Source organism: Arenibacter amylolyticus (assembly GCF_002150785.1).
GTDB lineage: Bacteria > Bacteroidota > Bacteroidia > Flavobacteriales > Flavobacteriaceae > Arenibacter > Arenibacter amylolyticus.
This window is the reverse complement of record NZ_MTAZ01000005.1, coordinates 1-115,343: the sequence shown is the minus strand read 5'-3', so window position 1 is coordinate 115,343 and position 115,343 is coordinate 1. Positions and strand designations below refer to the sequence as shown.

Here is a 115,343-nt window from a genome sequence, read left to right as displayed (position 1 = left end):
ATGGCAATTTAGGAGCTAAATTTTCCAAATACTCTAACATTTCCCTCTCAGAAATAGGAAGGTAATATGGGGAGGCCACCACCAAGGCATTGGCTCCTTCCCTTTTGGCGTGTTTGGCCAATTCCATGGCTTCCTCAAAGGAGGTATCTGTGATTCCAACCAACAGCGGCACCTTGCCGTTAACCAACCTACAGGTCTCGGAAATCATTTTTTTCCGTGTTGCGTAACTCAGGCTAGGTCCCTCACCAGAAGTCCCCAAGATAAAAATACCATGTACACCACCTTCCAATAAATGATGCACCAAATTTTCTAATCCGACAAGATCTAATGACAAATTCTCCAAAAGCGGCGTAATCATCGGTGGAATAATTCCTTTTATTGGTAAATTCATTTGCTCATGTTTAAAAGTCTTTATTTTAGGCTAAAATCGATTAACGGCAAGAAGTTTGGTCAAGCAACCTAATTCTTTAACAATTCTCCTTCTATTACCATAGACCCTACACAAATTAAATTCAATTTAACACCAATCGCCACCACTATATTGTTTTAATTGCATTATATCTTAACCTTTATTTTAAAATAATTAATTATATTGGTGTAATAATGTCAATATTATAAAGATGGAGTTTATTTTTGAAAAAATTTATGTCCCCACCAAGCATTCATTTATTTCTAGAAAACTACCATTGGCATCCAATGCCAGAATTCATTCCCATAGAAATTTCGAATTAAACTTTATCACATCAGGGTCGGGACGAAGAATTGTGGGAGATAACATCTCCGGTTTTGAAAAAGACGATCTGGTACTTTTAGGTCCCAATCTACCTCATTGTTGGGAAGCCTTGGATGCCGAAAAAGGTAAAGATCCCTTTTGTATTGTCACCCATTTCTCTGAAGACATCATCAATTCGGATTTTTTTAAAATGCCCGAATTGGAGAAGGTGGTTGAGCTACTAAGACAATCCAACACCGGACTACGATTTAAACTGGGAAATGACACCCATATACCGGCTATTTTGGAGGAGATGACCCAGCTCACTGGTTTGGAGTATTACATTCAACTATTAAGGGTATTTCATTACCTCATCCAAGTAGAGGAAAGGGAAAACCTATCAAATCCCATTAACAACTCCGCCGTTTTCTCCAAAAACCTTGATAAGATAAACAAGGTTTATGAGTATGTTTTCCAAAACATCCAGGAAGGGGTAAAGTTAGAGTCGGCCTCTGCCGTACTAAACATGGCGCCCAGCAGCTTCTGCAGGTATTTTAAGAAGAAGACAGGCCAAACCTTTATGGAGTATGTAAAGAGCGTGAGGGTGGGCATAGCCGCTAAATTACTGGCAGAAACGGACAAACAGATTACTCAAATTTGTTTTGAAAGCGGGTATAACAATCTCGCCAACTTTAACCACTACTTTAAATTCATTATGGGGAAGACCCCTAGTGAATATCGGAAGACATTTAGATAGTATCCTAACTTTTAGTTTTCTCTAGCGGCGTAGAATTTTCAGCGCCCAAGAAGACTAATTCCCATGGCCAAAAACACCATTACAAAGGAAACCAACGTAATGGGTGGTAGTCCGCCTATCCAATTGGCGGGAACCAACCAATTGTGATAGCCCACAAAAAAAAGATGAGCCCCAAACAGCAGTAGTAGTCCTAGAAGAAATTTATTGGAGGTTAAAAACTTAACCAATTTTTCCTTTCCCACCACCCCATTTTTAAAACATTGATGGTATACCCCCAGCATTATTAAGCTAACCACCCCAGCCATCAAACTAAGGGATCCCCGTGCCGATAAGCTTCCATCCTCCACAAAAAACAGCTCAAAATAGCGCGGATTTAAAATTACCATACTCAGCAAAACATGCGCAATGGTCAGGAGTAGCCCTGAAATGCCCATCAGTTTCTTGGCAGATCTTGTAGCTAATATGGAGATTCCCATGCGAGATAAGGGGCCAAGGGAAACACATAATGACAAAAGGGTTATCCCAGCCAGCGATACACCTTTGTTCAAAATAAAAATTGGAAAATCTTTCCAGGGAACCTCCCCCAATAGGTGATATCTTAGAACGGCATATCCAATGGCAATAAACACCACAAGAATCATAAAATAAAAGCCATTACTTTCCTTTGTAGTCGTCATATCCTTAGTTTAATGGAAATCTATTATGTCCTCCCAAATCACCATGTACATGAATAGCTATAAATGCCAAAAGCGCCATAAAACTTAAACCTCCCAGCAAATAGTAAATCCACCTATCCATTGGCATAACTTTTAGTTTTCCAAATTGAATAGATGGTTGCTTAAGGCCTAGTAGTAGAAACAGCATCAAAATATTAAGGAGGTATAAGTAGTGAGTGACTTCTACCACCCCTCCTAAAAGCCCTTTTACCAAAAAGCTAACTCCCGCATACGGAATCAGTAAAATAAAAAACGTCCGGAATACCTGTTTATGGCCTATCAGCTCCTTTATTAATTGCCTACCCAATAAAAATATCATTAAAAGAAGCACCAGTGCAGCCACCCAGGTACTAGTAGTTGCCAGCTCCTCTACATTTGGCAAATCCCGTAATCGCCTAGTTAGGTGGTGATAACTAAGGGACTCCCTATAAACAATCAATGGTAGAAAAAGGGCAAGTATTCCAAATGAACTCCAGTTCTCCCACTTCTTTGGCCCTGGTATATCTTTAGGCCAAGGAGAGCTAAAGACCCCATAGGCCATTCCTAGACCTCCAAAAAATCCGATGCTATATTCCATCACATTCCACATATTAAAGGATAGCGCTGCGGATATCCCTAGGATCTGCAGAAAATTACCGAATCCGAAACCTATACCCCCTCCTAACATGGAGAAGCATGCCACCCTGATGGGCGAATTTCTTTTTTCCCTAGCCATATGCCATAACATGGCTAAGCCAGCTCCAAGACAAACCGCCCATGCCTCGGACCTTGGAGGGGTCATTCTTATTCCTATCTGTACAATCAATAAATAATACCCTATGAGTCCGCCTGCTGCCATCTCTGCCATTAAGGCGCCCCATTTCACCCTATTTTCCCGAGTGGAATCTAAACTAAGTCCTACCAAGCCACCCCCAAGTAGCCCAAAGAGGCCTCCTATCAGGAACAACATCCCTAGGCCATAAAAGGCATTGATAAAATTGTCCGCTTTTCCATAGCCTACTATCATCCCATAGCTGATCATCCCGCCTACGCCCCAGCCAACGGCAGAGGCCAGGGCAACCACCATCATTTTCCGGTACCAATCCTGGCGTTGGGAGACCAAGACCAAAGCAATACCTCCTATAGCCCCGGCCCATGCGGCCCCCTGTTCGTGCCCAAACTGTCCGCGAATAGCCCAAGCGGTTGCCAAGGCCATGGCTACAATAAGCATCGGGATCCTCCAGGTAGATGATTTCATATTAGCTAATTTATATTGCGTTTTTAGTTTTGGTATAGCACTATCTATGGTTCCATCACCATCCGTCTCTTCACTTCTACGGTCTCTATTTCGTTCCCGTCTATATCTGTCACCAAAAGCACGGCTTTATCCTTTTGAACCTGCACATTTACAAAGTGTTCTACCTTACTAAATTTCTCGGTTTCTGGAAGTTCAAAATCCACGTCGTACAATGGCGCTCCTGCTCCTGCAGAAGTAATGTAATGCACCCCGTTTTTAAACGCTCGGTGATAGTGGTGATCATGTCCGTTAAAGAAGACCTGCACCTTGTGTCTCTCGAAAATATCTCCCCAGAATTCTCGAGTCTTCTCGGCTTCGGCCTTCCTATTTTTCATAACGCTAAAAAGGGGTTTGTGTTGAAATATAAATACAAATCCCGCTTCCCTATTGAGGTCTAGCACTTTCTCTAACCACTTCTTTTGCTCCACAAAATAATCGGAGAATGCTTCTTTCCAAAAGGCTTCACTGTGTTCATCGGAAACGAATGTAGGTTGGGAAATTTCCTTGCCCTCACTGTCCAAAACTATCATCAAGGCATCCCCTACGGTAAAGTAGTAATACTTCTCATTATTGGGAAGATCAAAAAGATCGTAGTAGTAGGGGGAGTCTTTCTCGTGATTTCCCAGCACTGGGTAATAGGGGGTATTCCTCATTAACTCCTTACTTACCTCAAAAAAGGCTTCCCAATCTTCAATAGATCGCCCGTTGGATACCAGATCCCCAGAATTCACTATGAACCTCGGATTGGTTTCCATTATTTTGGCCACCACCTTGGCATGAACATCGTGCCTACTTCTAGAATCTCCGGTGACTGCAAAATTAAAGGGAACCATCTCGTCTGGATAGGTTGTTAGGGTGCCTTTGCCCTCGTCCGTTCCATCGTTTAGCACATCATAGCTATATTCCGTATTGGGCTTTAATCGGCCCAAATGGATCTTATGGTGTTTATATTCTGTTATGGTTTTTACATTTCCCTCTGGATCGGTTATGGTGGGTTCGCTTACCTTGGTAGACCAACAGATAGTGGCATCTTTGGTTCCCATTTGCTGAATATAGGGGCCGAAGGCTATTTTTCGGTTCTCCTGTGCCAACCCAATGACAGTGATAAACAAACAGGATAAAAAACAAATTTTCTTCATGATCTAAACTTTTTGATGGTTACTCTTATGCTATTTTTAAACTAATTTCCACTTCCCTTATTTCCCCTCCGTTTTTCCCTTTACCCATTCTGATGGAAACGCCACATGTTTTATGGTTTTATTTCCCGCTATATGATAGGAATAGGTAATATGGATAAAACCGTCCCTGGTTTGAATCATAGACGGATAGGAAAAGGATCCGTTTTCATGTACCTCCAGATTTCGGGTCCACTTCCAAGTTTTCCCTTCATCCTCCGATAGGCTTACGGCTAGGCTAGACCTCCCCGATTCTAGGTCGTTGTAAACCATTATCCAATTCCCATTAGCAAGGACCAAGGTTTCCATACTGGTACCGGGATTAGGAATATTGGATTTAGAGGCAGGGGTCCACGTATAGCCATCATCCTTAGAGGTACTTTCCAATATGCGTCCGGGGGCATCCCCATTATCGCGCATATACGCTACAAGGCTACCATCTTTTTTTCGCACAATACTTGGCTGAATATTGCCATAGCCCACAATGGGCAGACTAGGTTGCCATGTGGTTCCTTGGTCATCCGATATCGCAATCAAGGATAAGTTGTAACCGTCCGAATAGAGAGGGAGCAAAATTCTCCCTGATGGCAATACGGTGGGATGTATCCGAGTCATCCATCCCGTCTCCTTTTTGGTTTTATCCTTGGCGGCCTCCAAGATCATAGTTTCATAATTGGGCGCGTATTCTGCCCAAGTGAGGCCTCGGGGAGGCATGGCCTTAAATTGCGTTTCTATGGTATTTTCAAATTTCTCATCGGGTTTTAACAGGATAACCTCCTGCCAATCCCAATTTGGGGCTCCCGATTTCAGGTAGTCGACAGCGGTTTTATATTTTAAGATAGAACGTTCCCATCTATTGGCCTGCACGACGATCCAGAACAAGAATAGCTTGCCATCCCCATCCACAAAAAGCACGGGATTACAATCGGGCTGACCAGGAGTATCTGCCATAACAAAAGGCGCGCTCCATGCTGCGTGTCCTTTTTGTAAACGGGAGCCCATGATTTGTACATCATTGGCCTTGCGTTCCCCGGAACCTTGAAACCAGCAAGACAACAAATCCCCATTGGGAAGTGCTACTATGGAACTGGCGTGTACATGCTGACTTTGGAATGGGAAGATAAATTTTTCCTGTAATTTTTGCTTTTGGCCAAAAATGAAAAATGGAACTACAAGGCAGCATAAAAGACTTAGGATTGCTCGGGGTGTATTTTGGAAAGCTTCATTCAATTTCTTCATGAAAATTTGATATTGAGGACCTTACTGCGATCCATACATTAAAAAAGAGAACGTCTAAAAAGAACCAATCGTCTTCTTAGACCTCCCCTATTATGTTTAACAAACACTTTGATCAATATGGTTTTCCAGTTCCTTGCAGGAGCCAAATTTTAGACCAGGCACTATTATTACTGGTATCTTCTCCCTTAAACTGGGTGGCCTCTAACCTACCGATTGCAGCATCTGCATTCTCTGCATTGGTATCCGTCTCGTTTATGTGATAATAAAACCGTAATGGAAGCGCAGCGCGCTTGGAAGCTTCCCCCGTCTGCAGCTTGGGTAAACCAGTCCTCCTATAATCGAACCAGGCTTCTGCGGCAGCAGTCCAGCTGGCAATCCACTTCTGCTCTATTATATCCTCCAGGCCATTAAAAGGCGCCCCCGAAATATAATCTGAGTATTCCGAGGATACCCCCCAGGTTTCAAAAGATTGCTTAATCCCTTCCTCATAATAATGCTGCGCACTCCCAGAAATCCACCCTTTTAGGGCTGCTTCGGCCAAAATAAAATTTACTTCGGCAGCCGAAAGCATCCGCGCCTTTAAAAGTGGGCCACTGGCTTCTTTATAAATATCATTTAGTTGGGACACATGGGGATTATAGGATCCCTGTTTAAACTCTTCTTTTAAATTAAAGGCCGGTCCCAAGGTCATAGCCGTTGGTAATCCTATATAGTCTTTGGCATAATTTACGGGTACCCCAACCACTTCCTCGTAAGCATCTACAATGTCTTGGGAAACATGTCGTTCCCCATCCAACATATAATCCGTACCGTCTGGGGCTCCTTCATCCAATACAAGAGGTATTCCTACTTTATTGGCCCAGACCCCTAGTCTTGGGTCATCCAAGGATTTTAAAACTTCCACTAAGGTTTCCGCCATTTTTATCCTAAAATAAGCCCCTTGGGTATCAGAATCAAACTTAGTATTGGTGGGCCATGAGTCGTTACCGGTATTACCTACATATGCCATTGCGGCATCATCCGAAGCGGTCTTTATCAGCGGGTATTGCTGCGGATTGGAAGTAATTCTCTTAATCCCTTCTTCTGCTAGGCCAGGCTCCTTTGCGGAGAGTCGCATATAATACCTAAGTGCCAAGGAGTTGGCGAATTTTCTCCACTTAGCTACATTGCCTGCATAAAGAATATCTTGGGCGGGTTGAATTCCGAAATAGGCACTCTGATTCTTGGATAGTAAGGTATTGGCCTTGGCCAGATCGGCCAAGATTCCGACATAAATATCCTTTTGCGGATCGAAGGGCGATTTAAAATATTCACTTCCTTGATCCCCTTTAAGAGCTTCGGAATAGGGTGCATCTCCCCACAGGTCGGTTATCATTCCAAATAAATAGCCTCTCATTACCAATCCCACTCCTAGGTGAAATTCCAAGTTTTCATCTTCCGCCTTCTGGATTAAGGTCTTATTATTGGTAAGGGCACTATAAAATCCGTTCCAACTATGGGAATCATTCCCCCAGTCATAGGCGTTATGCCCACCAGACCATCCATCTTTTTGGGTGTGTTGCACTACCCCTGCTAGATCGCCAAATCCAAGGTTTAAGGTATTTTTAGCGGCGCTGGAAATAACGGTAGGCACCAATAAATTAGGCTCTACGGTCTCTGAACTTGCCTGGTTGGGATTCTCATTCAGCTCCTCCAATCCATGACAGGACACCAAGAGGGCAAGCCCTATAAACAATACAACTATTTTATTTTTTATCTGATACATGGTGATCATTGTTTTATTGATTAGAATGTGAAACCGACCTTAAATCCAACAGGGATTACCCAAGGGTCTACGTTATAGCGTTCTATCCCTTGCTTAAATTGAGTTCCTCTTTTATCTTTCCCGGATTCTGCCTGATACGCTCTTTCTGGATCTATACCAAAGGCGGAATCCTTGGTCCATAACATGATGTTTCTACTATACAGGGAGATATTCACAGCATATAGTCCTGTCTTGTCCAAAAATCTTTTGGGCAGATCATAGCCTAGGGAAATTTCCCTTAGTTTGATAAAATCTGCATCGAACATATGTGGGGTTCCAAAATCCCATGCATTGGCTACGGAAAAGGGGATGAAACTGGTACCTTCCAATCCGAGGTTCTCACGTTCTAAGATAAAATTGCCATTCTCATCGTGGTAACCTACCACCCCGGCATTAAAGACTCCATCGTATACGACACTACCTCCTAAAGCCTCTGGGAATCCGCCCTCTCCGGGAGGACCTCCAATAGAAATAAAATTCTCTCCGAAGATCAGTAGATCGGCATTGTCTAACACCCAATCCTTTAATTCTTGCCCAGTGGAAGAAATTCCTGGATTAATTAAATTATCCAATAATTGCTGACTATAGCCATCCTCGGTCATATATCTAGAGGTCTGGGACATATATTGGCCTCCAGAACGCCAATCTACCGTCAGGTTTAAGCTAAAGTTTTTAAAGGAAAAACTACTTTGCAAGCCCATTATAAAATCGGGATTATAATTCCCCACTTTTACCCGCTCTTCTTCTGGCAACCATTCTGCATCTTCCCCTGTTCCCAGCATGGGATATCCTAAATAGGGAGAATTGGGATCGGTAACCCTTTTAATCTTTGGGGAATATAAATTACCTACCAAACCATCTTCCCCAGTGGCGGGATTGGCTACATACCCCCTAGATACACTTTTGTTATCACTCCAGAATTCGATATAATCTATCCCCTCTGCTAGCGCTATAATTTTAGACTCATTCGTAGTAAAGTTTAGGTTAACATCCCAGTTGATATTTGCTGTCTTTATTGGAGTAATACCCAAGGAGAGTTCGTACCCCTTACTTTCTAGCACCCCAGCATTTATACTAACACTGCTATAACCCGAGGAACCCGGAATGGGAACACTGGGTACAATTTGGTTTTTATTTTCCACCGTGTAATACGTACCATTAAATCGCACTCTATTATCAAATAGGGAGAGGTCTACTCCAAATTCCTTGGAGGTAGCCTCCTCTGGCTCTAAGCTAGGCGTACTTAGTCCGCCAGAGGCGCTGTACAAAACCGCATTGTCCCACTGTCCTGCGTTGTTATAATAGGCGCCCAATTGGTACGGACTGGTATCGTTACCAACCCTAGCCCAGCCTCCTCTTAACTTAAGAAGATCTACCTTGGGAATTTCGATCAATTCACTTAATAAAAAACTCAGGGATGCGGATGGGTAAAAATAAGACCTATTATTCACCGGCAGGGTACTAGACCAATCGTTTCTTGCGGTTACATCTAAGTATAACATATCTTCATAGCCTATATTTGCCAGTCCGTATACACTATTGATGCCACGCTCACTTAAAAAACTGGAATAGACCAAAGCAGAAGGGGCAATATTTTTTACCGTAAACAGATCGGGTACTATAAGTCCTACTCTAGATGCGGCCGAATTGCTAATGCCGCTGCTTTTTTGGTACATTAGATTTCCACCTCCGGAAATACGAATATCAAAAGCATCAAAATCCTTGGCGTAGGTAGCCAGCAAATCCACATTGGTCTCTACCCCGTCCGATTTGGCAATACCATAGGTTCCATTGTTGGATTCCCTACTATAACCAGGCGACATTTTAGTTTCCTGGGTTTGATTAAAGCTATTGAGGTTATAACTTGTCCTGATATTGAACTCTGGACTTATTTGCCAGTCTAGCGCCATATTCCCAAAAATCCGATACCGGGAATTGCTATTGTTTACCTCATGTGCCAAAAAATAAGGGTTGTTGTAGTCCTCAGAAATACTCAGCACATCCGTACCTGGCAGGTCATAATCCTTTAGGCTCATTAAATCTAGATTGGCCGGCATATTATACGCCCATTGTAAGGGATTGGCCCCTCTGTTGGAGGCTGGCCTATTATCTGAAAAGCTATGCACCACATTTACATTGGTACTTATAAGGAGCTTATTGTTTAAATTGGAAGATGCAGAAAGGGAAAAGCTGTTTCTGTTGACGTCCGAATTGGGAATAAGTCCTGTATTCTCCATATTGGTAACCCCCAATCTATAATTAATAACCTCGGAGCTATTGGTTACCGTAAGGCTGTTAGAGGTAGTAATACCTGTCTGCACAAAATTCTTTACGTTGTTGGGATAGGATCTTAAGGGAGTTGGAATACGCACTCCATTGGCATCTGTGGGAGAATCCCATTGGATGGCAAAATACCCCTTGTCCAATTCCGGGCCAGAATTTCCTCCAGACAGGGAGATTTCGGGCATTATATAGCTTCCTCCCTGAGATTCTGGCGAGAAGGAAAAATACCCCGATGCAAATCGCGTTTGCTGTTTTAAATACCTATAAGGAACATCAAAAACGGTACTGGAGGTAAAGGAAACCTTCATCTTTTCCATATCCCGTGCCTTCTTGGTAGTAATCAAAACCACGCCGTTCCCTGCTCTAGAACCGTACAGCGCAGCTGCACTGGGACCTTTTAGGATACTTACATCCTCTATACTCTCTGGGTCTAAATCCGAAATGGCATTTCCGTAATCTACCCGGTTATCGCTCCCAAAACCACCTACATTATTAACCGAGTTGGCTATGGGCACCCCATCTATCACAAAGAGCGGCTGATTGTCCGAGCTTAAGGAAATAGCTCCCCGGATTACCATACTCACAGAGGATCCGGTACCCCCTGTAGCATTTAACGTTACCCCGGCCACTTTTCCAGATAAGGAGTTTAAAACATTCTCTTGGGCCACACGGGTTAGTTCTTCTCCTGCTACATTTTCTACGGAATATCCCAAGGATTTTTCAGATCTTTTTATCCCTAGGGCCGTTACCACCACCTCATCCAAGGCCTCCGTACTGGTTGCCAATGGAACATTGATGGTAGTCCTTCCATTTACCGCAACCTCGGTGGTTTGAAAACCAAGGTAGGAAAAAACCAAGGTGCCATTTGCATTGGCCAAATTAATTTGGTAGTTGCCATCAAAATTGGTGGTTTCCCCTTGGGTAGTCCCTTTCACTAATATGGTTACCCCTGGCAAGGGCATTCCGTCATCCAAAGAGGTAACAGTTCCCGATACGGTATGTTGTCCGGACTGTGCGGTTAGCAAGGCTGTACACAACAGCAGCAGCAGCCCCCCCATTTGTTTAACTATCGGTTTAATATAATTTAGACGCATGTTCATAAAATTGCTTTGTGGTTGGTTAATTATTTCTGATCTTCCAAAATGGTCTAGGAAGATTAATTCACGACTTCGAAGGTGAGCACTAGTGCATGGGTGTTTACCCCAATGGCATCCGTGGAAGCCGCCATGAACATGACTACTCGCATTGAAGTATCCTTAATTTCCTGAACGATTACCTTCCGTTGAAAATCCATAAAGCCCAAAAACTCGGTTCCTGAAAAGTCTAGGGTGCTTACCCCATTAAAGGTTATAGTACCCTCCGGGCCATAAACGGAAGAAACGGTGAAGTCCTCTTTCTCCACATAGGTAAAAGTAGCCGTCTCATCTGGTGTATAGGCTCCGGTACACAATCCAAAACTTTGGTTAGAACTAGGATTTACAATACCCGCTCCACCCGTAGTAACAAATTGATAAACCAGACCACTAAAGGCAGCCCCATCGGCTTTTACATCATGGCCGTAACTACCGTCAAAATGAAATGTATATTCGTCCTCATATACTTCTCCAAGCCCCAATCCGGCTCCCATTATTCCTGCTGGCAATGGTTTTGGCGCTCCAGGAAATGGTGACAAGGTAGCATCTGCATTGGCAAAATAGTCCGAATCTGAATGGCTACTTGCCAATTTCCAGGTCTTCCCATTCTCGGCCGTTGGTCCGCCCGTAAGCAAAATATAGGGGGTTAAATCCACCGCCAAACGAATTTCCTTGTTTACCGTACTTCCATCGGCACCGGTAGCAGTTAGGGTAGCGGAGTAGTATCCTCCCGAGGCATAGGTATGTACGGGATTTTTATCGGTACTGGTATTGCCATCTCCAAAATCCCACATCCAAGAAACAGCACTGTTGGTCAAGCCCTGAAATGCTACCTTTTTCCCCTTAACACTGTGAAAGATATCTGCGGTAAGCGGTAAACTTTCCCTATCCGAATCGTCCGAGCTACAAGAAAACAACGTCAGCATAAGGGAAGAGAGCATTCCAATTAATACTCGTGTGTATTTTTTTTTCATAGGTAGATATTTATTGTTTTTTAACGGACGTATGTAATGCGCAGATCTTAATTCGTAGTTGCGAACAGTTTTCGATAGTGCTCATTTCATAGGTCGGCCTTTTAATTAAATATTTGGTTGGTTTATATTTAGTCCTACGCTTGGAGCCCTTTAAGCCCCACATGTCAAATCCCCAAAAAACAATCCCTTAAATAGGTTATCCTCAAATATATACTTAATTTTTTCGGTATAATTCAGCTATTTTATTAATTGTGCATTAAATATTAACCCTCGATTTAAATATTTAAATATAATTTTACCAAAAAGGGCAATATTCTAATTGTGAAACCTTATTTCAAGATATCACATTTTAGGCCTATATTGTTAAGGAATAGCATAATACAAACGATGCAGCTTAATAAGAACGCTTGCAAAAATTAACTGGCTGGGTTTAGCAACCACAGGGCAGTACTAGAAAATTTCAGCTTATTCTATGGCGTGCTGTAAGGCAGCTATCACGGCATTCCAATACCAAATAGATAGCGTAGGAAAAACACATAACTTATAAATACCACCATGAAAAAACACCTTCTTTTATTGCTCTTTATGGCCCTCATCATGGCCTGCAAAGACCATCCAAAAAATCTGGCAGAAAACAAGGTAATAAATGATCCTATAACTCCGGAAACTGCATTAAAAAGCTATTTACACAATAACGACTCCCATTATTCCTGGGAGTTACGTGACAGCTACCAGTTAGGGGAATCTTCCGTATATGAGCTATTACTCACATCCCAAAAATGGCGCGATTTTATTTGGACCCATCAGCTCACTTTATTGGTACCATCAAAGGTAGACCATGATGGGGCATTATTATTCGTTACCGGAGGAAGCGTTAAGGACGGACTCCCCAAGTGGTCTTCTAACAAGGAGGATAGCAAGACACAAAACTTTAAAAAGATCGCAGAAGAGAATAATGCAATGGTTGCCATCTTAAAACAAGTTCCCAATCAGCCCTTATACGATGGCTTGGTAGAAGATCAACTAATCTCTTTCACCCTGCACAACTACAAAAAGGACAAAGATCTTACTTGGCCACTACTATTCCCTATGGTAAAGAGTGCCGTAAGCGCTATGGATGCCGTGCAGGAATTTAGTAAGGCAGAGTTAGAACGGGACATTAACAGATTTATCGTTTCCGGTGCTTCCAAAAGAGGATGGACCACCTGGTTAACAGGCGCACATGACAAGCGGGTACAGGCTATAGCGCCCATGGTTATAGATGTGCTTAATATGCCCGTTAGCCTAGATTATCACCTGGTGGTTTGGAAGGAGTACAGTGAACAGATTAACGATTATATACAATTGGAGATTCCCCAAACTGTACGTTCCGAGGATGGTAATGCCATTACTCAAATGGTAGATCCCTATTCCTACAAAGATCAACTGAGCATGCCCAAATTGATCTTTATAGGCACCAATGACGAATATTGGCCTGTAGATGCGGTTAAAAATTACATCAATGATATTCCTGGTGAAAACTACCTTCATTATGTTCCCAATGCGGGCCATGATTTAGGGGGCGGGACACAAGCTTTTAGGGCATTAAGTGCTTTCTGGGGAAAGCTATTGAACGATAAACCGCTAACCCAATTATCCTATAATATTACCTCCAGCAAAGAATCGGCAACCTTAACTGTAAGCACTGCAACAGAAAATTTACACAACGCTTATTTATGGTCTGCAGATTCCGACGATCGGGATTTTAGGGATGAGGAATGGACGCCTTTAAAAATTGATATAACGGATCCTAAGAATATTTATCACCTTATCCAATTTCCTGAGAAAGGATATAAGGCGTTTTATATGGATTTAGAGTATAAAGATCTCCACGGGGATTTATATACCAAAAGTACTAGGATGTATGTAGCGGATACCAATGAAGTTCTATAGGATTTAGTACGCCAGCCATAGATACCTGGACCGCGTTAATAAATGGCCACTTTAAGGGATAAAAAACCAATCAACACCAATTAAAACCAACCAACCTGTATTATGAAAAACTTACGTTTACCTAGGGTACTACTACTCCTATTCTTTTGGGCATTTTTACTGGGATGCGGAGAAAAGAAAAACACCAAACAAGCAGTCTCCGAAACCTTGGAGACCGAGGAACAACAGTTGGAAACCAACAAAAATTGGGCAGAAAAATTAGGTTGGCCAGCAGGAAAGAAAGTCATAATGCTACATGCCGATGATATTGGTATGTGCCCAGAAGCCAATATTGCAGCTAAAGCTCAACTAAACAGTGGCCAAATACAATCGGCCGCAGTAATGGTCCCCTGTCCTAATGCCGAGGAGTTTATAAACTGGGCTATAGAAAACCCAGAAATGGATATTGGGCTGCACCTTACCCTTACCAGCGAATGGAAGGAGCACCGTTGGGGTCCTATTACCAATCCCGAAGCAGTCCCAGGCTTATTGGATCCCCATTCCAAATTATGGCGTAGCGTAGCCCAAGTAGTTCAACATGCGACCGCTGAGGAAGTGGAAAAAGAGATTCGCGCTCAAATAGAACAATCCTTGGCTTGGGGACATACCCCAGATCATATAGACACCCACATGGGTACCCTATATGCAGATCCCAGTTATGTGAAAGTCTTTATTAAGGTGGCAGAGGAATATGGCATACCAGCCAATATAATTGATATCTCTAACCCAGAGGTATTAGCCATCTTTAGGGAGCAAGGCTATCCTTTAGACGAGGTTGTTGTGGAAATGATTGCAGACTACAGCCTTCCTAAACTAGACTTTTTCACCAGTGCACCTAAGGCCAAGTCTTACCAAGAAAAAGTGGAAAACTTTAAGGCGCTGATATCGGGCTTGAAACCTGGCCTTACAGAAATTATCTTTCATCCTTCGGTGGAAACGGAAAATCTAAAGGGTATTACCAATTCCTGGCAAGAAAGGGTGTGGGAGGCCAAAATGTTTGGAGACCCAGACCTCATAAATTTCCTGGAAGAAGAAGAGGTGATTTTCACGAACTGGAAGGAAATAATGAAACGGTTTAAAGAGCTATAGTATTGAGATAGACCATAAGCTTAAGGGGAATTGTATTGCCATATATCGACTATCCTAGACCCTGATGTAAATTGAAGTAAAGCCTATAGCACGACTAAAAGGCAGTCAATATTTGATGCATTTCGCACAATATTTACGAAGCAATTCTACCTTTAAAAAGGTTTATTTGGAAAAGTGGATGTTATGCCATCATGAAAATAATAATCAATAATTAAGATTGTAACAATTAGTTATGAATACTACTTCTGGAATTATTCTCGCCATTTCACTTATTATTATCATGTTTGGGATGGGACTATCCCTAAGTCTTTCAGATTTTAAAAGAGTATTGGTATATCCCAAGGCAATGATTATAGGGCTCTGCTGCCAAATTATATTATTGCCTTTGCTAGGCTACCTCATCACCCTCTATTTAAATCTGTCCCCTACTACAGCCATTGGCGTAATGTTATTGGCGGCTTGTCCAGGCGGCCCCACTTCCAATATGTTGTCTTATTTAGCCAAAGGAGACCTAGCCCTATCGGTGTCCCTAACGGCGGTTTCTAGCATGCTCACCATACTTACCATCCCGCTTATTGTTCAATTTGCTTTAGTGGAATTTGCCAACCAAAGTGTAGCGGTTTCCGTAGATGCGTTTACCATGGTATTGCAGTTATTGGTCATCGTAATTATCCCCGTAGGAATTGGCATGTGGGTAAAGGGAAAGTTTCCCTCCTTCGCCCAAAAGATGGAAAAACCCGTAAAAATTGCATCGGCCATTATTTTTATATTGGTAGTTGTTGGCGTCACCTTAAGTATTAAAGATGTTTTTATGAGCTACTTAAAAGAAGCGGGGCTACCCGCCATTCTACTAAATATCAGCACCATGACCCTAGGCTTTCTTTTTGCATTGGCCTTTAAATTATCACGGCCGCAGGCGATTAGTATCTCCATAGAGACTGGGATACAAAACGGAACCCTAGCGATAACGCTCGCCACCATAGCACTGAATAATGCCGAATACTCCATAGTCCCGGCTATCTACGGACTACTAATGTTTGTAACCGCTACGGTTATTATATTCTTAAGAAAACCTCTTGGGGTAAAAGACCAACCAAGTTTGGATAAACAAACCTAACCTTTACGAAAATGACTCAAAAAAATTACCACGCTTTTGTGAGCTTCCTTCAATTTAAAAAGCCCTCTTTTTTAGGATCCCTATTCCTTTTTTCTACCCTACTCCTTGTATCTTGTAAAGAAAAAATGGAAAAATTACCGCAAGTTATTCCCTTGGAGCATCCTGCTATTGTGGAGCAGGAGTTTGTTTACGAATTAGAGAAGGCACTTACTCCAGAATGCCACGCCTCTACCGTAGCGATAAGCAATGGTACTGTGGTTGCCTCTTGGTTTGGAGGCACCAAGGAAAAAAACGACGATGTTGGGATTTGGGTATCGCGAAAAACAGGCCAATCTTGGTCTTCTCCCGTAGAAGTGGCCAACGGGGTGCAACCCGATGGCTCAAGATTTCCTTGCTGGAATCCGGTTTTGTTTAAGCCTAAAGGACAACCCTTGATGCTGTTTTACAAGGTTGGTCCAGACCCAAAATCTTGGTGGGGACTCTATATGACCTCAACGGACAATGGACAAACATGGTCTACCCCCGTTAAACTCCCAGATGGCGTGTTGGGACCTATTAAAAATCAGCCTATACAACTGGCCAATGGAACTATAATATCCCCTTCCAGTACGGAAAGTGATACCGATGGATGGCAGATACATTTGGAACATAGTAGTGATGGCGGCAAAACTTGGAACCGTACGGAATCCTTGAATGATGGGGAAGAGTTTGGAGCCATACAACCCACAGTATTAAATTACGGTGATGGAAAACTACAATTATTGAGTCGCACTAAAAATAGTGTTGTTTCCCAAAACTGGTCTGAGGACTACGGTAAGACTTGGGACAAAATGACGGCCACGGAATTACCCAATCCAAACTCGGGCATAGATGGGGTAAGCCTACAGGATGGTCGTCAATTGATAGTGTACAACCCCACTGGAAAAAACTGGGGAGACCGGGTTCCTTTAAGTTTAGCCCTATCTACCGATGGTAAGCACTGGGACCGGGTACTGGATTTGGAACCACTACGCAAAAACACTGATAAGGAAGGCGAAGAGTACTCCTACCCTACCATGATACAAGCCGAAGATGGTATGGTTCATATTGTGTATACCTGGAACAGGAAGACGGTAAAGTATATAAAATTAGATCCCAGTAAACTGAAATAACGCTTGATGAGAAAATGGGGAAAGGTATTGCTAAAACTATTGGTGGGCCTACTGTTATTACTGGGGCTGAGTTTCTATTTCGCCACTACTACCGTAGATTCCACGTCCTATTTTGAAACAACCTATTACCAGAACACCATTGGTAAGCTAGAATTGGCGGCAAAGAACAGGACCGATGCCCAAGGCCCCCTTTTTGCCGGATTTGCAAAAGTGAATATTACCCCCACAATAGTGGAGGGAAACCCCAATCCGAAACAAGGTATATTCAGCGGAATAAAACTGGCCGGATATGGGGACGGAAAAATTGCCAAGGGGGTGCACGACTCTATTTATGCAAAGGCCATTGCTTTAGAGGTGGGACAGAAAGGGGTGGTGTTAATCAGTGCCGACCTACTCCTTATGCCAGAGCCCATAGTCATGGCAGTTTCGGAAAAATTAAAGAATGTAATTACTCGGGATCAATTATTTTTTGGGGCAACGCATACGCATTCCAGCATAGGGAACTGCCTTCCCAGTTACGTTGGGGAAAGTTTTGGAGGAGAATACAACCCAGAAATGGTAAGCTGGTTGAGTGATAAATTGGTATTACTCATAAAAAAGGCTCTTGCAGACAAGGAGCCCAGCAAATTCTCATCGGGCTACATTAAGGTTCCCAATTTAGTGAGAAATAGGATCATCGGGGAACCGGGGCGAGTAAATGATAGGTTAGAGGTGCTATCCTTTATACAGGACACTGGAAAAAAGGCAACTATTGGGATCTATGCCGCCCATGCCACGGTGATAAGTCCCATTAACGATGCTTTTAGCGGGGATTATCCCGGGTATTTTCAGCGGCATTTGGAAGCGAAAGGAACAGATCTGGCGCTTTTCTTTGCTGGTACCGTAGGTAGCCACTCTAACAAAGGGGAAGGTGAAAAGTTTGAGAAAGCAAGATTTATTGGGGAAACCCTGGCCGATTCCGCACAAGTAGTCCTCCGTAGATTGGAATACGATTCTCAGGTGCACCTATCCGCTATCAGCACAGAACTGGAAATTCCGAAACTACAATTCTTTAAGATTACGGATCGCTTGCGATTAGCCCCCTTTCTAGGGAGAAAATTAATGCCCAACATAGCGACTATCCCCCTGCAGGGACTACAATTAAACCACCTTGTTTGGATTACGCTACCCTACGAATTAAGCGGGGAATACGGTTTAGATCTTATAAATGCTATGGAAGTAGCCGGTCATCACATGGTATTGAGCAGTTTTAACGGACAGTATTTAGGGTATATCACACCGGCAAAATACTACTATTACGATTCCTACGAATCGGGCCTCATGGGATGGTACGGTCCCAGCATGGGAGACTATCTAATGGAAGTCAATTTTAAAATGGCCAATACCCTTATCCATTCCAAATTATAAAAACGCAGTATCATGAAGGTTTTGAAAAGAATATTGAAATCTTTGGGGATAGCACTACTTCTACTCCTAGTTATTGCAGCTTCTATTTCGCTTTATAATTGGCGGGACCGTCACCCGGATTATTCCATAGATATAAAAATAGCAAACAGCACCCCCCAACGCCTTAAGGCAGGATTTGCAAAAAGACCCATAACCCCTACAATTGTAGATACGTGGAACGATGCCAATGGCAATAACAAATACCATAAGAAGGAGGGGGACACCTATAATGACAACAATAATAATGGAAAATTTGATGCTTATTGGATAGCAGGTATGAGCAATGCCAAACCCGCACAGGGGATCCATGACGACGTTTGGTCTAGGGTACTAGTTATTGAGGATAACAATACAAGAATTGCCCTAGTTTCCTTGGATGCCATAGGCTTTTTACACGGCGATGTGGTGGATATTCGAAAGCGTCTTCCCAAGGAATTAGGAATAGACTACACCTTAATCGCATCTACCCATACCCATGAAAGCAACGACCTAATTGGGATTTGGGGAGAAAACATTTTCAAATCCGGGGTAAATCCTGAAATGTTGGAATACGTTAAAACCCAGACCGTGGCTGCCATCACCGAAGCAGTGGGCAAACTTCGCAGGGCCAAGTTGGTATTTGCGGAAGACCTTTCCGGGGCCGATGGAAAGTTTATGAAGGACACTAGAGAACCCATTGTAAAGGCCACGGGAATTCACTTAATGCAAGTGTTAGATGCCGAAAACGATACCACCATGGGCACCCTGATAAATTGGGCCAACCATCCAGAAACACTTTGGTCCCAGAACCTCTTGATAAGCTCAGATTTCCCCCATTTTATAAGAGAAGCCTTAGAGAATGGGGTGTATCATAAGGGTCAATTAATGGAGGAAGGTTTGGGCGGATTGGCCATATACTTCTCGGGTGCCCTAGGCGGACTCATGGCGCCGCACCCTTCCCTACCTATTCCTGATCCCTATACTGGGGAAGAATATTTGGAACCCACCTTTAAAAAGACAAAGGCATTGGGAGATCAAATAGCCCTCCTCTCCTTAGCCGCACTAAAACAAAAGGGAGACACCATAACGGAGAGCTACCTATCAATAAGGGCAAAGACCCTGTCAGTTCCTGTGGAGAATAACACCTTTAAACTTGCCAGCGCTATTGGCCTTATAGATATGGGAATGCCTAAATACTTTAAAACTAGAACCGAAGTTGGGGCCATAAGAATAGGTCCCAGCCTCTGGCTAAGTATACCCGGGGAAATATATCCAGAGATTGTATATGGAGGCATTGAAGCGCCGGCAGGTAGGGATTTTGATATTCAACCTCAAGAAATTCCCCCTTTAAAAGATTTTATTAAGACCCCCTACCAATTTTACCTAGGACTCTCCAATGACGAGATTGGATATATTATTCCAAAAAGCCAGTGGGACGTAAAGAAACCCTATCTCTATAATGACGAAAGGGCCACTTATGGGGAAAGCAATTCCCTGGGTCCAGAAACAGCTCCCATAATTTATAAAGCCTTAAGGGAAGTGATTCAGGAGTTGAATTAACACTACCGATTAGGCTCTTTTTGAAAACCAATGTTAGTCCCACTGACGGATAACTTTCTCTTCCAAAAGCATATCATATCGAATTAACAGTAGGTTTACATTTACATAAATCAGAGGATCAATAGCCTATCCAATCATATACAAAACATGATGAATCATAGGAAAAACAAGGTTCGGACACTAATGACGCAAGAATGACATAGTAAAGACACTACTAATTTGAGTAAACCAATATATATTTACTTCAAATTGAGAAACCCATTAAAATGAACAATTTGAATTTAGGACAAAGAGTAAAAGACTTAAGAATTAAAAAAGAAATGTCCCAAGAAGCTTTGGCAGAAGAATCTGGCTTAAGCTTAAGAACAATCCAGAGAATTGAAAACAATGAGACGACGCCTAGAGGAGATACGCTAAAAAAGTTAGCGATTGCTTTAGAAACTTCGCCCGATGATCTCGTGGACTGGAAAATACAGGAAGATCAAAACTATTTGATAATCATGAGCCTTTCTGCACTTGGATTTTTATTTTTTCCAGTACTGGGAATTATCATTCCATTAATCCTGTGGATTTTCAAAAAAGACAAATTGAAACATGTAAATGAATTGGGGAAGTCCATGTTGAACTTTCAAATTTCATGGACTCTTTTGTTATTCCTGTATTACATAGCCGTATTTATATTCCTATTCCCAGCATCTAGACAAATTTTAGCAAGTATACTTCCCAACTTCGGCCCATTTTCCCCGTTTGGAGTGCTTACAATGCTTTTCCCTCCTTTACTTCTATATGCATATAATATCATTATCACCATATACAATACCATAAGAATTTATAAAAAGAAACCAGTTAAATACGGACCGGCCTTAGCTGTTTTAAGATAATTAAAACGAAAATATAAATTTGAAAATCTGGAATAGCGTAAAGCAACCAAAACTGAATAATTAACCAACACCCCAATTATCTGATCATTTTCCCATAACTTTATTGTCCTCCAAAAATTGGAACATAGTAGATGTACAGTATTATAGATATAGAAACCACTGGGAATGGTATTAAGGGCAATAAGATTACCGAAATCTCCATCTTCAATTTTGATGGAAGGGAGATTGTGGACGAGTTTACTTCCTTGGTAAATCCGGAATGCGAGATCCCCTACTTTATTACCGGCCTAACTGGGATAGACGACACTATGGTTAGGGATGCTCCCAAATGGAAAGAGATAGCCCACCTGGTTTTGGAAATGACCCAAGACACCATCTTTGTGGCCCACAGTGTCAATTTTGACTATAACGTAATAAAAAATGAATTTAGCAATATAGGAATTACCTATTCCCGGAAAAAACTCTGTACGGTGCGTCTTTCCCGAAAGTTGATACCCGGATTCAATTCTTATAGCTTGGGAAAATTATGTTCGGCCCTGAACATTCCCCTAACAGATCGGCACCGCGCTAGAGGGGATGCCCATGCCACGGTGTTATTGTTTAAGAAACTAATAGCTATTGAAGGGGCCGCTTCCGTTTTTAAAACCTTTCTAAATGCGCGGTCACAGGAAGGCACCCTCCCGCCAGACCTTCCAAAGGAAGCCTTTGAAAAACTTCCCAATGCTGCGGGGGTTTATTACTTTAAGGATCAAAAAGGAAGTATTATATACGTAGGAAAGGCCATTGATATTAAGAAGCGGGTATTGGGACACTTTTACAACAAATCTAATAAGGAAGTCAGGCTCTGCAAGGCAACCCACGATATAGACTACGAACTTTCGGGTAGTGAGCTAGTGGCCTTGTTAATGGAATCTGAGGCCATCAAAAAACATTACCCCCAGTTTAACTCCAGTCAAAAACGGATTTCAAAAGAAGTTGCCGTTTTCTCTTATGAGGATAGAAATGGTATCCTCCACCTGGCCTACAATAATTTAAAACATGTTTCCAATCCTATTGCCACCTTTAGCACCATTGCCGATTGCAGGTCTTTTTTGGAGGAAATATGCCAGGGTCATGAACTATGTCCCAAATTTTGCCACCTTCAGGAAAACGCTGAAAGTTGTTCGCATTACAGTATTCGGAATTGTCGGGGGATTTGCCGGGGAAAGGAAGCTATAGTTACTTATAACGACAGGGTTAAGAGTGCCATTAAAGCGGAGAAAGAAAAAAACAAGAATATTATCATACCCGAAAAAGGGAGAACCCCCAACGAAAGAGCTTTTGTTTTACTTGCGGAAGGGCAGTATAAAGGGTATGGATTTATAGAAAAAACGGAACCTATCCAGGGTTTGGATGATTTGGAAAACTTTTTGGAACGGAAACGGGAAAATGTGGATACCAAAAGAATCATTAACTGGTACCTTAGGAAATTCCCTCATAGAAGCATCCCGCTTTCCCATCCTACCACACCGTGATTATACCAACTGGCTTCATAGGACCACTGGGTCAATGTCCAGAAATTATTTCTTTTTACCGCTATATAAAAAAACAAGTACAACACCCACTAATGCTACGCAAACCACGCCAAAGATGGCGATCATTACCATACCGTTATTCCAATTGACTAAGGGTAGAAATTTCATCATGCTCTCTATTGTTACAATTTATAAAATGCTAAAATAGGAGCAGGCAGTTTCTAAAATCATGATTAATGTCAGTATCCTGAAATAATATATCATGTCTATATAATTTCCTAACATCAGTAACTAATTCCCTAGATAATACCGTTGTATTGGCAAACATTTATGGGTTGGAAAAATTATGATTAAACTAAAACGTCCACACAAAGCACTCCCAGATTAAACAAGGATGCCCAATAATTTAGGTTGAACTACCTAATTACCGGGCATCATCTATTTATAAGTTAATTGCTTGTGAATTCCTATTTAGAGCGTGGTAGGACACACATAATCCGTAACGGGTATATCCGTCTTTTTTATGGCACCAAATCCACCTGCTACATCTATAAGATTGTGGATCCCCCTACTCTTGAGGATGGATGCCGCTATGACAGACCTATACCCACCAGCACAGTGAACATAGAAAGGCTCCTCTTTTGGAAATTCCGTCAAATATTTATTGATGTAATCCAAGGGGGTGTTATGGGCATCCACCACATGCTCCGATAGGAATTCGGTTTCTTTTCTAACATCAAAGACAGGAGCTTCTTTTTCGGCCAACGCGGTTTCCAACTCCTTGGCTGGGACGGAACTAATGGTATCGTATTCCTTGCCCGCGTCTTTCCATGCTTGGAAGCTTCCCTCCAAATATCCGATAGTGGCATCAAAACCAACCCTAGATAAGCGTATAATGGCCTCTTCTTCCCTTCCTTTTTCGGTTACCAACAAAATTGGCTGTTTCACATCGGCTATCAATGCCCCCACCCAAGGTGCAAATCCGCCATCCAGGCCAATAAAAATAGACCTTGGAATATGTCCTTTTACAAAATCGCTCTGATGACGTACGTCCAAGATCACGGCATTAGTGGCATTGGCTGCTTCCTCAAACTGCTCGGGAGATAATGCAGTGGTTCCTTTTTTTAGGATTTCACCAATATCTGCATATCCCTCCTTGTTCATCTTCACATTTAATGGAAAATACTTTGGAGGTGGAAGTAGTCCGTCTGTAACCTCCTTAATAAACTCTTCCTTGCTCATGTCTGCTCTTAGGGCATAGTTCATCTTTTTCTGGTTACCTAGGGTGTCTACCGTTTCCTTCATCATATTCTTACCACATGCAGAACCTGCCCCATGTGCGGGATAAACGATTACCTCATCGTTAAGAGGCATTATTTTTTCCCTCAGACTATCGTACAAAATACCTGCAAGATCTTCTTGCGTCATATCTGCCGCCTTTTGTGCCAAATCTGGTCTTCCTACATCCCCTAAGAATAAGGTATCCCCGGAAAATATAGCATGGTCCTTACCATCCTTATCCCTTAAGAGATAGGTAGTACTTTCCATGGTATGGCCTGGGGTATGCAGCACCTTTATGGTAAGCTCCCCCAAAGAGAATTCCTGCCCATCCTCAGCTATTATAGCCTCATAGGAAGGGTTGGCCATGGGACCATAAACGATGGGGGCCCCGGTTTCTTTGGATAGGGTAAGGTGTCCACTAACAAAATCGGCATGAAAATGGGTCTCAAAAATATATTTCACCTTGGCATTATCTTCTTTCACCCTGTTTAGATAGGGTTCTACCTCCCGAAGCGGATCAATGATAGCCACCTCTCCTTTACTTTCTATATAGTAAGCGCCCTGCGCCAAACATCCCGTATATATTTGCTCAATTTTCATCACACTCAATTTTATTACTTAATTAAAATATATTAAGGCCTACTTGCCCAATCCCATCCATACAAGCAGCACCTTCTAATTATGGTAGACAATTGCTTGCCACAATGATAACTGCCCCATATCCTAGCAAAAATAATAGATTTCTTTCACTTGCAGCCCTCTATTGATGGCCTAGGTTTTGGAAGGCCACCTTTTCCCTTAGGGCAGGAATGGCTTGGGGATCATCAAAATGATCTACGGCTTCTTTTATCCTCACAAAAAGGTAGGCTTTATCCAAGGAATCTACAATTTCACTATTAAAAATAATATCCCTTGTAGGCCCTATGGCCCCGGCAATATAGAATTGAATATTCATCTTATGGATTTCGCCGATCAGTTGCACCAGCATATTGGAGGCAGTTGCATCTATATAATTTATGGCTTCCGCATTTAGGATTACCGCTTTCAACTTAGGCCTTCTCACGTCAATAAATTTCAACATTTTCCTTTTAAAGTAGGAAGAGTTCCCAAAGTATAGTTGGGAGTCGAACCTAACAATCAATATATCCTCACGGACCTCCACTTCTTCCCCAAATCGGTCCACATTTCTATAGTAGTCCGAATTTCTAATTTTGCCCAAAACTGCAAAATGGGGCTTGGAAGATCGGTACACCATCAGCAATAATGCCAATAGGATCCCCATAAGTATTCCACTAACAATACCTACAAACAGCGTTACCAAAAAGGTGAGCGCCAATACAGAGAACTCGTCTTTATGCTGATTCCACAAATATTTGGGGTAGGATAGGTTAATAAGCCCAAATACCGAAACCATAATAATGGAGGCCAATGCCGCATTGGGCAGATAATAGAACAAGGGTGTTAAGAACAGGAGGGTAAGCACTACCATGGAGACACTAATTACCGAAGCGATAGTACTTTTCGCTCCCGCAACAAAATTAATGGCAGACCTAGAAAAGCTGGAGGTAACAGGATAGGCCTGAAAAAAGGACCCAATCATATTAGCACTCCCTAAGGCTACCAATTCTTGGTTAGGATCTATGGTTTCTTCCTTATTTTTTTCTTCAAATGCCTTGCCTATAGAAATGGCCTCCAGGTATCCCAAAAACGCTAAGGTTAATGCAATGGGCCATATCTGTGAAATCTTTTCCCAACTGATGTTGTGCATTTGAAAACTAGGGAGTCCGGCTGGCACTTCGCCCACCACTTTCACATGCTTTGCTTCCAGATCAAATAAATATACTACCAAGGTACTGAGCACCACTACCAGCAGGATAGCGGGAAACCGTTTAAACCATTTTTTAAAAAAGCTAATAATAAGAATCCCCGTAAGGCCTATTGCAAAATCGTAGAAATTAATGTTGCCCAAATTTTGCACGGCATTAACCACGAGTAGGTGAAATTTATTGTTATTGGCTATATCGGCACCCAGTAAATGTTTTAGTTGACTAAAAATAATGATTAGGGCTGCGGCGGAGGTAAAGCCACTTATTACGGGCTTGGACATAAAATTCACCAGAAATCCCATCCGCAGTAGCCCCAAGGAAAATTGAAAGAGTCCCACCATAAAGGATAGGAACAATGCCATGACAATATAATTTTCCAAGCCTGTAATGGCCAGGGTCCCCAATCCCGCAGCAACAAGAAGCGAATCCATTGCCACTGGTCCAACAGCTATTTGCCTAGAGGTCCCCATAACGGCATAGACCAGTACGGGAAACAAGGAAGCATACAGTCCGTATACGGGCGGTAATCCTGCAATCATGGCATAGGCCATCCCCTGTGGAACAAGGATTATCCCTACTGTGAGTCCGGCCACTATATCTTTCCTAAAATAGGATTTCTTATACTTTGGCAGCCAATCCAAGAAAGGGAAGAATTTTCTCATTTGACAAAATTAGTATTAAATACTTAAACGGAATGTAGCAATAGGCCCACAATTCTAATACAGCCAGATAATCTTACCACAATCTTTCTATAAAAATAACACCATTTTATTGGATAAGATGCTAGCCTTGGAATCTATTGGTATTAATTTCCTAGTCCCAATAAATTTTGATTCAGGAAAGAGGTTGATCCTAGCGTGCAGCAGTTAATGACCTTTCCTTATCTACCCCACCGTTTTGATAACAACTAGCCCAACTACCTAAGCTATCTCCTACGGTACCTAGGTATAATCACAGTATGTTTGACTAAAAACCCTATCTTGCGGCCGTGAATTTTGAAAAACCATTAAAGATGCGAAATTACCCTATAGTTATTCTGAGCTGTTTATTAGGCTTTGTATTTACCCAGTGCAGTACCGTTAAATCCGTTTCCCAGCAAAAGGACGATGGCTGGGTCCAAATGTTCAACGGAGAGGATTTGGAAGATTGGACCCCAAAAATCCATCATTACGAGGCAGGTGATAATTATGGGGATACCTTTAGGGTAGAAGACGGTATTATAAAAGTGCGCTACGACAAATACGAGGGGGATTTTAATGAGCGTTACGGGCATCTTTTTTACAACACTCCCTATTCCTATTACCATTTAGTGGTAGAATATAGGTTTGTGGGCGAACTCCATCCTGGGGCACCCGGCTATACCATAAAGAATAGTGGGGTTATGTTCCATTCTCAGGATCCTAACACCATTTTAAAGGAGCAAGACTGGCCCATTTCTGTAGAACTGCAGTTTTTGGCCGGTTTAGAAGAAGGTAAATCGCGCCCCACCGGAAACATGTGTTCTCCTGGTACCAACGTGGTTTATGAGGGAAAAATTGACCCACGTCACTGTATAAATTCCACTTCTAAAACCTATTATGGCGATCAATGGGTCCGTGCAGAGGCCATTGTACTAGGAAGTTCCTTAGTTACCCATATTGTTAATGGGGAGAAAGTATTAGAATATACCAATCCGCAGATTGGAGGTGGGGTAGCCAATAGGTACGACCCGGCCATTAAAATTGACGGAAAGCTTTTAAAAGAAGGGTTTATTGGCCTACAATCTGAAGGCCAGCCTATAGATTTCAGATTAGTTTCCATAAAAAACCTAAAAGGTTGTATGGATCCAAAAGCAAAAAATTATAAGGATTATTACATAGAACCCGCTCCGGAGGCGTGTACCTATTAACCTCCTCGGTTATATTTATTAAAAGCGCCTAGTGTTTTGGATAGTCCAAAGCAATAGGCGCTTTTAATTACAGTTACTCCGTACTGGGGATTGAATTGCAGTTATAGGTTCAGGATTTTTATATGATTGCGGTTTAGCTGAATATCTCCCTCTTGTTCCATCTTTTTTAGCAATCTGGATACCACCACCCGAGAAGTATGTAAGTCGTACGCAATTTCCTGATGGGTGGTATAAATAACATCATCCTGGGTTACTTTGGCCTTATCGCGCAGATGCTTTAGGAGTCGCTCATCCATTTTTAAAAATGCCAAGGAATCCACAGTTTCCATAAGCTCCATCATCCTGGAGTGGTAACTATCCAAGATAAAATGTTGCCAAGACTTATATTTCCCCATCCAGGATTCCATATATTCTACGGGGATCATCAAAAGTTCCGTGTCGGTTTCGGCCACTGCCCTAATTTCACTTTTCTTTCCCCCAAAACAACAAGAGAATGTCATGGCACAGGTATCACCACGTTCAATAAAGTAGAGTAACAGTTCATTGTGGTCATCATCTTCCCGCATCACCTTAACCGCACCTTGCAGCAGTAGAGGCATGGTTTGAACCACATCGCCGATATCCATCAACTTCTCCCCCTGCCCTATTTTCTTATAAATCCCTACATTTCTTATTTCCTCCAACAATTCCTCCTCAAAGAGATAGCTGTAATAACGTTCTAATGCATCCTTCATATTCCTTGACTTCAATTAGAGGGCTCCAACCTCACTAAAAATTTATTCTGACTGCTATTCAACTCCATAAAACCCGTATGCAATTGCGGCTGCTTTACATTATAGGGGTAGAAAGTAATAGGCTCTATACAAACCATGTTGGATACTTCCGTCCACAGCATAAAATGCCCAAATCCTTTGGTGTAGATGGTTAAGTTCTTTTCATCGGACAGGGTGATGGAGTTACAGTTTAGTACGGGGAGTGCCCTATTCCCTACTTCCAATATCTGCGCCAAGGAAATAGTTCTGTCTCCGGCGAGCACAACCGGTTCTGCAGTATGCAATTTAAAGGCAGGGTGATACCCCAACATAAATGGCATTCCCTCTTCCCCATTAATTTCAAATTGAATGTTTAATCCATCATCGTCCAGCGCAAAAGATTTTACAAATTGAAAGCTATAGGGCCAAGCCAAATATTCTTCGGTTGATTTATCTGGATATTTACTGTTTTTAACCAAGCTACCTGCCTCGTATTTTTTAATAAAACTGGCGCTATGTTCGGTTTGTTGCAGTAGTTCATAATCCATTTCACGAAGTAGACCGTGTTGATCTTGAACGGCCACTCCTTCTGGGGTCTGTACCCTAAAATTTGCTTCTTGGGTAGGCCCTATTAGAGGAAACATCTCGGTATCCGAACTTCTCCATCCTGGACTTCCTTTCTGGTGGATATATTCGTGACCATCTACCTTATACCCTACCAATTCTCCTGCTTCTATAGCAACTATTTTCCCGTCTTTTTTTAAACTTAGCATCTATATCTATTGTTGTATTAATCTATATATCATTACGGCAGTACGTTTTGTAAGTGCCTCTATGGTGTTTAAGTTTACCGTCTCCTGGGGGGTATGCGCCCCAGACCCCATGGTTCCCAATCCGTCTAAACAGGCTACATATTCTGCCACGAAGGAAGTATCTGCAGCGCCTCTTTTTCCTGGATCGTAAGCTTCCACCTCCCCTTGACCCAAAGCCAGGCTCACCTCATTTAATTGCGCCAACAATTGTAGGTTTCCTTCCGTGGGGACCATAGCGGGATAGCTATCGGTAAAGGTTAATTTAGCGGAAGTATGTGGCAGGTTCTCGGCTGCGATCTGCCTCATTTTCTCACGGGCATTTTCTTTTTGCTCTTCCGATATAAAGCGGAGCCCTCCTTTTGCAATGGCCGATTGTGCCACTACATTGCTTTTCCCAAAGGCTGTTCCACTCCCTGTCTTGGCATCGTATTCCAAAAAGGTCCCTCCCATCATGATACCAGGATTAAAGGTTAAAAACTCCTCACCTCTTACCTCATTATAAAATCCGTTTAGAATACGAGACATTTCAAAAATTGCACCCGCCCCTACCTTATCGCTAAAAATTCCGGAGGAGTGAGCGCGATTTCCGGTTACCTCCAACTCCCATCCAGAGGAACCCCTACGAGCTACCGTGGCATAGTTAAAACCTGTAGAGGTTTCAAATCCCAAGGCAATATCGCTACGTTTGGCAGCTTCAATCAAATCCTTCCTACTAATTTCCAAGGGTTTCCCAGTACTTTCCTCATCTCCGGTAAAGGCCACAATAATCTGGGCGTTGTCCAAAAGTCCTTGTTGATGTAGCGCCTTTAGGGCATACAAAATTATAACGTTGCCCCCCTTCATATCATTTCCCCCTGGGGCATGGGCAATACTATCATTTACCATGGTGAAAGTCTGAAAGGGACTGTCCTCCTCAAAAACTGTATCCAAATGTCCAATAAGCAACAATTTTTTTCCTTTATTCCCCGATGTTTCTGCAAATAAGTGTCCGGCTCTATTCATTTCTTCCGGCATAGAAATCCAGGAAGTCTTAAAATTTATATTATCAAAGGCGTCCCTGAATACCATTCCCACCTCTTTAACCCCTTCTTTATTTAGGGTACCACTATTGATGTTGACCACCTTTTTTAAAAAATCTATAGCTTCGGTATTATTGGACTCCACAGTGCGCACCAATTTTTTCTCTACTCGGGAGAGCTTTTGGGCATTTACCGAAAAACCTATAACACACATAAGTGCAAGGGCGAGCATTCCATTCCAAGTCATAATTAGTAGTATTTAGTGGTTAATTATTTCAAAAATCCTTTTTCACGCATCCATGTATCATTAAAGATCTTGCCAACATACCTGCTGCCATGGTCATGGAAGAGAACTACCACCACGTCTTTCTTGGTAAAGTGATGGGCCAATTGCAGGACTCCTTTTATGGCAGCCCCTGCAGAATTCCCTAGAAACATGGCTTCTTCCAATGCCAACCGCCGTGTGTAGAGGGCAGCATCCTTATCGGTAACCTTTGTGAATCCGTCAATAATATTAAAATGGACATTTTCCGGTAAAATATCCTCCCCTATCCCTTCCGTACTATAGGGATAAATCTCGTTGGGGTCAAAGATACCTGTTTCATGATATTTTTTATATACGGACCCATAGGTATCTACTCCCCAAACCTTGATTTCTGGATTTTTCTCCTTTAAATAGGTCCCTACGCCAGAAATAGTGCCTCCTGTTCCCACCCCTACCACAAAATGGGTAATCTTCCCCTCGGTCTGCTCCCATATTTCTGGACCTGTACTAAGATAATGTGCTTTGTAATTGGAGGGATTGTCATATTGATTTACGTACCAGGAATTGGGGGTTTCCGCTGCCAATCGTTTTGCGGTAGAATAATAACTTTTTGGATCTTCGGGAGCTACGTTGGTGGGACAAACGTGTACTTCACTGCCCAATGCCCTAAGAATATCCACTTTTTCCTTGGATTGCTTATCACTGATAACGCAGATCATTTTATAGCCTTTTATAATGGCCACCAAGGCTAGCCCCATTCCCGTATTTCCTGAGGTGCTCTCAATAATTGTCCCTCCTGGCTTCAGCAAACCCGAAGCTTCCGCATCCTCTATCATCTGCAGAGCCATACGGTCCTTTACCGAATTACCCGGATTAAAGGTTTCATTTTTTGCAAGCACTATGCAGGGCAAATTTCCCGTTATCCGGTTTAACTTAATTAAAGGGGTGTTGCCGATGGTTCCTAGTATATTCTCTGCGTATTTCATATACTATAAAGATAATAGATTATTAAAGGAACCACAATTAGCCCATACCAATCCATAGTAAAGGGAGAAGTTAAGGAAACACACATCCCGATATTCTTGGGATGAACACCTAAATTACACCAGTGAAAAACACTGAAATGTAGCTATTTCCTGGATGGTTATTCGAATTTAATGGCTTTTACCGGCGCTATTTTAGTAATAACATAGGAGGGAATTAACAGCATCAACAGACACAGAAACAATACCCCAACATTTAAGGCCAATACCATCCAAACATCTATATACACAGGAATATAATCTATATAGTACTCCTTGGGATTGGGAAATTTCAACAACCTAAATTTGTATTGCAAGCCAATAATCCCGAGGCCGATAATATTCCCCAATAACAATCCCACTCCTATGAGATAGCTGGCATTGTAGAGGAATATTTTTCTTATGCTCCAATTGGAAGATCCCAGTGCTTTCAATATCCCAATCATCTGCGTTCGTTCCAAAATAAGCACTAGAAGGGCCGTAATCATATTAAATCCGCCTACGATAATCATAATTCCAATGATGATAGCGATATTGAGATCGAAGAGGCCTATCCATTCAAAAATCCTAAAATACTTCCCTTGTATGGTCTGCGTATCCAAATCGGACAAAGTTTTCCCATAGATTTCCCTTGCCTTGACTTCCATTTCGTCAAAATTATCCAGGAATATCTCAAAATTCCCTACCTCGTCCTGGCTCCATTTATTCATATGGCGAATATGGCGGATATCGATAAAGATATAGGAAGCATCTAGCTCCTCAAAACCACTATTATAGATACCTGTTATGGTAAATTTTCGTTGATTTGGCATTTTAGACTCATCGTCTTCCTTAAAAAAAATGGCTACAAAGGAATCGCCCGTTTTAAAATGAAGTCGATTTGCCAGCACTTGGGAAATTAACACTTCCTCATTTAGGTCCTCGGCATAATTAGGTAGGTTTCCATCGACTAAAAACTCTTTAAACACCTCCCAGTTATAATCTTTACCCACTCCCTTGGCAATTATTCCCTCAAAGGTTTCCTCGGTTCTAATAATGCCAGCTTTGGTAGCCACCCCCTGAATGTGCTGAATACCGCTAACAGATTTAAATTCTGGATAGAAATCCTGGTTTAGGGAAACGGGAACCACGGAGACATCCGAGTTATTATTGTCATAGTTATAAATCTGGATATGCCCATTAAAGGCAGCTACTTTCTCCCTAATCTTATGCTTTAATCCCACGCCAGTAGCAATTGCCACCAACATCATAATCACCCCCAAAGTAATTGCTGCAATGGCAATTTTTATTATTGGTGCAGATATGCTAATTTTATGCTCTTTTGCAGTAACCAGCCGCTTGGCAATAAAAAATTCTAAATTCAAATTATGGCAATTTTTTCCGTCTTCAAAAATACTGTTTTATTATTGGTTTTTATAGTATCTTCTTGTGGAAACCCCTCCAAGTCTAACAACAAGGATCAAGGCGCTCATATGAGTACCGCCTCTTTGGAAAACGAACCTCCTATCATTGTAGGTGCCAACCGCACCGAAGAATACCTTCCCTTACTAAAGGGGAAGAAGGTTGCCGTGGTAGCCAATCAGACCAGCGTACTCTTTAAGGATACGGAGCCATTGACCTATACGCACATTGTGGACTCCCTACGAGCTTTGGAGGTAGATATAAAACACGTCTTTGCTCCGGAACACGGTTTTAGGGGCGAAGCCGATGCGGGTGAAAAGGTAACCGATGGGAAGGACGAAAAAACGGGCCTACCCATTATCTCGCTGTATGGAAGCAATAGAAAACCCACTGAGGAGCAATTACAGGATATAGACATTGTTCTTTTTGACATACAGGATGTAGGAGTGCGATTTTACACGTATATCGCTACCATGCAATTGGTAATGGAAGCCTGTGCCGCGCAAAACATCCCAGTTATTGTACTAGACCGCCCCAACCCCAACGCACACTATGTAGACGGCCCTACTATGGAAACTAAGCACCGCGGATTTTTGGGGTTAACCAACATCCCACTAGTATATGGAATGACGATTGGAGAATACGCCAAAATGATTAATGAGGAGGGGATGATGGAAAACCAAGCCAAGGTAGACCTTACGGTAATTACGCTGGAAAACTACCATCGCAACAAGGACTATCTTCTTCCCATTAGGCCATCGCCTAACTTACCTAATAACACCTCCATTTATTTATACCCGAGCCTAGGCTTCTTTGAAGGCACCAATATAAATGCCGGACGGGGAACGGAGTTTCAGTTTCAGCGATACGGGGCACCGTTTCTGGACAGCACCCAATACAGCTTTTCCTATACTCCTGCTCCTAATTTTGGCGCTAAATCCCCCAAACACAATGGGGAAGTTTGTTACGGGAAGGACCTATCACAAATGCCAAAAATGGATAAGGTTGATTTAAGTTTTTTATTGGATGCCTACAAAAACAGTACGGACAAGACAAAGTTCTTTCTTACTAGCGGTTTTACACGACATGCAGGAACCGAGAAACTACAGCAACAGATAAAAGCAGGCCTCTCTCAGGAAGAAATAAAAGCTAGTTGGCAGGAAGACATCAGCAATTTTAAAAAAATTAGAGCAAAATACCTGATCTACGATTGAGAAGGCGATTTTAAACCTGCCTCTTTGGGAGCTTTATAAGCTTTAAAGGGAATTTGCATCAGTAAGCCAATATTGGAATTTTCCTTTTCATTGAAATAGGTATCCACTCCGTATACGATTTCATCCTTAGGAAGTTTTAAAAAGGTCCCAAAGAGTCGGTCCCATAGGGAGAAGATATTTCCATAATTACTGTCTGTATAGGGTAGTTTATAATGGTGGTGCACCTTGTGCATATCTGGGGATACAAATACCCAACTAAGTGCATTGTCCAATTTTTTGGGTAGGGCAATATTGGCATGGTTAAATTGAGAAAACAGTACCGAAAGTGCCTGATAGATCATAATGATGGCTACGGGCGCTCCCACTATAAAGGTTCCAAAGCAGGTAAATGCAAATCGCACTACGCTCTCCCCCGGATGATGCCTATTGGCCGTTGTGGTGTCTACCTGATGATCTGTATGATGGATGATATGGAATCCCCATAACAACTTCACTTTGTGCTCTACCCAATGAGCCAGCCATGCCCCTAATAGATCCAACAACAACACCCCTAAAAAAATAGTTACCCAGAGTGGCATTACAGGCAACCATTGAAGAACCCCAAAATTATTTTCGAGGGTCCAATCACTGGTTTTTAACAGCAAAAAAGCCAAGGGAAAATTTACTAGAATGGTGGTTAAGGTAAAGAAGATATTAACCCCAGCATGCTTAATCTTTTTGTATTTAAGCTGAAATAAGGGGACTATATATTCTAGAATCCAAAAAAATGCTATTCCCGAAACCAAAATTACACTTCTATGGGCCGGGGGGATCGTTTCAAAATAACTATAGATACTTTCCATGTACTAAAAATACAAAATAATTCTTATGGAGAACATGGCGATAAACTACTCATAAACAAACATCTACCACCAAGAGAAGCACATAGCATATAGCACAATTGGTTCCCCTAAACGGAAAAATTATGAAGAAACTCCCTCATTATCGTTGAGTGGCTAAGCTTGCTAGAAAATATAAATAAAGCATTAACCTCTTCTAAGAACTGGCACCTCTCCACTATACAGACAACTAGTTTAGGAGGGGAGATAAGGGGCCGATTATTTTTTTGCAAGTCTTTTTTTCATCTCCTCTACAATGTTGTATGCTGCCGGACAAATAACCACGTTTTTTAGGGTAAGGTTACTTATTTGATGAAACTTTTTTTCTATTGGTGTGCGGAAATTCCCGACAAGCCTTTGGTCTCACGTCGTAGATGGAACAGTAATTATCGGCTCCCAAAAAGGTACAGGGAACACGTTGCAATACATAATCCTGTTCCTCGTCTACGCGCAAATAGGTCTCCACAAACTTTTGGGGCTTCATCCTAAAATGTTTGGATATCCTTTCTATATCATTATTGGTAAACAGGGGCCCCGTTGTTTTACAACAATTGGCACATTCCAAGCAGTCTGTGCGCTGAAATTCTTCCTCGTGCAAATCCTGCATAATATAATCTAAATCCTTTGGTGGCTTTTTACGGAGCTTAGCAAAGAATTTCCGATTCTCATTATGTTTCTCCTTGGCGAGCTTTGGGAGTTGTTCTATAGTGTTTTCCAAAATGGCATTGTTTTAGGCCTATTTAAAAATGGTTTATGGTAATTGACCGAACCGGTTTATGGTATCTGGACTAACTAGCTCCCCACTTAAAAATAAATTCCTCAAAATTATTAAAAGTCGACCCCAAATACATATAAAAACCTCATTTTTGCATGGAAATGCTATAAATAAAATGAACAAGGACATCTTAGGCAGCGCTGTACTGGACTATCAAAACGGAAATTATTCCGAGGATATTAAGACCTATTCCACTTTGGAAGAGGAAGACAGCATTCCTGTCCCCTATCTTTTTAGGAACTACAAACAGATGCCCGCCTTGGAAAAGGAGGCCTTGAAACGTTGTAAGGGAAACATCTTGGATATTGGATGTGGTGCAGGAAGCCATAGCCTCTATTTACAAGAACAGGGACATCTGGTAACGGCGCTAGATTATTCCCCAGCCGCTGTGGAAACCTGCAAACTGAGAGGGCTAAAACAAGTAATGCTGTCAGATATCCTAGAAGTAAAGAATCAGAAGTACGACACCCTGTTGATGCTGATGAACGGGATTGGCATAGTGGGAAAACTAAATAAGATAGATGCCTTTTTAAAGCACTTAAAATCCTTGCTAAAGTCTAACGGGCAAATTCTTCTAGACTCCAGTGACATCATATATATGTACGAGGAAGATGAGGATGGAGGCTATTGGATTCCGGAGGATCAAGATTACTATGGGGAGGTCACCTTTGTAATGGAATACAAAGGCCATAAAAGTGACCCCTTACCGTGGTTGTACATCGATTTTAACACCTTACAGCGAGCGGCTCATGCAAATAACTTATCTTGCGAACTGGTATATGAGGGTGCTCATTTTGATTATTTAGCAAAACTCACCTTTTTGGAATCATAGACCTCCAGTATTGTAATACAAGACACCCCTTATTAAATTAATCTACTTATGAAAAAGTTTTCCGTATTGTTGGCTATCCTTTTTTTGAGCCTCCTAAGCTGCACCAAAGAAAGTGAAACACCTACTGAAAAGACCCTGGACAGGACCGCCAATTTAAAGGGTCCTGGCGATTCTGCCAACGAATTTCTTTCCGACTCCAAATTTAAAAACTTAAAGATTGAGATTGGCTACGTTACAGGATTTAAGCCTACCGATAGTGCCATTTCCGAATTCACTTCCATGCTATCTGAACGTATTCACAAGGACAACATAGCTATCACCTATCAAGAATTGCCCTCACCGGGAAAGGACAGTCTAAGTGTACAGGAAATTTTTGAATTGGAACAAGAACACAGATCGGTGTACAACAATGGGGATACCCTAGGGCTTTACATCTATTTTTCTGATGCACCCTCCGATAATGACAAGGCCGAGGACGACCTGGTAACCTTAGGAGCAGTCTATAAAAACACTTCCATGGTAATATACGAGGCCACCATTAGAAAGCTGGCGTCTAGAAGCATGTTAATCTCATCGGCCCAAGTAGAGGCGGCTACCCTGTCCCATGAGGCGGGCCATTTATTTGGATTGGTAAATTTAGGGACCCCCATGGTAAATGAACATCATGACCCAGAAGCGGAACATCATTGCATTGAAGACAACTGCCTTATGCGAGCCGAGTTGCAATTTGGGGGTGGTATTGCCAAAATGCTAGCTTCCAAAGGCGGTAGAACCCCCGGATTTGGCGTGGAATGCATTTTGGATCTCAGGGCCAATGGAGGGAAATAGGTGAGATAGTATTGAGTACAAAGTACTGAGTAGTGAGACTCAACTACCTACTTTGTACTTGGTACGCTTAACAAAAAAACAGGTGAAATTATCTAATTCCACCTGTTAATCCACTATTTTGAAATTCCCTAACGCTCCTAAGGAATATTCAAGTATTTATGAGTTTGTAGGGAAACTTTCCATTTTGGGTTTTTCATCACATAGTCCACAATCATAGGAATTACCTTATCCCGCACACTCCACTCTGGCTGCAGGTATAGAATACAGTCCTTGTTGGTTTTTGCCGCCTCTTGTTCGGCAAAAATTAAATCGTGCTTATTGTAAACAATTACTTTTAACTCGTGTGCCTTGTCGTAAATAACCCCTTCTGGTAATTTGTTCTTTTTAGGAGAGAGACAAATCCAATCCCAGGTACCCGTTAAAGGATACGCCCCGGATGTTTCTATATGCGTTTTTAAGTTTTTAGCCTTCAAAGCCTGAGTAATAGGCCCCATATCCCAGGTTAAGGGCTCTCCTCCTGTTATAACTATGGTGTCCGAATATTTGGCCGCATTATCCACAATTTGCGAAATTTTAGTGGGCGGATGTGTTTCCGCATTCCAACTCTCCTTTACATCGCACCAATGGCAACCTACATCACAACCTCCAACACGAATAAAATAGGCCGCGGTCCCCTTATGGAACCCCTCCCCCTGTATTGTGTAAAACTCCTCCATCAACGGGAGCATAAGCCCCTGATCTACCAATGTTAAAACTTCTTCTTGTACCATACGGCAAAGATAGACAATAGACTATCGCAGCCCTACATTTTTAGTAAATTATATGATTTCCCTACCCACTTCCAATTTCATTAAATTCTCCTACGTTCGAAAAAAATCCAAACTTTAACATATTTAGTTAGGATTCCTTACTATATTTATTGGGCAATATTGCATCAACCTTAATTAAAGTACCATGAAAAAATCAGTTTTTTATCACGCAGGATGCCCGGTATGTGTTAGTGCAGAACACGACATTATAGCACTGGTAGGGTCGGACAATGTGGAAGTAGTACATTTTGGAGAAAGCAAATCCCGTATTGCGGAGGCAGAAAAAGCAGGGGTTAAATCGGTCCCAGCCTTAGTAACCCCCAATGGAAATGTACTTCATATTAACTACGGAGCCTCCATGGCAGACGTTAAGGGCTAGGCTTAGCTTTTTAATCCCATAAAGTTAGGGCCCGTAGTATTGGCGTCCTAACTTTTAAGGTTTTGGCACCACTATATGGATAAATGAAAACACTATTAAAGGCAACTTGCATAAAACCTTATGGATTGTAACCTATAGTTACCAACCTCATTCCCCGCCCCTATAACTATGTTGGACTAAAAGTATCCTTAGTAAAATCCTTTATCCCATGGTAGTCATAACCTAGCACCATCGGGTTATTTATTTTACCTTTCAGGCAAAATCCAGTTTTTTTATGGACAATAAGAGCGTTTTTAATATAGATCATCAGAATTCCGATATTTCCAGCAAAATAGTGGCAGGATTATCCCGTATATCCGAAGCATTTAAAGTACTCCTTTGGGAAAAAGCCAAACTTCTAGGCCTAAGCCCCATTCAAATACAGCTCCTAATTTTTATCGCCTATCACAAATCGGAAATTACCAATGTTAGTTATCTGGCCAAAGAATTTAACCTTACCAAACCCACCATCAGCGATGCTATAAAAGCACTGTATCAAAAGGGATTGGTCACCAAAGAACATTCAACAGCGGATAGTCGCAGCTACAGCATCCGTTTATCTGAAAATGGGAAGAAAATGGTTACTGAAACCGAAAACTTTGCCAATCCCTTAAAAGGCGGACTTAAAGGAATGGATGACGCCAAAATGGAGCAGCTTTTTACAACCCTCTGCAATTTAATCCATCAATTAAACCAAAGTGGTATCCTTAGGGTTCAACGCAGTTGTTATTCCTGTAAATATCACGATAACAAGCACGGAAAGGATTATTGCAACCTCTTAAATACCCAACTATTAAACACGGACATTAGGTTAGATTGTCCTGAATTTGAGGAAATCACACCGCTATAAATCCCATATCTCCATAAAACCGCACTCCCTAACCCAACTCTACCCCCTTTCCAATATTCTCCCAACACCTTGTGTTATTACACAAGAATTAGGATATTTACCTCTTTAAGATTTTCCATAGATTTTTGGAACATTAATTTGCGCTTTTATAAGTCGCGACAAACACTATATGTATGAAGAATATTTGGTTATTGAGTGGTATGCTCTTATTATCCTTCTCCGCTAGTTTTGCCCAGCTAGAGAATGTATCACCTCTTTCCATTAAGGAGATTATGCAGGGCGACACCTTTGTAGGTCACCTTCCATCTAGTCCGCAATGGTCTCTAGATGGCCAAACACTATATTTTAAATGGAACAGGGAGCAGGCTCCCAGCGATTCCTTGTACGTTTATCATTTAAAATCGGGAAAAACTCAAAAAGCAGATTTTGAAACAGAATACCACTTACCAAGTGCTTTTGGCACCTACAACAGTGATAAGTCTAAAAAGCTTTACACCAAAAGGGGAGATATTTTTCTACTCGATGTAAAGAGTAAGGCTATCACCCAAATTACCCATACGCAAGCCTATGAGGGTAGTCCCCATTTTACGGAGAACGGCACTAAGGTAGCTTATGTAAAAGACAAGAATCTCTATAGTTGGGATATTAGCACAGGAACCACTACACAGCTAACCAATTTTAAGTCTATAAAGGCAGATAAAGAGCGAAATGCTAAGGACGAATGGCTCTACCAAGATCAATTGGCACTATTTGACGTGCTACGCACCCGTAAGGAGAAAAAGGACAAGGCCGAGTTGCTAAATAAGCGATTGGAAGCCAAAGCTCCCCTAGTAATAGACCCTAAGGGAAAATCTATTTCCAATCTACGTATTAGTCCAGACGGCAGGTTTATCACCTATTTAACGGCAAAATCCCCTTCGGACCGTAAAGGCACTTTGATGCCGCACTACGTTACGGAATCCGGGTATACCGAAAATCAAAATACACGCTCCAAGGTGGGGGATACCCCTACCCAGTATGAGCTATTTGTTTACGATTTGGCCAACAGAAAGGTTTATCCCGTAGCAATGGACAATTTGGAAGGGTTAGATTATGTTCCGGAATACACCAAGGATTATCCGGACAAGCCCTATGAGAACAAGAATAGAATTGGATATATTTCTGGCCCCTTTTGGAACAAGGAGGGCACGCATGCGGTCTTGGATATTAACACCAACGATTATAAGGATAGGTGGATTGCCTTATTGGATGCAGAAAATGGCAGTATAACCCAATTAGACCGTCAACACGATGAAGCGTGGGTTGCAGGTCCCGGTATAGGCGGATATCGCGGAGGCTCATTGGGATGGATGCCCGATGATAAAAGCATTTGGTTCCAGTCCGAAAAGACCGGCTATTCCCATCTATATGTAATGGATGTAACTACCAAAAAGACCAAGGCACTCACCTCCGGAAAATTTGAGATTTACGACCCACAACTCTCCAAGGACGGAAAGCGCTGGTATTTTACTGCCAACAAAATCCACCCCGGGGACAGGCAGTTTTACAGCATGCCACTTAAAGGCGGCGCGCTGAAACAGTTAACCCATATGACTGGTAAGAACGAGGTTACCTTGTCCCCGGATGAGCGTACCATGGCCATTCTACATTCGTATGCTAATAAACCCACAGAACTATACCTACAAGACAACCCAATTTTCGGAAAATCGAAAACCACTGCAAAGCAGATTACCAATTCCCTTACGCCCGAATTTAAGGAGTACCCTTGGCGCGACCCGGAAGTAATTACTTTTACGGCCGAAGATGGCGCGTCTGTACACGCCCGTCTCTACAAGCCAAAAGCAGAGGTGAACAACAAGGCTGCAGTAATTTTTGTCCACGGAGCTGGCTATCTACAAAACGCCCATAAATGGTGGAGCAGCTATTATAGGGAGTATATGTTCCATAATCTTCTGGTAGACAATGGGTATACGGTATTGGATATAGATTATAGGGGCAGCGCAGGTTACGGGAGGGATTGGCGTACGGGAATTTACCGTCATATGGGGGGCAAAGACCTATCGGACCATGTGGACGGCGCAAAGTTTTTAGTAGATGAATTGGGAGTAGACTCCAATAAAATTGGGATATACGGTGGCTCTTATGGTGGCTTTATCACTTTGATGGGGATGTTTACCGCACCCGAAACCTTTAAGGCTGGCGCTGCAATTAGATCTGTTGGGGATTGGGCGGCCTACAACCATGGATATACGGCACGGATCCTGAACACCCCAGCTACGGACAGTTTGGCCTTCCGAAGAAGTTCGCCTATTTATTTTGCTGATGGATTACAGGGCGATTTATTGATCCTCCATGGCATGGTAGATGACAATGTCCATTTTCAGGATATGGTTAGACTCTCCCAACGCCTGATAGAATTGGAGAAACACAATTGGGAAATGGCGGTGTACCCAGTAGAGCGCCACGGTTTTGTAGAACCCAGCAGCTGGACGGATGAATACACCCGTATTTACAAGCTGTTTCAAAAAAGCTTGCTAAACAAAAAGAAATAGGCGGACTTAGTCCGTTTTAACGGCCAGCACCTCGATTTCTACTTTCGCATCCATGGCAAGTCCGCTGGCTGCGAAGGTAGTGCGGGCCGGTTTTTGAGGAAAATAACGGGCATACACCTGGTTAAACGTGGAGAAATTGGCCATATCATGGAGGATTACCGTGCATTTAACCACATCGCTAAGATCCATACCATGTTGTTGCAATACTTCTTGGATATTATGTATGGTTTTTTCTGTTTCAGTTTCTATTCCCCCACTCACCACGGTTCTTGTCCGATTATCGATCCCGATCTGTCCTGATAGGAAAAAGAGGTTTCCAACTTGTACGGCATCGCTAAAAGGGGCCGCTTTCTTGCGTTCTACATGGCTCTCGTGAAATATCGGCCTAACCAGTTCCTGCGCCCTTAGCTCCGTGGTGAAAGCTAGTAATCCTACAAAAAAAATAATGCTATAATATTTCATATCTAGATATTTATTGTTTTCTGAAGATCAATTATAATTCACCTATCTTCATTCGTGCTTGCGACCAGTTTTCGGTCATGCTCATTTCGTAATTCAGAAGTTGGAGAACAAACACAAATATGATCTGCTTTTCTGTTGATTAAAATTAGCCTATTTTTATCAAAAATTAGCCATATGGATTCCAAGGAACAGTTCTTTGCACATATAGAAGAGGGATATACTACCAAGGGTGATTTTATTACCATGGGAGCCGCCATGTATAAAGGGGAAACGGTCACCAACGCCTTTGTAAAAATCCCATTAAAAACCCTTAATAGACACGGACTCATCGCTGGGGCTACAGGAACAGGAAAGACCAAGACGCTACAGGTATTGGCAGAAAACCTATCCGAAAAAGGCATTCCCGTGCTGTGCATGGACTTAAAGGGAGATCTTAGTGGCTTGGCACAACCAAGCCCCGGACACGCCAAAATAGATGAACGGCATGCCAAAATTGGACTGCCCTTTACTGCCTCCGGATTTCCCGTGGAAATTTTATCCCTCTCCCAACAAGGTGGTGTAAAATTACGGGCCACAGTATCCGAGTTTGGCCCTGTACTCTTGTCCAGAATTCTAGATCTTTCTGTTACCCAAGAGGGCATTGTAGCCGTAATTTTTAAATATTGTGATGACAACCATTATCCGCTATTAGACCTGAAGGACTTTAAAAAAGTTTTGCAGTATGCCACCAATGAAGGCAAAAAAGAGTTTGCAGATAGCTACGGACGCATCTCTACCAGTTCTACAGGCGCAATTCTAAGAAAGGTTATAGAATTGGAACAGCAGGGAGCGGACCTCTTTTTTGGGGAGAAATCTTTTGATGTAAATGATCTTACGCGAATTGATGATCAGGGACGTGGTTATATCAATATTATCCGATTGACCGATATTCAGGATCGCCCCAAATTATTTTCTACCTTTATGCTGAGCCTATTGGCAGAAATCTATGATACTTTCCCCGAGCAAGGAGATAGTGGGAAACCAGAGTTGGTACTCTTTATAGATGAAGCACACTTACTCTTTAAGGAGGCCTCCAAAGCATTATTAAACCAAATAGAAAGTATTGTAAAGCTTATTAGATCCAAAGGGATCGGGTTGTATTTTGTAACCCAAAATCCAACCGATGTCCCCGATGAAGTGCTGGCTCAATTGGGGTTAAAAATACAGCATGCATTAAGGGCTTTTACAGCAAAGGATAGAAAAGCCATAAAACTCACGGCAGAAAACTACCCTTTATCCCCCTATTACGACACCAAGGAGGTGCTTACCTCACTAGGCATAGGGGAGGCGCTCATCTCTGCCTTGGACGAAAAGGGAAGACCCACTCCCCTCGCCGCCACCATGCTGCGAGCTCCCATGAGCAGAATGGATGTATTAACCGAGCGCGAAATTCAGGCACTGATAGACAATTCCAAGTTAGTAAACAAATACAATGAGACCATAGACCGTGAAAGTGCCTATGAACTATTGAACGCAAAAATAGATCGTGCGGAAAAACTGGCTGAAAAAGAAGATACACCATTGCCTAAAAGTCCCACAAGAACCAGAAGCCGAAGGGCCAGCACCAGACAAAACCCCATAATAAAAGTGCTTACTAGCGCTACCTTCATCAGGGGGGTACTGGGAGTATTGAAAAAAGCAATGCGATAACCCCATCCCTATCGGCCTGTTACATAAAAACGTAAAACCATTAACATAACCCTTATAATTAAACATGACAAGACTCCCCATTTATGCAGTAGTAATTTTATCGTTGTTTTTTATCCAATGCAATACCAACAACGACTTTTTAATCACCAAGAATCAGGCTGGAAAACTAGAGAAAACTTCCACTATAGACCAATTGGAAACAATCTTCGCCTCCGATTCTATCGTTCGGGATACCACCTTTACCAACATTGGGCCTAGGGTGAACAAAATAGACATTTTTGAAAAGGGCGGGACCCATCTTATGACTCTTACCCCAACCAACGATAGCATCCCCAAGATAGGAATCATCCGCGTATATGACCCTAGATTTGTAACCGATAAAGGGGTTGGCTTAAATAGCACCTTTAAGGACATTGAAGATAAGCACGAAATCCAAAAAATTGTTACCGCCTTAAATAACGTGGTGATATTTCTTAAGGATTCGGACGCCTACTTTACCATCGCTAAAACAGAACTTCCCAGCAGCCTACAATACGCTTCTAGTACCAATATTGAAGCGGTGCAGATACCCGATAATGCCAAAATAAAATATTTCATGGTAGGGTGGGATTAATTTACCGAATGAACAAAATTTTATATCATACCTTAGCTTTGTCCTACGGGACCTATTTTAATACACTTGCTATATTGTCGCCCCGCCATGCCGCCAAGAAAGCGTATCAGCTATTTAGTACACCCAGGAAAGGCAGGGTTTTGCCCCACCAAGCGCCATTTTTAAATAAGGCGAAGGGAAAAACTATTTGTGTAAACGGCTTGGACCTCCAAACGTACCATTGGCCGGGAAGTCTTCCTACCGTACTATTGATGCACGGTTGGGAAAGCAATGTATATAGATGGCGCCACCTGATTGCCATATTGCAAGAGAAAAATTTCAACATTATTGCCTTTGACGCTCCCGGACACGGATACTCCAAGGGCAATATGTTGAACTTGGCCACCTATTCGGACAGTGCCCGGCAAATTGTTCAGCACTACCAACCCCAATATATTATTGGACATTCCATGGGGGGCCTAGCCACGCTTCACCATCAATACCAGCACCCCGAAACATCCACTAAAAAAATTGTTTCCTTAGGGGCTCCTGCCGAGCTCTCAGAATTGATGGACCACTATCAACGTCTACTGCGGCTGAACAAAACAGTATTGAGAGGAATAGATCAGCATCTATTTCAGCACCACCGCTTTAGGATCAAGGATATATCAACGCCAACCTTTGCGAAGTCTATTGCCGTTCCAGGTTTAATTATCCATGATAAGGAAGATACCATTACTCCCTTTAGTGCCTCGGAACGCTTGCACCGAAATTGGAAAAGCAGTCAACTAATTGCTACCACCGGCCTAGGGCATTCCCTTCACAAAGAGGATGTAAACAAGCAAATTGCCGCTTTTTTAAGCGCTTAGAAGCATATGTTATTTTTGCTATCTTGCAAATCACCAATTAGCAGCCATTGTATTGTTGTCGCTAGGTGAATCGAGATGTTTAAGAATAACAAAATATACCATGTCTGAGATCACCCCTTTTCATATTGCCATTCCTGTCCATAATTTAGATGAATGCCGTACTTTCTACAGGGAGGTACTCCAATGCGAAGAGGGTAGGAGTAGTGACCACTGGGTAGACTTTAATTTATTTGGTCACCAATTGGTAATCCACTACAAGCCCAAAGAAAACAAAAAGCAACCCCATACAAATGCAGTTGACGGCAAGGAGGTTCCCGTTCCCCACTATGGGGTAGTACTCCCTTGGGAGGTTTTTGAGTCGTTTTCCAAGCGGTTAAAAGACAAAGGGGTCCACTTTGTAATAGAGCCCTATATTCGTTTTAAGGGAGAAGTAGGCGAGCAAGCTACTATGTTCTTTTTAGATCCCGCAGGAAACGCTTTAGAATTTAAGTCGTTTAGGGATATGGATCAGCTATTTGCCAAATAACCATTTGTACCATTAGCTAAAATCCCCTAGTGTACATCGTCCTAAGATACCCTTAGGGCATTATTCTAGATTCTCAAGATACGTATTCATTATATCTGGGAGGATTCAAAGGTGGCAACAAAGTACAGGTATTATCTGATCTATAAACATCCATTTGATCCATAAAAAAAGTCCGATAGAACAATAGAACCTCAGCAATCAATTGCTAATCCTCCGCTGCCCTATCGGACTCCAATGTAAAATATTATCAGCGTATTACTGTAAACCTGCGATTTCTACCATTTCATTTACATCCTTATCATAATCAACTCCTGGCACCATAAATCCAAAAAGGTTGAAAAAATCTTTTTCATAACCTTTAAGATCTCCAATGGCAGGCAAGGTCTCCGTGGTGGCTTTTTCCCATAGCTTAGCTACTTCTTCCTGCACGTCCTCACGCATTTCCCAATCGTCTACCCTAATCCTTCCCTGCTCGTCCGTAGGGGTGTTAGCGGCATACAAACGATCTTGAAACAACCGTTGAATCTGCTCTATGCATCCTTCATGAATTCCTTTTTCTTTCATTACCTTGTAAAGCAAGGAGATATATAGGGGAATCACTGGAATTGCAGAACTCGCCTGAGTTACCAATGCCTTATTTACGGAAACATAGGCTTCTCCATTAAGTGCTTTTAATTGATCTTTAATTTCAAAGGCGGTGGCCTCCAAATGGTCTTTAGCCCTACCAATAGTACCTTTTCTATAAACAGGTTCTGTTAGCGAAGGTCCCACATAGGAATAGGCTACGGTTTTACATCCCTGAGCCAAAAGGCCTTCTTCCTGAAGGGCATCCATCCACATTTTCCAATCTTCACCCCCCATTACGGCAATGGTATTATCTACATCATCGCCAGCGGCAGGTGCAATGCTAATTTCGGAAACCACTCCCGTATGGAAATCCACTGTTTTGTTCTCAAAACTGGCACCAATAGGCTTAAGTACGGACTTATACCGAACGCCCGTTTCGGGATGTGTTCTAACCGGAGAGGCCAAACTATAAACCACAAGGTCTATCTGCCCTAGGTCTTCCTTAATTAAATCTAACGTCTGCCGTTTAATCTCCTTGGAAAAGGCGTCCCCATTAATACTTTTCGCATAAAGTCCGGCTTTATGGGCTTCCTGCTCAAAATAAGCACTATTGTACCAGCCTGGAGAGGCGGGCCTGCCTGGAGAGGGCGGTTTTTCAAAAAACACCCCAATAGTAGCTGCTTCAGAACCAAAGGCACTGGTTATTCTGGAAGCTAGGCCAAAGCCAGTTGAGGCTCCAATAACCAACACTTTTTTTGCTCCGTTAATAGCTCCTTTAGATTTGATATAATTTATCTGGTCTATTACATTTTGTTCACAACCCGAAGGATGCGAGGTGAGGCATATAAACCCTCTTGTTTTAGGTTCTATAATCATGTTGTGAATCTTTTATCAATGCTATACGATCTACATATAGCGAAATGGTTCCTAGTGTTTAAAATTTACCAATTATCGAAGATAGTTAAAAGAAATAAAAGACCGCATGGAGGAAGGTAAAATTGAGTACAAAAACCGCCAAAATGCTCCGTAATGACGGATCTCCTGTAATTATTTACGCCCTTTCCACCTAACAGCTGTTTTATTACAGCTTGCTATAAATGATTAGTAGAGCTAATGACCAAGTAGCTATAGAAGTTGGTAAGCAATCAATCTCAACACACATTTACAAACGAAGACCCACTAATAGCCAAAGGATTGGCATAACAAATAGACTAAAGTTCCGTTATAGGAGAAATAGATTAAATACCCTCGGTTTAATTCATTTACCATGAAAAAAATTGCCCTCGTATTAACCGTATTTTTCTGTTGTATTGCCATTGGCAGCTGTACCAATGACGAAAATGATGATAAAATTGATATCCTGACTCCAAATGACAGCAGCAAGGCCGTACTACCAACCTTAATTTCGGAGTTTTATCAGCTATAAATTAAACCAGGAGACAGTTCTACCAGAGTAATTATTTTTTATAAATCCAATTGGTTATCAATAAAACCTGGTTAGGCAAAGGTAATGGTAAACGTAGCCCCTTCATTTACCCTACTATCTACACGAATACTACCTCCTAGGTCGGTTAGCTGTTGATATACTAGATATAGTCCCACTCCTTTACTATCACTATTTCCATGAAACCTTTGGTTTAGGCCAAATATTTTATCCCCTACGGCTTCCATATCAAAGCCCAAACCATTGTCTTTAAACACCAGTTTTTTCTGGTCATCATCAATAAAGGTGATCACTTGGATATGAGGCGGAACCTCTGGCCTTGCATATTTTATGGAGTTGGTTAAAAGGTTTAGGAATACACTCTCTAGATAATTTTTGTTAAAACTAATGGTAGGCAATTCAGAAAAATCCACCTCTATTTTCGCCTGGGAATTTCCTAAGAGAGAGCTTATGGATTGTTGAACTTGATTAAAAGTAGCCTCTATATTAACTTCTTCTAATGCTACTGACAACGTCTCGTTGGCACTTAACAAATCCACATACTTATTCATGGATTGATGAAGGCCTTCGGTGGCCATCCTCATAAAGCTCAAGATCTCCAAAACTTCAGGATTGGATATTTCAGAAAGGTCCAATAAACTAAAGATGGACAATAGATTATTTATGGGAGCTCGTAGGTCATGGGAAGTGGCGTAGTTAAGTTGTTTTAGATCCTTGTTTATTTTTTCGAGTTGCACAATGTGACCATTCCGCTCTTCCTCCAATTTCTTTTTATGGGTAATATTTTTGGCTATTGCATAAATTAATTTTTGCTCGGGTAAGGGAATAGAGGTCCAATGCAACCAGACCACTTCCCCGGAGGCAGTTACAAATCGGTTTTCATAATTAATCAAGGGAACCTCTTTCTTTAAATTCTCACGGTATTTTGCCGTTAGTACCTGGTCTTCTTCATAGATAAATTCACGGATCAAACTAGAGAACAACACCTCATCTGGGTAGCCTAAAAGCTTTTTGAAAGACGGATTTATTCTTTTAAAGTATCCGTCATAGCCAGCAATAACGAGCATGTCTAGCGACAGCTCAAAGAAAGGCTCTAGACTGAGCTCTGTGGCGTTATCCATAAATATTTTTTTTGAAGACGGAAATATACAATTTAATTTTTCTTTACAACACCCAGATAGTTTCCTCCTACCTAGATATCCTAAAAAATCAAGAATAGTAAGACCTCAAAATTATTTATTTATGTCATAGAATAAAAAAGCCCGCAAATACAGTTATTTGCGGGCTTCAAACTTTTACTTTCTGCTTCTATGTCTTTCCCTAGCTAGAAGCGTATTCTTTAATAACATGGCAATGGTCATGGGCCCCACTCCACCTGGGACCGGAGTGATAAAAGAAGCCTTTTTACTGACATTCTCAAAATCTACATCCCCAGTTATATAGTAACCTTTTTTCTTGGTATCGTCTGGTACCCTAGTTATACCCACGTCTATGACTACTGCATCGTCTTTCACCATTTCCGCTTTCAGGAAATTGGGTACACCCAAGGCCGAAATTATGATATCTGCCTGCGAGGTAATCTGGGTGATATTTTTAGTATGGCTATGGGTTAGGGTTACCGTAGAGTTCCCTGGCCACCCTTTTCTACCCATCAAAATACTCATGGGCCTACCTACAATATGACTTCTTCCAATCACTACAGTATGCTTACCCTGGGTATCTACCTTGTACCTTTCCAACAATTCCAAAATACCGAAGGGAGTTGCTGGGATAAAAGTACTCATATCCAAGGCCATTTTCCCGAAGTTTGTTGGGTGGAAACCGTCTACATCCTTATCTGGATCTATGGCCAATAACACCCGTTGGGTATCTATTTGGTCTGGTAATGGCAACTGCACAATAAATCCGTCTATATTCTCGTCTTTGTTGAGTTCTTCAATCTTATTTAACAACTCACTTTCGGAGGTGGTACTGGGTAGTTGCACTAGGGTAGATTCAAATCCCACGCGTTCGCAAGATTTCACTTTACTACCTACATAGGTTAGGCTAGCACCATCGCTACCTACAATTACTGCGGCCAGATGAGGCACTTTTTCTCCCCGTTCCCGCATTTTCGCCACCTCTTCGGCGATTTCCTCCTTAATTTGATTCGATACTTTTTTACCGTCTAAGATTGTCATTAATTTAAAGTTTAAAGATTAAGGTTCAAGGTTGGCACTAGGTAAACTTTGAGCCTTTATATTCTGATTTGGAAAGATAATTCATAAAGGAGCTAATTTTTTTTACTTTCCAAAAGCACCTTTTCCATTAGTTCGTCGAAAGTTTTTTTATCTATATATTTTCGATCCAGTGTGCGATAAAGCTGAGAACGAAGTTCGCCACAGGACGCTTTAGCTATACTTAAGAATTGCATAAACTCGCAGTTACCATTTCGTTCAAAACCCTCGGAGATAGTATCCATAATGGACCCAGAACTTCTATCCATCTGGTTCCTTAAAACATAATTTTTCCCTAAGGCAATGGTTTCAAATATTTGATTTACTTCATTACAGATCTCCCTAGCCAATTGCCATATTTCCAAATCCTCAAATCTTTCAATCTTGGCCATTTTGGAGTTTTCTTTGAACATTAAACTTTGAACCTTGAACCTAAGACAAGCCTACCTCATCCCCTTCATGGAATTCATCATCTGCATCATCTTTTTACCGCCACCACCTTGCATCATCTTCATCATCTTGCTCATCTGGTTAAATTGTTTTAACAGCTGATTTATTTCTTGGATACTAGTACCACTTCCTTTCGCGATTCTCTTTTTACGACTGGCATTCAGCTTGGAGGGCGTGGCTCTTTCATCTGGGGTCATAGAATGGATAATAGCCTCGATATGTTTAAAGGCATCATCATCTATATCCAATCCCTTTAAAGCCTTGCCTGCTCCTGGGATCATCCCCATCAAATCCTTAAGACTCCCCATCTTTTTAATCTGCTGAATCTGACTTAGGAAGTCGTCCAGTCCAAATTTATTCTTGGCAATTTTCTTCTGGATCTTTCTGGCCTCTTCTTCATCAAACTGCTCTTGGGCACGTTCTACCAAAGACACCACATCTCCCATCCCTAGGATCCTTTCGGCCATACGAGAAGGGTAGAATATATCTATGGCATCCATTTTCTCTCCGGTACCGATAAACTTAATAGGCTTATCAACCACGGATTTAATGGATATGGCGGCACCCCCACGGGTATCCCCATCCAATTTGGTTAATATTACCCCATCAAAATTAAGGATATCATTAAAGGCCTTTGCAGTATTTACAGCATCCTGACCAGTCATGGAATCTACAACAAACAAGGTCTCTTGGGGCTCAATTGCCTTATGGATGGCCGCAATCTCATTCATCATTTCCTCATCTACGGCCAATCTACCCGCGGTATCTATAATCACCACGTTATTCCCATTCGCTTTAGCGTGGGCAATTGCTGCCTTGGAAATAGCAACAGGGTCTGTATTTCCACGATCGGAAAAGACCTCTACTCCTATCTGCTCCCCTACCACATGTAGCTGATCTATAGCTGCAGGCCTATATACGTCACAGGCAACCAATAAGGGGTTTTTGGTTTTCTTAGTCTTAAGAAAGTTTGCAAGCTTTCCTGAAAAAGTTGTTTTACCAGACCCCTGTAAACCCGACATTAAGATCACAGATGGTGTTCCAGAAAGATTGATTCCCTCTGCATCACCCCCCATAAGTTCGGTGAGTTCGTCTTTAACCAGCTTTACCATTAATTGGCTGGGCTGCAAGGAGGTCAATACGTTTTGGCCCAAGGCCTTTTCCTTGACCGTATTGGTAAACTCCTTGGCAATTTTAAAATTGACATCGGCATCCAATAGGGCTCTCCTAACCTCTTTTAAGGTTTCCGCAACATTAATTTCCGTAATTTGTCCATGTCCTTTTAGAACATGTAACGCCTTATCTAACTTATCACTTAAATTATCGAACATAGTCTTACCGTATTAACAGGAAAGCGCAAATTTAAGAATAAGTAAGGGAAGTGTGAAGCTTGAGATTAAAAATATAAACCTAAAAAGGGCAATCCCAGCTTGGGATTGCCCTTTTATAAAAAAATCTGGGGCAAATTTGGTTATTTTCTCTCAAAAACTAGGAGGTCTACACTGCCATCCGAACTGACATCCAGTAATTCAATTCTATTTTCAGTGACTCCTACTATTCTCCAATGGTCCGTAAGGTCTTCCAAAGACGCTTCCAATCCAAAATTTAGATAAAACTTTAGCTTGCCCTCGCTATTTCTAATAACGCGCCACAATCCGAAGTGCAAAGGAACATCATTAGTTGATACTGTTACCAAGGCATTTAGAACAAAATTAAAATCCAGATTGGCATAATCTTCGGTCTCATCTTCGCCATCGTCCATATACTTAGCAACTACCCACTTGCCTTCTCTTAGGATATTTCTGATTTCAACCACATCGCCATCGCCATTATTATCATCACACACCCTTTCAAGAATAAGCTCGTAATCATCGTCCTCACCTATAGAGAACCCTAGATATTTATCCCTAAGATCGGATAACAACCATTCAAAACTAACTCCAGGCTCTTCGCCCATAGTAATAGCCATTACCAAACGACCTTGTGCATTGGTGGTAATTCCCCATGTTCCTTCGGAAGTATCAGTTCCATTGCTCAGGGTAACTACTCCTTCTGCCTTAAAGCTGAATTCGTACCCCAACAGCCTGTCTAACTCTTCATCATCTACTTCAATCTTCCTAATTACCCAGCTACATTCCTTCAGAATTTCCCTTAGGGTATCTGGAGTATTGTCTACAATACCACAGGCCTTTTTCAGGATGATCTTATTATCATCATCGGCAAATAATTTAATTTTTCCGTCACCAATATCATATACAAACCACTCCAAGGAGATGTCTACCAATACATCAAATTCCAGTTGTAATTTTACACGTTCATTAACCACTACGGACTTCCAGCTTCCCACAAGTTGAGTTCCAGACCTATCCCTTACTACTACCGTACCATCTTCCTTAAAGTTCATAAGGTTATCAAAATATTGCGGAGTATTGTTTTGATCTTTGGTTTCCACTTCTTTCATCAGCCATGGGCAAGCCACCAAATACTCATTTAAACGCTCCAAGGTAAAATCGCGCTCCTTTTCATCATCGTCATCATCGTCTTCACATTCATCCTTAGCATTTTCTATCACCTCGGCCATTTCTGCATTGCTATTTACCCTAACCTCGGTATCATTGTATAACTTTAAGGTAATTGGAAACTGGAAACTCACCAATTGATCATCTTTCAAATCTTTAAAATAACGTCTTAACTGCATATCATTGGCCACGCTTACACTACCAGTTTGCTGTAAGTTAACATCAAAGGAGTACACAGTAATTGGATATACAAATTCCACACAGTCTATATCATCGTCATCCCCACCTTTTCTACAACTTTCTGCCAGCTCCTTCATTTGCCCCATATTGGCAATAGTGATCTCACTGTAGTCTGAAAAGGTAATGGTAACCGGGAATACAATATTTAAAATACTTCTATCGAACGCTACTCCTCCCAATAGATCTTTCACGAATTTTAGATCTTCCTTGGAGTTTATTTTTACCTCCAGGCCATTCACATTTACCACATACGGAAAATTAATAGCAAAACAACTAGAGTCGTCTATAATATCATCATAGGAACCATCCCTAGCAGAGGCCCTCTTAACTAATTTCGCTGTGCTGGAACTGGCATTAATAGCCTCCTGATTGTTCCCCTCTGGCAATTCCTCTATTTCCTCCTGGCAGGCACCAAGACCAATCAGCAGCAAGAGCATACTGATATATCCAAAATACGACAATAACTTTTTCATAATGATTTGGTTTTCTGTTTGTATACCCTTATAACACCCTACTTTAAATATACCCTACTTCGTTTATTAATTATTTTTAAAATATATTTGAACAAAACAAGAGTTTGAAGGCAGATAATATAAACAATGTTTGCGAGGAAGAGGTGTACGCATCCATTTTTAGCACCCACTCCAAAACTATTTTCAATTATATATACTATAAGTTTGGGAATGAGGAGAAGGCTTATGATGCGGTACAGGAAGCTTTTATAAAACTATGGGAGAACTGTGCCAAGGTTTCCCCGCAGAAAGCTAAGTCTTTTGTCTATACCGTAGCCAACAACCTGTACCTAAATGTAATAAAAGCAGAAAAGGTACGCCTAAAGTATAAGGAGAAGGGCCCCAGCACGGAATATGAGTCCCCAGAGTTTATTTTGGAACAACAAGAGTTTAAGGAAAAATTAGACAATGCGCTACAAGCTCTCCCAGAGAATCAGCGCACCACCTTTTTACTTAATCGGATAGATGGAAAAAAATATGCAGAAATCGCGGAAATGGAAGGAGTAAGCGTTAAAGCCATCGAAAAAAGAATGCATCTAGCTCTGAAAACGCTTCGGGAGCAGATTGATGGAATATGATTTTATAGTAGTAAGTGATCAGTAGGCAATAGGCAATAGGCAATAGGCAGTAGGCAGTAGGCAGTAGGCAGTAGGCAAAATAAAACTTCCCTGCATAAACAAGACTAACACCAGTTTTATTGCTGCCTGAAAACTGAATACCACCTACTAGTTATTAGTTACTAAAAATGGCATCAAAGCGTTTTAATAAAAATCAAATCTCAACACAATATAAATATCTCAACATTAATGGTAGGGTTTCCACTCTTTAAGTTGTTATACTGATATAAAGCAGATTACCATGGAAGAAAATTATTTGGCAAAGTGGCTCAACAACGAGCTTTCCGAGGAGGAGGTCACCAAGTTTAAGGCCACCAAGGAATATGCGACCTATAAAAAAATAGTGGACGCCACCGCTTCAATGGAAGCGCCGGAATTTGATATAGCCAAAGCTAAGCACGACCTGGATCATAGGAAGAACAGTGACCAAGGCGGTAAGGTGGTTACTTTGGATTCTTTCAAAAAATACCTGCGAATTGCAGCGGTAATAGCATTGGTGGTTGGTATCTCTTATTTTTACAACACCGCTTCCATGGATCAGGTTGTAAGTACCCAGTATGCAGAACGGGCCGCAGTTACCCTCCCGGATAATTCCGAGGTGCTATTAAACGCCGGCTCCAAGATTTCTTACCAAAAAAAGAAATGGGAGAAAAACAGAAATATCGTTTTAGAAGGGGAAGCCTTCTTTAAGGTAGCTAAAGGGGAAACCTTTCGCGTTACTACCAATATGGGGGTAGTAAGAGTGCTTGGGACCCAGTTTAATGTAGAAAACAGAGAAGATTTCTTTGAGGTGAGCTGTTATGAAGGATTGGTAAGCGTACGTTATAAAGAAAAAGACATTGAACTTCCCGCAGGCCAAGCCCTTATGGTCATCAACGGACAATTAACAACCTATACCATAGCAGAGGCGCAACAACCTTCTTGGTTACTTCAGGAAAGTTCCTTTAAAAGCGTTCCTTTAAAATTTGTTCTGCAAGAATTGGAGCGACAATTTGACGTAGAGGTAGAAACCAAGAATATCGACTTAAATCAATTATTTACAGGGTCATTCAGCAATACAGACAAAAATCTAGCGTTGCATAGTATAAGTGCTCCTTCTGGCATGAAATATGTACTGGAAGGCAATAAAGTGCTGTTCTATGATGAGACGCCCTAAATACGTTGCAGTTTTAATCTATTTTTCGCTTCTCTTTGTTCCATTTATGGGAAGCACCCAGGAAAATTCCCCCCAAATTCTACCCCTTACACCCTATATAGAGCAACTGGAAAGGGAGCATAACGTAAAATTCTCTTTTATAGATGACGATATCCGCTCTATTAGGGTTACCCTACCCGCCTCCCAGTTATTGGATGAAATACTTAAGGATCTAGAGGTCCAAACAGGCCTGAGAATCTCAAAGCTCAACAACCGCTACTATACGATTGTGAAAGATCCGCTGGTGGATATATGCGGATTGGTGGTAGATAATTTTGAGAACAGCACCCTAAGCAGTGCCACGATTGAGGTATTGGGCACCCCCAAACACATTATTACGGATACCAATGGTCAGTTTCACCTCTCTGGCATCCCTAGAAAAGCATATATCGCTATTAAGCATCTAGGATACAAGACCAAATACATTGTTGCGGAAGAATTGGCAGGGCCTGCGCCTTGCAGCCTAATCCCCTTAGCAACCCGCTATGAGGAATTGAACGAGGTAGTGGTATATCAGTTTCTAACAACGGGAATTAGCAAGGAAGAGGATGCCAGCATTGTTTTAAATACGGGCAAAATTGGAATTTTACCAGGCCTTATAGAACCCGATGTACTGCAAACCATACAGGCACTACCAGGAATAAAAAGTGTAGACGAAACAGTATCGGACATCAATGTACGAGGCGGCACCAACGATCAAAACCTAATTCTTTACGACGGCATTAAAATGTATCAATCCGGGCATTTCTTCGGGTTAATCTCTGCCTTCAATCCCTATTTGACAGAGAAAGTAACTTTGATAAAAAATGGGACCAGTGCGGAATATGGCGATGGCGTAAGTAGTGTGATAAGCATAGAGACCAAAAATAAGGTGAAACAGCACTTTGTAGGAGGTGCCGGCTTTAATTTATTGAGTGGCGACGTATTTGGACACGTTCCGGTGAGTGAAAAGGTCTCGCTTCAATTCTCCGGAAGGCGATCTACCACGGATTTTTTAAAAACTCCTACCTATGACCGGTTTTTTGAAAAAGCATTTCAAGACAGTGAGGTGGGAGCTGGTAATTCTACCGAAGACAATAAGGGCCTTATCCAAAAAGAGGACTTTTACTTCTATGATGTTACTGGAAAAATTTTATATGACATTAACGACAAACACAAGGCAAGAGTCAGTTTTATTCACATTGACAATCACCTCAACTACAATGAAACCACAGAGAACGACCATAAACAGAGTCTTCTAGAACAGCAAAACTTTTCTATTGGAGGGAGCTTACAAAGTAGCTGGACTCCGCGATTCTCAAGCCACTTAAACGCATACTATACCCGGTACGATCTGGATACGCAAAATTCGGTTTCAGAATCACAGCAGCTATTCCAAAACAACCAAGTATTGGAGAATTCCATAAAATTGAAAACCAACTACCAGCTGGGAAACACCCTAAATTGGCTTAACGGATACCAATTGAATGAAACTGGGATTACCAACCGGACCGTAGTAACGCAGCCTGCCTATAGAAGCAATATAAAGAGTGTAATACTCACTCACTCCTTCTTTTCCGAATTGGCCTACCGCTCCCCCAATAACAAATGGTTTGCCCGCGGAGGTGCCCGATTAAACTACATTAACAATCTAAAAACTTTCGACACTTTTGACGCCCTTTTAGTAGAGCCTAGGATTAACCTCAACTACGCCATCACCAGGGATCTAAAAGTTGAGGCATTGGCAGAAATTAAGAGTCAGACCTCTAACCAGATCATAGATCTAGAGCAAAACTTTTTAGGCATAGAAAAAAGAAGGTGGATTTTATCGGACAATCAAAAGCTACCCATTACCAAGAGCAAACAAGCCTCCTTAGGATTCAACTATGATAAGAACAACCTTTATGTAGGATTTGAGGGTTTCTATAAAAAGGTAGAGGGTATAAGTACTGCTACCCAAGGATTTCAAAACAAGGATCAATTTAATGGTGAAATTGGAAGCTATGACGTTTCTGGTCTGGAGTTCCTTATCAACAAAAAAACCAATACCTATAGCACTTGGTTAAGTTATACCTATAACTACAACAACTATTATTTTAAGGACCTTGTACCGCATACATTCCCCAATAATTTAGACATACGGCATACCATTACCTTTGCCGGCACCTACACCATTAATGATTTTAAGATTGGACTAGGAGCCAACTACCGCACCGGAAAACCTTACACCCAACCACAGGAGGGAAACAATGCCATAGACACCAGCACCTTTCCCAATAGAATAAATTACCAGGAACCCAATAGTAGCAGGTTGCCAGCATACCTAAGGGCAGACGCATCCTTTCTTTATAATTTTAATTTGGGAAGTAGTATAAAGGCCACCGTTGGTGCTTCCGTATTGAATATATTGAACAAAAAGAACATTCTTAACACCTACTATCGTTTAAACGATGAAAACGAAATAGAAACTATCAATAGGGTGTCATTAGGGGTTACCCCTAATGTAAGTTTTAGGATGAATTTTTAGGCTGTAACCACACTGGGCAGTTGCCAGTCCTTCTAATTAAAAAAGTATGATTCTGCCAGGATAGCTATAAAAAAATCGGAGGTCCCGGGAACATTCCCGAAACCTCCGATTATATATTTATAGTATAATTTATTTGGACAGATCCTTTATTCTAATGTTTCTAAAGGCTAGTTCTGAGCCATGTCCCAGAAAAGCGATATGTCCTTTTTTCCTTAACAATCCTGGGTGATCTTTTTTATCCAAGGTCCCATTTTTGGTGGCCTCCTTTATATTCCCGTCCAAGATTACTTTTCCGTTTAGGGTAATCTTTATATGATCTCCCTTTACAATCACCTCTTGGGAATTCCATTCCCCAACCGGATTTAATGCGCCTCTTTGGGCAGCCATAATCCCATATACCGAACCATGGTACTGGTAGGGCTCTAAGTTGGCATATATCTCGGCAGTATCGTCCAAGATCTGCAATTCTTTCCCTACATAGGCAACATCTCCGGTAAGAGGGGCATGAATCCCTAAACCATTGTTAGCACCAGGAGTTAGTTTAAAATCGAACCTAAAGATAAAATCCGAATACTCTTCGATGGTATATAGGTTACCATGGCCTCCTTGTTTTGGGCGCACCAGCAACTCATTGTTTTCCACAATATAATCGGTTTTATTTCCCGTCCAATGGTCCAATTCCTTTCCAGTAAGCAACGATTTAAATCCGTCTTTCTTTTCAGCATCGGACAATTGATCGCCTCCAGAGCTTATTTCCCTTACGTAGATATTTCTAAAACCGAGATCTTCTCCGTGCGCCTGCAATTCTATGGCTTCTTTTGGAAAGATGGATTGGCTACGATCCCAGTAGTTTTCTAAAACTACATTATCCGTTACCAGCACCCCATTTAGATAAACGGTAACCCGTTCTCCTACCATCTTAATTCTAAACGTATTCCACTCATCCACCGGATTATCTGCAACCACCAACGGATCGCTCTCGTGCTTCTGGTTATTATAGAGTCCGCCAGACCCTACTTGGGCGCCTACTTTTACTAGGGCAGTATCCCAAATCTGTACTTGTGGAGTACCTCTTAAGTAAATTCCGGAATCCCCACCATTGGTAATTTTCCAGTCTATGATCATTTCAAAATCGCCATAATCCTTAATCGTACAGATATTGTTATATCCTTCTCCTTTAAAACCAATAACACCATCCTCTATATACCAATCCCTCATCATCTGCTCATTGGCTTTTGCCTGCTCCCTTGCCAGTTGCTTGGCAGACATTTTGGATCGTGCAATCGGGTTTTGCACCAAGCCTTCCCAACCTGTAAAGTCTTTTCCATTAAAAATGGAAAGAAAACCTGGGTCATTGGACATATTATTTAAAAACTCCCTTACGTCAATTTTAATATACTGGCTATCAGGACCGGTTAAGTTATCTACGCTCCTAGAAACAATATCACGCACCACATCCCCACTAAGGCCATTATTCTTACCTGGGGTCGGTAGCGCGATGGCAATAGCCGCATTAGAGGCTGTAGTAACCAGCTCCTCATCATTTAGGTACTCGGACACAAAGACCAAAGAAAGGAAGGTCTTCACATTTCTTGCAGCCCTCAATACCTGTTGTTTTTCCCCTGTGTTTTGTGCCTCGGGCATCAATTTCCTAATCAAAAGCAATTTTTGATCGTCAGGATAGTTGGAGCGGACTACTTTGGTAAGATAATTTCCAAAAGATTTTTTTCTGATCTCCCCTTCCTTGGCGTTTTTCACCGACTGAAATAGGTAGGGAATGGCATCATTATTCTTCCAATTGGATAGGGCGTTAAGAGCAACTATCTTTTCCTTATCTTTCCCAGTAGACAATTGATGGGAAACCAACTTCAATGCCTTATCACTACTTAAGGAAGCCAACACCGGCAACAACTTAGTCTTATCCGATGCTGCATCGTATGCCTCGTATAGGGTATTGGAGAATTTACCGTTCCCATTATTTACAATTTGAAGCAACGCTCGCTGAACGTTTCCTATTTGATTCTCTTGATCCGTTTTACTAAGCAGTCCTAATAGTACAGGTAAATCTTTTTCCGCACTTATGGACGGCAGAGCTTGGTAAACGGCTGTATTCACTTTTTCACTTCCTTGATTTAGTAGCGAAAGAAGGGTATTAAACTGCTCCTTGGCATCTCTGGCCGACAATACATTTACCAATACTACCTTGGCTTCTTCTCCTACTACGGCCAGTTGATCTGCCAACAACTGGTTGTCCTCTGCGCTAACCAACCTCAACAAGGTTTCTTCAATAGCCAATAAGGCTTTAGGAGATTTGGCAGTTAATAAACTGTTGAACAATACGGGCAAAGCCTTGGATTTGTCCTGGTAAGACAATGCTTTAATTCCGGCAATACGCACCGCAACATCCTTATCCTTCACAGCTCTTAGGAGAACCGATTGAAACACTACCTCTTCCTTGTTTTTGGCTAGCATTCTGATAAGTAAGGGCTTGGTTTCCGCAGCAGCCCTCCTATATTGTTTTGCCCATTTGGCCACCTCAGCAGATGATAACTCTTCCCCCGCAGCATCCAAAACAGCACCTACATAGGCGGTATTTTTATTTCTGGATTCCTTCAGCAATATTCTAGTAGCACCCCTACCTTCATTTTTATTTAAGATGTGCACTCCGGCAGACCTAAAATGCAATTGATCCTCGCTCTTGCATTCTTTAAGCAGGGTATTGGCAACCTTATTACTCAAGGCCTTATTAGCTTGTTTCTGGAGGGTATTTCCATAATGGATAAAGGCTATAATACTTTTGGTGTCGTCTAATTGAAAGTTAGACTTGGCAGCCCATTTTTCTAGCACTTCGTAAGAAGCAGGACTTGCAATATTGGCCAGTGCCATTAAGCCTTGCTGCTGCACTGCCTTAGAAGAGGAAGAAAGTGCCGTGTATATGGCATCAACTGCAGGAGCAAACTCTAGCGTTCCCAAGGCATGAAGCAAGTCGGCCAACTTATCCCCTGCCGCATAATTGGCAGCATCCAATATGGCATTGGCAGCATTCTCTGTTCCGATAGAAGTAAGGGCAGCAAGAACTGGCTTATAAAGTGCATCGTTCTTTAGCAATTCGCTTAAGGTCGCTACCGAAGCATCTGTCCCGCAATAGATGAGTCTATCTATAAGAAAGGTTTTCACCTCATGGTCCGAAGCCTTATTCAGCGCTTTTAACAACGCATTTTCTACTACGCCGTTTTCTATCGCAGGCTGCAATCCACCGCTATAAATTGCTAGGCTGTTTATGGCGTATCGTACTTTGGTATCATCTCCTGTTCCCAGGGGAATTAACCTATCGGTAAATTTCAGTATTCCATTTTCCCCTAGTTCTATAAGCTCTTGCATCAATCGATCGGAATGCTCCAAATCTTCCGTTGGCAATTGTGCCAAAATATCAGCAACCTTGGTATCTAAGGTTCTGTTGTCCTGTGCATTGATAACTTGTGCGCTAACGAACAACAATAGCACACTTATGGTTTTATATAAATTATTCATCGTATAAATTCTTCTTATTGATTAATATGCCCAAGAGGTTCTCATGGGTTGATCGATCAGTCTATTGGCCTCCTCATCATTGATAAATTCCTGCTTCACCGGATCAAACTCTAAGGTACGTCCTAAACGCAAGGCAATAAGCCCCATATTTACAACAGTACAAGATCTATGGCCGTTTACCTCGTTCAAGGCAAATTTCTGTCTCGTTCTTACCGATTCCGAGAATTCGGTAATCTGCTCTTCAGGATCGGGCATACTATTGATTAAACCTTCAATATTTGGGATGGTAGACTTAAATCCGTTATAGATCTTTCCATTAGGTCCTTCTATATAGGCAGCATCCTTGTCTTTGTTCTCTCCATCAAGAATAATTTGACATCCATCTGCATACGTATAGACTACTTTTCTCCAGGTACCGATGGCATCATAATGTTGTTCTGGGGCATCTACTTCCACTTTTACCGGGCTGGTATTATCCTTCCCTAGGAAATACTGCACAGGATCTATGTAGTGCTGGCCCATATCGCCAAGACCACCACCGTCATAATCCCAATACCCTCTAAAAGTACCATGTACCCTGTGTGGGTGATACGGCTTCTCCGGAGCTGGACCCAACCACATATTGTAATCTAACTCTGAAGGTACGGGCTGCGGGGTTAAATTTTCCTTTCCCACCCAATAGAATTTCCAGTTAAACCCAGTAACCCCACTAATGGTAACTTTTAGCGGCCATCCCAAGGCACCACTATCTACTACCTTCTTTAATTTTCTTACTGGGGTACCCATGCCGTAAAAGTTATCTTTAAATCGGAACCAAGTATTTAAACGGAACATTTTCCCGTGTTGTTCCATGGCCTCCACCACTTTTTTACCTTCCCCAATGGTTCTGGTCATTGGTTTTTCGCACCAAACGTCCTTACCAGCCTCTGCAGCCATAATAGACATTAATCCGTGCCAATGCGGTGGTGTGGCAATATGTACGATATCGACATCCGGGCGCTGCAACACCTCACGAAAATCGCGATATCCGGTTACCCCACTACCAACCTTTTTTAGGGTATTGGCCAAGTGATTGGCATCGGCATCACAAATGGCCAATAGTCTGGTTCCTTCATAAGTTAAATGGCCTTGTCCCATGCCTCCTACTCCAATAACCGCTTTTGTTAATTGGTCACTTGGGGCTATAAAATTGGTTCCCCCCATTACATGTCTTGGAATAATACTGATCCCTGCAGCTGCCACAAGGGATTTTCTTACGAAATCCCTCCGGCTTGTTGAATTTTTCTTCATCGATTCCTATACTATTTCTATTAATTATATGAATATGTGCTATTTACTTCGTCAAAGAAACACCACACTGCGTAAAAATAGGGGTAATATTTGGGGTAATATTTACAGGAAAAGTGAAATGTTTCTAAAAACCATTCACAAAATGAGGATTAGACCATAGAATTTCCAACGATCTCCTCAAATTTCACAGGGTAAGTTTCCCCGTAAAGTTTTTGATACAATTTGGAAAATTTGTCATAGACCGAATGGGCTGTACTTAGTTTCCCTTGGAGAATTAGTATTTTTAATTTTAACTGCAGGGCATTTTCATTTAAATCGTCATAGATATACATCACTTGCGCCAAATCTTGGAGTAGTACCTGATGTTCCTCCAACGATAACTTGGATACAACTTCTTGGCAGACTTCCAATACCCTATTACTTAATTCTTCCACAAAGGGATCTAACCAAGCATCCTCTATATTCGCCAAAAAGCGTTCTTCCTTAAGGATAGTCAGTAGTTTTGGCAAGATTTTCTCTAATTGCATAACCCCAATATCCGTCTTAAGGAAGAAATCTAGGTAATAGAGCACCTCCCTGTATTCACAGAAACAGTCATCCCCTATTTCTAGCACCCAGTGCCTATCCTTAAAGACCAATTGAATGGTAGTGGAAGCAGCCAATATTGCCCTTAGATTCTGAATATTGGTCCCTCGGGTATTTTTGGCCCTGCTTGGACTCATTCCAGGCCAAAGATATTCGGTAAGTTTTTTGGTGCTAATCCCCTTCCTATCCCCCACACTATACAACAGCACAACAAGAAAGAGCTGTTTAAGCTTAGGGGAAAGCTTTTTTGCGATATCGGCCCCGTCTCCTAAGATAATCTTAAGAGGACCAAAGCAGTGGATACTCTCCACAAAGGTCGCACGTTCCTGCTCCACATTAGGATTTACCTGCCTTGCAGCTACTATAGAAGTAGCAACGGGCTCGCCAGCCTTCCCTATGGTCCGTTTTCTTCTCCAATAACTATACAGCGAAAACACCAACAGGAGCAGCCCTATCACAATTAGTGGTATAAGAAATCCGCTTAACCCCTTGGCCTTCGCGATGGAGTCTCCCTTGAATTCCTCTTTTATTTCAGAGGGATTAAGTTCCCGATCCCATATTTTAATATCATCTAGATAACCGATGAAAAACTCTTGCCACAAATTACTCCCTACCACCAAGTTATAGTCCGAGGTATCATAATCCTCAATCAACTGGATTTTATCTGTCTGCACCCCGTTTATAAAAAAGGAAAGCTCGTGGTTCCATTTGGAATGCACTAGGGCTACATGAGTCCATTGGTCCACCGGGACCGGAGAGGAGCGGGAGATATAGTCTTTTATATCGGCCATTGTGAAAGTAAGAAAGCCTTTATGTAGCTTTAACACAAAATTCTCCCCCTTGCCCAAAATACTGTTGTTGTTACTGAGGACAGTTGGTTTGATCCATGCTGCGATGGTAAAACTACCTTGCAAGGCCATTCTACTATCCAGACCGGCATCCACATAAGCGCCATCATTAAAATAGCCAACCGTAGCACGATTTCTATCTTCCTCTAATTGAACCTTATTTACAATAAGCTCCTTATTATTTTTTCTGCTAATATTCCTAATCGTAGGACTGAAAGAAAAATGATCGGTAAGCCCATACTCTGGGTCTAAAGGAAAGCCGACAAACTCTTTTAAATTGCCACTATTATCTGCCGTGGTACGAATAATGTCTGGGGAGAAATAATATCCTGCTTTATAGGGGATAAACACCGGCAAATCATCCACAGCTTCCATTGGAAGACTAAAATAGGCGTTCACCCGTAGGTTTTTATGATTCTTGAACCCTACATCCTTTAAGGGTCCCGTTTTGGAATTCACCGTCCCAAAAACCCGTTTCACCTTATTTAACTCCTGTACCAAACTATCGGCCCCTAAGAATTTGGACGGGTCTACTTGTAGAAAGTTAGGCACCCTGCCCATTGCTCTCCAAAGTTGCAACAAGAGACTGTCCTTCATAGGGTGCTCATTCTTCAGCACCACCAAGCTTAGCTCTTTACTCACAGTAAACTGCAAGGAATCTACTTCTTTAGCCTTTCCATTCCACGGCAGGGCATCTACCAGATCTATGGGCACTACAGATACACTATCAATAGAGAAATCCAAATTCTTTAAGGAATTACCGCCCCATAACAACACGGCATCCTTCCCTGAAACTAGCTGTTTTAAAAAGCTCTGGTATTGTTCTCTGGCTTCTGGGACATACACAGCCAGCGGAGCCTTCCCCTGCATTATGGTAGCTAAGTTGGAGTCTTTCACCTCATCAATATCGATTAAGACGTGCGAACGCAACCTAAGCTTCCACTTATCTTCCTCGGAAAGCAGGGAGTATTCTTGCGCAACGCCCTTCCCCATCAAGGGAAGGATCAGCAAGCTGATGAAATATAAAATTAAAGGTCTCTTTAGCAAAATTTACGCAATCGCCCCTTACCGGGATTTAATATTGATTCCGCAATTTAGAAAGAATAAATAGAAAATACACTAAAGACCCAGAGGTATCCAAAAGGTCACCATTAGACAGCCCATCCCGCTTTACTAACTAGGAAATGAACATGAAAAAGCCTACATTCTTTCTGGCACTTGGATTCCCAAAAGCCCAAAAGCAGTGCTAATAACCTCGCTTACCTTTTTTGACAGTTGAATTCTGAAAATCCGTTTATTTTCATCCGACTCCCCTAAAATGGATACGTTTTGATAAAAGGAGTTAAACTCTTTCACCAGGTCGTAGGTATAATTTGCTATTAAAGCCGGACTAAAATTTTCTGCGGCAAGCTGTATGGTTTCAGGAAATAATTGAAGTTGCTTTATAAGCTCCTTTTCCTTCTCATGCATTTCAACCAAATTTGATGGCTCAGAGGCATTTAGGTTCAATTCCTTTCCTTTTCTTAGAATAGATTGGATTCTTGCGTAGGTATACTGTATAAACGGCCCTGTATTTCCTTGAAAATCTACTGATTCCTCCGGATTAAATAGGATGCGTTTTTTGGGATCTACCTTTAGAATGTAATATTTAAGAGCTCCCATCCCAATAATTTTATAGAGCTCTTGCTTCTCCTCTTCCGAATAATCTTCCAACTTACCAAGTTCCTCGGAAATATCGGCGGCAGTACGGGCCATATCCTCCATCAACTCATCGGCATCTACTACAGTTCCCTCCCTACTTTTCATCTTCCCACTTGGCAAGTCTACCATCCCATAACTTAAATGGTACAAGTTGTCTGCCCAATTGAAGCCCAACTTTTTTAAGATCAGGAAGAGTACTTTAAAATGATAGTCCTGTTCGTTCCCTACGGTATAAACCATTCCACCAACGTCTGGATTATCTTTTACCCGTTGTATGGCAGTTCCAATATCTTGGGTCATATAAACCGCAGTACCATCGGATCTAAGCACAATCTTTTCATCGAGGCCCTCATCGGTAAGGTCTATCCACACACTACCATCGTCCTTCCTGTAAAAAACACCTCTTTTTAATCCGTCTTCCACAAAATCCTTACCTAATAGATAGGTATCACTTTCATAATATAGTTGATCAAAATCTACTCCTAGATTTTTATAGGTCACATCAAAACCATCATAGACCCAGGAATTCATGGTTTCCCACAACTTAACCACTTCTGGATCTCCTGCCTCCCATTTTCTTAGCATTTCCTGAGCTTCCGATAAAATAGGCGCTTCTTTCTCTGCCACCTCCTTATCTACACCTTGGGCCACCATATCCTCTATTTGCGACTTATAAGCTTTATCGAAGGCCACGTAATAATTACCTACCAACTTATCGCCTTTGAGTCCGGTACTTTCCGGAGTTTCCCCATTACCAAAATGTTGCCAAGCCACCATACTTTTACAAATATGGATTCCCCTGTCATTAATTATTTGGGTTTTATATACCTTTTTCCCAGCTGCTTTTAGAATTTCGGCCACCGAATATCCCAACAGATTATTTCTAACATGTCCCAAATGGAGGGGTTTATTGGTATTTGGCGAGGAGTACTCCACCATAACAGCCTTATCTTGTTCTTGGCCTACCAAACCAAAGTCTGGATTAGGTAATATTCCTTTAAAGAACTGAAGGTAATAGGCATCACTGATAATGATGTTAAGAAACCCTTTTACCACATTAAAATCCTGAACTTCTTCTACCTTATCTTTTAAGTACTGACCTATTTGCTCCCCTATTTGCACAGGGTTTCCTTTCACCACCCTCAACATGGGGAAAATAACGACCGTTAGGTCCCCGGCAAAATCCTTACGGGTAGGTTGAAACTCTACCGTGGGCAATTCTACCTGATATATTTCGGATACTGCTTCCTTTACCTTCTGGGATAAGATTTCTTGAATGTTCATTAAGTTCTGGTGTTTAAGCCTGCAAAATTAAACAATTTTCTTGTTACTACGAGATGATGTACCCATACAGCCATGGAAGTAAGAAGATTTCTTTAACTTTATATGCTATAACGCCCTAACAAAAGCCCTAGTAGGGAAAAAACAAACTAGAATGCTACTCAACGTTTCCTATAACAATAAAGAAGTCTTGCGAAAAATAGACAAGGAAGTAGGCAAGCCATTTACTATAAAAGAACGGTTTGCCCTAAACGGTATAGGCTCTCCCAAACTGTTTATCGTGGACAGCAGTAGTCAAATAAAGAATTTACTGCTCTTAGACAATAACACAAATACTTGCAATATAGAACTCCGCCCTCAGGGAATCATTATACGATTTAGATCTTTATTGGAGACCTTCGGACTCATTATCCCCTATTATAAATTATCGCTATACAAAACGGATTTGGGACTATATACCATTTACAGGGACGAGTATTATATTCAGATAAAAGCAGACACCAAGGCAATACAGAAGTTTTTTACTAAGATGCTGGGATATAGGGCAGACAATTCCCCCACTTCCATTGAAGACCTCTAATTCCTAATTTTTCAATTGACACCAGTTTCTATGAAAACAACAATTTACATCTTGGAAACACGTATTAATTATAAGGGCAGTTAGACTCCGTAAACTATTAATCGAGAAAAAAATTAAGGCACTCAGATCCATTTTTAAAAACCCACTACTCTCCATTTCAATCGGGATCTTAACCCTCCTGATTTTAACGGTGTTCCTAGCTACCGAGGCTACCTACAACACCATAGAAGCAACCTCACTTTGGGTACGAAATTATTTTGGAGCCTTTTATCTCTATTTAGGCTTAGGCTGTGTGCTCTTACTATTGGGCATTGCCTTGTCCCCCTTAGGGAGCATCAGACTTGGAAAATCTTCACAGTTTCCGGAGCATAGTTTTTGGGCATGGATTGCCATGTTGTACAGTGCCGGGATGGGCGCCGGTATATTATTACGGGCGGTACAAGAACCTGTTTTTATGCAACAACATCCACCCTACGCTTCCCAGGCCACCCCAGACATCCTTGCCTTAACCTACACCTTTTATCAATGGGGCTTTACGGCTTGGGCATTTTACGGACTTTTCGCAATGGTCATCGGCTATTTCCTTTTCACAAAAAAACGAAAGGTATTGGTAAGCGCCACTCTTGAAGACGCAGTATCCCAAAAGCCCATAAAACTGGGCATCGATATTTTAACCATTATTACCACGGTATTTGGTCTGGTAGCCGCCATTGGCCTGGGTACTACTCAGATAAATGGGGGAATAAACCATGTATTCTCTGCAAATAACGGACTATATGCCACCTTATTATTAACCACACTTATCTCTTCCCTTGCCCTATATTCTGCCTGGAACGGTGTTAAGAGAGGGATAAAAGTAATCTCTAAAATAAACATCCGAATTACCCTTGCCTTGTTGTTATTTACTTTTTTCAACAGCGATATCAATATGGTTCTTATAAATTTTTTCAAAGCTACTTGGCAATATTTCATAGATTTTATCCCTATGAGTTTAGCCTATGGAGACTATGATCCGGGCATTGCATTTTTAACGGACTGGACCTATTACTATTGGGCATTTTGGATTGCCTGGGCTCCTTTTACAGGAATTTTCATTGCACGCATATCCAAAGGACGCACCTTGCGACAATTGTCATTGGGAGTATTAATTGTCCCTAGTTTGGGAACATTTTTCTGGTTTTCCGTTTTTGGAAGCTCGGCCTTTCAACTCATAGAGGGCTGGGGTGGTTACCAGGGGGAGTTTAGCGGGGTATTTTCCTCCCTATTTATATTCTTTGCCAATTACCCCATGGCCACCCTATTAAACTTGACCACCATTGTACTCTTAATCGGATTCTTGGTTACTTCGGTAGATTCTGCAGTTTATGTATTGAGCATGTTTTCGGATAAGGGGAACAAAAACCCGAAAAAATTACATCGCCTGCTTTGGTCTATTTTCCTATTTCTTACTACCGTTGCCATGATTCTTTTGGGAAATGCCAAACCAGCGGTAGATGTGTTGGTAGCGGCACAAAAGTTATTGATCATCACCTCCCTACCCTTTGCCTTTTTCATGATATTTATGACCCTATTATTTCTAAGGCAGTTGATAATACAAAAAAGGCTTCCTAGATCCGGGCATGAGAATAGCCTAAATTAGGAAGCCTATTAAATTTTGAGTCAAAAAGACTATTCTTTTGGCAAAAACACCTCTGCCATCATGCATCTTGCACTTCCTCCCCCACAGGTTTCAATGGTATCCAAGGAACTGTGTACAATTTCACAATGTTTTTCGATCGCTGCAATCTGGTCGGGCCTAAGGCTCTCATAAGCAGTGGTACTCATCACAAGAAGTCGCTTATTCCCCATTCCCAACACTTGAAGCATATTGCCGGCAAATTGGTGCATTTGCGCCTCGGTAATAGCGATAATTTCCTTTCCATCTTTCTTTAAATGGGAAACCACATTTTTCTTTTCCTTGTTATCATCTATCGAATCCAAGCAGATAACGGCAAAGGTTTCTGCCAAGCACATCATAACATTGGTGTGATAAATTGGTTTCCTTCCTCCATTTACAGATTGGTAAGCGGTAAATACTACAGGAGTAAACTCAAAATCCTCACAAAATTCTATTAAAAGATCCTCATCTGCACGCTGGGAAAGGGCACAATACGCCTTTTGGTTTTCCCTATCCAAGATCATAACCCCGGTAGCCTCAAGGAACAATTCTTCGGCCTCTGCAGCGGTATAATCCATAATATTACGGATAACAAAACCTTTTTCCTCCAAAACATCCAAAACATCCTCCCTACGCTCCTTTCTCCTATTTTCCGCAAATAAGGGATAAAGTCCCACAGTACCATCTTCATGAAAAGATATCCAATTGTTAGGGAACACTGCATCTGGAGTATCTACCTCCTTCCTATCTTCCATTACAATTACGTTTACACCCTTTTCCCTTAGCACACGTACAAAGGCATCGAACTCTGCCTGGGCCCTACTATTTATCTCTTTATTTTTTAAATCAATATCTTCCTGAAAGTAATTGTTTACTGCAGTCTGCTCGTTCATCCGAAAATTTACCGGACGGATCATAAGAATGTTATTGGTAATCTGCATTATTTTAATTTTTAAAAAATTGAAACACTAAACCTAAACGAATTGAATTGGAATGATAATTTGGCTGGCAACGGACCTTAAACTGTCCATGGCCACCGTTTTAAGCCGGGGCAAAGATATCTTTTATTCCTGTAAATGGAGTACTATTGATTTTGTATAAAATAAGCCTTTAGCCTCCCCCACTTTACTGGTACCACTGTCCATTTTTATAGGAAATACGCAACACGTTGTGGCATCCACATAAGCTACTCCCTAACCAGTGGTAAGGTGCTACACCTAAGCAAACCTCCCTGTTTGGAAACTTCCGCATAGGGAATTTCCTCTACGGTTATCCCACGGTCCCTAAGCCAGTTGTTTAACCTGGTAAAATTACGCTCCGACACCACCACGGTTGGCGAAATGGAAAAAACATTGCTCATCATATTATACATCTCCTCTTTGGTAATCTCAAATACCTTGTCTTTCCCAAAGTAATCTACCAACCATTGGTATTCCTCTTCTACCAAGAATCCATTTTTATGCAAAATTGCCATATCCCTACCTATGGGCTGAAAACAACAATCCAAATGCAGGGCATTTTCCTTGGGATTGGTGTTGGATTTACGAAGTTCGAAGGCCTTAACCGTCTTATTCGGAAACTTTTCCTTTAAAAATTCCACAGCCGCTTTATTGGTTCTAGCGGTTATATAATCGGCATAATCCGGCCCGGTATAAGTGCCTATAAATATATGATCGTTCCACGGCATTACATCCCCGCCTTCTATATGAACCTCCTTAGGAGGGTAAATAATTTGGTCTTCATGTATTTTCTTTAGGACGTATTTTATAGCATCGAACTCTCTTTCCCTGTCTGGAAGGATATTTGCTTTAATCAACTTATCTTCTATGACAAAGGCGATATCCCTAGCAAAGATCTGGTTGCAATTTGCAATGACCTTCGGACTAAACACTTGTACATTATGTTTTTCCAAGACCGCGGTAAAGGCCGCTATTTCACCTATCATATCTTCCTCCTTGGGATAGGTACCCGCTAGAATGTGCTGTAACGACTTTGGATCATACGCCTCCTCTGCCAAGGGGACTGGACCGCTATGAACTGCTGTTCCCAACACCACCGACTTTAAACTTGAAGTCTCGTCCTTAATATTCAACTTTATCATTGCCGATTTTTAATCAAATATAAAATACTTATGCTTATAAATAACCTGCCCCAAGCATTTTAAATACTTGGGGCAGTGTAATCAATAGGGGGTCCTATTATCTTTTATCCAATTCTACAAACTCCCTGGACGGATGCCCAACGTATACCTGTCTAGGACGACCTATAGGTTCGTTGTTCAACCTCATTTCCCTCCACTGGGCAATCCACCCCGGTAAACGGCCCAAGGCAAACATTACCGTGAACATTTCAGTTGGAATTCCTAGCGACCTGTAGATGATTCCAGAATAAAAATCTACGTTTGGATATAATTTTCTATCTACAAAATAGGAATCTTCCAGTGCTTCTTTTTCCAAGCCTTTGGCAATATCCAAAATAGGATCTTCCAACCCAAGATCACTCAACACCTCGTCTGCTGCCTTTTTTATTATTCTAGCCCTTGGATCAAAATTCTTATATACTCTATGCCCAAAGCCCATTAATCTAAATGGATCGTTTTTATCCTTGGCCTTGTTCATATATTTCTTGGTATCCCCACCATCGGCCGCAATAGCCTCTAGCATCTCCAATACGGCTTGATTAGCCCCACCGTGCAAAGGACCCCATAATGCAGCGATCCCTGCGGACAAGGAGGCAAACAGCCCCGCGTGAGACGACCCCACCATACGTACGGTAGAGGTGGAGCAGTTCTGCTCGTGGTCTGCATGTAGGATCAATAATTTATCCAGGGCATCGATGACCACCTTGTTCTTTTCATATTGGTGGTTGGGTCTTTTAAACATCATCTTATGGATGTTCTCCACATAGCCCAAGGTATCATCCCCATAATCTAACGGAAGGCCTTTTTTCTTTCTTAAGGTCCATGCTACCAGTACGGGAAATTTTGCCAAGATTCTTACAATGGCCCAATACATCTCCTTTTCGGAGGATACATTCACAGAGCTGGGGTTAAATGCAATCAAAGCAGAAGTTAAACTAGTAAGCACTCCCATGGGGTGCGCCGATTTTGGAAAACCGTCCAAAATTTTCTTCATCTCCTCATCTACATGAGACTCTCCCTTAATATCGTTATGAAATTTGTTGAGTTCCTCTTGATTGGGCAATTCCCCAAAAATCAACAAATAGGCCACTTCTAAAAAATCTGCCTTTTCCGCTAATTCTTCAATGGAATACCCTCTGTACCGCAACATGCCTTTTTCCCCGTCCAGAAACGTAATGGCACTTTGACAAGAGCCCGTATTCTTATAGCCAGGATCGATAGTGATCATTCCCGTAGCGGAACGCATAGTTTTTATATCGATGGCCAATTCATTCTCAGTACCTTTTATCACTGGAAATTCGTAACTTTTTCCAGCATATTCCAATCTTGCGTTATTTGACATTTCTTAGCTTCCTATTTTTTTGATTAACGGTAAAATTACTAAAAACACCTAAGTTTAACAATTCAGGATTTCTTATTTTACAAATTATTATGAAATCGATTTAATAAAAGCGGAGCCTTTATTTATGGATTAATGGAATACAAATATTTATAGTATTCATCCAAGGATTTTTCCCAGGTAAATCTCATTTTTTTGGCGTTGGCCCCTATCTTCTTCCATTTTGGTTTATCGTTGATAAAAATGTCAATTGCCTGTTCTGTCACTTCCAACATGTTTTTGATCTTCTCATCATAGGTGTCCCCATCAAAACTAAAACCAGTTTTCATATGTTCCACAGTATCCTTTAGCCCCCCAGTGTTATGAACCAAACAGGGATTTCCATTTCGCATGGACAACATCTGACTTATTCCGCATGGCTCAAATAAGCTGGGCATAAAGTAAAGGTCGGTTTCCAGATAAATAGAATCTATAAGGTCTTCGGACTGTCCGTTGGTAAAAATAAAGTTTTCGTGCTTATAGCTCAACTCGCGAAACAGTTGCTCATAATCTGGCGCCCCAGTTCCCAAGAGCATAAAAATTCCATCAACCTTTTTCAATTTTTCCAGAATTTCTTCAAATGCTTCTGGAGATCGCTTAAAAAAGTAAAACTTCTGTTCTGTTAATCTGGCCACACTAGAGATGATAAATTTAGGCCTATTGGAAACATACCTCATTACCTTCTCTCCTGTATGGGCAAGGAAGTCGGCCTTATATTTTTTATTCTCGTCTTGTAGCCATCCAAAAAGGGCTTTTACAATATTTCTATAAATAAAACCTGTTTCTGCTACCCTAATATTATTGTAGTTGGCACCATTTAAGATTCCAAACAGCCTTCCTTCGTTATTCGCTTGCTGCAGATCCGTTTCCAATCCTTCTCCCCCAATAAACTCTGGCGGATTGCTAGGCAACAGCACATCTTCCTTATAGGAGGGAGATACGGTATGCACAGCATCTGCAAGCCGAATCCCTACGGCCATAAGGTTAATACAGTCTTGGTAACGATGGTCCCTTAAGGCTTCCTCATCAATAGGGATATTTGGAAACCAATGGGACAAGGACGAATAGTTATTGTAGAAGGGTCTTATCCCTTGAATAGCGAGATTGTGTATGGTATACACAAAACGCATCTTCTTTAAATCGGTGTAATCCGGGTGGTACGTTTTTAAGAACAGTAAAAGACTAGAGTGCCAGTCGTGCATATGCACAATATCTAGCTCGCCAAAGTACCCCAACTTTATAGCTTCGGCAACCGCTGTACAAAAAATGGTGTATTTTACATTGTCGGTATAGAAAGCCTCCTCAGGATCGTCATGGTAGATATGACCTATTTCCCCTGCGGTTATTTCCGGATGATGTACAACATAGTGATGCACATTATCAAACTCCCTCTTCGGAGGAACTTTATATAGTTCCGCCAAATATTCCATCCCCCTTAGATTAAGAGACATGGTCCCCACCAGCGTTCCGTTTTGGTGTAGCCTGGAATAGGAAGGCACAACGATATGCGCAGCATCTCCGCGCCCAGAAATATGTCGTGGTACATCACGGACCACATCCCCCATTCCACCCGCCTTGCATCTAGCAATGCCATCGTTCTCTGCGGATACAAATAGAAAGTTGATCATAGGTTATTTTAAAGGGTTGGTTAATAAAGTATAATATAAATATTTATTTCTGATATAATAACAATAGCTCGATTTAATTAATAAAAAATGCCATTCAAGTTTTGAATGGCATTTTTTTATTGTTGCAATTAAAAGAAAAGCTATTAAATGTTAAAAGCATTTCTCTGCGGATAATAGGCCACAGTTCCCAATTCCTCTTCAATTCTAAGCAACTGGTTATATTTTGCCATCCTATCGGACCTTGAGGCAGAACCTGTTTTAATCTGTCCGGTGTTCAGTGCAACGGCAAGATCTGCAATGGTATTGTCCTCAGTCTCTCCTGAACGGTGCGACATTACGGAGGTAAATCCTGCATTCTTAGCCATATTGATAGCTGCTATAGTTTCGGTAAGTGTTCCAATCTGGTTTACCTTAATCAAAATGGAGTTTGCGATACCCTCTTTAATTCCTCTGGATAAACGCTCAACATTAGTAACAAACAAATCGTCTCCTACTAATTGTACCTTATCCCCAATTTTTTCGGTCAGGGCTTTCCAACCATCCCAATCGTTTTCATCCATACCGTCTTCAATGGAAAGGATAGGGTATTTGGCGCTTAGATCTGCCAAGTATTGAGCTTGTTCCTCAGAGGTTCTTACCACTCCCTTGTCTCCTTCAAATTTAGTATAGTCATATTTACCATCCACGTAGAATTCTGCAGCAGCACAATCCAAGGCGATCATTACTTCGTCTCCTAATTTATAGCCTGCTTTTTCTACTGCTTTAGCTATGGTGTCCAAAGCATCTTCGGTACCTCCTGCAAGATTAGGTGCAAAACCACCTTCATCACCTACAGCTGTACTTAACCCTCTTTCGTGAAGAACGTCTTTTAGGTGGTGGAAAATTTCGGTTCCCATCTGCATAGCGTGGGAAAAACTTTTTGCCTTAATGGGCATCACCATAAATTCCTGAAAAGCGATCGGGGCATCGGAGTGAGAACCACCGTTAATTATATTCATCATAGGCACAGGCAAAGTGTTTGCACTTACCCCTCCTACATATCTAAAAAGGGAAAGTCCCAATTCATTTGCTGCCGCCTTGGCTACTGCCAAAGATACACCTAGAATGGCGTTAGCTCCCAGTTTTGATTTGTTTGGCGTACCGTCCAAGTCGATCATCACCTGGTCTACCAAGTTCTGCTCAAAAACGGACATACCCAATATTTCTTCAGCAATCACGGTATTCACATTTTCTACCGCCTGTGATACCCCTTTGCCCATAAAAGTCTTGCCTCCATCACGCAACTCAACGGCCTCGTGCTCTCCAGTAGAAGCTCCGGATGGAACAGCAGCCCTACCCATAATACCATTTTCGGTGATTACATCTACTTCTACCGTAGGATTACCTCTAGAATCAAGAATTTGTCTTGCATGAACGCTTAGGATGATACTCATATATCGTAATTTTAATTTTATTTAATTTATTATGCAAATATAGTAAAGGAAGCCCGTTCCTCCCTATTATTATCGCCCAAATAGCCGTTTTAGGGCCTATTATGGGACTCTATCGTTTTAGTTGGATGCAGATTGGATCATTTCTAAGAATTGATCAAATAGGTAATTGGCATCATTGGGTCCTGGACTAGCTTCTGGGTGGTATTGAACCGAAAATACATCCTTCCCCTTTATCCTCATCCCAGCCAAGGTATTGTCATTTAGATGCACATGGGTCAACTCTAAATTAGGATTAGCCTCTGCTTCTTCCTTATTCACCGCAAAACCATGATTTTGGGAAGTGATTTCCCCTTTCCCTGTCAATAGGTTCATAACCGGGTGGTTAATACCCCTATGTCCGTTATGCATTTTATAAGTAGACACCTCGTTAGCCAAAGCCAACACCTGATGTCCAAGGCAAATACCAAATACTGGCTTACCAGATTCGATCATTTTCTTAGCAGCTGCTACGGCTTCGTGCAAAGGATCTGGATCTCCAGGTCCATTAGAAATAAAATATCCATCCGGATTCCATTCACTCATTTCCTCGAAGGTAGCGTTGTAAGGAAACACCTTTATATAAGCATCCCTTTTGGCTAGGTTTCTAAGAATATTCCTTTTAATCCCAATATCCAAAGCTGCAATCCTATACTTTGCAGTTTCCTCACCAAAGTAATAAGCTTCTTTGGTAGAAACTTTGGAAGCCAGTTCCAAACCTTCCATATTAGGCACTTCGGCCAGCTGCTTTTTTAATTCTTCAATATTGTTAACATCGGTGGTCATAACGGCGTTCATGGCTCCATGATCTCTAATATAACCTACCAAAGCACGGGTATCTACATCGGATATGGCAAACAAATTGCTCTTCTCCATAAACTCTAACAAACTTGCATCGGATAGATCCCTGGAATAGTTATAACTGAAATTCTTGCATACCAAACCAGCTATTTGTACCGTATCAGATTCTACTTCTTCGTCACGTGTACCATAATTGCCAATATGGGCATTGCTTGTTACCATGATCTGCCCGTAATAGGAAGGATCAGTGAATATTTCCTGATATCCGGTCATTCCGGTATTAAAGCACGCCTCTCCAAAGACCGTTCCTTCTTTGTCACCTACAGACTTGCCGTGAAATATAGTTCCATCGGCCAATAACAAAATTGCTTTTTTTCTTGATTGATACTTCATTTACTAGTGTTCCCTTTATTAAATTGACAAAATGATATATAGTTGGATGCTTTCCCTAGCCGGCTATAGCACTCGCAGCCACAAAGTTACGAGAAAACCGGATTATTTGATATAAAAAAAGGATAAGCTTTAAGGCTTATCCTTTTTAAAAAATAGTATTATTTAAAAGCTGACTTATTCTTTGGAATCATCACCTTTAGGTTCTGCTTTAGAATCCGTATCCGCTTTTGCTTCAGTGTTAGTAGCAGGTGCTTCGGGCGTAGCAGCCTTTTTAGCTCCTCTACCTCTTCTGGTAGTTTTTTGCTTCTTAGGCTTGTCAGCATTGTAGATTTCGTTGAAATCCACCAATTCTATCATCGCCATATCAGCATTATCCCCCAAACGGTTACCCAGCTTAATAATTCTGGTATACCCACCTGGTCTATCGCCTACTTTCTCCGCTACAGTCCCGAAAAGTTCGGTAATTGCATTTTTATCGCGAAGGTTTTTAAAAGCGATACGGCGGTTGTGGGTTCCTTTCTCAAGAGTTTGATTGTTCTCTGCCTTAGACCTAGTGATCAATGGCTCTACAAACTGCTTTAAAGCTTTCGCCTTAGCAACAGTTGTATTAATTCTCTTGTGCTCTATTAAAGAACAGGCCATGTTAGCCAACATCGCGCTTCTATGGGCTGTCTTTCTTCCTAAATGATTAACTTTTTTGCCGTGTCTCATTGTACTTTTCTATAAACTTTTCGTAGATAGGGTTATCCCATTCTTAAAAAGCGGTATTAATCTTTATCCAATTTATATTTTGATAAGTCCATTCCGAAACTTAATCCTTTGTTCATCACCAATTCTTCCAATTCGGTCAAGGATTTTTTTCCAAAGTTTCTAAACTTCATTAAATCGTTTTTGTTATAGGCAACCAAGTCTCCCAAAGAATCCACTTCAGCTGCTTTTAAGCAGTTAAGTGCCCTTACGGAAAGATCCAAATCTACCAATTTAGTCTTTAAAAGCTGACGCATGTGCAAAGATTCCTCATCATAGGTCTCTGTTTGCGCAATCTCATCGGCTTCCAAAGTAATACGCTCATCCGAAAACAACATAAAGTGGTGAATAAGAACTTTCGCCCCTTCCGTTAAAGCGTCTTTCGGGTGGATAGAGCCATCGGTAACAATTTCGAAAACCAATTTTTCGTAATCCGTTTTCTGTTCTACCCTAAAGTTTTCGATACTATACTTTACGTTTTTAATAGGTGTAAATATAGAATCTACTGCAATGGTCCCCAACATGGCGTTGGATTTCTTGTTTTCCTCTGCTGGCACATAGCCCCTGCCTTTTTCAATGACAATATCCATGTTAAGGTTTACCGAGGACTCCATATTACAGATAACTAAATCTGGGTTCAATACCTGGTAACCAGAGATAAACTTTTGAAAGTCACCTGCTGTTAACTGCTCTTTTCCACTAATGGAAATGGAAACTGTCTCACTGTCCACGTCTTCGATCTGCCTCTTAAAGCGAACTTGCTTTAAGTTAAGGATGATTTCGGTAACGTCTTCAACAACACCTGAAATTACAGAAAACTCGTGCTCTACCTTATCAATTCTGACTGAAGTGATAGCGAAACCTTCCAACGAGGAAAGCAGAACCCTTCTTAATGCGTTCCCAATAGTAAGGCCATAACCTGGTTCCAACGGACGAAATTCAAATTTGCCTTCGAAATCGGAGGAATCAATCATTATAACTTTATCGGGCTTCTGAAAATTTAATAATGCCATAATTGGATCAGTGTTGTTTTATTTAGAGTATAACTCAACTATTAATTGTTCTTTTATGTTTTCCGGAATTTGCATTCTTTCTGGGATGGCAACAAAACTACCCTCCTTTTTTTCTGAATTCCATGTAATCCACTCGTACACCTTAGAATTGGCGTCCAAAGATTCTACAATGGCTTTTAGGGATTTAGATTTTTCCCTTACTCCTACAACATCACCTGGCTTTAGGGTATAAGAAGGAATATTTACCAATTCGCCGTTCACGGTAATGTGTCTGTGGGAAACCAATTGTCTGGCTGCGCTTCTAGTAGGAGCAATCCCCATTCTGTAAACCACATTATCTAGACGGGACTCACAAAGCTGAAGCAATACCTCACCGGTAACTCCACCACTTCTGTTGGCCTTTCCAAATATGTTTCTAAATTGTTTTTCCAAAATACCGTAGGTGTATTTTGCTTTTTGCTTTTCCATTAACTGGATAGCATATTCGGACTTTTTACCACGGCGTCTGTTGTTACCATGTTGTCCAGGAGGATAATTTCTTTTCTCAAAAGCTTTATCGTCTCCGAAAATCGCTTCCCCGAATTTACGGGCGATCTTTGTTTTTGGTCCTGTATATCTTGCCATTTCTCTTTAATTTTGGAAGTGTGATTATGAATTAAGGCTTATCCTTCGATAATCGTAACTACACTCCTTTGAAAAACCCAATTTCGGGTCAATGATTATTAAAATTATACTCTTCTTCTTTTTGGTGGTCTACATCCGTTGTGCGGCATTGGGGTAATATCGATTATTTCTGTTACCTCAATTCCGGCATTGTGTAGAGATCGGATGGCAGATTCCCTTCCATTTCCTGGTCCCTTAACGTAAACCTTTACCTTTCTTAAACCAGCCTCATGTGCAATTCTTGCACAATCTTCGGAAGCAACCTGAGCTGCGTATGGGGTGTTCTTTTTAGAGCCTCTAAAACCCATTTTACCTGCTGAAGACCAAGAGATAACATCTCCTTTTTTGTTGGTTAAGGAAATAATAATATTATTAAAAGAAGCTGTCACATGGGCTTCGCCCACAGACTCTACCACTACTTTGCGCTTCTTAGCCGCTTTTGAACTTGCCTTTGCCATAATATCCTACTTATTATTTAGTTACCTTCTTTTTGTTAGCAACTGTTTTTCTCTTTCCTTTTCTTGTTCTAGAGTTGTTCTTGGTTCTTTGACCTCTTAAAGGCAGACCCGACCTATGGCGTATACCTCTATAACAACCTATATCCATTAAACGCTTAATGTTCATTTGGTTTTCGGAACGCAATTCCCCTTCAATTGTCAAAGAAGAAACTACCTCACGAATACGGCCTATCTCATCATCGTTCCATTCAGATACTTTGGTATCTTCACTTACTTGGGCTTTGGATAAAATTTCCTTTGCCCTACTCTGTCCTATACCAAATATATAGGTCAGGGCTATAACCCCTCTTTTTTGTTTTGGTATATCTACACCTGCGATTCTTGCCATAACTACCCTTGTCTTTGTTTAAATCTAGGATTCTTTTTATTGATTACGTACAATCTGCCTTTTCTGCGCACAATCTTGCACTCGGCACTTCTTTTTTTTACTGATGCTCTAACTTTCATCCTATTTGCTTAATATCTATATGTAATTCTTGCTTTAGTTAAATCGTACGGACTCATTTCAAGTTTTACCTTATCTCCCGGAAGCAACTTAATATAATGCATACGCATCTTACCCGAGATATGTGCCGTTACCACATGACCGTTTTCCAACTCTACGCGGAACATGGCATTGGATAATGCCTCGATTATGCTTCCATCCTGTTCTATTGCTGCTTGTTTAGCCATAAACTACGCTACCTTTCTATTTTTACCAGATTTCATTAAACCATCATAATGCCTGTTAAGCAAATATGAATTCACCTGCTGCACGGTATCAATGGCTACTCCCACCATAATTAATAAGGAGGTACCACCATAAAACAGAGCCCAACCCATTTGCACGCCCATTAACTTGGCAATTACTGCCGGAAGAACCGCCAGCAAGGCTAAGAAAATAGAACCTGGCAGGGTAATTAGGGACATAATCTTATCTAAGTATTCCCCTGTTTCCTTTCCTGGTCTGATTCCAGGAATGAATCCGCCGCTTCTTTTAAGATCATCGGCCATCTTATTGGTCGGTACTGTAATCGCCGTATAGAAATAGGTGAAAACAATGATTAAAAATCCGAACAACAAATTATAAGCCAAACCAAAAATATCTTCAAATTGGACTTCCATCCACTGCCCTACTGCTGTATTGTTAAAAGTTTTACCTAGTAATCCAGGTGCAAACATAATAGCCTGAGCAAAGATAATGGGCATTACCCCGGAAGCATTCAATTTTAGAGGTATATATTGTCTAGACCCCATAATGTTCTTCTCGTATCCTCCGGAGGCGGTACGTCTGGCATACTGAACAGGTACCTGACGTGTAGCCATCACCAATAGCACGCACAATAAGATCACGACAAACCAAATAATAACTTCGATCAGCATAAACATCAACCCTCCAGTATTATTGGTAGTTCTAGAGATAAACTCTTGAACGAAACTCTGAGGCATGGTAGCAATAATACCCACCATGATCAACAAGGAGATTCCGTTCCCAATCCCTTTATCGGTAATCTTTTCACCCAACCACATTGCGAATATGGTTCCAGATACCAAGATAATTACCGAGGGAACAATAAAGTCTAACCCTTTTCCAAAGACGAATGCGCTTTCCGGTACTCCCAACGCTCCAAGGCTATACAGATAAGTAGGGGCCTGAACAACACAAATACCAATGGTTAACCATCGGGTAATTTGATTGATTGTTTTTCTACCACTTTCCCCTTCCTTCTGTAACTTCTGAAGATAAGGAATAGCAATACCCATTAACTGTACTACAATAGAAGCGGAGATATAGGGCATAATCCCCAATGCAAAAACGGAGGCATTAGATAATGCTCCTCCGGTAAATGCATTTAAGATTCCTAAAATACCGCTATCTGTACTGGAGGCAAGTGCGTCCAATTGCGTTGAATCAATACCTGGAAGTACTACTTGCGCACCAAAACGGTACACTAAAAGCAAGCCAAGGGTTACCATAATTCTACCCTTGAGCTCTTCTATCTTCCAAATGTTTGATACTGTATCGAAAAATTTCTTCATAGTAATATTTGCTTATAAACTTATTGCTTCACCACCTGCAGCTTCAATAGCAGCCTTTGCTGTAGCAGTAAATTTATGAACAGAAACTTTAAGGGATGCTTTAAGCTCCCCACCACCCAAGATTTTTACAAGATCGTTCTTACCTACCAAGCCGTTCTCAATAAGCAGCTCTAAAGTAACCGTATCTTTAACGATTCCTCTATCCACTAACTCTTGCAACTTATCTAGGTTGATACCTGCATAATCTTTTCGGTTAATGTTGGTAAATCCGAATTTTGGAACACGTCTTTGCAAAGGCATCTGTCCACCTTCGAAACCAAGTTTCTTGGAATATCCAGATCTGGATTTTGCCCCTTTGTGTCCTCTGGTAGCTGTACCACCTTTACCAGTACCTTGTCCTCTACCTACAATTTTACCGGCTCTTTGTTTCGCTCCCTCTGCAGGTTTTAAATTACTTAAATTCATAACACTAAAATTGTTTAAGCCTCTACTATAGAAACTAAGTGTTTAACTTTATTTACCATACCAAGAATATTAGGGGTATCATCATGTTCTACCACCTGTCCTATTCTTCGTAAGCCAAGAGCCTCTAGGGTCCTCTTTTGATTTTGAGCCCTATTAATAGCGCTCTTTACCTGTTTTACTTTAATCTTTGCCATGTTTTTTAGTATTCAGCATTCAGTAATCAGTAACCAGTACCAGCAGCTTGCTTTATTGCATCGGCAAAAATAAACCAACCAATACTTAAGTACCTAATACTTTGTACTATAATTTTATCCTTTAAAAACTTTTTCCAAGGAAACACCTCTTTGAGCTGCCACTGTTTTGGCATCCCTAAGTTGTAAAAGCGCATCAAAAGTAGCTTTCACTACGTTGTGCGGGTTGGAAGATCCCTGGGATTTAGACAATACGTCCTGCACCCCTACAGATTCCAACACGGCTCTTACAGCACCACCGGCAATTACTCCGGTACCCTCAGAAGCAGGCTGGATATAAACTCTTGCCCCACCGTATTTCCCTTTTTGCTCGTGTGGCAAAGTTCCTTTATTAAGAGGTATTCTAACAAGGTTTTTCTTGGCATCCTCGATGGCTTTTGCAATAGCGGTAGCCACTTCTTTGGATTTCCCCAAACCATGACCAACAACACCATTCTCATCACCAACAATAACGATAGCGGAAAATCCGAACGCTCTACCACCTTTGGTAACTTTGGTAACACGTTGTATCCCTACCAATTTATCCTTTAATTCTAATCCTCCCGGCTTAACAGCCTCTACGTTTTTGTATTTCTGATACATAATATTCTTAGAATTTTAATCCTGCTTCCCTTGCGCCTTCGGCCAATGATTTAACACGTCCGTGGTATAAGTTACCACCTCTATCAAAAGCAACCTCTTCTATTCCGGCCTCTTTTGCCTTTTCGGCGATAGTTTTACCTACCAAGTTAGCAACTTCTGTTTTAGTTCCTTTTGTCTTTGCCAATTCTTTGTCTCTAGATGAAGCAGCCACTAATGTAGTTCCGGCAACGTCGTCTATCAATTGAGCATATATTTCACTATTACTTCTAAAAACAGCTAGTCTTGGTTTTTGAGCAGTACCTGAGGATACTTTTCTTATCCTCCTTCTGATACGTAGTTTTCTTTCAGTCTTCGATAATCCCATATTCCTAATTATTAGGCTGATTTACCAGCTTTTCTTCTTAATTCTTCTCCTACGAATTTAATCCCTTTTCCTTTGTAAGGCTCTGGCTTACGGAAAGACCTTATTTTGGCAGCTACTTGACCCACTAGTTGTTTATCATGGGAACTAAGCTTTATAATAGGATTCTTACCCTTATCCGAGACAGTCTCTATCTTCACCTCTGGGGCGATATCCATAATAATATTATGTGAAAAACCTAAAGCAAGATCTAACTTCTGACCTTGGTTACTTGCTCGGTATCCAACACCGACCAATTCAAGTTCTTTTACCCAACCCTTGGAAACTCCTTGGGTCATATTATAAATTAAAGATCTGTAAAGACCATGTTTTGCCTTGTGCTCCTTGGAATCGGACGGTCTTGTAACAAAAATTTGACCTTCCTCTACCTTCACAGCCGCTCCAGTAAACTCTTGGGAAAGTGTTCCCAGCTTACCTTTCACGGTAACCACTTCGTCCTTTACTTCTACGGTTACTCCTTCTGGAATTGCTATTGGATTATTACCTATTCTAGACATTCTTCTAAATCTTTAGTATATTAATAGACATAACATAAAACTTCCCCACCTGCATTCTCAAGCTTTGCTTGCTTACTGGTCATTACCCCATGTGAAGTTGAAACGATGGCAATACCAAGACCGTTTAGAACCCTAGGCAACTCTTTGGAGTTGGCGTACTTCCTAAGTCCAGGCTTACTCACACGCTTAAGTTTTCTAATGATAGGCTCTTTTGTAACCTTATCGTACTTTAAAGCGATCTTAATCGTACCCTGAATGGAATCGTCTTCAAATTTGTAGCTTAAAATATATCCTTGATCGAATAATATTTTAGTAATTTCTTTCTTTAAATTGGAAGCTGGTATTTCTACCACTCTGTGCCCTGCACTACTTGCGTTCCTAATTCTTGTTAAATAATCCGAGATTGGATCTGTGAACATAGTTATTGATTTACGGTAACGGTTTTCAACATTAACATTGAACCTGCCACCTGTTTATAAAATTTTACCAGCTTGCTTTCTTAACCCCTGGTATAAGACCGTTATTTGCCAGTTCCCTAAAGGTAACCCTAGATACTCCAAAAGTTCTCATATAACCTCTTGGCCTACCAGTAAGTTTGCAACGATTGTGCAAACGCACCGGAGATGCGTTCTTTGGCAATCTCTGCAATGCCTCATAATCTCCAGCTTCTTTTAAAGCCTTCCTTTTCTCAGCATACTTAGCTACAGTCTTTTCTCTTTTGACCTCACGGGCCTTCATAGATTCTTTAGCCATACTAATTCTTTTTAAAAGGTAATCCTAATTCTGTTAATAATGATTTGGATTCTTTATCTGTTTCCGCAGAGGTTACAAATGTAATATCCATTCCATTGATTTTATTAATTTTATCAATGTTTATTTCAGGAAATATGATTTGCTCTGTAATTCCAAGGGTATAATTACCTCTTCCATCGAATCCGGTAGCTTTTAAACCTTGAAAATCCCTTACCCTTGGAAGGGCAGCTGTAACCAACCTGTCCAAAAATTCGTACATCCTTTCACCTCGCAAGGTAACTTTTGCCCCAATCGGCATCCCTTTACGCAGTTTAAATGCTGCAACATCCTTTTTGGAGATTGTTGTAATTGCTTTTTGGCCAGTGATCAAGGTTAGCTCCTCCACCGCATAGTCGATAAGCTTCTTGTCCGCAACCGCGGCACCAACACCCCTGCTTACAACAATTTTCTCTAATTTGGGAACCTGCATTACATTCTTGTAACCAAACTCCTCCTGAAGAGCATTTACCACTCTTTCTTTATATTCCTGTTTTAATCTTGGAACGTAAGCCATAATTAAATTACTTCTTTAGATTTCTTAGAAAATCTCACTTTTTTACCATCTCTCACCTCAAACCCAACTCTTGTGGTCTCTCCCGACTTAGGATCGATCAAGGATAGGTTAGAAATGCTTAAAGGAGCCTCTTTCTTCACGATACCTCCTTGCGGATTGTTCGCGCTTGGTTTTTCGTGCTTGGAAACCATATTGGCACCTTCCACGATCGCCTTGTTCTTCTCACGGTCTACCATAACTACTTTGCCTTCAACCCCTTTGTGGTCTCCTGCTATAATCCTTACGGTATCCCCTGTTTTTATTTTCAATTTTCCCATTTTGCTGTTTTTATTAAAGCACCTCTGGAGCCAATGATATAATTTTCATGAACTGTTTGTCACGAAGTTCTCTGGCCACAGGACCAAATACACGTGTACCTCTCATTTCACCGGTAGGGTTTAAAAGCACACAAGCATTATCGTCAAAACGAATATAGGAGCCATCTGGTCTTCTAACCTCTTTCTTTGTCCTTACAACAACCGCCGTGGAAACCGTACCTTTCTTAACACTTCCGTTTGGGGTAGCTTCCTTAACAGTTACTACAATTTTATCTCCTACAGAAGCATACCTTCTTTTGGTACCTCCCAGCACACGAATGGTCAAAACTTCTTTTGCCCCCGTATTGTCCGCTACTTTTAGTCTAGATTCTTGCTGTAACATAATTATTTGGCTCTTTCAATGATTTCCACTAATCTCCAACATTTGGTTCTGCTCAATGGACGAGTCTCCATGATCTTTACAGTATCCCCAATATTGCAATCGTTCTTTTCATCGTGCGCAACGTATTTCTTAGTTTTTAACACGAACTTTCCGTACATAGGGTGTTTAACACGCTTAACTTCTGAAACCACTACTGATTTCTCCATCTTATTGCTAGTGACAACTCCTATTCTCTCTTTTCTTAAATTCCTTTTTTCCATAAAGCAGAACCAATTATTGTAATTCTCTTTTTGTTAACTCAGTTGCCAATCTCGCCACTGTCTTTCTCACTTTTCTGATAAGCAAAGGATTTTCCAATGGTGTTACGGAGTGAGCCATTTTAAGATCGGCGTACTGCTTTTTGTACTCAGCACTCTTTCCTTTGAGCTCCTCAACTGATAATTCTTTAATTTCTGATTGTTTCATGATTCCTTGCAATTATATTAAGCAGAATAGTCCCTAGCAATAATAAATTTTGTTCTTACTGGCAATTTCTGAGCTGCAAGACGTAAAGCCTCTTTAGCAACATCAATTGGAACTCCAGCAACCTCGAACATTATCCTTCCTGGCAACACTCTAGCCACAAAATATTCAGGGGCACCTTTACCTTTACCCATACGTACTTCTAAAGGCTTTCTGGTGATAGGCTTGTCCGGGAATATTTTTATCCACAACTGCCCTTCCCTTTTCATATATCTAGTTGCCGCGATACGAGCTGCCTCTATCTGCCGCGATGTGATGAAAGAAGTGTCCAAGGATTTGATTCCGAACATACCGTTGGAAAGTTGATGTCCTCTTCCAGAGATCCCTTTCATACGCCCTTTCTGCGTTTTGCGGTACTTAGTTCTTTTTGGCTGTAACATTTTCTTTGTTCTTTAAAAAATTACTTTCTACGACGTTGTTTCTTCGGTCCTTCGTGCTTTCCACCTTTTCCGCCAGTCTGACCTTTAGCCATACCAACTAATGGAGAAAGCTCTCTCTTTCCGTAAACCTCCCCTTTCATGATCCAGACTTTGATCCCCAACCTTCCGTAGGAAGTATGAGCTTCATGCATTGCATAATCAATATCTGCCCTGAAAGTGGACAAAGGAATTCTACCTTCCTTATAAGATTCGGACCTAGCCATTTCCGCTCCGTTCAAACGTCCAGATATCTGTATCTTGATTCCTTCAGCGTTCATTCTCATTGCCGCGGCTATTGCCATCTTGATAGCTCTTCTAAAGGAGATTCTGCTTTCGATCTGACGTGCCACACTAGCAGCAACCAAATTAGCGTCCAATTCCGGTCTCTTGATCTCAAAAATATTGATCTGGATCTCCTTATCCGTAATTTTCTTCAACTCCTCTTTAAGCTTATCAACCTCTTGACCACCTTTACCGATAATAATACCAGGTCTAGCCGTGGTAATGGTTACTGTGATCAACTTAAGGGTTCGCTCAATGATAATCCTAGACACACTAGCTTTCGCTAAACGCGCATGTATATATCTCCTGATCTTATCGTCTTCGGCAAGCTTATCGCCATAATCGTTTCCACCGTACCAGTTAGACTCCCATCCCCTGATGATTCCTAGGCGATTTCCGATTGGATTTGTTTTCTGTCCCATACTAAATGCTCTAGCTTTGTGTATTATTATTAGATCCCAAAACCAAGGTAACATGGTTGGAACGTTTTCTTATTCTATGCGCTCTTCCCTGAGGGGCTGGACGTAGTCTCTTCAACATACTTCCGCTATCTACTCTGATCTCTTTTATAAAAAGCTCAGCATCCTCAATACTCGCATCTTCGTTTTTGGCTTGCCAGTTTGCTATTGCGGACAACAACAACTTCTCTAACCTTCGTGAAGCTTCTTTAGGGTTGAACTTTAAAATAGCAAGCGCCTTTTCAACCTGCACACCTCTAACCAAATCCGCAACCAAGCGCATTTTTCTTGGAGAGGTAGGGCAATTGTTTAATTTGGCAAATGCTACTTGCTGTTTTTCCGCCTTTATCCTTTCGGCCATTTGTCTTTTTCGAACTCCCATAGCTTACTACTTTTTACCTTTATTTTTTGCTCCTGCATGACCTCTAAAAGATCTAGTCGGAGAAAATTCACCTAATTTGTGACCCACCATGTTCTCTGTAACAAAAACTGGTACAAACTGCTTTCCGTTGTGCACCGCTATGGTCTGCCCCACGAAATCTGGAGTAATCATAGATGCCCTGGACCAAGTCTTAATGACTGCCTTTTTACCGGATTCTACATTTTGCTGGACTTTCTTATCCAAACTATAGTGAACGTAAGGTCCTTTCTTTAATGAACGTGCCATTTCTTTCTACTTTTTATTTCTTTCTACGTTCTAATATATACTTGTTGGTACTCTTGGTCCTAGAACGAGTTCTATACCCCTTAGCTGGGATTCCGTTCCTAGATCTTGGATGTCCTCCAGAAGCTCTACCTTCACCACCACCCATCGGGTGATCGATTGGGTTCATCGCTACCGGTCTAGTCCTTGGCCTTCTACCTAACCATCTACTTCTACCCGCTTTACCGGATACCAATAACTGATGGTCGTGGTTAGAAACAGCACCAATAGTCGCCATACACTCAGACAATACCAATCTGGTTTCACCTGAAGGCAACTTGATAGTTACAAACTTACCTTCCTTAGCCATCAATTGAGCAAAAGTACCGGCACTTCTCGCCATAACCGCTCCCTGACCAGGACGTAATTCAATTGCAGAAATAACAGCCCCTAAAGGAATAGACTTCAAAGGAAGTGCGTTTCCTATTTCGGGAGATGCGTCGGCACCGGAAGAAACTTCCTGTCCTACTTGCAAACCACTAGGTGCAATGATATATCTTTTCTCGCCATCGGCGTACGACAACAAGGCAATAAACCCTGTTCTGTTTGGATCGTATTCAATAGACTCCACTTTAGCGACAACACCTTGCTTGTCTCTTTTGAAATCGATGATACGATACCTTCTCTTATGACCTCCACCTTTCTGGCGAATAGTCATCTTTCCTTGACTGTTTCTACCTCCGGACTTTTTTATCGGAGCAAGCAAGCTTTTCTCCGGCTTATCAGTAGTGATGGCGTCAAATCCATTTACTACTCTAAAACGCTGTCCTGGAGTGATTGGTTTTAATTTTCTAACTGACATGTTTTGTCTTTATAGATTACTGTAAAAATCAATGATATCCCCTTCTGCAAGATCTACAATTGCTTTCTTATAAGCATTGGTCTTACCGTGCTGCACACCTGTTTTGGTGTAACGCGATTTGCGTGAGGGACCATAATTCATAGTTCGAACTTTCTCAACTGAAACACCATAAGTAGCCTCTACCGCTTCTTTGATCTGAATCTTGTTAACCCTAGGATCAACAAGAAAACCGTAGCGATTGTTCAATTCGCTCTCAGCTGTCATTTTTTCCGTAATAATTGGCTTTATCAACACACTCATGACTAGTTGTTTGTTAAGTTAGATTCGATTCCTTCTAAGGCACCTTCCGTCAACACTACGCTTCCTGCATTCAATATCTTGTAAGTGCTTAGCTCTGAGCTAGTTACAACCTCAGACTTTTCCAAATTGCGAGAGGACAAATATACGTTATTATTTCTATCACCCAATACAATTAAGGACTTTTTACCTTCCAAGCCCAAGGAATTCAATATGTTAAGGAACTCCTTTGTCTTTGGCGTCTCCATATTAAAGTCTTCCACAACGATTATCGCATTGTCACTAGACTTAATGCTAAGAGCCGATTTTCTGGCCAAACGCTTTAAGTTCTTGTTCAATTTCTGCTTATAATCTTTTGGTCTAGGTCCGAAAATTCGGCCTCCACCCCTGAAAACAGGAGATTTGATACTACCAGCTCTAGCGGTACCCGTACCTTTTTGTTTCTTGATCTTTCTTGTACTACCTGCTATTTCGGCACGCTCCTTAGTTTTGTGCGTCCCTTGTCTTTGGTGTGCCAAGTATTGCTTAACATCCAAATAAACAGCATGATTGTTCGGCTCTATTGCGAATACAGCATCAGAAAGTTCTACCTCTCTACCTGTTTCTTTTCCCTTTATATCTAAAACTGCTACCTTCATTACTTCTGAATAGTTACGTAAGCGTTCTTATGTCCAGGAACACAACCTTTTACTACTAAAAGATTTTTCTCTGGAACAATTTTCAATACTCTCAAGTTCTGAACGGTCACCTGATCGTTACCCATTCTACCGGCCATCTTCATACCCTTAAATACTTTTGAAGGATCGGATGCCGCACCAATGGACCCCGGAGCTCTTAACCTGTTGTGCTGACCGTGAGTTTGCTGACCAACACCACCAAAGCCGTGTCTTTTAACAACCCCCTGGAAACCTTTACCCTTAGATGTACCAACTACATCTACGAATTCGCCTTCCACAAACAGATCCACACCTAAAGTGTCACCTAATTTAAATTCACCTTCCCAATCTTGGAATTCAACGACTTTTTTCTTAGGAGAAGCCCCTGCTTTTTTAAAGTGACCTGTAGCCGCTTTGTTAGCACGTTTTTCTGCCTTGTCATCGAAACCAAGCTGAAGGGCACTGTACCCGTCAACCTCTTCGGTTCTGACTTGGGTAACTACGCATGGCCCAGCCTCGATTACCGTACATGGAATATTCTTCCCGTTCTCGTCGAAGATGCTGGTCATACCAATTTTTCTACCTATTAACCCAGACATACTTATAATTGATTATTAATTGATTACTACTCAAATTTTTAGATAAAAAAAGGGTCAAAAATAAATCGACCCTGATTTTATTTTTTTCTCCATCTTTCCTTCGCGAAACGCTCCGGACATGTCATTTTCACCACTCAGGCGAAAAAGTTTTGCAAAACTACACTTTTATCTCGACTTCTACACCACTTGGAAGCTCTAATTTCATTAAAGCATCAATAGTTTTAGAAGAAGAGCTGTAAATATCCAGTAATCGCTTGTAAGAACTCAATTGAAATTGCTCTCTTGCTTTCTTATTTACGTGCGGTGAACGCAATACTGTAAATATTTTTTTATGTGTTGGCAAAGGAATTGGACCAGTTACAACCGCCCCCGTAGTCTTTACCGTTTTTACGATCTTCTCGGCAGATTTATCTACCAAGTTATGGTCGTACGATTTTAATTTGATTCTAATTTTCTGACTCATCTTAGTTGGATTTAAGCGGTTATTCCCTTAGCTTTTTTAATAACTTCCTCTGCAATATTGGAAGGCGTTTCCGCGTAGTGCGAGAATTCCATAGTAGAAGTTGCCCTTCCTGACGACAAGGTCCTTAAAGAGGTAACATACCCGAACATTTCAGATAACGGCACCGATCCTTTTACCACCTTAGATCCAGCTCTATCATCCATACTGGTAATAGTACCCCTTCTACGGTTAAGATCCCCAACGATATCACCCATATTCTCTTCTGGGGTTAACACCTCAATCTTCATAATTGGCTCCATCAACACGGCACGCGCGGCTTTAGCAGCTGCTTTGTATCCCATTTTAGCTGCCAATTCAAAGGACAACGAATCGGAATCCACTGCGTGGAAAGATCCATCCTTTAAAGTAACCTTCATACTATCCATCTCAAATCCGGCCAAAGGACCATTCTTCATAGCCTCTTTAAATCCTTTCTCAACAGAAGGAATATATTCTTTAGGAATATTACCACCTTTGATAAGGTTTTCGAACTCAAGACCATCCTTACCTTCATCTGCAGGACCCATAGTAAATACGATATCCGCAAACTTACCACGACCACCAGACTGCTTCTTATAAACCTCTCTGTGATCTGCTGTAGCAGTCAATGCTTCCTTGTACTCTACCTGCGGCTCACCTTGGTTAACATCTACCTTAAACTCACGCTTAAGACGATCTACAATAATATCCAAGTGAAGCTCTCCCATTCCTGAGATGATAGTTTGTCCAGAAGCCTCATCGGTCTTTACCTGGAACGTTGGATCCTCTTCGGCCAACTTAGCAAGCGCCATTCCCAACTTATCAACATCCGCCTTGGTTCTTGGCTCCACTGCGATACCGATAACGGGATCTGGGAAATCCATACTCTCCAAAACAATTGGATGCTTTTCATCAGACATGGTATCCCCTGTCTTAATATCCTTAAATCCAACCGCAGCACCAATATCACCCGCCTCAATAAAATCGAGTGCATTTTGCTTATTGGAGTGCATTTGATAAATTCTTGAAATTCGCTCTCTCTTTCCTGAACGATTGTTCAAGATATACGAACCAGCATCCAAACGACCGGAATACGCTCTAAAGAACGCTAAACGACCTACAAATGGATCTGTTGCAATTTTAAATGCAAGTGCAGCAAACGGCTCCTTCACATCTGGCTTACGCTTTTCCTCTTCACCTGTATCCGGATTAGTACCAATAATAGCCTCTTTATCCAATGGAGAAGGCAAGTACCTACAAACCGCATCCAACAAGAACTGAACCCCTTTATTTTTAAAGGAAGAACCACACACCATAGGAATGATACTCATATCCATTACAGCAGCTCTTAGAGCAGCATGGATCTCCTCCTCGGAAATAGAATTTTCGTCCTCGAAGAATTTCTCCATCAAAGTCTCGTCATACTCAGCAACCGCTTCAATAAGCTTGGCTCTGTACTCCTTAACCTCATCTACCATATCAGCAGGAATATCGACCACATCAAAAGTAGATCCGAAATTCTCATCGTGCCAAATGATAGCTCTATTCTTTACCAGATCAACTACCCCTTTAAAATCAGCCTCATCTCCAATAGGCAAAACAATTGGCACCGCATTGGACCCCAACATATCTTTCACCTGATTGTTAACACTAATAAAGTTAGCTCCCTGACGGTCCATTTTATTTACGAAACCAATTCGAGGAACCTTATAATTATCGGCCAATCTCCAGTTAGTCTCTGATTGAGGCTCTACTCCATCTACAGCACTAAAAAGAAAAACCAATCCATCAAGAACCCTCAACGAACGGTTTACCTCCACTGTAAAGTCTACGTGACCAGGAGTATCTATAATGTTAAAATGGTAAGACTCCGTGTCATCCAGCACTTGACCATTTTCCATGGGGAAATTCCAATCACAGGTAGTAGCAGCAGAAGTAATTGTAATACCTCTTTCCTGCTCCTGATCCATCCAGTCCATTGTTGCAGAACCTTCATGGGTCTCACCTAGCTTATGGTTAACTCCAGTGTAAAAAAGAATTCTTTCGGTAGTTGTTGTTTTCCCAGCATCAATATGCGCTGCAATACCTATGTTTCTTGTTAATTTTAAATCTCTTGCCATTTGCTTTTATTAAAATCTAAAGTGGGAGAAAGCTTTATTTGCTTCGGCCATCTTATGAGTATCAACTCTCTTTTTAACCGCCGCACCTTCTTCTTTAGAAGCCGCCAAAATTTCGGACGCCAACTTTAAAGACATTGCTTTTTCGTTTCTTTTTCTTGAAAAACCGATAAGCCATTTCATGGCTGTTGAAATCTTACGATCCGGTCTTATTTGCATAGGAATCTGAAAGGTAGCCCCTCCAACTCTCCTACTTCTCACCTCTACGTGTGGCATCACATTAGATAATGCATCCTTCCACAACTCCAAGGCTGTTTTCTCCTCGTCAGTCTTCTTCTCTTCTACGATATCCATTGCATCGTAAAATACCTTAAAGGCTGTTGATTTCTTACCATCACGCATCATCATATTCACAAAACGTGTCACCAACTGGTCATTATACCTTGGATCCGGTAAAAGTGGCCTCTTTTTTGCCTGCTTTTTTCTCATTTCTTATCATTTAATTGTTTGGACAGGGATCCCCTATCTTTACTTCTTAGGTCGTTTTGCGCCGTATTTAGATCTTCGCTGAGCTCTTCCAGCAACACCTGCTGTATCCAAAGCACCTCTAACGATGTGATACCTAACTCCTGGCAAATCCTTAACCCTTCCGCCCCTTACTAATACTATCGAGTGCTCTTGCAAGTTGTGCCCTTCTCCAGGTATGTAAGCGTTTACCTCTTTTCCGTTTGTTAACCTTACCCTTGCAACTTTACGCATTGCAGAGTTTGGTTTTTTCGGAGTAGTAGTATAAACACGCGTACAAACACCTCTTCTTTGAGGGCACGAATCCAAGGCAACCGATTTACTCTTCTTAGTAATAGTGACTCTTCCTTTTCGTACTAATTGTGAAATTGTTGGCATACTATATATGTATAATAAAACTTATCCCCTCTTTTTAAGGGCTGGCAAATGTAACAATTATCCAGAATAATTCAAATTGCATAATAGTTTTTTTTCATTTTTTTTTGAGAATCAACCCATTGCATCAAAAAAGCACTCCAACAAAACCCTCTTCTCCCCTAAGCACACCGCCACTCCAATTTTTTTCACCAAACCCCTCCCAACCCTCTATTGCGCCAATACGGACGGCACCTCCCCTAATTTTAACAAAAATTGTTATAAATCCCCCTGCAATAGAAGCGATTGTTAATTATGAAAGAAAACAACCCGTATTTGTTGGATTCATGACTCAAAACTTAAAGTTTTATTAAAATTATTTTTTTTATTAACATCTATTTATGATTTTTGCTCCAGCTAATTCAAATAATTTTAAAATGAAAACAAAACTAAATGGAATCCTAACGCTATTCCTAGCGTTAGTGGTGCAACTTGCTTTTGCACAGGAAAAAACGATTTCAGGGACGGTGACGGATCAAGATGGTCTCCCCCTCCCTGGAGTAAACATTCTTGTGCAGGGCACTACTTCGGGCACACAAACCGATTTTGATGGAAACTATTCGATAAGTGCTTCTGAAGGCCAAAGCCTTATTTTCACTTATATAGGACAGACAACCGTACGGCGAACCGTTGGATCTGGTAACACTATAGATGTTCAGATGAAAGAGGACGCCCAAGCATTGGAAGAGGTGGTTATTACCGCGATAGGTATTACCAGGAGCGAAAAAGGACTAGGCTACAACGTACAAACGGTAGATGCCGAAGCTATTAGCTCTAAGCCCAACGCCGATGTGGTTAACTCACTTTCTGGAACAACTTCTGGGGTACAGATTGTAAACTCTTCTGGTGAGGCAGGTGCATCTACCTTTATCACCATTCGTGGATCTGCATCCATTACTGGTAACAACCAGCCTTTATTTGTTGTTAACGGACTTCCTATAGCTTCTGGCGGTGGTTCTAGTGGTACTGGTGGAGTAAACACTTCTAGCCGTTCCATAGACATTAACCCAGATGACATTGCCAGCGTATCTGTTCTTAAAGGAGGTGCTGCAACTGCCTTGTACGGTGTTAGGGCTGCCAACGGTGCTATTATCATCACCACAAAGTCTGGTAAAAACCTAAACGCCAAGAAAATTGAGGTTCACAGCTCCATAGGGGTAGATGTAATTTCCCATGTACCGGGAAGACAAGACAAATACTCCCAAGGAAGTGGAGGCGCTTGGGCTGGCGGTAGCGCTACCTCTTGGGGCGCCCCTATTGCCGAATTGGAATATGACGGAGACAGCTCCTACAAGTGGGATCCTTTTGGAAGATTGGTACCTAAAGGCACTGGCAACGGTATGCCGGCAAAAGCCTATGATGTTTATGATTTCTTCCAACATGGTTCGGTAAGCAACAACAGCATCAGCATTAGTAACGGAAACGATCAAGGAGACTACTTCTTCTCACTATCTAACAGAGAACAAGAAGGTATTATACCTAATAACACCTATGGTAGAACCACGGTAAGATTAAATGCCAACACCAACATTTCAGATAATATCAAGTTTGGTGCAGATATGGCTTACACCAATTCTAGAGCAGTCCAAATCCAAAAGGGTTCTAACGTATCCGGTATTATGCTAGGGCTATTACGAACTGCCACTACCTTTGACAACAGTGCTGGATATGAATTCCCGGATGGATCCCAACGTAACTACAGAAACGGTGGAGGTTATGACAACCCCTATTGGATTTCTAACAACATTGCCTTTGATGAGGATGTAAACCGTTTTACCGGAGGTGTTAATTTAAACGTGAAATTTACAGATCATCTAAGCTTAACGTACAACACAGGTATTGACTGGTACAACAGACGCTATGTGGATAGGTTTAAAATAAACTCTAGAGGTAATCCAAGAGGGTATTTGGGTGAGTATATGAATTTCAACAGCGTATTCAACTCCGACCTTCTTTTAAACTATCGCAATGACATCACTGAGGATTTAAACTTGAGTCTTACGGTAGGAAACAACTACTATTCCACCAACAGTAAATTTCTTTTTGGAGATGCAACCGGATTGGAAATTCCAGATTTTTATCAGCTAAACAACACCAGTAACAACACCACCTCTACGGGCACAAGCCGCTCTAGAACCATGGCTGTTTTTGCTGATCTTCAATTAGCCTGGGACGATATGATCTTTTTAGGTTTAACCGGTAGAAATGATTGGGCCACTACGATGCCGAAGAAAAACAATAGCGCTTTTTACCCTTCCGCAAGTTTAGGTTTTGTATTCACTGAAATTGATGGATTAAAAAACAATCCCGTCCTATCTTTTGGTAAATTGAGGGCTTCTGCTGCTACTACTGCAAACATTGCCCCTGCCTACCAAACTACCAACAACTTTGTAGCTGCAGGTACAGCTGATGGTTGGACAGGTGGTGTAGAATTCCCCTATGCAGGTCAGACCGGATTTGCTGTTAGCTCTGGCTTAGGAAACCCGGATCTAAAACACGAAACCCAGGATTCTTGGGAAGTAGGAGCCGATCTAAGGTTCTTTAATAGTCGCTTAGGAGTAGACTTCACTTATTTCAACAACAACAATACAGACCTGTTGATGAGTGTGCCTATTGCAGCCTCTTCTGGATTTACCTCCGTATTCCTAAACGCCGCCTCCATGGAGTCTAAGGGTATAGAGATTAGCTTAAACGCCACGCCGGTAAAGACCGAGAACTTTCAGTGGGATTTTGTTGCCAACTATACTGAATTCAGTAACATCGTTACCAAATTGGCCGATGGTGTGGACAATATCTTCTTAGGTGGATTTACCACCCCACAAGTAAGAGCCGTTGTTGGTGAAGAATACAGAAGTATTTTTGGTGAGGACTGGTATAGGGATGCCAATGGAAACGTAATCATCAACGATGATCCAACCGATAATTTCAGGGATGGCTATCCAATGACCAATACCGCTCAAGGATTGGTTCCCATTGGAAACTTCAACCCGGATTGGACGGCCAACATGACCAACACGCTTACCTACAAGAACCTAAGCCTATCTTTCTTAATAGATGTAAAGTCGGGCGGGGTTATGTACAACGGAACTGCCTTTGCAATGAACTTCTTTGGGGTACATGAGCGTACGGAAAAAAGAGAGGTATATTACAATACCGATGGCAGCATCGACTTTGACAGAACTCCTGCAGAAAACATCGTAGTGATGGATGGAGTATACGGTCATATAGATGATGACGGCAATGTAGTTTCTAGTGGTGTTAAGAACGTTACTCCCGTAGTTCAGGACCAAGCTTGGTTCCAAGGAGCTGGTAGTAACTTTGGTGGAGGGCCATCCTCGGCCGCAATGGAGCCCGCAGATTGGGTTAGGCTAAGAGATTTAACCGTCGCTTACAACTTACCTGAAATATCTCCGCTAATCAAAGACGCTCAAATTTACTTTTCCGGTAGGAATCTTTGGATAGACACCCCTTATACAGGCATCGATCCAGAAACGAACCTAGGGGGAGCAACCAACGCCCAAGGTATGGACTACTTTAACAGTCCAGGCACCAGAAGTTTCACTATGGGCCTTAAATTGACCTTCTAATTGTAAAAAACAAAATCATGAGAAAAAATAAAAGCAACATATATAAAAACCTGATGGCGGTAATAGGCTTATTACTTGTATCAGTGTCTTGTAACAATTGGATCGACCACGATCTAAACATTGATCCAGATGCTCCTGCAGATGTTCCAATGAGCCTACTTTTACCGGCCATTCAGCAGTCTATGGGGTACAACCTTCTAGGAAACAACACCGTAAGGACCAACAACATCTGGATGCAACACTTTGATGGAACGGATAGGCAGTCCTACACCGAAACCAGGTATCAATTAACCCCGGCAGATGTAAATAACGTATGGGGGTCTATTTATACTGAAATGATGATGAACAGTACCCTGATTGTAGACAAGGCAAGTACTGAAGCAGCACCTTCACCCCATTTTGAAGGGGTTGGACAAGTATTGTTGGCCACCACATTAGGTATTACCACGGATCTTTTTGGATCTATCCCTTACACCGAGGCCTTTCAAGGCTCGGAGAATGTTTTGTCTCCTGCCTATGACACTCAGGAATCCATCTACAACAGCATATTTTCGCTGTTGAATTCGGCGGTGACCAATTTGAATAGCTCCACAAATACCATCCCTGTAGAAGGTGATGTTATCTATGGTGGCGACTTGAACAAATGGAAGAAAGCTGCGAACTCTATTAAAGCGCGGCATCATTTACAGCTTTCCAAAGTAAACGGAAATGCAGCATACACCGCAGCTTTAGAGGCAGTAGCTAAAGGATTTACTTCTAATGCCGATGATATGCTAGTACCATTTGAGGACAAGAACCGTAACCCCATCTACCAATTTATGGAAGAGCGTACAGATATTAGAATGGGCGCTACCTTAATTGATCTTTTGGCTTCTAACGATGACCCTCGTCTTCCTTTCTACGCAGAAATGGATGCAGACGGAAATTATACGGGTAGTACACCAGGAGGACAAAATGATGCTGCTTCCAAACCGGGAGAAAACATAGCAGGATTTGATGCTTCCACCAAATTAATGACCTATTCAGAATTAAAGTTCATTGAAGCTGAAGCTAAGTTAGCTTTAGGTCAGGCTGGTGCTCAGGAAGCCTATGAAGCTGCAGTTGCTGCTTCTGTATTAAGGGTTACCGGAGAGGCCAACCAAGCTTGGTTAGATGCTAACATCAATGGGGTTCCAGTTTCCCTAGAGGGCATTATGACCCAGAAATATATTGACGGTGTTGCTACCAACCAGCCCTATGCAGATTGGAGAAGAACTGGACTACCTGCACTTGAATTGGCAGAAGGTGCAGTAATTCCAAATATACCAACAAGGTTTCCATACGCTCAAAGCGAATTGGACTACAATAGTGAGAACGTACCGGCGGTTACCATTTCGGATAAATTATGGTGGGATCAATAAAATTAAAAAGATAAAAGATGAAAAATAAAATCATATATTCAGCTCTACTACTGGTTGGCGCACTATTTGCGGTTTCCTGTGAGTACGATGAAACAGAATTTGCTAAACTAACCAACAATGCTCCAGACCCTAATGCCACCTATTACGTGCAGTTTAAGGATGCATCTAAAGACCTGGAATCAGGGGTAGACGAGTCTGGTAATTTGGTAGACATTGAGACCTCGATTGTGGTTGCTATTCTGGGTACTCCTCAGTCCGCAGATATCACGGTGAACTTAGAAGTAGACCCCTCTACCACCATAGCATCCAATATGTACGAGCTGTCCTCAACATCCGTAACAATCCCTGCTGGTTCTACAGGAGGATCTGTAACAATGAAAACCAACACCTCGGAAATGCCCGTTGGCGAGAAGTTACAATTGGTCTTAAATATTGACGCAGGAGCCAATACCGCTACAGCTGGGACCAAATTAACATACCAGCTTATGCGAATCGCATTTTGCCCATTAGAGAACGGTACTGCAGACCTTGCTGGATCCTATGCCTCTACCATAGACCTTAACGGTTACGGCGACGCTATTACTGCGACGGAGGTAGATGGTAAACTATCCATTTCTGGACTAGGGGTGTCATTTATTAATAACTTCTGGGGTGAAGATGTGATTGCTGGAGGCACTATTACTGCCGAAGTAGCAGGAAATGGCGTTATCACCATTCCAAGACAGTATATCTATACCACCACCTATCAAGGCGATCCGTATGAGTACGAAATAGCTGGAACAGGGAAATGGACTAACTGTGACGCCAAACCAACACTAGTGATAGATTATGATATCTATTATGTGGGTGAAGACCAAGGTCTTGCATCACAATATTTCCCAACCTACCTAGCATCATCTACTTTAGGAGGCACCTTTACTATGAATTAATTTTCAAAAAGTACATTCACAACCTATTACCTAGGTAAAACTACAAAGGGGCATTCATAATTTTTTGAATGCCCCTTTTACTTTTATAAGATGTTAAATCAAGAATTGCCATACTATGCCAGCATAAGTGTTACCTCCTTAGGCACATAACTTTCATCCTAATTTTTAGCTAGAAGCACGCTATACCTTAACTCCCTATCCCTCTAAGAAAATAGCGTTCTCTTACTAAAAATGGGAACCCTAATTTACAAAAACGGCATCCCTACCCTTCCATCCCGGTGATAAAACAAAACTTTATCTACAAAAACAACCAACGAAGAGTAGCGTCAAACTTTACCACCCTATTATGCCAGGTTCAGTTGAAAAGAGGACAACTTACATGCTAGCAAAAAGAGGGCTCTAATTAAACCTCATCCTAACAATAAATCCAATTCCAAAAGTTGTTCGATTCGGATAATAATAAATATCTCCTACAAGATTTACGAAAATAAAATACTTTTTAAAAGAATTTATTTTTCATTTTGTAACAATTATAAGTATTTTTTTAACAAACCATCAATGCATTGCTATATTTTTTGTTAATTCAATTGTTTAGTTAACATTCTTTTATGAATTTTACAATAGGATATTCAAATAAATATATTATGAAAACAACACTACATGGAATCCTGACGCTATTTTTAGCATTGGTTGTGCAACTTGCATTTGCACAAGAGAAAACAATTTCAGGAACGGTCACGGATCAAGACAATCTACCGCTCCCTGGAGTTAACATCCTTGTACAGGGTACCACAACCGGGACTCAAACCGATTTTGATGGTAATTACTCCATTAAAGCAAGCGAAGGACAGACTTTAGCATTCTCTTTCATAGGTTTTCAAACCGCTGAAAGGGTTGTTGGTGCAGGTAGCACCATCAACGTACAGATGGAGGAAGACACAGAGGTACTGGAAGAGGTGGTGGTAACCGCTCAAGGTATTAGGGCACAACCCAGATCTTTAAGTTATTCCGTACAGTCCGTAGATTCGGAAGACATTACTAAGTCTAGGGAGACCAACTTAGTGTCTGCCTTAAGCTCTAAGGCCGCTGGGGTTCAAGTAACCACCTCATCGGGATCGGTAGGCGCATCGGCAAATATTAGAATTCGTGGTAATACTTCCATCACCCGTTCAAATTCTCCCTTGTTTGTCGTAGATGGCGTACCCATTGACAACTCCTCATTCTCGGAAGACCCCACCCAAACCTTTAATAACTCTAGTGTAGGGGGAAGTGATTTTTCCAACCGTGCCATAGATATTAATTCCAGTGATATTGAATCGGTCAATATACTTAAAGGAATTGCCGCCCAGACCCTTTATGGACTTCGTGCGGCAAATGGGGTTGTTCTCATTACCACCAAGAAAGGTAAAGCGGGTAAGACTAGGGTTACACTGACCACCTCTAGCACACTATCTGATTATAACCAGGTACCCTCCTTACAAAAAATATATGCTCAGGGACGTCACAATAACGGGTTGGAATATAGAGGGCCTGAAACTTTTGAGGGCGATTCTTGGGGACCAAAAATATCCGATCTGGAGTTTGACGGTGACACTTCCTATCCCTTTGATAGGGGCGGTCGTCTAGTTCCTGCCGGAACAGGAAATGGCACTCCCGCTAGAGCGTATGATCACTATGATTTTTTTAGGACCGGAGATGCTATTGATATCAACTTAGCTGTCAGTGGAGGAAATGAAAACATTAACTACAGGGCATCAATTGGAAGATTAACCCAAAATGGAATTTCCCCAAACGAAGAATTTGAACGCAAGACCTTTAGATTGGATATGCAGGCTAAGTTAAATGAAAAGATCACCTTGGACGCTTCTGGCCAGTACACCAATTCCGGAGGTGTTAGGGTGCAAAGGGGATCCAATATATCGGGTATTATGTTAGGATTGTTACGTACCACTCCTACTTTTGACAACGGTAATGGTCTTAGGGGACAAGCCGCTGCTGATAGTCCAGCATCCTATTACTATGACATCGCTGGTTCTGAACTACCGGGACATAGAAGTTATCGTGATGGTATTTACAACAACCCGTACTTTACAGTTGCCAAAAACCCAAACTTGGATGACGTAAACCGGACCATAGGTAAATTGGGCCTGACCTACGCCTTCAATGATTGGCTCAGTTTTAAATCATCCGGCTCCATCGATAGATACACCGATACTAGAAAAATTGGTTTTGATATCCTAGATGCCAGTTTTGGAAATGGCCGTACCCTCAATGATGTTATTGCCAATCAGGATATAAACTGGAATTTCCTTATTAGTGCAAATCATGATTTCAGCGAGAAGATTGGGATAACCGCTAATATTGGTTATGACGGGTATTATAACAAGAGTAATAGGCAAACCGTCATTGGCGATGGGATGACCATTCCCGGATTCTTTAATTTAAGCAACGTTGAAACTACACAGGCTTCGGAAATTTCCAACTCAAAAAAACTTATCGGAGCCTTTGCAACGGCTACTATAAGTTACGACAATATGATTTTTTTAACACCGTCCTTTAGAAATGACTGGTCTTCTACCCTACCCGTTGGCGATAATACCTTTCAATCTTATTCCATTGGGGGCAGTTTTGTATTTAGCGAATTGCTCAACGCAGATTCTTTTATTAATTATGGTAAGCTAAGGGGGTCCTGGGGTAAATCCGGTAATGATGCGCCTGTCTATGCCACCATCACCAATTTCATAGGCACCTCTGTAAGTGGTGACGGATTTATACAAAATGTCACTTTCCCCGCTTACGATGCTACTTCTTTTGAGCGGTCTTCAAGAGCTGGCAACCCGATATTAAAGCCTGAGGAAACCACGGAGTTTGAGGTAGGCTTAGAATTAGGTATGCTAAGGAACCGATTGAAGTTCGATTTCTCCTATTATGACAAAGAAACATCTGACCAGATAATTCCAGTGGATGCTGCTCCTTCTTCCGGGTTTATAGACCGATTTGAAAATGTTGGAATCGTTTCCAATAAAGGTTATGAAGTAACTTTAAGTGGTACACCCATCAGAACGGATGATGTTTCTTGGAATGTGAGTGTTAACTGGACCACGTATGAAAATGTGGTAGAAGAACTAGTAGAAGGTGTTGAAAGTGTCACATTAAACGGTTTTTCCAGTACCAGTTCACGTGCGGTTGCCGGAGCATCCTATGGAGTTATTTTTGGCTCAAGATTCCTTAGAAACGAAGCGGGAGCTATATTAATAGATGATGACGGTTATCCGCTACAAAATCCTGAAGATGGTGTTGTGGGAGATCCCATTCCGGATTGGCTTGCCGGAATTAGCTCCTCCCTAAGATATAAAGGCTTTGGTCTTTCTGTCCTGTTCGACATTAGAGAAGGTGGTGATGTATGGTGCGGTACCTGCGGCATCTTAGACTATTTTGGGGTTTCGGAGGCCACATTGATCCGGGATCAAACTACTTTATTTCCAGGAATTGTTGAGTCTACCGGCGCAGCAAATACCCAAACTGTCCCTTACTCAGACCCATCGATCAGCGAGAATAATAACTGGTGGAGACGCTATGGATTTGGGGGGCTTTCCGAAACCGCTATTTATGACGGCTCTTGGATACGCTTAAGAGAAATTACAGTTTCATACGATCTACCCTCTAAATGGCTTGAAGGCACCTTTATAGAAGCTATGTCCTTATCAGCTTTTGGACGAAATCTATGGTTGAACACCGATTATCCCGGTGTAGATCCCGAGACCAACTTGACCGGTGACACCAATGGTATTGGATTGGATTATTTTAATCAGCCCAACACTACAAGTTATGGCCTTAACCTAAAATTAAACTTTTAAGAAGATGAAAACTACAAACTTAATATTTGGCATGCTATTTATTGGCCTGTTGGCTTCTTGCGAAATCACGGATGTTAATGTGGATCCAGATAATCCATCTGCAGAATCTATTAATGCCGGAGCTATTTATCCTGGAATGATTGCCCAAACCCATAGGAATTCAGTGGCATTGGGTGGTAGAATAGCGGGAATAGTAATTCAACATTTTGAAGGCCTAGATGCACAGCAAATTGCCTATGGGCAATATAATATTGGAGAAAGCGATACGGACGACCTATGGGACTTTGGTCTTTATGGAGCTGGTTCTATGAGGGATTGCTTTGTAATAATGCAAAATAGTGAAGGAGAGGTAAGTGCATTGGCTAAATTATATATGGCCGCCAACTTAGGGGTTGCCATAAGTACTTGGGGAGATGTCCCATACTCTGAAGCCTTTATAGGGGACGCGGGAAATCTAAACCCCGTATATGACAATCAATTAGCTCTTTACGGTACTATTCAGACGCTGTTGGATGAATCCCTTTCCGAAGGTGTGAAATCTGGCATTGGTGCATTTATGGGTGCAGGATCCACAGGCAATATAGATTGGGAAAAAACCGCGCATGCCTTAAAGGCACGTTACTACTTGCACCTTACGTCTGTTGATGGTACAGCTGCCCAAAGCGCCCTACAGGAAGCTCAACAAGCCTTTAGCAGCACCTCGGAACAACCAGATTTTATCTATAGTTCACCAGCGCAAAACGCAAACCCTTTCGCACTTTTCGACAATGACAGGCCCAGCACTTTAGGATTTTCAACATCGCTTTTTACTATGATGACCGGAGACCCCAGATTACCTTTCTATACTACCGATGGGGAAAGCTTTGCCGGCGTACCCGGTTTGTTTTGGGGACAATTTGAATCTCCTACCCCACTCATTTCGTATTGGGAAGTGAAATTCATTGAAGCGGAAGCGATTGTTAGGACCGGAGGCTCCGATGCAGCTGCATTGTCGGCTTTACAAGAGGCAGTAATGGCCAATATGCTTTACGTAGGGGTTACCCAAGCTGATGCGGATACCTACACCAATACCTTGGCACTTACAGGTAGTGAGGCCAATAAAATAGAAACCATTATTGTGGAAAAATACAAGGCTCTGTATGGAAACGCCCCGTTTGAAGCATGGGTAGATTACCGTAGAACCGGATTTCCAAATTTGACGCCCAATCCGGATGCCGTTCCCAGTAATAATCCCTCTGGGGTAATACCGAGGCGATTTTTATACCCCCTTTCTGAGCGCACCACTAATTTAGCAAATTATGAAGCTGCTATTTCTGCACAAGGCGGACATTTACTGGATGATGATTTAGCATCATTTCCAAGCAACTAAAACAAAAGGATTTTCATCTTCATAAAGCCATCTGCCTAGCGGCGGGTGGTTTTTTTTATCTACCTTTGCGTCTATGGAAAAAACAACCCAAATTTACGGTATTAGAGCCGTTATGGAGGCCATCAATGCCAACGAGCCCATAGATAAAGTCTTTATCCAGAAAGGATTAAAAGGCGATCTCTCTCGGGAGATGGAGACCCTACTTCGCAAGAAGGGCATCAGCGCCTCTTATGTCCCCGTTGAAAAACTAAACCGCATTACCAAAAACAACCACCAAGGAGTGGTAGCCAACATATCTCCTGTTGACTTTCTTTCCATAGAGGAATTAATTGCACAAGTAGCGGAGAAAGAAACGGCCCCTCTTTTTCTTTTATTAGACCAACTTTCCGATGTCCGTAATTTTGGCGCAATTATTAGAACTGCAGAATGCACAGGCGTAGATGGAATAATTATTCAGAAGAGAGGAGCAGCACCCGTTACCGCCGACACCGTTAAGACTTCGGCCGGAGCTGCTTTTAGAGTACCTATTGCAAAGGTAGACCATATAAAAGATGCCGTTTTCTTTTTACAGGCATCAGGAATTCAAGTGGTTGCCGCCACGGAAAAAACAGACAACACCCTTTATGAGGTATCGTTATCTGCCCCCACGGCAATCATTATGGGATCTGAAGATCAAGGCATCTCCCCCTCCATCCTAAAAGCCTCGGATCATATGGCCAAATTGCCTATGCTGGGAACCATTGGATCCCTTAATGTATCTGTAGCTTGCGGCGTTTTCCTATACGAGGTAGTACGGCAGCGTTTGGGCAAAACCTCCAAATAAACGAAACATATTGTTACCAGGCTGGCGGCCCCTAGTGGGCCACCACACCTACTCCCTACTATCAGCGGAGTCCCCTTTTTCCGACTTCCTATAGTGGTAAATAATACTGGGTGGCTCTTTATGGGGCACCGCCTCCTGCTCGGATGGACGCTCAATAAAATTACCATCTTCATCAAAGTGTCTTAGGAACTCATCTTCCTCCTCATTATAATCTTCCCTTTCCCAATCGTATTTCCTAGGTTTTGGCAAGGAAGCCTTTACTAATAGGGCCAACAACAATCCCGTTGAGAATCCGCCTAAGTGCCCCTCCCAAGAAATCCCTTCCTTTACCGGAAAAATATACCACAGCATACTTCCGTAGATAAATACTACGATAAGGGAAAGTGCTACCAACCTGTAGTGTTTGGAAATAATTCCCTTAAAAAAAATGAAACTAGCCAATACATATATAAGACCACTTGCGCCAATATGAAAGCTAGGCCTACCAATTAACCAGGTAATAAAACCAGATATTAGTATTCCAAGTAGTAGCACTTTGGCAGTGATTCCCCTATAAAAATATGTCAAGCCAGCTGTAAGTATCGCCAACGGGAGGGTGTTATTGTACAGATGGTCTACCGATCCATGAAGGAAGGGACTAAAGATAATCCCCCTTAATCCGCTAAACGTTCTTGGATAGATACCATACTCGTTTAAGTTTACTTGGAATTTAATTTCTACCCAAAATACGGTCCAAATGGCAAGCACTGAAATTAGCGGCAATACAATGACCGAATTTGAATATTTAAAATACGATTGCTCCGTCATACTTGAAATATAAGTATAAAATCAACATCCCTGCCAAGATTCCATTTTTCGATAAAATGTCATCTATTTAAAAGTCTTATTTTTGTGCCCTATGAATAAACCACTTGCAGAAAGAGTACGCCCCAAATCACTGGAGGAGTACATAAGTCAACATCATCTGGTAGGTGAAAAGGGATCGCTTACCCATCAAATTAAACAAGGAATTCTTCCTTCCCTCATCCTATGGGGCCCCCCAGGAACGGGCAAAACCACCTTGGCCAATATCATTGCCGAGACCAGCGGAAGACCCTTTTACACTTTGAGTGCTATTAGCAGTGGTGTAAAAGAGGTAAGGGAGGTAATTGAAAAAGCTAAACAAAGCGGCGGTTTATTCACAACTAAAAACCCTATCCTTTTTATTGATGAGATCCACCGGTTTAGCAAGTCGCAACAAGACTCCCTTTTAGGTGCTGTTGAGAAAGGCTGGGTCACCTTAATTGGAGCGACTACCGAAAACCCCAGCTTTGAGGTAATCCCCGCGCTCCTATCCCGTTGTCAGGTCTACATCCTGAATCCGTTTGGAAAAGAGGACTTGGAAGCTCTTTTAAAAAGGGCCATGAATCTGGATACCCATCTTAAGAAAAAAACCATTCACCTGAAGGAGACCGAGGCACTGTTAAGACTTTCCGGTGGGGATGGCAGAAAACTATTGAACATCTTTGAGCTTATTATAAACTCCGAAGCCAAAGAGGAAATTAATATAACAGACGAACTGGTTTTAAGTAAGGTTCAGCAAAATACGGTGCTCTATGACAAAACTGGGGAGCAACATTACGACATCATCTCTGCTTTTATCAAATCTATACGCGGCAGCGACCCCAATGCCGCCGTATATTGGCTGGCTAGGATGATAGAAGGCGGAGAAGACGTGAAATTTATTGCCCGAAGACTGTTGATATTGGCCTCCGAAGATATTGGCAATGCCAATCCCACCGCATTGGTAATGGCAAATACCACATTCCAGGCAGTTACTACCATAGGATATCCAGAAGCGCGTATAATTCTAAGCCAGTGTGTTATTTATTTAGCCACCTCCCCTAAGAGCAATGCCAGCTATATGGCCATCAATAAAGCGCAACAAACCGTTAAACAAACGGGAGACCTATCGGTACCGCTACCTTTACGAAATGCGCCTACCAAACTAATGAAAGATCTAGGGTACGGGCAAGAATACAAATATGCACACGATTATGACCAAAACTTTGTGGACGAAGAGTTTATGCCGACCGAGTTAAAAGGGGCCAGCTTTTATAGCCCAGGCAACAATAATCGAGAAAATGCCATCAAGGAATTCCTTAAGAAGCGGTGGAAGAACAAGTATAAATTATAATCTAGGGGGTTCCTACGAAAGGAACTCCCTGGTTTGCAAAATACATTCGGATTAGAATTTAATGTTCATCTTTTTGTTCATCAGTTCGCCTCCCTCATAGTATTCGAACACCCAATTTCCACCTCTTTTATACAAGATTCCATTTGCTTCTTGCCAATTAGGTTTCGCCATATAAAAGTTACTGAAACTAGTCTGCTGCAAGATCATCACAATTTTAGGGGTGCTATCCACTAATTGGTAGCCATTGGGAATGGCCTGAGCATACAAAACATCGCTTTCCACCACATTTTTCACCTGCGTGGCAGTTTCGGTTAGCTGCCCTTCCCCTTGCTTAAAATCTGACTGCGCTGGAGTTAGATCCTTATAGGACTGCTCTTTCAAAGTAGCCTTTTGCTGCACCACAGGATCGTGCGTACTGTTTTTTGGTGCCTGGGTGGCAGTTTGCGAAATTCTTTTTACATCGTCCTTAAAACTAATCGTTACTGGCTCCTTATTAGCTGCCGGTTGGTATTGGTAATCTACATCGGACAGGGACTGCATACTTTCTTTTATGGCCCCTGAATACGCTGCTTTAAAATCTTTTTCTTTACTCCTTCCTTCCTTGGTTACATATACCTCTTTAGAGAAACAGTCCTTTAAACTAAGGGTAAGTTTAGTGGTAAACATGGAAGAATCATCGTTTAAGGACAATACCAGTCCCAAACATCTATTGTTCAACAAATCCTCTGGCATAGCATTGTCGTACACCGCATTAAATCCATTTTCCACCAATAAATATTTAATCAAGGTACTGGTCTGGTACTGATTCTCCTGCTTAAAGGCATCTAACTTAACAGGTACGATAATGTATTTATACTTATTTAATTCTGCCTGTGACATTCCTAAAAAACAATTCAGCAAAAAGATAGCAATCAGTAAATTTCTCATGTAAAACTCGGATTATTTCTTGCCCCAAGATATAATATTTAATCCAAACTGAAAAGAAGCATAGTGACTATCAGCCACATTCCCATAAGCTAGAAGGTTATCTGCCATTACATATAAATTAACCGGACCTGCTTGTAAACTTAGTCCCAATCCTATATTTGAAAATGAAAACTTATCTACCGTATAGGTAGCTTTTACGGCCAAGGCATGCCCGAAGCGACGCAGATAAAAGGCCGTTAAAGCAGCTTGCGGTCCCCTAGGCCTGTTAATAACATACAATTGTCCTCCCACCGCATTGTTGAAGTCTTTAAAACGCTGTCTGCCAAACACCAAATCCTTACAGTCACACCTACCACGAGATGGCATAGGCTTGCCAAAGTTATAGCGAAGAGACCCATATAGTTTAGTAGGTCTAAAGCTAAGATAGCTTTTTGTATTATTTTCATAGGGAATCAAAGATTCTACCTCCTCTATTAATTCTTGCCAAAGGTCGTCGTTAAGGTTAGAAAATGCCTCTGGCAAAATAAACTCTATTCCCTCTACGGTAGCCGCCCCATTTAGGCTATAGTTTTTTACATCGGTGGTATTGTAAATAAATCCAAGGTCTAACAAGCTACCCGTTAGTAGGGTTCTTTCGTTTAAGTGATAGGTAAACCCTAAATCCACACCCAGTCCCAAATCGCCCCCAAAAAACATTCTACGGCTAAGAACCTCAGATAAAGAAGTATTTTCGTTGTCGTCCAAGGCATCTTTAATTTCATCTAAACCAGAGGAGCGAAATTCCATATCTGCCACCAAGGTGTTAGCTCGTAGATTATTCTCTCCCTCCGTAGTAACAAAATACCCGCTGTTCTTTGTAGAGGAAGCATGAAATACACTTGAATATATTTTTGCCCTTGCCCCTACAGTAAGCTTTTTATGGATTCTTTTATTAAGTCCAAAATGAAACACATTCACCATTTCGGACCTAGCTTTTAAGTGGTCTAGATTAAACCTTCTTCCCAAATGAGGGGCATTGCCCTCAAATGCTAGGATGGCAAGATCCTTAAACCAATAGCCTATAGCATCTCCCTCCGTATAAATCCCGAAGGAATAAAAGTTATCTGGATTCCTTCCCCTAAATCCGGCATTAAGAAGGTGTGTTTGAAAAGTTCCGCTTAGTTCGTCCCTTATCCCCATCCTATCTATTGCCTTTTCCCGGACTTTATCATTAAAGTCTTCCCCATCATCCGCAAAAAGATCATGGACAGTGAGGGCATTGGAGCCTGCTTGAATAGACAGACCGGAAACAACCGGTAGACCGGCATACCACTGATAATCCGTCAGCATCCCGGGATTGACCATCAGGGCATCGGGGATTTCCGTGAAATCGTATAACAATTGTTTGTTCTGGGCTAGAAGCGGGACATTGCTCGTGAGCAATATCAATAAAATAATAGCCCAAGACCTCATCGTATCCGCATCGTAAATTCACCCATAGACCTAAAAATGATCTTTGGGTCTGGAAGGTTAGAAACACTGGTATTGTCGCCCAAGTTCTGCACATGAACCCTAATACTGGAGGTGTTTTTGATAATTTCTATGTTTTTACCAGAAGCGCCACCATAAGCTACCTCCTTTTCTACGGTAGCCGTTGGCCCTGGGTCTACGTGAATGTACATAGTATCCAGAATTAGCTTAGCTTCATCCAAAAACTCTACAGTGAGGTCTAATTCCTTGCTTGTGGTGTTTTCAATTTCATATATAATAGAACCTTCCAACACCCGGTCTGCAAAGATATCTTCATTAAATCCGTCAAAATTAAAATCCTGGCTTACGGAACCTCCTACAATAGGCTGATTAAATACATCTTCCGGCGCTTCCACATATAGGATACTTCCCTCAATGGTAGGCTCTATGAATAAATCATCCAATTGATCAAAATTCTGCTTCTCCACACAGGAAACTAGTCCTAGTAGCGTAATTATAGACAGAATTAAAATCTTATTTACCATAAGGTGCACATTGCAAAATCAGACTATAAGATCATGATCTACAATATACAACTTTATAAAAACAATTTTATTTCATTCAAGTTCTGAATAATTTCGCAATAATTATGCTTAGGTTCCTTATGGGCATTAAAATGAAGTACGTGAAATCCCACCCTTTGAGCCCCAATAATATCTGCCTCCACGCTATCTCCTATCATTATAGATCTTTGGGGAACTGCCTTGGCCTTATCCAGTGCTAATTGAAATATTAAGGGATCTGGCTTTTTTGCACCGGCCATTTCCGAATTAATAACCTGATTAAAAAAGTGGTCGATTTTGGCATTGCGCAATTTCCTATCCTGTACCTCCTGAAATCCGTTGGTAATGATATGAAGCTTGTATTTGGGTTGTAAGTACCCCAAGATCTCTAAGGCATTTGGAAATAGGTTATTATAGGAAGACAAGTGCTCTATATACTGATTGGCCAAATAATGTATAAGCTCATCACCTACCCCATACCTCAACGAGTCGAAGGTGTTTTTAAGCCTTTGATATCTCAACTCTTCTTTAGTGACTTTCCCCTCCCTATACTTCTTCCAAAATTCTAGGTTAATGGGAATATAGGTTTTTAAAAAGTCATCCAAATCCACCCCCACGGCACTTTCAGACAAAATCTTCTGGAAAGTAAGGGCAGAATTCTTTTCGAAATCCCAGAGTGTATGATCTAGATCGAAAAACACATCGGTAACCGTATTACTGTACATATACTTTCTTTAAAATATTTCTATATAACTCCTTCCAATTCAGCTTCGCTTCGCCCCCAAGCAGCTCATTAGAAAAAATGGTTACAAACGTACCATTTACCTTTTTCACTTCCAAAGCAAGAGACGCTACCACCTTAAGTGCCTCTTCTTTTGAATTGGTAGTTAACAAGCTATAATCATGGAGGGCAAATGGGTGAATTTCTATAGGCTGTTGAACCTCCAGAAGAATGTCATAAAAATAGAAAGGGGTGCAACTCCCCGCTCTAAATCCACTTTCATGGGTATAACCCATGGTATAATCGTTTGTAAACCCCGCATCCACTAAATTCCGATAGGTTTCTGGAATATCTACCCTGTTAAAACGCATGCGGGAGCTATTGATGGGTCTATGAATTACATTGGAAAGATTCTTTTTCTCTTCCATCAACAAGGTTTTGTTGTTAAAGGAACTGTACGAACAGCAAAGAGAAACCACCTCGTAATCTGCAACCGACTTAATAAGGTATTTAAATTTGTTATTACTGGGAGACACATTCTTGTCATAGGTAGAATATTCCGCAAATTGGAAAAAGAACCTGCCCTTAGCATTGTATTGTTTGTGCAATTCTATGAGCTCAAAAAAATTATCATAGGGATCCCTCTTTAATTTCATCAACACAGATATCCGATCTACCACCCGTCTTAATCTTAGAGAGACCAAGTCTAATAAGAAGCCCGAAATCCCCCTTACCAACCCCCTGTGCAAAAAACAATGGGAAGTGGTAACATCAATGATGGGGTTAAAACGGTATGATCTAGGCTTGTATTCCAATTCTGGAAATTTTTCTTTAAGCCCTTCCAATAACCTAAGCGCCCATATATCTACCACTGGAATCTGCAAAAAGTTATTCTGATACGCCAAACTGTCTTTCGGAGGAAACCTACCGTGGATATCCTTAACGTGTGGCAAATACTCCTCATACCTACTGAGTAAATAAAAACTAGCGGCAAAAATGTCGAAGGGCAGGTTACTCCTTTCCCCGGCGGCAAAAAAACAAGGTACGCCTTCCCAATCCGATACATGTATTTGAAGATCGTTAATTCCCTGCTCGAACAATAGATCATTGCTCCTTAAAAAAAACTCGTTTTGAAGTGGCTGCTTCGTATAGGTTATTTTGGGACCGGCGTGTTTTATAAAATCTTCCACTTTGGTTGTGAAGGAAACCTCTATACCCAAAATATTGGTGAATAAATGCTTCGTTATATATCTAAAGCGGGAAGTGATCTTATGGGTGTAAATAAGCAGCATAGTCTTTATTTTTCTCTAACGGGTTTTATTACCGATATCCTTTGGCGCCTCCCTATGACCGGAAAGAACCGATTGATATTTAGAAATACGTTTCTACCCGAAGCTAACACTTTAAATTAGTTTTTATAGCAGGCCTTCATCAGCAAAACTAAAGTATTCTTTTTGAGTAATGATAATATGATCTAACACTTTTATGTCCAAGGCTTGAGACGCCAACTTCAATTTTTGGGTTATCTGTTTATCGGCCTCACTGGGCTTAAGGGTACCTGATGGGTGGTTATGGGCAAGTATAAGGCCCACGGCTCCAAGCTCTAAAGCTTGCTTTAATACCAAGCGGACATCTACCAAGGTTCCGGTAATACCCCCTTTACTCTGCTGACCTGCAAAAAGAACTTTATTGGAGTTGTTAAGGTATACAATCCAAAACTCCTCATGGGGGAGTTCTCCCATTTTAGGCTGCAAAAGATTAAAAACACATCTACTGGAAGAGATTTTGGTAATCTTCTGTCCGTCTTCTCCCCTTCGCCTTCGTCCAATCTCTAAGGCAGCAACAATAGATACAGCCTTGGCCTCTCCAATCCCCTTGAACTTCATAAGCTGTTTTACGGAAAGTTTGCCCAATTCGTTAAGGTTATTATTTACCGAGGCCAAAATACGCTTGGAGAGCTCCACCGCACTTTCATTTCTACTGCCGGAACCGATAAGAATAGCAATCAATTCTGCGTCAGTTAGGATTGTCCGCCCCTTCTGGACCAGTTTCTCCCGTGGCTTATCATCATCGGACCAATTTTTTATGGAAAAGGTGGTAGATTTTTCTTGCATAGGTTAAAGATAAGAATTATAGTCTATTGGAGGATTTACTTTGAATCGAGTAGGAAGGTAGCCATTATTTGGCTACCTGTCCTCTCA

At 41.5% G+C, this 115,343-nt stretch carries 106 protein-coding genes and 1 pseudogene (1 of these 107 running past the window's edge); 33 read left to right on the top strand and 74 right to left on the bottom strand.

Annotation, left to right across the window (positions count from 1 at the left end; all coding sequences use genetic code 11):
- Positions 1 to 391 carry the beginning of a dihydrodipicolinate synthase family protein gene (locus tag BV214_RS03605; RefSeq protein WP_086476124.1) on the bottom strand. Its footprint begins 533 nt before the window's first position, so 391 of the gene's 924 nt are visible here — the first part of the coding sequence; the start codon lies at positions 389 to 391; the stop codon falls past the left edge of the window.
- Between the two features lie 229 nt (positions 392 to 620).
- Here BV214_RS03605 and BV214_RS03600 point away from each other — a divergent pair, with 229 nt between their 5' ends.
- Positions 621 to 1,469 carry an AraC family transcriptional regulator gene (locus BV214_RS03600; protein ID WP_086476123.1) on the top strand — a complete coding sequence of 283 codons (849 nt, stop codon included), beginning with the start codon at positions 621 to 623 and terminating at the stop codon, positions 1,467 to 1,469.
- Between the two features lie 38 nt (positions 1,470 to 1,507).
- On the opposite strand, the gene BV214_RS03595 is transcribed toward BV214_RS03600, so the two are convergent.
- From BV214_RS03595 to BV214_RS03565, 7 genes are all read right to left on the bottom strand, one after another.
- The gene (locus tag BV214_RS03595; protein WP_086476122.1) at positions 1,508 to 2,146 is read right to left on the bottom strand and encodes a hypothetical protein; all 639 of its coding nucleotides are present in this window, start codon (positions 2,144 to 2,146) and stop codon (positions 1,508 to 1,510) included.
- Positions 2,147 to 2,150: 4 nt separating this feature from the next.
- The gene (locus BV214_RS03590) at positions 2,151 to 3,422 is read right to left on the bottom strand and encodes a hypothetical protein (RefSeq protein ID WP_140157711.1); all 1,272 of its coding nucleotides are present in this window, start codon (positions 3,420 to 3,422) and stop codon (positions 2,151 to 2,153) included.
- 44 nt (positions 3,423 to 3,466) lie between these two features.
- Positions 3,467 to 4,600, bottom strand: coding sequence for a metallophosphoesterase family protein (locus BV214_RS03585; protein WP_086476120.1), 1,134 nt, complete (start codon positions 4,598 to 4,600; stop codon positions 3,467 to 3,469).
- A 57-nt stretch (positions 4,601 to 4,657) separates the two neighbouring features.
- On the bottom strand, positions 4,658 to 5,875 hold the full coding sequence (locus BV214_RS03580; RefSeq protein WP_086476119.1) for a sialidase family protein: 1,218 nt from the start codon (positions 5,873 to 5,875) through the stop codon (positions 4,658 to 4,660).
- A 112-nt stretch (positions 5,876 to 5,987) separates the two neighbouring features.
- Positions 5,988 to 7,640 carry a SusD/RagB family nutrient-binding outer membrane lipoprotein gene (locus tag BV214_RS03575; protein ID WP_086476167.1) on the bottom strand — a complete coding sequence of 551 codons (1,653 nt, stop codon included), beginning with the start codon at positions 7,638 to 7,640 and terminating at the stop codon, positions 5,988 to 5,990.
- A 20-nt stretch (positions 7,641 to 7,660) separates the two neighbouring features.
- Positions 7,661 to 11,056 (bottom strand): SusC/RagA family TonB-linked outer membrane protein, encoded by a 3,396-nt coding sequence (locus BV214_RS03570; protein WP_217868580.1) that lies wholly within the window; start codon positions 11,054 to 11,056, stop codon positions 7,661 to 7,663.
- A gap of 62 nt (positions 11,057 to 11,118) precedes the next feature.
- Entirely contained in the window at positions 11,119 to 12,069 is a 951-nt protein-coding gene (locus BV214_RS03565) for a PKD domain-containing protein (protein ID WP_086476117.1), read from the bottom strand.
- Positions 12,070 to 12,624: 555 nt separating this feature from the next.
- Between BV214_RS03565 and BV214_RS03560 the strand changes: the two genes are divergently transcribed.
- From BV214_RS03560 to BV214_RS03525, 8 genes are all read left to right on the top strand, one after another.
- Positions 12,625 to 14,001 (top strand): PhoPQ-activated pathogenicity-related family protein, encoded by a 1,377-nt coding sequence (locus BV214_RS03560; protein WP_086476116.1) that lies wholly within the window; start codon positions 12,625 to 12,627, stop codon positions 13,999 to 14,001.
- A 102-nt stretch (positions 14,002 to 14,103) separates the two neighbouring features.
- Entirely contained in the window at positions 14,104 to 15,129 is a 1,026-nt protein-coding gene (locus BV214_RS03555; RefSeq protein WP_086476115.1) for a polysaccharide deacetylase family protein, read from the top strand.
- Positions 15,130 to 15,361: 232 nt separating this feature from the next.
- Positions 15,362 to 16,246, top strand: a complete 885-nt coding sequence (locus BV214_RS03550; protein ID WP_086476114.1) for a bile acid:sodium symporter family protein — start codon at positions 15,362 to 15,364, stop codon at positions 16,244 to 16,246.
- Positions 16,247 to 16,257: 11 nt separating this feature from the next.
- A complete protein-coding gene (locus BV214_RS03545; RefSeq protein ID WP_086476113.1) occupies positions 16,258 to 17,397 on the top strand; it encodes a sialidase family protein in 1,140 nt (379 codons plus the stop codon).
- Positions 17,398 to 17,403: 6 nt separating this feature from the next.
- On the top strand, positions 17,404 to 18,804 hold the full coding sequence (locus BV214_RS03540; protein WP_086476112.1) for a neutral/alkaline non-lysosomal ceramidase N-terminal domain-containing protein: 1,401 nt from the start codon (positions 17,404 to 17,406) through the stop codon (positions 18,802 to 18,804).
- Positions 18,805 to 18,816: 12 nt separating this feature from the next.
- Positions 18,817 to 20,382 carry a hypothetical protein gene (locus tag BV214_RS03535; protein WP_086476111.1) on the top strand — a complete coding sequence of 522 codons (1,566 nt, stop codon included), beginning with the start codon at positions 18,817 to 18,819 and terminating at the stop codon, positions 20,380 to 20,382.
- Between the two features lie 266 nt (positions 20,383 to 20,648).
- Positions 20,649 to 21,263: a helix-turn-helix domain-containing protein gene (locus tag BV214_RS03530; RefSeq protein WP_086476110.1), complete on the top strand. Its 615-nt coding sequence runs from the start codon at positions 20,649 to 20,651 to the stop codon at positions 21,261 to 21,263.
- 131 nt (positions 21,264 to 21,394) lie between these two features.
- A complete protein-coding gene (locus BV214_RS03525; protein ID WP_086476109.1) occupies positions 21,395 to 22,777 on the top strand; it encodes an exonuclease domain-containing protein in 1,383 nt (460 codons plus the stop codon).
- A 471-nt stretch (positions 22,778 to 23,248) separates the two neighbouring features.
- Here BV214_RS03525 and BV214_RS03520 read toward each other — a convergent pair whose 3' ends face one another.
- Positions 23,249 to 24,658, bottom strand: coding sequence for an MBL fold metallo-hydrolase (locus tag BV214_RS03520; RefSeq protein WP_086476108.1), 1,410 nt, complete (start codon positions 24,656 to 24,658; stop codon positions 23,249 to 23,251).
- 160 nt (positions 24,659 to 24,818) lie between these two features.
- On the bottom strand, positions 24,819 to 26,546 hold the full coding sequence (locus BV214_RS03515) for a SulP family inorganic anion transporter (protein ID WP_086476107.1): 1,728 nt from the start codon (positions 26,544 to 26,546) through the stop codon (positions 24,819 to 24,821).
- Positions 26,547 to 26,896: 350 nt separating this feature from the next.
- Here BV214_RS03515 and BV214_RS03510 point away from each other — a divergent pair, with 350 nt between their 5' ends.
- A complete protein-coding gene (locus tag BV214_RS03510; RefSeq protein WP_086476106.1) occupies positions 26,897 to 27,772 on the top strand; it encodes a 3-keto-disaccharide hydrolase in 876 nt (291 codons plus the stop codon).
- A 101-nt stretch (positions 27,773 to 27,873) separates the two neighbouring features.
- Here the strand turns inward: BV214_RS03510 and BV214_RS03505 are convergent, their stop codons facing one another.
- From BV214_RS03505 to BV214_RS03485, 5 genes are all read right to left on the bottom strand, one after another.
- A complete protein-coding gene (locus BV214_RS03505; RefSeq protein ID WP_086476105.1) occupies positions 27,874 to 28,506 on the bottom strand; it encodes a Crp/Fnr family transcriptional regulator in 633 nt (210 codons plus the stop codon).
- 11 nt (positions 28,507 to 28,517) lie between these two features.
- Entirely contained in the window at positions 28,518 to 29,297 is a 780-nt protein-coding gene (locus tag BV214_RS03500) for an aldose 1-epimerase (RefSeq protein WP_086476104.1), read from the bottom strand.
- A 6-nt stretch (positions 29,298 to 29,303) separates the two neighbouring features.
- The gene (locus tag BV214_RS03495) at positions 29,304 to 30,602 is read right to left on the bottom strand and encodes a M20/M25/M40 family metallo-hydrolase (RefSeq protein ID WP_086476103.1); all 1,299 of its coding nucleotides are present in this window, start codon (positions 30,600 to 30,602) and stop codon (positions 29,304 to 29,306) included.
- A 23-nt stretch (positions 30,603 to 30,625) separates the two neighbouring features.
- Positions 30,626 to 31,606 carry a PLP-dependent cysteine synthase family protein gene (locus tag BV214_RS03490; protein WP_086476102.1) on the bottom strand — a complete coding sequence of 327 codons (981 nt, stop codon included), beginning with the start codon at positions 31,604 to 31,606 and terminating at the stop codon, positions 30,626 to 30,628.
- Between the two features lie 158 nt (positions 31,607 to 31,764).
- Positions 31,765 to 33,006 (bottom strand): ABC transporter permease, encoded by a 1,242-nt coding sequence (locus BV214_RS03485; RefSeq protein WP_086476101.1) that lies wholly within the window; start codon positions 33,004 to 33,006, stop codon positions 31,765 to 31,767.
- A 3-nt stretch (positions 33,007 to 33,009) separates the two neighbouring features.
- Between BV214_RS03485 and BV214_RS03480 the strand changes: the two genes are divergently transcribed.
- Positions 33,010 to 34,257: an exo-beta-N-acetylmuramidase NamZ family protein gene (locus BV214_RS03480; protein WP_086476100.1), complete on the top strand. Its 1,248-nt coding sequence runs from the start codon at positions 33,010 to 33,012 to the stop codon at positions 34,255 to 34,257.
- Here the strand turns inward: BV214_RS03480 and BV214_RS03475 are convergent.
- Both BV214_RS03475 and BV214_RS03470 read right to left on the bottom strand, forming a co-directional pair.
- A complete protein-coding gene (locus tag BV214_RS03475; RefSeq protein WP_086476099.1) occupies positions 34,248 to 35,099 on the bottom strand; it encodes a sterol desaturase family protein in 852 nt (283 codons plus the stop codon). The genes BV214_RS03480 and BV214_RS03475 overlap by 10 nt on opposite strands.
- Positions 35,100 to 35,354: 255 nt before the next feature.
- A pseudogene (locus tag BV214_RS03470) lies at positions 35,355 to 35,853 on the bottom strand (YkgJ family cysteine cluster protein).
- 172 nt (positions 35,854 to 36,025) lie between these two features.
- On the opposite strand from BV214_RS03470, the gene BV214_RS03465 reads away from it, so the two are divergent.
- Entirely contained in the window at positions 36,026 to 36,742 is a 717-nt protein-coding gene (locus BV214_RS03465) for a class I SAM-dependent methyltransferase (protein ID WP_086476166.1), read from the top strand.
- A gap of 48 nt (positions 36,743 to 36,790) precedes the next feature.
- The gene (locus BV214_RS03460) at positions 36,791 to 37,570 is read left to right on the top strand and encodes a hypothetical protein (protein WP_086476098.1); all 780 of its coding nucleotides are present in this window, start codon (positions 36,791 to 36,793) and stop codon (positions 37,568 to 37,570) included.
- 137 nt (positions 37,571 to 37,707) lie between these two features.
- Here BV214_RS03460 and BV214_RS03455 read toward each other — a convergent pair whose 3' ends face one another.
- The gene (locus BV214_RS03455) at positions 37,708 to 38,340 is read right to left on the bottom strand and encodes a 7-carboxy-7-deazaguanine synthase QueE (RefSeq protein ID WP_086476097.1); all 633 of its coding nucleotides are present in this window, start codon (positions 38,338 to 38,340) and stop codon (positions 37,708 to 37,710) included.
- Positions 38,341 to 38,524: 184 nt separating this feature from the next.
- Here BV214_RS03455 and BV214_RS03450 point away from each other — a divergent pair, with 184 nt between their 5' ends.
- The 3 genes from BV214_RS03450 to BV214_RS03440 all read left to right on the top strand — a co-directional run bounded on the left by BV214_RS03450 (position 38,525) and on the right by BV214_RS03440 (position 42,199).
- A complete protein-coding gene (locus tag BV214_RS03450; RefSeq protein WP_086476096.1) occupies positions 38,525 to 38,758 on the top strand; it encodes a thioredoxin family protein in 234 nt (77 codons plus the stop codon).
- 274 nt (positions 38,759 to 39,032) lie between these two features.
- On the top strand, positions 39,033 to 39,647 hold the full coding sequence (locus tag BV214_RS03445; protein WP_086476095.1) for a MarR family winged helix-turn-helix transcriptional regulator: 615 nt from the start codon (positions 39,033 to 39,035) through the stop codon (positions 39,645 to 39,647).
- 173 nt (positions 39,648 to 39,820) lie between these two features.
- Positions 39,821 to 42,199 (top strand): prolyl oligopeptidase family serine peptidase, encoded by a 2,379-nt coding sequence (locus BV214_RS03440; protein ID WP_086476094.1) that lies wholly within the window; start codon positions 39,821 to 39,823, stop codon positions 42,197 to 42,199.
- A gap of 6 nt (positions 42,200 to 42,205) precedes the next feature.
- Here the strand turns inward: BV214_RS03440 and BV214_RS03435 are convergent, their stop codons facing one another.
- Positions 42,206 to 42,661, bottom strand: coding sequence for a RidA family protein (locus BV214_RS03435; protein WP_086476093.1), 456 nt, complete (start codon positions 42,659 to 42,661; stop codon positions 42,206 to 42,208).
- A gap of 174 nt (positions 42,662 to 42,835) precedes the next feature.
- Between BV214_RS03435 and BV214_RS03430 the strand changes: the two genes are divergently transcribed.
- The 4 genes from BV214_RS03430 (at position 42,836) to BV214_RS03415 (ending at position 46,337) form a co-directional block, all read left to right on the top strand.
- Entirely contained in the window at positions 42,836 to 44,350 is a 1,515-nt protein-coding gene (locus BV214_RS03430) for a helicase HerA-like domain-containing protein (RefSeq protein WP_086476092.1), read from the top strand.
- A gap of 64 nt (positions 44,351 to 44,414) precedes the next feature.
- Positions 44,415 to 44,963, top strand: coding sequence for a hypothetical protein (locus BV214_RS03425; protein ID WP_086476091.1), 549 nt, complete (start codon positions 44,415 to 44,417; stop codon positions 44,961 to 44,963).
- Positions 44,964 to 44,971: 8 nt separating this feature from the next.
- Positions 44,972 to 45,811, top strand: coding sequence for an alpha/beta fold hydrolase (locus BV214_RS03420; protein ID WP_086476090.1), 840 nt, complete (start codon positions 44,972 to 44,974; stop codon positions 45,809 to 45,811).
- 100 nt (positions 45,812 to 45,911) lie between these two features.
- A complete protein-coding gene (locus BV214_RS03415) occupies positions 45,912 to 46,337 on the top strand; it encodes a VOC family protein (protein WP_086476089.1) in 426 nt (141 codons plus the stop codon).
- A 255-nt stretch (positions 46,338 to 46,592) separates the two neighbouring features.
- On the opposite strand, the gene fabV is transcribed toward BV214_RS03415, so the two are convergent.
- Positions 46,593 to 47,780 (bottom strand): enoyl-ACP reductase FabV, encoded by a 1,188-nt coding sequence (fabV, locus tag BV214_RS03410; RefSeq protein WP_086476088.1) that lies wholly within the window; start codon positions 47,778 to 47,780, stop codon positions 46,593 to 46,595.
- A gap of 391 nt (positions 47,781 to 48,171) precedes the next feature.
- On the opposite strand from fabV, the gene BV214_RS16710 reads away from it, so the two are divergent.
- Positions 48,172 to 48,330, top strand: coding sequence for a hypothetical protein (locus BV214_RS16710; protein WP_176328447.1), 159 nt, complete (start codon positions 48,172 to 48,174; stop codon positions 48,328 to 48,330).
- A 71-nt stretch (positions 48,331 to 48,401) separates the two neighbouring features.
- Here the strand turns inward: BV214_RS16710 and BV214_RS03405 are convergent, their stop codons facing one another.
- The 5 genes from BV214_RS03405 to BV214_RS03385 all read right to left on the bottom strand — a co-directional run bounded on the left by BV214_RS03405 (position 48,402) and on the right by BV214_RS03385 (position 54,246).
- Entirely contained in the window at positions 48,402 to 49,469 is a 1,068-nt protein-coding gene (locus BV214_RS03405; RefSeq protein ID WP_086476087.1) for a sensor histidine kinase, read from the bottom strand.
- A gap of 174 nt (positions 49,470 to 49,643) precedes the next feature.
- The gene (locus tag BV214_RS03400) at positions 49,644 to 50,528 is read right to left on the bottom strand and encodes a bifunctional 5,10-methylenetetrahydrofolate dehydrogenase/5,10-methenyltetrahydrofolate cyclohydrolase (RefSeq protein ID WP_086476086.1); all 885 of its coding nucleotides are present in this window, start codon (positions 50,526 to 50,528) and stop codon (positions 49,644 to 49,646) included.
- Positions 50,529 to 50,620: 92 nt separating this feature from the next.
- Positions 50,621 to 50,977, bottom strand: a complete 357-nt coding sequence (locus BV214_RS03395; protein ID WP_317045157.1) for a four helix bundle protein — start codon at positions 50,975 to 50,977, stop codon at positions 50,621 to 50,623.
- Between the two features lie 30 nt (positions 50,978 to 51,007).
- Positions 51,008 to 52,345, bottom strand: coding sequence for a signal recognition particle protein (gene ffh / locus BV214_RS03390; RefSeq protein WP_086476085.1), 1,338 nt, complete (start codon positions 52,343 to 52,345; stop codon positions 51,008 to 51,010).
- A 140-nt stretch (positions 52,346 to 52,485) separates the two neighbouring features.
- Positions 52,486 to 54,246, bottom strand: a complete 1,761-nt coding sequence (locus tag BV214_RS03385) for a hypothetical protein (protein WP_086476084.1) — start codon at positions 54,244 to 54,246, stop codon at positions 52,486 to 52,488.
- 119 nt (positions 54,247 to 54,365) lie between these two features.
- Here BV214_RS03385 and BV214_RS03380 point away from each other — a divergent pair, with 119 nt between their 5' ends.
- The 3 genes from BV214_RS03380 (at position 54,366) to BV214_RS03370 (ending at position 58,603) form a co-directional block, all read left to right on the top strand.
- Positions 54,366 to 54,863, top strand: a complete 498-nt coding sequence (locus BV214_RS03380) for an RNA polymerase sigma factor (RefSeq protein WP_086476165.1) — start codon at positions 54,366 to 54,368, stop codon at positions 54,861 to 54,863.
- A 280-nt stretch (positions 54,864 to 55,143) separates the two neighbouring features.
- Entirely contained in the window at positions 55,144 to 56,058 is a 915-nt protein-coding gene (locus BV214_RS03375; protein WP_086476083.1) for a FecR family protein, read from the top strand.
- The gene (locus tag BV214_RS03370) at positions 56,042 to 58,603 is read left to right on the top strand and encodes a carboxypeptidase-like regulatory domain-containing protein (protein ID WP_245806738.1); all 2,562 of its coding nucleotides are present in this window, start codon (positions 56,042 to 56,044) and stop codon (positions 58,601 to 58,603) included. Before BV214_RS03375 ends, BV214_RS03370 begins: the two co-directional genes overlap by 17 nt.
- 129 nt (positions 58,604 to 58,732) lie before the next feature.
- Here the strand turns inward: BV214_RS03370 and BV214_RS03365 are convergent, their stop codons facing one another.
- From BV214_RS03365 to argS, 4 genes are all read right to left on the bottom strand, one after another.
- Positions 58,733 to 62,134, bottom strand: a complete 3,402-nt coding sequence (locus tag BV214_RS03365; protein ID WP_086476081.1) for a DUF1080 domain-containing protein — start codon at positions 62,132 to 62,134, stop codon at positions 58,733 to 58,735.
- A 21-nt stretch (positions 62,135 to 62,155) separates the two neighbouring features.
- On the bottom strand, positions 62,156 to 63,424 hold the full coding sequence (locus tag BV214_RS03360) for a Gfo/Idh/MocA family oxidoreductase (RefSeq protein WP_086476080.1): 1,269 nt from the start codon (positions 63,422 to 63,424) through the stop codon (positions 62,156 to 62,158).
- A 149-nt stretch (positions 63,425 to 63,573) separates the two neighbouring features.
- On the bottom strand, positions 63,574 to 65,904 hold the full coding sequence (locus tag BV214_RS03355; RefSeq protein WP_140157710.1) for a LamG-like jellyroll fold domain-containing protein: 2,331 nt from the start codon (positions 65,902 to 65,904) through the stop codon (positions 63,574 to 63,576).
- 153 nt (positions 65,905 to 66,057) lie between these two features.
- Positions 66,058 to 67,842: an arginine--tRNA ligase gene (gene argS / locus BV214_RS03350; protein ID WP_086476078.1), complete on the bottom strand. Its 1,785-nt coding sequence runs from the start codon at positions 67,840 to 67,842 to the stop codon at positions 66,058 to 66,060.
- 151 nt (positions 67,843 to 67,993) lie between these two features.
- Between argS and BV214_RS03345 the strand changes: the two genes are divergently transcribed.
- Both BV214_RS03345 and BV214_RS03340 read left to right on the top strand, forming a co-directional pair.
- Entirely contained in the window at positions 67,994 to 68,419 is a 426-nt protein-coding gene (locus BV214_RS03345) for a hypothetical protein (RefSeq protein WP_086476077.1), read from the top strand.
- A gap of 67 nt (positions 68,420 to 68,486) precedes the next feature.
- A complete protein-coding gene (locus BV214_RS03340) occupies positions 68,487 to 70,058 on the top strand; it encodes a BCCT family transporter (protein ID WP_317045161.1) in 1,572 nt (523 codons plus the stop codon).
- A 29-nt stretch (positions 70,059 to 70,087) separates the two neighbouring features.
- Here BV214_RS03340 and ctlX read toward each other — a convergent pair whose 3' ends face one another.
- The 38 genes from ctlX to rpsL all read right to left on the bottom strand — a co-directional run bounded on the left by ctlX (position 70,088) and on the right by rpsL (position 95,305).
- Positions 70,088 to 71,017: a citrulline utilization hydrolase CtlX gene (gene ctlX, locus BV214_RS03335; RefSeq protein ID WP_086476075.1), complete on the bottom strand. Its 930-nt coding sequence runs from the start codon at positions 71,015 to 71,017 to the stop codon at positions 70,088 to 70,090.
- Between the two features lie 245 nt (positions 71,018 to 71,262).
- Positions 71,263 to 72,177, bottom strand: a complete 915-nt coding sequence (locus BV214_RS03330) for a dimethylarginine dimethylaminohydrolase family protein (RefSeq protein ID WP_086476074.1) — start codon at positions 72,175 to 72,177, stop codon at positions 71,263 to 71,265.
- Between the two features lie 97 nt (positions 72,178 to 72,274).
- Complete coding sequence (locus tag BV214_RS03325) at positions 72,275 to 73,558, bottom strand: citrate synthase (RefSeq protein WP_086476073.1); 1,284 nt, start codon at positions 73,556 to 73,558, stop codon at positions 72,275 to 72,277.
- A 122-nt stretch (positions 73,559 to 73,680) separates the two neighbouring features.
- Complete coding sequence (locus tag BV214_RS03320) at positions 73,681 to 75,222, bottom strand: glycogen synthase (protein WP_086476072.1); 1,542 nt, start codon at positions 75,220 to 75,222, stop codon at positions 73,681 to 73,683.
- 143 nt (positions 75,223 to 75,365) lie between these two features.
- Positions 75,366 to 76,655, bottom strand: a complete 1,290-nt coding sequence (eno, locus tag BV214_RS03315; RefSeq protein WP_086476071.1) for a phosphopyruvate hydratase — start codon at positions 76,653 to 76,655, stop codon at positions 75,366 to 75,368.
- Positions 76,656 to 76,772: 117 nt separating this feature from the next.
- The gene (carA, locus tag BV214_RS03310; protein WP_086476070.1) at positions 76,773 to 77,885 is read right to left on the bottom strand and encodes a glutamine-hydrolyzing carbamoyl-phosphate synthase small subunit; all 1,113 of its coding nucleotides are present in this window, start codon (positions 77,883 to 77,885) and stop codon (positions 76,773 to 76,775) included.
- Between the two features lie 174 nt (positions 77,886 to 78,059).
- Positions 78,060 to 78,596 (bottom strand): 50S ribosomal protein L17, encoded by a 537-nt coding sequence (gene rplQ / locus BV214_RS03305; RefSeq protein WP_086476069.1) that lies wholly within the window; start codon positions 78,594 to 78,596, stop codon positions 78,060 to 78,062.
- A gap of 56 nt (positions 78,597 to 78,652) precedes the next feature.
- Positions 78,653 to 79,645: a DNA-directed RNA polymerase subunit alpha gene (locus BV214_RS03300; RefSeq protein ID WP_086476068.1), complete on the bottom strand. Its 993-nt coding sequence runs from the start codon at positions 79,643 to 79,645 to the stop codon at positions 78,653 to 78,655.
- 18 nt (positions 79,646 to 79,663) lie between these two features.
- On the bottom strand, positions 79,664 to 80,269 hold the full coding sequence (rpsD, locus tag BV214_RS03295; RefSeq protein ID WP_086476067.1) for a 30S ribosomal protein S4: 606 nt from the start codon (positions 80,267 to 80,269) through the stop codon (positions 79,664 to 79,666).
- A gap of 104 nt (positions 80,270 to 80,373) precedes the next feature.
- A complete protein-coding gene (gene rpsK, locus BV214_RS03290) occupies positions 80,374 to 80,766 on the bottom strand; it encodes a 30S ribosomal protein S11 (protein ID WP_086476066.1) in 393 nt (130 codons plus the stop codon).
- 13 nt (positions 80,767 to 80,779) lie between these two features.
- Complete coding sequence (rpsM, locus tag BV214_RS03285; protein WP_086476065.1) at positions 80,780 to 81,154, bottom strand: 30S ribosomal protein S13; 375 nt, start codon at positions 81,152 to 81,154, stop codon at positions 80,780 to 80,782.
- Positions 81,155 to 81,156: 2 nt separating this feature from the next.
- Positions 81,157 to 81,273 (bottom strand): type B 50S ribosomal protein L36, encoded by a 117-nt coding sequence (ykgO, locus tag BV214_RS03280; RefSeq protein WP_073370549.1) that lies wholly within the window; start codon positions 81,271 to 81,273, stop codon positions 81,157 to 81,159.
- A gap of 9 nt (positions 81,274 to 81,282) precedes the next feature.
- Positions 81,283 to 81,498 (bottom strand): translation initiation factor IF-1, encoded by a 216-nt coding sequence (gene infA, locus BV214_RS03275; protein ID WP_013305172.1) that lies wholly within the window; start codon positions 81,496 to 81,498, stop codon positions 81,283 to 81,285.
- A 3-nt stretch (positions 81,499 to 81,501) separates the two neighbouring features.
- Entirely contained in the window at positions 81,502 to 82,845 is a 1,344-nt protein-coding gene (secY, locus tag BV214_RS03270; protein WP_086476064.1) for a preprotein translocase subunit SecY, read from the bottom strand.
- A 12-nt stretch (positions 82,846 to 82,857) separates the two neighbouring features.
- Positions 82,858 to 83,310 (bottom strand): 50S ribosomal protein L15, encoded by a 453-nt coding sequence (gene rplO, locus BV214_RS03265; RefSeq protein WP_086476063.1) that lies wholly within the window; start codon positions 83,308 to 83,310, stop codon positions 82,858 to 82,860.
- Positions 83,311 to 83,324: 14 nt separating this feature from the next.
- Entirely contained in the window at positions 83,325 to 83,504 is a 180-nt protein-coding gene (gene rpmD, locus BV214_RS03260; RefSeq protein WP_086476062.1) for a 50S ribosomal protein L30, read from the bottom strand.
- A 114-nt stretch (positions 83,505 to 83,618) separates the two neighbouring features.
- Positions 83,619 to 84,143: a 30S ribosomal protein S5 gene (gene rpsE / locus BV214_RS03255; protein ID WP_086476061.1), complete on the bottom strand. Its 525-nt coding sequence runs from the start codon at positions 84,141 to 84,143 to the stop codon at positions 83,619 to 83,621.
- 7 nt (positions 84,144 to 84,150) lie between these two features.
- On the bottom strand, positions 84,151 to 84,507 hold the full coding sequence (gene rplR, locus BV214_RS03250; protein ID WP_086476060.1) for a 50S ribosomal protein L18: 357 nt from the start codon (positions 84,505 to 84,507) through the stop codon (positions 84,151 to 84,153).
- 11 nt (positions 84,508 to 84,518) lie between these two features.
- A complete protein-coding gene (gene rplF, locus BV214_RS03245; RefSeq protein ID WP_086476059.1) occupies positions 84,519 to 85,061 on the bottom strand; it encodes a 50S ribosomal protein L6 in 543 nt (180 codons plus the stop codon).
- A gap of 20 nt (positions 85,062 to 85,081) precedes the next feature.
- Complete coding sequence (rpsH, locus tag BV214_RS03240; RefSeq protein WP_086476058.1) at positions 85,082 to 85,480, bottom strand: 30S ribosomal protein S8; 399 nt, start codon at positions 85,478 to 85,480, stop codon at positions 85,082 to 85,084.
- 64 nt (positions 85,481 to 85,544) lie between these two features.
- A complete protein-coding gene (rpsN, locus tag BV214_RS03235; RefSeq protein WP_026812262.1) occupies positions 85,545 to 85,814 on the bottom strand; it encodes a 30S ribosomal protein S14 in 270 nt (89 codons plus the stop codon).
- 1 nt (position 85,815) lies between these two features.
- Entirely contained in the window at positions 85,816 to 86,367 is a 552-nt protein-coding gene (rplE, locus tag BV214_RS03230) for a 50S ribosomal protein L5 (protein ID WP_086476057.1), read from the bottom strand.
- Between the two features lie 2 nt (positions 86,368 to 86,369).
- Positions 86,370 to 86,684, bottom strand: coding sequence for a 50S ribosomal protein L24 (rplX, locus tag BV214_RS03225; protein ID WP_086476056.1), 315 nt, complete (start codon positions 86,682 to 86,684; stop codon positions 86,370 to 86,372).
- Between the two features lie 13 nt (positions 86,685 to 86,697).
- Complete coding sequence (rplN, locus tag BV214_RS03220) at positions 86,698 to 87,066, bottom strand: 50S ribosomal protein L14 (protein WP_086476055.1); 369 nt, start codon at positions 87,064 to 87,066, stop codon at positions 86,698 to 86,700.
- A 2-nt stretch (positions 87,067 to 87,068) separates the two neighbouring features.
- A complete protein-coding gene (rpsQ, locus tag BV214_RS03215) occupies positions 87,069 to 87,326 on the bottom strand; it encodes a 30S ribosomal protein S17 (RefSeq protein WP_086476054.1) in 258 nt (85 codons plus the stop codon).
- A 13-nt stretch (positions 87,327 to 87,339) separates the two neighbouring features.
- On the bottom strand, positions 87,340 to 87,531 hold the full coding sequence (rpmC, locus tag BV214_RS03210) for a 50S ribosomal protein L29 (RefSeq protein WP_086476053.1): 192 nt from the start codon (positions 87,529 to 87,531) through the stop codon (positions 87,340 to 87,342).
- A 17-nt stretch (positions 87,532 to 87,548) separates the two neighbouring features.
- Positions 87,549 to 87,968: a 50S ribosomal protein L16 gene (rplP, locus tag BV214_RS03205; protein WP_086476052.1), complete on the bottom strand. Its 420-nt coding sequence runs from the start codon at positions 87,966 to 87,968 to the stop codon at positions 87,549 to 87,551.
- A 20-nt stretch (positions 87,969 to 87,988) separates the two neighbouring features.
- On the bottom strand, positions 87,989 to 88,711 hold the full coding sequence (gene rpsC / locus BV214_RS03200) for a 30S ribosomal protein S3 (protein ID WP_086476051.1): 723 nt from the start codon (positions 88,709 to 88,711) through the stop codon (positions 87,989 to 87,991).
- 10 nt (positions 88,712 to 88,721) lie between these two features.
- Positions 88,722 to 89,129 carry a 50S ribosomal protein L22 gene (rplV, locus tag BV214_RS03195; protein ID WP_086476050.1) on the bottom strand — a complete coding sequence of 136 codons (408 nt, stop codon included), beginning with the start codon at positions 89,127 to 89,129 and terminating at the stop codon, positions 88,722 to 88,724.
- A gap of 6 nt (positions 89,130 to 89,135) precedes the next feature.
- Positions 89,136 to 89,414, bottom strand: a complete 279-nt coding sequence (rpsS, locus tag BV214_RS03190) for a 30S ribosomal protein S19 (RefSeq protein ID WP_026810026.1) — start codon at positions 89,412 to 89,414, stop codon at positions 89,136 to 89,138.
- Between the two features lie 13 nt (positions 89,415 to 89,427).
- The gene (gene rplB / locus BV214_RS03185) at positions 89,428 to 90,252 is read right to left on the bottom strand and encodes a 50S ribosomal protein L2 (RefSeq protein WP_086476049.1); all 825 of its coding nucleotides are present in this window, start codon (positions 90,250 to 90,252) and stop codon (positions 89,428 to 89,430) included.
- 9 nt (positions 90,253 to 90,261) lie between these two features.
- A complete protein-coding gene (gene rplW / locus BV214_RS03180; protein ID WP_086476048.1) occupies positions 90,262 to 90,552 on the bottom strand; it encodes a 50S ribosomal protein L23 in 291 nt (96 codons plus the stop codon).
- A 2-nt stretch (positions 90,553 to 90,554) separates the two neighbouring features.
- Positions 90,555 to 91,187, bottom strand: a complete 633-nt coding sequence (gene rplD, locus BV214_RS03175) for a 50S ribosomal protein L4 (protein ID WP_086476047.1) — start codon at positions 91,185 to 91,187, stop codon at positions 90,555 to 90,557.
- Positions 91,187 to 91,804 (bottom strand): 50S ribosomal protein L3, encoded by a 618-nt coding sequence (gene rplC / locus BV214_RS03170; RefSeq protein ID WP_086476046.1) that lies wholly within the window; start codon positions 91,802 to 91,804, stop codon positions 91,187 to 91,189. Before rplC ends, rplD begins: the two co-directional genes overlap by 1 nt.
- A gap of 157 nt (positions 91,805 to 91,961) precedes the next feature.
- On the bottom strand, positions 91,962 to 92,267 hold the full coding sequence (rpsJ, locus tag BV214_RS03165; protein WP_010230113.1) for a 30S ribosomal protein S10: 306 nt from the start codon (positions 92,265 to 92,267) through the stop codon (positions 91,962 to 91,964).
- Between the two features lie 11 nt (positions 92,268 to 92,278).
- Positions 92,279 to 94,405: an elongation factor G gene (gene fusA / locus BV214_RS03160; RefSeq protein ID WP_086476045.1), complete on the bottom strand. Its 2,127-nt coding sequence runs from the start codon at positions 94,403 to 94,405 to the stop codon at positions 92,279 to 92,281.
- Positions 94,406 to 94,414: 9 nt separating this feature from the next.
- The gene (gene rpsG, locus BV214_RS03155; protein WP_086476044.1) at positions 94,415 to 94,891 is read right to left on the bottom strand and encodes a 30S ribosomal protein S7; all 477 of its coding nucleotides are present in this window, start codon (positions 94,889 to 94,891) and stop codon (positions 94,415 to 94,417) included.
- 39 nt (positions 94,892 to 94,930) lie between these two features.
- Positions 94,931 to 95,305: a 30S ribosomal protein S12 gene (rpsL, locus tag BV214_RS03150; protein WP_026810019.1), complete on the bottom strand. Its 375-nt coding sequence runs from the start codon at positions 95,303 to 95,305 to the stop codon at positions 94,931 to 94,933.
- 413 nt (positions 95,306 to 95,718) lie between these two features.
- Here rpsL and BV214_RS03145 point away from each other — a divergent pair, with 413 nt between their 5' ends.
- From BV214_RS03145 to rlmB, 6 genes are all read left to right on the top strand, one after another.
- Entirely contained in the window at positions 95,719 to 98,928 is a 3,210-nt protein-coding gene (locus tag BV214_RS03145) for a SusC/RagA family TonB-linked outer membrane protein (protein WP_176328446.1), read from the top strand.
- A 17-nt stretch (positions 98,929 to 98,945) separates the two neighbouring features.
- A complete protein-coding gene (locus BV214_RS03140) occupies positions 98,946 to 100,328 on the top strand; it encodes a SusD/RagB family nutrient-binding outer membrane lipoprotein (RefSeq protein WP_086476042.1) in 1,383 nt (460 codons plus the stop codon).
- A gap of 17 nt (positions 100,329 to 100,345) precedes the next feature.
- Positions 100,346 to 101,257, top strand: a complete 912-nt coding sequence (locus tag BV214_RS03135) for a DUF1735 domain-containing protein (RefSeq protein WP_086476041.1) — start codon at positions 100,346 to 100,348, stop codon at positions 101,255 to 101,257.
- Between the two features lie 644 nt (positions 101,258 to 101,901).
- Positions 101,902 to 105,114 (top strand): SusC/RagA family TonB-linked outer membrane protein, encoded by a 3,213-nt coding sequence (locus tag BV214_RS03130; protein ID WP_086476040.1) that lies wholly within the window; start codon positions 101,902 to 101,904, stop codon positions 105,112 to 105,114.
- 4 nt (positions 105,115 to 105,118) lie between these two features.
- Entirely contained in the window at positions 105,119 to 106,483 is a 1,365-nt protein-coding gene (locus BV214_RS03125) for a SusD/RagB family nutrient-binding outer membrane lipoprotein (RefSeq protein ID WP_086476039.1), read from the top strand.
- Positions 106,484 to 106,556: 73 nt separating this feature from the next.
- Positions 106,557 to 107,306 (top strand): 23S rRNA (guanosine(2251)-2'-O)-methyltransferase RlmB, encoded by a 750-nt coding sequence (gene rlmB / locus BV214_RS03120; protein ID WP_086476038.1) that lies wholly within the window; start codon positions 106,557 to 106,559, stop codon positions 107,304 to 107,306.
- A gap of 48 nt (positions 107,307 to 107,354) precedes the next feature.
- On the opposite strand, the gene BV214_RS03115 is transcribed toward rlmB, so the two are convergent.
- Complete coding sequence (locus BV214_RS03115) at positions 107,355 to 108,113, bottom strand: rhomboid family intramembrane serine protease (protein WP_086476037.1); 759 nt, start codon at positions 108,111 to 108,113, stop codon at positions 107,355 to 107,357.
- Between the two features lie 91 nt (positions 108,114 to 108,204).
- Between BV214_RS03115 and BV214_RS03110 the strand changes: the two genes are divergently transcribed.
- Positions 108,205 to 109,482, top strand: a complete 1,278-nt coding sequence (locus BV214_RS03110) for a replication-associated recombination protein A (RefSeq protein WP_086476036.1) — start codon at positions 108,205 to 108,207, stop codon at positions 109,480 to 109,482.
- Between the two features lie 51 nt (positions 109,483 to 109,533).
- On the opposite strand, the gene BV214_RS03105 is transcribed toward BV214_RS03110, so the two are convergent.
- The 6 genes from BV214_RS03105 to radC form a co-directional block, all read right to left on the bottom strand.
- Positions 109,534 to 110,409 (bottom strand): hypothetical protein, encoded by an 876-nt coding sequence (locus BV214_RS03105; protein WP_086476035.1) that lies wholly within the window; start codon positions 110,407 to 110,409, stop codon positions 109,534 to 109,536.
- A 12-nt stretch (positions 110,410 to 110,421) separates the two neighbouring features.
- Positions 110,422 to 111,861: a DUF5723 family protein gene (locus BV214_RS03100; RefSeq protein WP_086476034.1), complete on the bottom strand. Its 1,440-nt coding sequence runs from the start codon at positions 111,859 to 111,861 to the stop codon at positions 110,422 to 110,424.
- Positions 111,858 to 112,403: a hypothetical protein gene (locus BV214_RS03095; RefSeq protein WP_086476033.1), complete on the bottom strand. Its 546-nt coding sequence runs from the start codon at positions 112,401 to 112,403 to the stop codon at positions 111,858 to 111,860. The genes BV214_RS03100 and BV214_RS03095 overlap by 4 nt, the downstream gene beginning before the upstream one ends.
- Before the next feature lie 53 nt (positions 112,404 to 112,456).
- On the bottom strand, positions 112,457 to 113,146 hold the full coding sequence (locus BV214_RS03090) for a YjjG family noncanonical pyrimidine nucleotidase (protein WP_086476032.1): 690 nt from the start codon (positions 113,144 to 113,146) through the stop codon (positions 112,457 to 112,459).
- Positions 113,136 to 114,434 carry a polysaccharide deacetylase family protein gene (locus BV214_RS03085; RefSeq protein ID WP_086476031.1) on the bottom strand — a complete coding sequence of 433 codons (1,299 nt, stop codon included), beginning with the start codon at positions 114,432 to 114,434 and terminating at the stop codon, positions 113,136 to 113,138. The genes BV214_RS03090 and BV214_RS03085 overlap by 11 nt, the downstream gene beginning before the upstream one ends.
- 123 nt (positions 114,435 to 114,557) lie before the next feature.
- A complete protein-coding gene (gene radC / locus BV214_RS03080; protein WP_086476030.1) occupies positions 114,558 to 115,256 on the bottom strand; it encodes a RadC family protein in 699 nt (232 codons plus the stop codon).
- Positions 115,257 to 115,343: the final 87 nt, after the last annotated feature.

Coding starts and splice junctions, on each gene's coding strand:
- BV214_RS03490 (WP_086476102.1), bottom strand. CDS start 31,606: ATGAAATACGCAGAGAATATACTAGGAACCATCGGCAACACCCCTTTA.
- BV214_RS03505 (WP_086476105.1), bottom strand. CDS start 28,506: ATGAAGGATGCATTAGAACGTTATTACAGCTATCTCTTTGAGGAGGAA.
- ctlX (WP_086476075.1), bottom strand. CDS start 71,017: ATGCAGATTACCAATAACATTCTTATGATCCGTCCGGTAAATTTTCGG.
- rplP (WP_086476052.1), bottom strand. CDS start 87,968: ATGTTACAGCCAAAAAGAACTAAGTACCGCAAAACGCAGAAAGGGCGT.
- BV214_RS03495 (WP_086476103.1), bottom strand. CDS start 30,602: ATGACTTGGAATGGAATGCTCGCCCTTGCACTTATGTGTGTTATAGGT.
- BV214_RS03405 (WP_086476087.1), bottom strand. CDS start 49,469: ATGGATAACGCCACAGAGCTCAGTCTAGAGCCTTTCTTTGAGCTGTCG.
- rplQ (WP_086476069.1), bottom strand. CDS start 78,596: ATGAGACACGGCAAAAAAGTTAATCATTTAGGAAGAAAGACAGCCCAT.
- BV214_RS03525 (WP_086476109.1), top strand. CDS start 21,395: ATGTACAGTATTATAGATATAGAAACCACTGGGAATGGTATTAAGGGC.
- eno (WP_086476071.1), bottom strand. CDS start 76,655: ATGAGTATCATCCTAAGCGTTCATGCAAGACAAATTCTTGATTCTAGA.
- BV214_RS03325 (WP_086476073.1), bottom strand. CDS start 73,558: ATGTCAAATAACGCAAGATTGGAATATGCTGGAAAAAGTTACGAATTT.
- BV214_RS03590 (WP_140157711.1), bottom strand. CDS start 3,422: ATGAAATCATCTACCTGGAGGATCCCGATGCTTATTGTAGCCATGGCC.
- BV214_RS03535 (WP_086476111.1), top strand. CDS start 18,817: ATGAAGGTTTTGAAAAGAATATTGAAATCTTTGGGGATAGCACTACTT.
- BV214_RS03480 (WP_086476100.1), top strand. CDS start 33,010: ATGGCAATTTTTTCCGTCTTCAAAAATACTGTTTTATTATTGGTTTTT.
- rplV (WP_086476050.1), bottom strand. CDS start 89,129: ATGGGAGTTCGAAAAAGACAAATGGCCGAAAGGATAAAGGCGGAAAAA.
- rplR (WP_086476060.1), bottom strand. CDS start 84,507: ATGGGATTATCGAAGACTGAAAGAAAACTACGTATCAGAAGGAGGATA.
- BV214_RS03130 (WP_086476040.1), top strand. CDS start 101,902: ATGAAAACAACACTACATGGAATCCTGACGCTATTTTTAGCATTGGTT.
- rplE (WP_086476057.1), bottom strand. CDS start 86,367: ATGGCTTACGTTCCAAGATTAAAACAGGAATATAAAGAAAGAGTGGTA.
- secY (WP_086476064.1), bottom strand. CDS start 82,845: ATGAAGAAATTTTTCGATACAGTATCAAACATTTGGAAGATAGAAGAG.
- BV214_RS03445 (WP_086476095.1), top strand. CDS start 39,033: ATGGACAATAAGAGCGTTTTTAATATAGATCATCAGAATTCCGATATT.
- BV214_RS03435 (WP_086476093.1), bottom strand. CDS start 42,661: ATGAAATATTATAGCATTATTTTTTTTGTAGGATTACTAGCTTTCACC.
- BV214_RS03415 (WP_086476089.1), top strand. CDS start 45,912: ATGTCTGAGATCACCCCTTTTCATATTGCCATTCCTGTCCATAATTTA.
- carA (WP_086476070.1), bottom strand. CDS start 77,885: ATGAAGTATCAATCAAGAAAAAAAGCAATTTTGTTATTGGCCGATGGA.
- infA (WP_013305172.1), bottom strand. CDS start 81,498: ATGGCTAAACAAGCAGCAATAGAACAGGATGGAAGCATAATCGAGGCA.
- rpsH (WP_086476058.1), bottom strand. CDS start 85,480: ATGTTCACAGATCCAATCTCGGATTATTTAACAAGAATTAGGAACGCA.
- ykgO (WP_073370549.1), bottom strand. CDS start 81,273: ATGAAAGTTAGAGCATCAGTAAAAAAAAGAAGTGCCGAGTGCAAGATT.
- rpsQ (WP_086476054.1), bottom strand. CDS start 87,326: ATGGAAAAAAGGAATTTAAGAAAAGAGAGAATAGGAGTTGTCACTAGC.
- BV214_RS03135 (WP_086476041.1), top strand. CDS start 100,346: ATGAAAAATAAAATCATATATTCAGCTCTACTACTGGTTGGCGCACTA.
- BV214_RS03555 (WP_086476115.1), top strand. CDS start 14,104: ATGAAAAACTTACGTTTACCTAGGGTACTACTACTCCTATTCTTTTGG.
- rpsC (WP_086476051.1), bottom strand. CDS start 88,711: ATGGGACAGAAAACAAATCCAATCGGAAATCGCCTAGGAATCATCAGG.
- BV214_RS03375 (WP_086476083.1), top strand. CDS start 55,144: ATGGAAGAAAATTATTTGGCAAAGTGGCTCAACAACGAGCTTTCCGAG.
- rpsS (WP_026810026.1), bottom strand. CDS start 89,414: ATGGCACGTTCATTAAAGAAAGGACCTTACGTTCACTATAGTTTGGAT.
- BV214_RS03540 (WP_086476112.1), top strand. CDS start 17,404: ATGAGAAAATGGGGAAAGGTATTGCTAAAACTATTGGTGGGCCTACTG.
- BV214_RS03300 (WP_086476068.1), bottom strand. CDS start 79,645: ATGGCATTATTAAATTTTCAGAAGCCCGATAAAGTTATAATGATTGAT.
- BV214_RS03320 (WP_086476072.1), bottom strand. CDS start 75,222: ATGATCAACTTTCTATTTGTATCCGCAGAGAACGATGGCATTGCTAGA.
- BV214_RS03530 (WP_086476110.1), top strand. CDS start 20,649: ATGAACAATTTGAATTTAGGACAAAGAGTAAAAGACTTAAGAATTAAA.
- BV214_RS03430 (WP_086476092.1), top strand. CDS start 42,836: ATGGATTCCAAGGAACAGTTCTTTGCACATATAGAAGAGGGATATACT.
- rplW (WP_086476048.1), bottom strand. CDS start 90,552: ATGAGTGTGTTGATAAAGCCAATTATTACGGAAAAAATGACAGCTGAG.
- BV214_RS03575 (WP_086476167.1), bottom strand. CDS start 7,640: ATGTATCAGATAAAAAATAAAATAGTTGTATTGTTTATAGGGCTTGCC.
- BV214_RS03475 (WP_086476099.1), bottom strand. CDS start 35,099: ATGGAAAGTATCTATAGTTATTTTGAAACGATCCCCCCGGCCCATAGA.
- rpsN (WP_026812262.1), bottom strand. CDS start 85,814: ATGGCTAAAGAATCTATGAAGGCCCGTGAGGTCAAAAGAGAAAAGACT.
- rplB (WP_086476049.1), bottom strand. CDS start 90,252: ATGTCAGTTAGAAAATTAAAACCAATCACTCCAGGACAGCGTTTTAGA.
- rpsM (WP_086476065.1), bottom strand. CDS start 81,154: ATGGCAAGAATCGCAGGTGTAGATATACCAAAACAAAAAAGAGGGGTT.
- BV214_RS03500 (WP_086476104.1), bottom strand. CDS start 29,297: ATGCTAAGTTTAAAAAAAGACGGGAAAATAGTTGCTATAGAAGCAGGA.
- fusA (WP_086476045.1), bottom strand. CDS start 94,405: ATGGCAAGAGATTTAAAATTAACAAGAAACATAGGTATTGCAGCGCAT.
- rplD (WP_086476047.1), bottom strand. CDS start 91,187: ATGAAGGTAGCAGTTTTAGATATAAAGGGAAAAGAAACAGGTAGAGAG.
- BV214_RS03515 (WP_086476107.1), bottom strand. CDS start 26,546: ATGAGAAAATTCTTCCCTTTCTTGGATTGGCTGCCAAAGTATAAGAAA.
- BV214_RS03460 (WP_086476098.1), top strand. CDS start 36,791: ATGAAAAAGTTTTCCGTATTGTTGGCTATCCTTTTTTTGAGCCTCCTA.
- BV214_RS03560 (WP_086476116.1), top strand. CDS start 12,625: ATGAAAAAACACCTTCTTTTATTGCTCTTTATGGCCCTCATCATGGCC.
- BV214_RS03125 (WP_086476039.1), top strand. CDS start 105,119: ATGAAAACTACAAACTTAATATTTGGCATGCTATTTATTGGCCTGTTG.
- rplF (WP_086476059.1), bottom strand. CDS start 85,061: ATGTCTAGAATAGGTAATAATCCAATAGCAATTCCAGAAGGAGTAACC.
- rplX (WP_086476056.1), bottom strand. CDS start 86,684: ATGGGAAAATTGAAAATAAAAACAGGGGATACCGTAAGGATTATAGCA.
- ffh (WP_086476085.1), bottom strand. CDS start 52,345: ATGTTCGATAATTTAAGTGATAAGTTAGATAAGGCGTTACATGTTCTA.
- BV214_RS03600 (WP_086476123.1), top strand. CDS start 621: ATGGAGTTTATTTTTGAAAAAATTTATGTCCCCACCAAGCATTCATTT.
- BV214_RS03400 (WP_086476086.1), bottom strand. CDS start 50,528: ATGACAATCTTAGACGGTAAAAAAGTATCGAATCAAATTAAGGAGGAA.
- rpsG (WP_086476044.1), bottom strand. CDS start 94,891: ATGAGAAAAAAGCAGGCAAAAAAGAGGCCACTTTTACCGGATCCAAGG.
- rpsE (WP_086476061.1), bottom strand. CDS start 84,143: ATGTATCAGAAATACAAAAACGTAGAGGCTGTTAAGCCGGGAGGATTA.
- rpsK (WP_086476066.1), bottom strand. CDS start 80,766: ATGGCAAAGGCAAGTTCAAAAGCGGCTAAGAAGCGCAAAGTAGTGGTA.
- BV214_RS03140 (WP_086476042.1), top strand. CDS start 98,946: ATGAGAAAAAATAAAAGCAACATATATAAAAACCTGATGGCGGTAATA.
- BV214_RS03565 (WP_086476117.1), bottom strand. CDS start 12,069: ATGAAAAAAAAATACACACGAGTATTAATTGGAATGCTCTCTTCCCTT.
- BV214_RS16710 (WP_176328447.1), top strand. CDS start 48,172: ATGAAAAAAATTGCCCTCGTATTAACCGTATTTTTCTGTTGTATTGCC.
- BV214_RS03425 (WP_086476091.1), top strand. CDS start 44,415: ATGACAAGACTCCCCATTTATGCAGTAGTAATTTTATCGTTGTTTTTT.
- BV214_RS03455 (WP_086476097.1), bottom strand. CDS start 38,340: ATGGTACAAGAAGAAGTTTTAACATTGGTAGATCAGGGGCTTATGCTC.
- BV214_RS03450 (WP_086476096.1), top strand. CDS start 38,525: ATGAAAAAATCAGTTTTTTATCACGCAGGATGCCCGGTATGTGTTAGT.
- radC (WP_086476030.1), bottom strand. CDS start 115,256: ATGCAAGAAAAATCTACCACCTTTTCCATAAAAAATTGGTCCGATGAT.
- rpmC (WP_086476053.1), bottom strand. CDS start 87,531: ATGAAACAATCAGAAATTAAAGAATTATCAGTTGAGGAGCTCAAAGGA.
- BV214_RS03345 (WP_086476077.1), top strand. CDS start 67,994: ATGCTACTCAACGTTTCCTATAACAATAAAGAAGTCTTGCGAAAAATA.
- BV214_RS03105 (WP_086476035.1), bottom strand. CDS start 110,409: ATGAGAAATTTACTGATTGCTATCTTTTTGCTGAATTGTTTTTTAGGA.
- BV214_RS03385 (WP_086476084.1), bottom strand. CDS start 54,246: ATGAAAAAGTTATTGTCGTATTTTGGATATATCAGTATGCTCTTGCTG.
- rplN (WP_086476055.1), bottom strand. CDS start 87,066: ATGTTACAGCAAGAATCTAGACTAAAAGTAGCGGACAATACGGGGGCA.
- rplC (WP_086476046.1), bottom strand. CDS start 91,804: ATGTCTGGGTTAATAGGTAGAAAAATTGGTATGACCAGCATCTTCGAC.
- BV214_RS03360 (WP_086476080.1), bottom strand. CDS start 63,424: ATGAAGAAAAATTCAACAAGCCGGAGGGATTTCGTAAGAAAATCCCTT.
- rlmB (WP_086476038.1), top strand. CDS start 106,557: ATGGAAAAAACAACCCAAATTTACGGTATTAGAGCCGTTATGGAGGCC.
- rpsL (WP_026810019.1), bottom strand. CDS start 95,305: ATGCCAACAATTTCACAATTAGTACGAAAAGGAAGAGTCACTATTACT.
- BV214_RS03145 (WP_176328446.1), top strand. CDS start 95,719: ATGAAAACAAAACTAAATGGAATCCTAACGCTATTCCTAGCGTTAGTG.
- BV214_RS03545 (WP_086476113.1), top strand. CDS start 16,258: ATGACTCAAAAAAATTACCACGCTTTTGTGAGCTTCCTTCAATTTAAA.
- BV214_RS03570 (WP_217868580.1), bottom strand. CDS start 11,056: ATGCGTCTAAATTATATTAAACCGATAGTTAAACAAATGGGGGGGCTG.
- BV214_RS03370 (WP_245806738.1), top strand. CDS start 56,042: ATGATGAGACGCCCTAAATACGTTGCAGTTTTAATCTATTTTTCGCTT.
- BV214_RS03100 (WP_086476034.1), bottom strand. CDS start 111,861: ATGAGGTCTTGGGCTATTATTTTATTGATATTGCTCACGAGCAATGTC.
- BV214_RS03090 (WP_086476032.1), bottom strand. CDS start 113,146: ATGTACAGTAATACGGTTACCGATGTGTTTTTCGATCTAGATCATACA.
- rplO (WP_086476063.1), bottom strand. CDS start 83,310: ATGAATTTAAGTAATTTAAAACCTGCAGAGGGAGCGAAACAAAGAGCC.
- BV214_RS03585 (WP_086476120.1), bottom strand. CDS start 4,600: ATGAAGAAAATTTGTTTTTTATCCTGTTTGTTTATCACTGTCATTGGG.
- BV214_RS03510 (WP_086476106.1), top strand. CDS start 26,897: ATGCGAAATTACCCTATAGTTATTCTGAGCTGTTTATTAGGCTTTGTA.
- BV214_RS03365 (WP_086476081.1), bottom strand. CDS start 62,134: ATGAATAATTTATATAAAACCATAAGTGTGCTATTGTTGTTCGTTAGC.
- BV214_RS03110 (WP_086476036.1), top strand. CDS start 108,205: ATGAATAAACCACTTGCAGAAAGAGTACGCCCCAAATCACTGGAGGAG.
- BV214_RS03095 (WP_086476033.1), bottom strand. CDS start 112,403: ATGGTAAATAAGATTTTAATTCTGTCTATAATTACGCTACTAGGACTA.
- rpsJ (WP_010230113.1), bottom strand. CDS start 92,267: ATGAGTCAGAAAATTAGAATCAAATTAAAATCGTACGACCATAACTTG.
- BV214_RS03595 (WP_086476122.1), bottom strand. CDS start 2,146: ATGACGACTACAAAGGAAAGTAATGGCTTTTATTTTATGATTCTTGTG.
- BV214_RS03115 (WP_086476037.1), bottom strand. CDS start 108,113: ATGACGGAGCAATCGTATTTTAAATATTCAAATTCGGTCATTGTATTG.
- BV214_RS03420 (WP_086476090.1), top strand. CDS start 44,972: ATGAACAAAATTTTATATCATACCTTAGCTTTGTCCTACGGGACCTAT.
- BV214_RS03440 (WP_086476094.1), top strand. CDS start 39,821: ATGAAGAATATTTGGTTATTGAGTGGTATGCTCTTATTATCCTTCTCC.
- rpmD (WP_086476062.1), bottom strand. CDS start 83,504: ATGGCAAAGATTAAAGTAAAACAGGTAAAGAGCGCTATTAATAGGGCT.
- BV214_RS03330 (WP_086476074.1), bottom strand. CDS start 72,177: ATGATAAAGTTGAATATTAAGGACGAGACTTCAAGTTTAAAGTCGGTG.
- argS (WP_086476078.1), bottom strand. CDS start 67,842: ATGAACATTCAAGAAATCTTATCCCAGAAGGTAAAGGAAGCAGTATCC.
- BV214_RS03520 (WP_086476108.1), bottom strand. CDS start 24,658: ATGAAAATTGAGCAAATATATACGGGATGTTTGGCGCAGGGCGCTTAC.
- BV214_RS03395 (WP_317045157.1), bottom strand. CDS start 50,977: ATGTTCAAAGAAAACTCCAAAATGGCCAAGATTGAAAGATTTGAGGAT.
- rpsD (WP_086476067.1), bottom strand. CDS start 80,269: ATGGCAAGATATACAGGACCAAAAACAAAGATCGCCCGTAAATTCGGG.
- BV214_RS03580 (WP_086476119.1), bottom strand. CDS start 5,875: ATGAAGAAATTGAATGAAGCTTTCCAAAATACACCCCGAGCAATCCTA.
- fabV (WP_086476088.1), bottom strand. CDS start 47,780: ATGATTATAGAACCTAAAACAAGAGGGTTTATATGCCTCACCTCGCAT.
- BV214_RS03085 (WP_086476031.1), bottom strand. CDS start 114,434: ATGCTGCTTATTTACACCCATAAGATCACTTCCCGCTTTAGATATATA.
- BV214_RS03550 (WP_086476114.1), top strand. CDS start 15,362: ATGAATACTACTTCTGGAATTATTCTCGCCATTTCACTTATTATTATC.
- BV214_RS03465 (WP_086476166.1), top strand. CDS start 36,026: ATGAACAAGGACATCTTAGGCAGCGCTGTACTGGACTATCAAAACGGA.